Origin of the sequence: Silvimonas terrae (assembly GCF_014202765.1) — a bacterium.
Taxonomy (GTDB): Bacteria; Pseudomonadota; Gammaproteobacteria; order Burkholderiales; family Chitinibacteraceae; genus Silvimonas; species Silvimonas terrae.
Genome location: NZ_JACHHN010000001.1, coordinates 910,859 through 1,003,743, shown reverse-complemented (window position 1 = coordinate 1,003,743; position 92,885 = coordinate 910,859). Strand labels below are relative to the sequence as shown.

Annotated in this window: 84 protein-coding genes and 1 tRNA gene (1 of these 85 cut by a window edge); 37 read left to right on the top strand and 48 right to left on the bottom strand. The window is 58.0% G+C overall.

From position 1 onward, the window contains the following. A partial coding sequence (locus HNQ50_RS04205; protein WP_184097844.1) for an ExbD/TolR family protein occupies nucleotides 1-279 on the top strand: 279 nt, incomplete at its 5' end. 39 nt (nucleotides 280-318) lie between these two features. Here the strand turns inward: HNQ50_RS04205 and HNQ50_RS04200 are convergent. Both HNQ50_RS04200 and HNQ50_RS04195 read right to left on the bottom strand, forming a co-directional pair. Beyond that, complete coding sequence (locus tag HNQ50_RS04200; RefSeq protein ID WP_184097842.1) at nucleotides 319-1,173, bottom strand: bile acid:sodium symporter family protein; 855 nt, start codon at nucleotides 1,171-1,173, stop codon at nucleotides 319-321. A gap of 258 nt (nucleotides 1,174-1,431) precedes the next feature. After that, nucleotides 1,432-3,402: an alkyl/aryl-sulfatase gene (locus HNQ50_RS04195; RefSeq protein ID WP_184097840.1), complete on the bottom strand. Its 1,971-nt coding sequence runs from the start codon at nucleotides 3,400-3,402 to the stop codon at nucleotides 1,432-1,434. A gap of 381 nt (nucleotides 3,403-3,783) precedes the next feature. Here HNQ50_RS04195 and HNQ50_RS04190 point away from each other — a divergent pair, with 381 nt between their 5' ends. Next, the gene (locus HNQ50_RS04190; RefSeq protein WP_184097838.1) at nucleotides 3,784-5,604 is read left to right on the top strand and encodes a sensor domain-containing diguanylate cyclase; all 1,821 of its coding nucleotides are present in this window, start codon (nucleotides 3,784-3,786) and stop codon (nucleotides 5,602-5,604) included. A gap of 24 nt (nucleotides 5,605-5,628) precedes the next feature. Here the strand turns inward: HNQ50_RS04190 and HNQ50_RS04185 are convergent, their stop codons facing one another. Then, on the bottom strand, nucleotides 5,629-6,552 hold the full coding sequence (locus tag HNQ50_RS04185; RefSeq protein WP_246428535.1) for a LysR family transcriptional regulator: 924 nt from the start codon (nucleotides 6,550-6,552) through the stop codon (nucleotides 5,629-5,631). 104 nt (nucleotides 6,553-6,656) lie between these two features. Here HNQ50_RS04185 and HNQ50_RS04180 point away from each other — a divergent pair, with 104 nt between their 5' ends. After that, nucleotides 6,657-7,043: a carboxymuconolactone decarboxylase family protein gene (locus HNQ50_RS04180; RefSeq protein WP_184097836.1), complete on the top strand. Its 387-nt coding sequence runs from the start codon at nucleotides 6,657-6,659 to the stop codon at nucleotides 7,041-7,043. Here the strand turns inward: HNQ50_RS04180 and HNQ50_RS04175 are convergent. Then, a complete protein-coding gene (locus HNQ50_RS04175; RefSeq protein WP_184097834.1) occupies nucleotides 7,032-8,255 on the bottom strand; it encodes a glycosyltransferase in 1,224 nt (407 codons plus the stop codon). The genes HNQ50_RS04180 and HNQ50_RS04175 overlap by 12 nt on opposite strands. 143 nt (nucleotides 8,256-8,398) lie before the next feature. Here HNQ50_RS04175 and HNQ50_RS04170 point away from each other — a divergent pair, with 143 nt between their 5' ends. Further along, nucleotides 8,399-8,992 (top strand): TetR/AcrR family transcriptional regulator, encoded by a 594-nt coding sequence (locus HNQ50_RS04170; protein WP_184097832.1) that lies wholly within the window; start codon nucleotides 8,399-8,401, stop codon nucleotides 8,990-8,992. Nucleotides 8,993-9,131: 139 nt separating this feature from the next. Beyond that, on the top strand, nucleotides 9,132-9,656 hold the full coding sequence (locus HNQ50_RS04165) for a GNAT family N-acetyltransferase (RefSeq protein ID WP_221302980.1): 525 nt from the start codon (nucleotides 9,132-9,134) through the stop codon (nucleotides 9,654-9,656). A 98-nt stretch (nucleotides 9,657-9,754) separates the two neighbouring features. Here the strand turns inward: HNQ50_RS04165 and HNQ50_RS04160 are convergent, their stop codons facing one another. After that, nucleotides 9,755-10,549 carry a MipA/OmpV family protein gene (locus HNQ50_RS04160; protein ID WP_184097830.1) on the bottom strand — a complete coding sequence of 265 codons (795 nt, stop codon included), beginning with the start codon at nucleotides 10,547-10,549 and terminating at the stop codon, nucleotides 9,755-9,757. Nucleotides 10,550-10,856: 307 nt separating this feature from the next. Here HNQ50_RS04160 and HNQ50_RS04155 point away from each other — a divergent pair, with 307 nt between their 5' ends. From HNQ50_RS04155 to modA, 3 genes are all read left to right on the top strand, one after another. Further along, nucleotides 10,857-11,441, top strand: a complete 585-nt coding sequence (locus HNQ50_RS04155; RefSeq protein ID WP_184097828.1) for a TetR/AcrR family transcriptional regulator — start codon at nucleotides 10,857-10,859, stop codon at nucleotides 11,439-11,441. Between the two features lie 62 nt (nucleotides 11,442-11,503). Beyond that, the gene (locus HNQ50_RS04150; protein WP_184097826.1) at nucleotides 11,504-12,076 is read left to right on the top strand and encodes a TetR/AcrR family transcriptional regulator; all 573 of its coding nucleotides are present in this window, start codon (nucleotides 11,504-11,506) and stop codon (nucleotides 12,074-12,076) included. Nucleotides 12,077-12,353: 277 nt separating this feature from the next. Beyond that, nucleotides 12,354-13,112 carry a molybdate ABC transporter substrate-binding protein gene (gene modA, locus HNQ50_RS04145; protein ID WP_184097824.1) on the top strand — a complete coding sequence of 253 codons (759 nt, stop codon included), beginning with the start codon at nucleotides 12,354-12,356 and terminating at the stop codon, nucleotides 13,110-13,112. Between the two features lie 100 nt (nucleotides 13,113-13,212). Here the strand turns inward: modA and HNQ50_RS04140 are convergent, their stop codons facing one another. Continuing rightward, the gene (locus HNQ50_RS04140; RefSeq protein WP_184097822.1) at nucleotides 13,213-13,530 is read right to left on the bottom strand and encodes a hypothetical protein; all 318 of its coding nucleotides are present in this window, start codon (nucleotides 13,528-13,530) and stop codon (nucleotides 13,213-13,215) included. Between the two features lie 302 nt (nucleotides 13,531-13,832). Here HNQ50_RS04140 and HNQ50_RS04135 point away from each other — a divergent pair, with 302 nt between their 5' ends. Both HNQ50_RS04135 and HNQ50_RS04130 read left to right on the top strand, forming a co-directional pair. Next, nucleotides 13,833-15,131 (top strand): NRAMP family divalent metal transporter, encoded by a 1,299-nt coding sequence (locus tag HNQ50_RS04135; RefSeq protein WP_221302979.1) that lies wholly within the window; start codon nucleotides 13,833-13,835, stop codon nucleotides 15,129-15,131. A gap of 180 nt (nucleotides 15,132-15,311) precedes the next feature. Continuing rightward, nucleotides 15,312-16,253 (top strand): hypothetical protein, encoded by a 942-nt coding sequence (locus tag HNQ50_RS04130; protein WP_184097820.1) that lies wholly within the window; start codon nucleotides 15,312-15,314, stop codon nucleotides 16,251-16,253. 276 nt (nucleotides 16,254-16,529) lie between these two features. On the opposite strand, the gene HNQ50_RS04125 is transcribed toward HNQ50_RS04130, so the two are convergent. Next, a complete protein-coding gene (locus HNQ50_RS04125; protein WP_184097817.1) occupies nucleotides 16,530-17,165 on the bottom strand; it encodes a response regulator transcription factor in 636 nt (211 codons plus the stop codon). A gap of 297 nt (nucleotides 17,166-17,462) precedes the next feature. Between HNQ50_RS04125 and HNQ50_RS04120 the strand changes: the two genes are divergently transcribed. Continuing rightward, nucleotides 17,463-18,350: an SDR family oxidoreductase gene (locus tag HNQ50_RS04120; protein ID WP_184097816.1), complete on the top strand. Its 888-nt coding sequence runs from the start codon at nucleotides 17,463-17,465 to the stop codon at nucleotides 18,348-18,350. Nucleotides 18,351-18,480: 130 nt separating this feature from the next. Here the strand turns inward: HNQ50_RS04120 and HNQ50_RS04115 are convergent, their stop codons facing one another. After that, complete coding sequence (locus HNQ50_RS04115; RefSeq protein ID WP_221302978.1) at nucleotides 18,481-19,821, bottom strand: type II toxin-antitoxin system HipA family toxin; 1,341 nt, start codon at nucleotides 19,819-19,821, stop codon at nucleotides 18,481-18,483. Then, the gene (locus tag HNQ50_RS04110) at nucleotides 19,821-20,219 is read right to left on the bottom strand and encodes a helix-turn-helix domain-containing protein (RefSeq protein ID WP_184097814.1); all 399 of its coding nucleotides are present in this window, start codon (nucleotides 20,217-20,219) and stop codon (nucleotides 19,821-19,823) included. The genes HNQ50_RS04115 and HNQ50_RS04110 overlap by 1 nt, the downstream gene beginning before the upstream one ends. Nucleotides 20,220-20,424: 205 nt before the next feature. Here HNQ50_RS04110 and HNQ50_RS04105 point away from each other — a divergent pair, with 205 nt between their 5' ends. After that, the gene (locus tag HNQ50_RS04105; protein WP_184097812.1) at nucleotides 20,425-21,381 is read left to right on the top strand and encodes a helix-turn-helix domain-containing GNAT family N-acetyltransferase; all 957 of its coding nucleotides are present in this window, start codon (nucleotides 20,425-20,427) and stop codon (nucleotides 21,379-21,381) included. 216 nt (nucleotides 21,382-21,597) lie between these two features. Here the strand turns inward: HNQ50_RS04105 and HNQ50_RS04100 are convergent, their stop codons facing one another. Then, the gene (locus tag HNQ50_RS04100; protein ID WP_184097810.1) at nucleotides 21,598-23,805 is read right to left on the bottom strand and encodes an OsmC domain/YcaO domain-containing protein; all 2,208 of its coding nucleotides are present in this window, start codon (nucleotides 23,803-23,805) and stop codon (nucleotides 21,598-21,600) included. 148 nt (nucleotides 23,806-23,953) lie between these two features. Continuing rightward, nucleotides 23,954-25,495 carry an MDR family MFS transporter gene (locus HNQ50_RS04095; RefSeq protein WP_221302977.1) on the bottom strand — a complete coding sequence of 514 codons (1,542 nt, stop codon included), beginning with the start codon at nucleotides 25,493-25,495 and terminating at the stop codon, nucleotides 23,954-23,956. 107 nt (nucleotides 25,496-25,602) lie between these two features. Here HNQ50_RS04095 and HNQ50_RS04090 point away from each other — a divergent pair, with 107 nt between their 5' ends. Then, nucleotides 25,603-26,259: a TetR/AcrR family transcriptional regulator gene (locus HNQ50_RS04090; RefSeq protein WP_184097808.1), complete on the top strand. Its 657-nt coding sequence runs from the start codon at nucleotides 25,603-25,605 to the stop codon at nucleotides 26,257-26,259. A 112-nt stretch (nucleotides 26,260-26,371) separates the two neighbouring features. After that, nucleotides 26,372-26,884, top strand: a complete 513-nt coding sequence (locus HNQ50_RS04085; RefSeq protein ID WP_184097806.1) for a lipocalin-like domain-containing protein — start codon at nucleotides 26,372-26,374, stop codon at nucleotides 26,882-26,884. A gap of 58 nt (nucleotides 26,885-26,942) precedes the next feature. Here the strand turns inward: HNQ50_RS04085 and HNQ50_RS04080 are convergent, their stop codons facing one another. Further along, complete coding sequence (locus HNQ50_RS04080; protein WP_184097804.1) at nucleotides 26,943-27,605, bottom strand: PEP-CTERM sorting domain-containing protein; 663 nt, start codon at nucleotides 27,603-27,605, stop codon at nucleotides 26,943-26,945. Nucleotides 27,606-28,327: 722 nt separating this feature from the next. On the opposite strand from HNQ50_RS04080, the gene HNQ50_RS04075 reads away from it, so the two are divergent. Beyond that, nucleotides 28,328-31,678, top strand: coding sequence for a response regulator (locus tag HNQ50_RS04075; protein WP_184097802.1), 3,351 nt, complete (start codon nucleotides 28,328-28,330; stop codon nucleotides 31,676-31,678). 21 nt (nucleotides 31,679-31,699) lie between these two features. On the opposite strand, the gene HNQ50_RS04070 is transcribed toward HNQ50_RS04075, so the two are convergent. Continuing rightward, nucleotides 31,700-34,291 carry a sensor domain-containing protein gene (locus HNQ50_RS04070; protein ID WP_184097799.1) on the bottom strand — a complete coding sequence of 864 codons (2,592 nt, stop codon included), beginning with the start codon at nucleotides 34,289-34,291 and terminating at the stop codon, nucleotides 31,700-31,702. A gap of 613 nt (nucleotides 34,292-34,904) precedes the next feature. Here HNQ50_RS04070 and HNQ50_RS04065 point away from each other — a divergent pair. The 7 genes from HNQ50_RS04065 (at nucleotide 34,905) to HNQ50_RS04035 (ending at nucleotide 43,984) form a co-directional block, all read left to right on the top strand. Continuing rightward, nucleotides 34,905-36,008, top strand: a complete 1,104-nt coding sequence (locus HNQ50_RS04065; protein WP_308419121.1) for a calcium:cation antiporter — start codon at nucleotides 34,905-34,907, stop codon at nucleotides 36,006-36,008. Nucleotides 36,009-36,018: 10 nt separating this feature from the next. After that, nucleotides 36,019-36,681 (top strand): DUF502 domain-containing protein, encoded by a 663-nt coding sequence (locus tag HNQ50_RS04060; RefSeq protein ID WP_184097797.1) that lies wholly within the window; start codon nucleotides 36,019-36,021, stop codon nucleotides 36,679-36,681. 192 nt (nucleotides 36,682-36,873) lie between these two features. After that, entirely contained in the window at nucleotides 36,874-38,112 is a 1,239-nt protein-coding gene (locus HNQ50_RS04055; protein ID WP_184097794.1) for an ABC transporter substrate-binding protein, read from the top strand. Between the two features lie 77 nt (nucleotides 38,113-38,189). Beyond that, the gene (locus HNQ50_RS04050) at nucleotides 38,190-41,240 is read left to right on the top strand and encodes a beta-galactosidase (protein ID WP_184097792.1); all 3,051 of its coding nucleotides are present in this window, start codon (nucleotides 38,190-38,192) and stop codon (nucleotides 41,238-41,240) included. 63 nt (nucleotides 41,241-41,303) lie between these two features. After that, nucleotides 41,304-42,281, top strand: a complete 978-nt coding sequence (locus HNQ50_RS04045) for a LacI family DNA-binding transcriptional regulator (RefSeq protein WP_184097790.1) — start codon at nucleotides 41,304-41,306, stop codon at nucleotides 42,279-42,281. 353 nt (nucleotides 42,282-42,634) lie between these two features. After that, nucleotides 42,635-43,342: a GTP cyclohydrolase I gene (gene folE / locus HNQ50_RS04040; RefSeq protein WP_184097788.1), complete on the top strand. Its 708-nt coding sequence runs from the start codon at nucleotides 42,635-42,637 to the stop codon at nucleotides 43,340-43,342. A 108-nt stretch (nucleotides 43,343-43,450) separates the two neighbouring features. Then, complete coding sequence (locus HNQ50_RS04035; RefSeq protein ID WP_184097786.1) at nucleotides 43,451-43,984, top strand: P-loop nucleotide/nucleoside kinase family protein; 534 nt, start codon at nucleotides 43,451-43,453, stop codon at nucleotides 43,982-43,984. Here HNQ50_RS04035 and HNQ50_RS04030 read toward each other — a convergent pair. From HNQ50_RS04030 to fusA, 4 genes are all read right to left on the bottom strand, one after another. Continuing rightward, the gene (locus HNQ50_RS04030) at nucleotides 43,981-44,331 is read right to left on the bottom strand and encodes a hypothetical protein (RefSeq protein WP_184097784.1); all 351 of its coding nucleotides are present in this window, start codon (nucleotides 44,329-44,331) and stop codon (nucleotides 43,981-43,983) included. The two genes, HNQ50_RS04035 and HNQ50_RS04030, sit on opposite strands and share 4 nt — an antisense overlap. Nucleotides 44,332-44,419: 88 nt before the next feature. Next, on the bottom strand, nucleotides 44,420-44,797 hold the full coding sequence (locus HNQ50_RS04025; protein WP_184097782.1) for a DUF423 domain-containing protein: 378 nt from the start codon (nucleotides 44,795-44,797) through the stop codon (nucleotides 44,420-44,422). 65 nt (nucleotides 44,798-44,862) lie between these two features. Next, nucleotides 44,863-45,306, bottom strand: coding sequence for a hypothetical protein (locus HNQ50_RS04020; RefSeq protein ID WP_184097957.1), 444 nt, complete (start codon nucleotides 45,304-45,306; stop codon nucleotides 44,863-44,865). A gap of 267 nt (nucleotides 45,307-45,573) precedes the next feature. Further along, a complete protein-coding gene (fusA, locus tag HNQ50_RS04015; RefSeq protein WP_184097780.1) occupies nucleotides 45,574-47,679 on the bottom strand; it encodes an elongation factor G in 2,106 nt (701 codons plus the stop codon). 330 nt (nucleotides 47,680-48,009) lie between these two features. Here fusA and hutH point away from each other — a divergent pair, with 330 nt between their 5' ends. Further along, nucleotides 48,010-49,560, top strand: coding sequence for a histidine ammonia-lyase (gene hutH, locus HNQ50_RS04010; RefSeq protein ID WP_184097778.1), 1,551 nt, complete (start codon nucleotides 48,010-48,012; stop codon nucleotides 49,558-49,560). 89 nt (nucleotides 49,561-49,649) lie between these two features. On the opposite strand, the gene HNQ50_RS04005 is transcribed toward hutH, so the two are convergent. Continuing rightward, nucleotides 49,650-49,943: a hypothetical protein gene (locus HNQ50_RS04005; protein ID WP_184097776.1), complete on the bottom strand. Its 294-nt coding sequence runs from the start codon at nucleotides 49,941-49,943 to the stop codon at nucleotides 49,650-49,652. Between the two features lie 459 nt (nucleotides 49,944-50,402). Here HNQ50_RS04005 and HNQ50_RS04000 point away from each other — a divergent pair. The 4 genes from HNQ50_RS04000 (at nucleotide 50,403) to HNQ50_RS03985 (ending at nucleotide 52,636) form a co-directional block, all read left to right on the top strand. Beyond that, nucleotides 50,403-50,476 (top strand) — tRNA-Gly (locus HNQ50_RS04000). Between the two features lie 405 nt (nucleotides 50,477-50,881). After that, nucleotides 50,882-51,808, top strand: a complete 927-nt coding sequence (locus HNQ50_RS03995; RefSeq protein WP_184097774.1) for a hypothetical protein — start codon at nucleotides 50,882-50,884, stop codon at nucleotides 51,806-51,808. Then, nucleotides 51,805-52,149 (top strand): STAS-like domain-containing protein, encoded by a 345-nt coding sequence (locus HNQ50_RS03990; protein ID WP_184097772.1) that lies wholly within the window; start codon nucleotides 51,805-51,807, stop codon nucleotides 52,147-52,149. Before HNQ50_RS03995 ends, HNQ50_RS03990 begins: the two co-directional genes overlap by 4 nt. After that, the gene (locus tag HNQ50_RS03985; protein ID WP_184097770.1) at nucleotides 52,139-52,636 is read left to right on the top strand and encodes a hypothetical protein; all 498 of its coding nucleotides are present in this window, start codon (nucleotides 52,139-52,141) and stop codon (nucleotides 52,634-52,636) included. The genes HNQ50_RS03990 and HNQ50_RS03985 overlap by 11 nt, the downstream gene beginning before the upstream one ends. A gap of 101 nt (nucleotides 52,637-52,737) precedes the next feature. Here HNQ50_RS03985 and HNQ50_RS03980 read toward each other — a convergent pair whose 3' ends face one another. The 7 genes from HNQ50_RS03980 to HNQ50_RS03950 all read right to left on the bottom strand — a co-directional run bounded on the left by HNQ50_RS03980 (nucleotide 52,738) and on the right by HNQ50_RS03950 (nucleotide 60,213). Beyond that, a complete protein-coding gene (locus tag HNQ50_RS03980) occupies nucleotides 52,738-53,436 on the bottom strand; it encodes an LPD38 domain-containing protein (protein ID WP_505965932.1) in 699 nt (232 codons plus the stop codon). Nucleotides 53,437-53,474: 38 nt separating this feature from the next. Next, the gene (locus tag HNQ50_RS03975) at nucleotides 53,475-53,666 is read right to left on the bottom strand and encodes a hypothetical protein (protein WP_184097766.1); all 192 of its coding nucleotides are present in this window, start codon (nucleotides 53,664-53,666) and stop codon (nucleotides 53,475-53,477) included. A gap of 7 nt (nucleotides 53,667-53,673) precedes the next feature. Continuing rightward, on the bottom strand, nucleotides 53,674-57,108 hold the full coding sequence (locus tag HNQ50_RS03970; protein WP_184097764.1) for a pyrophosphatase-like OB fold-containing protein: 3,435 nt from the start codon (nucleotides 57,106-57,108) through the stop codon (nucleotides 53,674-53,676). 76 nt (nucleotides 57,109-57,184) lie between these two features. Then, nucleotides 57,185-57,529 (bottom strand): hypothetical protein, encoded by a 345-nt coding sequence (locus HNQ50_RS03965; RefSeq protein ID WP_184097762.1) that lies wholly within the window; start codon nucleotides 57,527-57,529, stop codon nucleotides 57,185-57,187. A gap of 437 nt (nucleotides 57,530-57,966) precedes the next feature. Further along, nucleotides 57,967-58,200: a hypothetical protein gene (locus HNQ50_RS03960; protein WP_184097760.1), complete on the bottom strand. Its 234-nt coding sequence runs from the start codon at nucleotides 58,198-58,200 to the stop codon at nucleotides 57,967-57,969. Between the two features lie 1,042 nt (nucleotides 58,201-59,242). Further along, the gene (locus HNQ50_RS03955) at nucleotides 59,243-59,881 is read right to left on the bottom strand and encodes a hypothetical protein (RefSeq protein ID WP_184097758.1); all 639 of its coding nucleotides are present in this window, start codon (nucleotides 59,879-59,881) and stop codon (nucleotides 59,243-59,245) included. 5 nt (nucleotides 59,882-59,886) lie between these two features. Continuing rightward, the gene (locus HNQ50_RS03950) at nucleotides 59,887-60,213 is read right to left on the bottom strand and encodes a hypothetical protein (RefSeq protein ID WP_184097756.1); all 327 of its coding nucleotides are present in this window, start codon (nucleotides 60,211-60,213) and stop codon (nucleotides 59,887-59,889) included. 225 nt (nucleotides 60,214-60,438) lie between these two features. On the opposite strand from HNQ50_RS03950, the gene HNQ50_RS03945 reads away from it, so the two are divergent. Then, nucleotides 60,439-60,756: a hypothetical protein gene (locus HNQ50_RS03945; RefSeq protein ID WP_184097754.1), complete on the top strand. Its 318-nt coding sequence runs from the start codon at nucleotides 60,439-60,441 to the stop codon at nucleotides 60,754-60,756. A gap of 193 nt (nucleotides 60,757-60,949) precedes the next feature. Here the strand turns inward: HNQ50_RS03945 and HNQ50_RS03940 are convergent, their stop codons facing one another. Genes HNQ50_RS03940 through HNQ50_RS03910 form a run of 7 tightly spaced genes read right to left on the bottom strand, consistent with a single transcriptional unit; the run spans nucleotide 60,950 to nucleotide 64,995 of the window. Then, on the bottom strand, nucleotides 60,950-61,966 hold the full coding sequence (locus HNQ50_RS03940) for a DUF2971 domain-containing protein (protein ID WP_184097752.1): 1,017 nt from the start codon (nucleotides 61,964-61,966) through the stop codon (nucleotides 60,950-60,952). Nucleotides 61,967-62,006: 40 nt separating this feature from the next. After that, nucleotides 62,007-62,387 carry a hypothetical protein gene (locus HNQ50_RS03935; protein WP_184097750.1) on the bottom strand — a complete coding sequence of 127 codons (381 nt, stop codon included), beginning with the start codon at nucleotides 62,385-62,387 and terminating at the stop codon, nucleotides 62,007-62,009. Continuing rightward, complete coding sequence (locus tag HNQ50_RS03930; RefSeq protein WP_184097748.1) at nucleotides 62,384-62,875, bottom strand: DUF1643 domain-containing protein; 492 nt, start codon at nucleotides 62,873-62,875, stop codon at nucleotides 62,384-62,386. The genes HNQ50_RS03935 and HNQ50_RS03930 overlap by 4 nt, the downstream gene beginning before the upstream one ends. 2 nt (nucleotides 62,876-62,877) lie before the next feature. Continuing rightward, nucleotides 62,878-63,090: a hypothetical protein gene (locus tag HNQ50_RS03925; RefSeq protein WP_184097746.1), complete on the bottom strand. Its 213-nt coding sequence runs from the start codon at nucleotides 63,088-63,090 to the stop codon at nucleotides 62,878-62,880. Next, nucleotides 63,083-63,841, bottom strand: coding sequence for a hypothetical protein (locus HNQ50_RS21870; protein ID WP_221302976.1), 759 nt, complete (start codon nucleotides 63,839-63,841; stop codon nucleotides 63,083-63,085). The genes HNQ50_RS03925 and HNQ50_RS21870 overlap by 8 nt, the downstream gene beginning before the upstream one ends. A gap of 3 nt (nucleotides 63,842-63,844) precedes the next feature. Next, nucleotides 63,845-64,141, bottom strand: coding sequence for a hypothetical protein (locus HNQ50_RS03915; protein WP_184097744.1), 297 nt, complete (start codon nucleotides 64,139-64,141; stop codon nucleotides 63,845-63,847). Next, on the bottom strand, nucleotides 64,141-64,995 hold the full coding sequence (locus HNQ50_RS03910) for a hypothetical protein (RefSeq protein ID WP_221302975.1): 855 nt from the start codon (nucleotides 64,993-64,995) through the stop codon (nucleotides 64,141-64,143). Before HNQ50_RS03910 ends, HNQ50_RS03915 begins: the two co-directional genes overlap by 1 nt. Nucleotides 64,996-65,089: 94 nt before the next feature. On the opposite strand from HNQ50_RS03910, the gene HNQ50_RS03905 reads away from it, so the two are divergent. From HNQ50_RS03905 to oppF, 8 genes are all read left to right on the top strand, one after another. After that, the gene (locus HNQ50_RS03905) at nucleotides 65,090-66,166 is read left to right on the top strand and encodes a tyrosine-type recombinase/integrase (RefSeq protein WP_246428533.1); all 1,077 of its coding nucleotides are present in this window, start codon (nucleotides 65,090-65,092) and stop codon (nucleotides 66,164-66,166) included. A gap of 699 nt (nucleotides 66,167-66,865) precedes the next feature. Continuing rightward, entirely contained in the window at nucleotides 66,866-68,275 is a 1,410-nt protein-coding gene (gene gnd, locus HNQ50_RS03900; protein ID WP_184097740.1) for an NADP-dependent phosphogluconate dehydrogenase, read from the top strand. A 507-nt stretch (nucleotides 68,276-68,782) separates the two neighbouring features. Continuing rightward, nucleotides 68,783-69,853, top strand: a complete 1,071-nt coding sequence (locus tag HNQ50_RS03895) for a porin (protein WP_184097738.1) — start codon at nucleotides 68,783-68,785, stop codon at nucleotides 69,851-69,853. 141 nt (nucleotides 69,854-69,994) lie between these two features. Then, nucleotides 69,995-71,611: a peptide ABC transporter substrate-binding protein gene (locus HNQ50_RS03890; protein ID WP_184097736.1), complete on the top strand. Its 1,617-nt coding sequence runs from the start codon at nucleotides 69,995-69,997 to the stop codon at nucleotides 71,609-71,611. Nucleotides 71,612-71,770: 159 nt separating this feature from the next. Then, on the top strand, nucleotides 71,771-72,706 hold the full coding sequence (gene oppB, locus HNQ50_RS03885) for an oligopeptide ABC transporter permease OppB (protein WP_184097734.1): 936 nt from the start codon (nucleotides 71,771-71,773) through the stop codon (nucleotides 72,704-72,706). Nucleotides 72,707-72,715: 9 nt separating this feature from the next. Then, entirely contained in the window at nucleotides 72,716-73,630 is a 915-nt protein-coding gene (locus HNQ50_RS03880; RefSeq protein ID WP_184097732.1) for an ABC transporter permease subunit, read from the top strand. A gap of 8 nt (nucleotides 73,631-73,638) precedes the next feature. After that, nucleotides 73,639-74,643 (top strand): oligopeptide/dipeptide ABC transporter ATP-binding protein, encoded by a 1,005-nt coding sequence (locus tag HNQ50_RS03875; protein WP_184097730.1) that lies wholly within the window; start codon nucleotides 73,639-73,641, stop codon nucleotides 74,641-74,643. After that, nucleotides 74,636-75,625, top strand: coding sequence for a murein tripeptide/oligopeptide ABC transporter ATP binding protein OppF (gene oppF / locus HNQ50_RS03870; RefSeq protein ID WP_184097728.1), 990 nt, complete (start codon nucleotides 74,636-74,638; stop codon nucleotides 75,623-75,625). The genes HNQ50_RS03875 and oppF overlap by 8 nt, the downstream gene beginning before the upstream one ends. A gap of 79 nt (nucleotides 75,626-75,704) precedes the next feature. Here oppF and HNQ50_RS03865 read toward each other — a convergent pair whose 3' ends face one another. From HNQ50_RS03865 to HNQ50_RS03810, 12 genes are all read right to left on the bottom strand, one after another. After that, on the bottom strand, nucleotides 75,705-77,813 hold the full coding sequence (locus HNQ50_RS03865; RefSeq protein ID WP_184097726.1) for an HDOD domain-containing protein: 2,109 nt from the start codon (nucleotides 77,811-77,813) through the stop codon (nucleotides 75,705-75,707). Nucleotides 77,814-77,946: 133 nt separating this feature from the next. Then, on the bottom strand, nucleotides 77,947-78,693 hold the full coding sequence (locus tag HNQ50_RS03860) for an enoyl-CoA hydratase/isomerase family protein (RefSeq protein ID WP_184097724.1): 747 nt from the start codon (nucleotides 78,691-78,693) through the stop codon (nucleotides 77,947-77,949). A 205-nt stretch (nucleotides 78,694-78,898) separates the two neighbouring features. Then, nucleotides 78,899-80,269 (bottom strand): cysteine--tRNA ligase, encoded by a 1,371-nt coding sequence (gene cysS / locus HNQ50_RS03855; protein WP_184097722.1) that lies wholly within the window; start codon nucleotides 80,267-80,269, stop codon nucleotides 78,899-78,901. A 52-nt stretch (nucleotides 80,270-80,321) separates the two neighbouring features. After that, entirely contained in the window at nucleotides 80,322-80,903 is a 582-nt protein-coding gene (gene scpB, locus HNQ50_RS03850; RefSeq protein ID WP_184097720.1) for an SMC-Scp complex subunit ScpB, read from the bottom strand. A gap of 5 nt (nucleotides 80,904-80,908) precedes the next feature. Further along, nucleotides 80,909-81,790 (bottom strand): segregation and condensation protein A, encoded by an 882-nt coding sequence (locus HNQ50_RS03845; protein ID WP_184097718.1) that lies wholly within the window; start codon nucleotides 81,788-81,790, stop codon nucleotides 80,909-80,911. Between the two features lie 24 nt (nucleotides 81,791-81,814). Continuing rightward, the gene (locus HNQ50_RS03840; protein WP_184097716.1) at nucleotides 81,815-83,017 is read right to left on the bottom strand and encodes a tryptophan--tRNA ligase; all 1,203 of its coding nucleotides are present in this window, start codon (nucleotides 83,015-83,017) and stop codon (nucleotides 81,815-81,817) included. Nucleotides 83,018-83,078: 61 nt separating this feature from the next. Continuing rightward, nucleotides 83,079-83,735: a site-2 protease family protein gene (locus HNQ50_RS03835; RefSeq protein ID WP_184097714.1), complete on the bottom strand. Its 657-nt coding sequence runs from the start codon at nucleotides 83,733-83,735 to the stop codon at nucleotides 83,079-83,081. 144 nt (nucleotides 83,736-83,879) lie between these two features. Next, on the bottom strand, nucleotides 83,880-84,503 hold the full coding sequence (locus HNQ50_RS03830) for an L-threonylcarbamoyladenylate synthase (protein ID WP_184097712.1): 624 nt from the start codon (nucleotides 84,501-84,503) through the stop codon (nucleotides 83,880-83,882). 36 nt (nucleotides 84,504-84,539) lie between these two features. After that, complete coding sequence (locus tag HNQ50_RS03825) at nucleotides 84,540-85,070, bottom strand: dihydrofolate reductase family protein (RefSeq protein WP_184097710.1); 531 nt, start codon at nucleotides 85,068-85,070, stop codon at nucleotides 84,540-84,542. Next, complete coding sequence (locus tag HNQ50_RS03820; RefSeq protein ID WP_184097939.1) at nucleotides 85,067-85,912, bottom strand: 3',5'-nucleoside bisphosphate phosphatase; 846 nt, start codon at nucleotides 85,910-85,912, stop codon at nucleotides 85,067-85,069. Before HNQ50_RS03820 ends, HNQ50_RS03825 begins: the two co-directional genes overlap by 4 nt. Before the next feature lie 46 nt (nucleotides 85,913-85,958). Further along, nucleotides 85,959-86,837 (bottom strand): cysteine synthase CysM, encoded by an 879-nt coding sequence (gene cysM, locus HNQ50_RS03815; RefSeq protein ID WP_184097708.1) that lies wholly within the window; start codon nucleotides 86,835-86,837, stop codon nucleotides 85,959-85,961. 398 nt (nucleotides 86,838-87,235) lie between these two features. Continuing rightward, on the bottom strand, nucleotides 87,236-87,907 hold the full coding sequence (locus HNQ50_RS03810; protein WP_184097706.1) for an HAD family hydrolase: 672 nt from the start codon (nucleotides 87,905-87,907) through the stop codon (nucleotides 87,236-87,238). Nucleotides 87,908-88,029: 122 nt separating this feature from the next. Here HNQ50_RS03810 and HNQ50_RS03805 point away from each other — a divergent pair, with 122 nt between their 5' ends. Next, nucleotides 88,030-88,950 (top strand): helix-turn-helix domain-containing protein, encoded by a 921-nt coding sequence (locus tag HNQ50_RS03805; RefSeq protein ID WP_246428532.1) that lies wholly within the window; start codon nucleotides 88,030-88,032, stop codon nucleotides 88,948-88,950. Nucleotides 88,951-89,002: 52 nt separating this feature from the next. Here the strand turns inward: HNQ50_RS03805 and rfaD are convergent, their stop codons facing one another. From rfaD to ung, 4 genes are all read right to left on the bottom strand, one after another. Next, nucleotides 89,003-90,004, bottom strand: a complete 1,002-nt coding sequence (gene rfaD / locus HNQ50_RS03800) for an ADP-glyceromanno-heptose 6-epimerase (RefSeq protein ID WP_184097704.1) — start codon at nucleotides 90,002-90,004, stop codon at nucleotides 89,003-89,005. A 3-nt stretch (nucleotides 90,005-90,007) separates the two neighbouring features. Then, nucleotides 90,008-91,696, bottom strand: coding sequence for a glycoside hydrolase family 9 protein (locus tag HNQ50_RS03795; RefSeq protein ID WP_184097701.1), 1,689 nt, complete (start codon nucleotides 91,694-91,696; stop codon nucleotides 90,008-90,010). A gap of 41 nt (nucleotides 91,697-91,737) precedes the next feature. Further along, the gene (locus HNQ50_RS03790; RefSeq protein ID WP_184097699.1) at nucleotides 91,738-92,622 is read right to left on the bottom strand and encodes an ROK family protein; all 885 of its coding nucleotides are present in this window, start codon (nucleotides 92,620-92,622) and stop codon (nucleotides 91,738-91,740) included. Between the two features lie 98 nt (nucleotides 92,623-92,720). After that, a protein-coding gene (gene ung, locus HNQ50_RS03785; RefSeq protein ID WP_184097697.1) for a uracil-DNA glycosylase crosses the window boundary here: on the bottom strand, nucleotides 92,721-92,885 show its end. Its footprint extends 513 nt past the window's final position; the window shows 165 of its 678 coding nt (coding positions 514-678); its start codon lies beyond the right edge, outside the window; the stop codon is at nucleotides 92,721-92,723.

The following is a 92,885-nucleotide window of genomic DNA, read 5'->3' as shown; positions in this document are numbered from 1 at the left end:
ACCAACAACAACCAGCCGAACAACGCCGAGAAACCGGTGGTGGTTCAGCTGGACATCCTGCCGAACAACGAGATCCACTGGAACGGTGAAGTGGTGAACGGTCGTGCAGACCTGGAAAGCCGTCTGGGCACGGTTGCCAAGGCCAATCCGCAGCCGGAATTCCACATCCGCCCGGACAAGGACGCGTCTTACGCGCCGGTGGCCGAGGTGCTGGCTGAATCCCAGCGCATCGGGGTGAAGAAGATCGGCATTGTGGGTGGTGAGCAGTTCTTGCAGTGACAGAGCATGCCGCAGGCGACGCCGGACCAGACGCGCGTGTTAACCCTGGGCGATGCGCCGCCTGCGCCATTTCAGCCAGGGCGGCACCAGCACCAGCGTCAAGATCAGATACAGCCCGATCACCGGTAACACGGCCGGATCATTGGGGAAATTAAGATGCGCAATCGCAATGGACACCCCCGGATGGCGCGATGCGGTCGCCAGCGCAAGCACCGTGCGGTCTTCCGGTTCCGGCCCACCCAGGAGTTGGCCGGCAAAGAGCCCACACAAGATGAACAGCGCCAGAACAAGGAAGGCGCCATCCTGCACTTGTGCCAGCATGGGCCGCCACAGCATGTACAGAATGGGCAGCACGACCAGCAGCATGACCAGTCCCCCTGCTTTGGCCAATAGCGGCGCATATTGCTCGGCCAGCAGCGGCCAGCGCTGATGAATCAAGGCACCCACAATTAACGGGGATAGCAGATTGATGAACACCAGCGTCATCACCTGCGCCTCGGCCGTCAGTAGCGACACGCCAAAGACCAGTTGCAAGAGCTGGATGGAGAGCGGAATCCAGAACACGGCAAACAGGGAGGCCGCGACCACCAGACCAACCGCGTGCGAGGCATCCCCTCCGGCGCGCGTCTGTTTTTTGGGTAGCAGCGGCGGAATGGGCGCCAGCGCCAGGGCCACAACCACCACCGTAACCGTGTGCCCCAGTTGAAACAGCCGGCTAACCAGCAATGCCAGCAGCAACATGACACCGTACATGCTCAACAAGGAGCGCCATAGCTGGCGCGGGCGCTTGAGCATATACAACAGATCCGCAGGCCGGGCGGTCAACCCCAACGCCAGGATCATCAGCATGATGCTTGCCTTGAGCACCAGCGGGACTACCTCGGTGAGCGTCATGTCAGTGCCTTTGCGATGGAATATTCGCCGTTTCTGTGTTCTAGCTCATATTGACCTGCAACCCGCCCCTTTTCACCCGCCTTGCGGGTGAGCATGGGAAACGCGATTGGGGTTGCCATAAAGAAGCCGGATCAGCCTGACGACAGCCGCCCCATCCAGCCACCCTGAAAAAAAGCAACCCGATCAATGGGTTGCTTTTTGATGGCGGACAGTGCCGTCCCCTCTGTTACCAAACAACTGCGGACGAGCCGCCCTCAATCAAGGCGCGGCAATCGGGAACCAGAAATCAAATTTGTCGAAGTACGTCACCAGTTCGTTGAATTTGGCTTTGTCACCGTCAAACTTCACTTCGCCTGTTTCAGACAGATTACCCAGCTTCAGTTGCCCCAGGGCGATCTTGTCCAGCGTGCTGCGATTCAGGGTGATAGTGGCATCGGCCCCACTCGGGTACTGCTTGTCTTTGCCGTAGCCCAGCACGCCATTTTCTGCATACAGCGTGAACTTCTCTTTGGTATCCGGGAAGATCAGGTTGAAGTGATAGGTGTGATTACCCAGCTTGGGCCCATTGAAATGCACGCCCAGGAAATCCAGGAACATTTCTGTGGTCATGCCACGGATGATGTCCGGTGAACTGGTGTTGGGGGTGGCGGCTTTCTGGATGCCGTTGCGCAACTCTTGCGCGCCAGAGAGGTAGAAATCCCGCGCCGGGCCGGATTCTGCCTGGTAGCCCATTTGTTCCAGCGCGTCGGCTTCCAGGTTTTTGGCGGCCTGGTTGTCGGGCTGGGCAAACACAATCTTGTTGGTAATGGTGGCAGACCAGCGATAGTCACCCTTGTCGAAGGCGGCTTTGGCAGAAGACATCATTTTGTCCACGCCAATCATTTCTACATACTTTTTGCCTTCTTCTACCGGCGGCAACGGGTTCAGGTTGGCCGGGTTGCCATCCCACCAGCCCTGGTAAAACTGGTAGGTAGAACGCACATTGTGTTTCAGATCGCCGTAATAACCCCGGTTGTAGAACTCTTTGGCCAGGCCATCGGGCAGCACAAACTGGTCAGCGATCTCGTGCATGGTGAGGCCTTCGTTGGCCATGCGCAGCACTTGATCGTTGATGTATTTGTACAGATCACGCTGGTCTTCCAGGTGTTTGACCACGCGCTCGTTACCCCATTGCGGCCAGTGGTGGCTGCCCATGGAGACGACGGCATCCTTACCCCACATATCCAGCGTGGTATCCAGCGTTTTGCCCCACTTGGAGGCGTCCCGCACTTTGGCGCCACGCATGGTCAACAGGTTATGCAGCGTGTGGGTGGCATCTTCAGCCAGGTCGATCAGTTTGAACTGCGGAAAGTAGAACAGCATTTCTGCCGGTGCTTCGGTGCCCGGCGCCATCTGGAATTCCACATCCACGCCGTCGATGGACATTTTTTCGCCGGTCTTTTCGATCAGCTTGCTGGGGGCGAAGAGCGTAATGGTCCCCGCCGCCGTAGTCAGACCCAGGCCCGCACCCACCGCGCCTTGCGGATTTTTGGGCAGCAGGTTGCCGTACATGTACGAGGCGCGACGGCTCATGACGTTACCGGCAAACACGTTTTCGCTGACCGACTCTTCCATAAAGCCTTCTGGCGCCACCACCGGCACTTTGCCGGCGCGCACGTCTTCTTCTTTGACCACACCGCGTATGCCCGCAAAGTGATCCACGTGGCTATGGGTAAAGATCACGCCGGTGACGGGCAGGTTTTCTACCTTGGCGTTGATGAGATCCAGCGCGGCCTTGGCGGTTTCGACCGAGGTGAGCGGGTCAATCACAATCCAGCCGGTTTTGCCGCGGATAAAACTGATGTTGGCCAGATCGATATTGCGCACCTGGTACACGCCATCCACCACCTTGAACAAGCCACGCACAGAGAGCAATTGCTCTTGCCGCCATAAGCTGGGGTTCACCGTATCCGGTGCCGGGCCTTGCTGTTTGAGGAAGTCAAATTGCGACAGATCAATCACCGTGTTGCCACTGGAGCCCTTGATGATGGGCGAAGGCAAATCCGCAATAAATCCGCGTTTGACGTCATCAAAATCCTGTTTGTTATCGAACGGCAGGTAGTCCAGCAGTTTCTGGTTTTCAGCCTTGGTGAAACTGGTGGCGGGTTTGGGGCCTTCCGCAAACGCGTGCGCAACGGCCAGCGACAACGTCAACGAAAGGAGAGTCCGGCGAAAAGAAAAATGTTCCATCGATGTTCCCTATGGGATTCATTCAAGCGAGGAACTGGCTCTGGGACCAGTGGTGACAAGGTGTTTTTATTGAGCAGAGCGGATGGACTTGCGTGGGTCGAACCGGAAGTAAAAACGGGCTAACGCTCCTCAACATAGGAAGGTGGATAGCAAAAGCCAAGCCAAATAGTTAAAAACAAGTAAGCAAATAGACAGTTTGTGTCACCAGATACTTATAAAAGTGCAAGATTTCTCCTCATGCGGTGCTGCGTTCAACCCGGCCAGGTAGAAATGGAACGGATGTACTACCTTGAAAATCAAAATGAGGGGCTACGGCCAACCCCGTTCAACAAGAGCGGCCCGTTTACAACAACGCTTGTTCTGGCGTGCAGGGAGGGTTTGATGGCGGTACAAGCGTTGCTGGGTACTGCGCGCAGGAAAGGCTCCTGGCTGAGGCGTGCCATTCCCTTTTTCGTGGTGGCCTTGCTGTTGAACATCAGCATCAACGTCTATCAGGGCTGGCAAAGCTGGCACGACAACGAAACCAGCAACGCCCAGCAAACCGGGCAGATTGCCAATCTGGTATCCGCCCGCTTTGTGCGCTTGCTGCAAATGGTCCGGGGCTTGCAAGACACCGTGGCGTGGCAACTCGCCCAACCAGGCGGGCACAAGCCGGACCTCTCTTACCTGGCAGACTCTTTTCGCCAGGCCGCAACAGACACCACGGTGTTTGTGTTCGATAAAGACGGCCATCTGATGGCCAGTTCATCGCCCGTGCTAGCGCAAGGCGTGGGTGATATCCAGTGGCTGATTGATGAATGGGTATCCTCGGGCAAGCAGCCGTCTTTCCAGAAAACGGCGCGCTTCAATGGCAAAGAAGTGCTGTTGCTGGGCTCAAAGGTGAATCTGTCCGAGGGCGATTCGGCGCTGTATACCGTGCTGTTATTCTCGGCAGAAGAAGCGGTGCTGGGCGGGCTGAACCCGCATCCGGACCAGACCCTGGTTTTGCTGGATGACGCCCGCCGCGTCGTGGTGAGGTTTCCGCCAGAGCCTGGCATGGATGTCGGGCAAATCCTGCCCCAGACCAGCCAGACCCGGGGCCCGACCTCAGACAGTTTTTACACTGCGCTCTCGGCAGACGGGCAGCAGCGTTTGATCGTGGATCGGGCAGTCCCGGTCGGCAAGCGTGGCGGCTATTGGCATGTACTGGTCGGCCGGGCGGTCGCCTCTTACCGCACCGCCTGGTGGCGCAGCATGTATGCCAATCTGGCGGGGATCATCCTCTCCTCGCTGACGCTGGCTTGCGGCATTGCGTTGTTGCGGCGGGAAGCGGCCATGCAAAAAGATTATCAGCGGGCGATCCAGACCATTTCTGCGGTGGTGGAGCACTCCCCCATCCCGATGGTGATTGCAGACCCGCGCACGGGGCACATCCTGCTGGGCAACAAACGTCTGAAGTTGCTGTGTGGCTCTCCGGCCGACACCGGTCAGCCGGCCAGCGCCCTGTTCGTCATGCCCGATCTGTGGGAAACCCTGACCCAGGCCGATGCAGAAGAGAGAACCAGCGAAATCGCCACCCGCCAGGGGGCAAGGCACATGCTGGTGCAAAGCGCCCTGCTGCCACTGGAAGATCACGGTGATCCACTGGTGTTGCTGTCCTTTGCCGATGTCAGCTCGCAAATCAGCGCGTTGCATCAATTGCAGGAAGAAGTGGACCTTGATCCGCTCACCGGCTTGTGTAACCGGCGCGGTTTTGTCCGGCGCGAAGCCATCATCATCGAGAATGCCGCCCGCACCGGGCTATCTGTGGTCGTGCTGGCCCTGGACCTGGATCACTTCAAAAAAGTGAACGACACCTGGGGGCACGCGGCGGGCGATACGGTACTCAAGACCTTCAGCCAGATTCTGTCTGGCGTTTTACGCAGTACAGATCTGGCGGTGCGTCTGGGTGGCGAAGAGTTCTGCGCGGTACTGGTCGACACCGGCCTGGAACAAGGCAAGGAAGTGGGTGAACGCATCCGCAAATCGCTGGCTCGCTTCCCCATCTTTGTCACGGAAGATGAAAGCATCTCCCAGACTGTGAGCATTGGGCTGGCCATGTATGTACCGGGTGAGGCTGACCTTCAGGCCACACTGGAACGGAGCGACCTGGCGCTGTACGCGGCCAAGGACGGTGGGCGCAACCGCGTGCAGGTCTACGACACCCAGACCCCGCAGTATTGAACGCGCTACACCTGACGGGGTGGTCTACCCCACGGGTAGCGGCGGGGCAAATGCGGCGGTCGGCCGACCAAACCGGGCACACAGAAAATCAACAAAACTGCGGACCTTGGGCGTGAGTTTACGGTCGGGGAAAGTCAGTACATGCATGGGCCGGGGGCGCGGCAAAAAGTCTGGCAGCAGCGGCACCAGCCGCCCGGCCGCAATATCCTCCTGCAGCAAGAGTTCAGGCTGCATCACAATGCCCAGACCACTGAGCGCCGCCATGCGCAGTGCCTCGCCATTGTTGACGGTGAGCGCCAGCTTGACCGGCACCCGCATTGGGCCGTGCGCACCGCCGAGGGTCCACTCTTGCGACGCCACGGGGTGGGCAAAACCAAGACAACGGTGTACGGATAAATCTGCGGGTTGTAGCGGCGTGCCGTGGCGGCGCAGATAGTCCGGCGCGGCACAGATCAGCGAGCGATATGGCATGAGCGGTCGCGCAATCATCGACGAATCTTCCAGCTCACCGATCCGGACAGCCACTTCGATCGCGTCTTCCAGCATGTCAATCGGCCGGTCACTCACCATCAGATCAATAAAGACGTCCGGATTGTCCGCCATGTAATCCCGACAGGATGGCGCAATGGCGTGCACACCCACCGAGACCGGGGCGGCCACCCGTAATCGCCCTTGCGGGCGCGCTTTGAGCCTGGCCGCGCTGGCGTCTGCATCGGCAATGTCCGCCAGTATCTGTTTGCAGCGTTCGTAGTAGAGCTCGCCAATTTCGGTCAGGCGGTGCCGGCGCGTGGTGCGGTTGATCAGCCGGGCGCCCAGGCGTTGCTCCAGCGCGCGCACGTGAACCCCGGCCATGGCTGCGGAAATCCGGAATTCTTCGGCAGCGGCGGCAAAACTGCCACGCTCTACCACCTTGACGAAGACGACCATGTTTTCGAGTTTGTCCATCATTCTAAAACTACATTATCGAAAGCAGAAAATGAACCACCATTTATCGCGCGCTGATTGTTGAATTAAGGTGAGCCCATGGCCTGCCCCAACTCAGGAGAACACCAATGACTGCCAACCAGGAACTGCGCCCGCGTGGCGTCGCTTATCTCACGCAGATGTTCGGTGACGGCGCGGCCGAAGCACTGATCAGCGATATGGATGGGCTGTGTCCGGATTTTGCCGAAATGTCGATTGAATGGGCGCTGGGCGGGATCGCTTGCCGGCCGGGCCTTGATCCGGTGGTGCGAGAACTGGTGGTGATCGCCTCTTGCGTGACGCTGGGCCATCCAGTAACCCAACTGCGGGCACACACCCAGGCGGCGCTACGCGCAGGCGCGACACGGGAGCAGATTATCGAAGCAATCCTGCAACTGATGTTCTATGCCGGCGGCGCAGCGGTACGCAATGCGCTAGTCGCGGTGAAGGATATTCTGAACGGGTCAGCGACCTGAGCCCGTCACCCGCATCATGCGTTCGATCAGCGCGACGGCCGTACCCAAGCCGTCCTCTGTGGCCATCTGCGCGCCCAGTTGTGCTGCTTTGTCCAGCACCTGCGGCTGTTCCACAAACCGGATCGCTGCGGCAAATACCGCCGCGTCAAGGCGCGCGTGCTTGATGGCTGGCGGGGCGATACCCAAGGTCGCAAGGCGGGCGGCCCAGAAAGGCTGATCCCCGGCAAACGGAATGACAATAGAGGGTTTGCCGGCCCGGGTGGCTGAATGGGTTGTACCCGACCCGCCATGGTGAATGACGGCCGCCGTTTGCGGAAAAAGCCAGTCATGCGGCAACGGCCCAACTTGCAGGATATTGGCAGGCAGGTTGATGCCCTCGCCATCACTCCAGCCGGGGTAAAACAGCGCGCGCCGCCCGGCCAGCGCGGTCGCCAGCTGCGTGATGATCTGACGGGTATCGAGCCCGGCCATGCTGCCAAAACCGATATAAAGCGGTGCCGGGCCTGCCGCCAGAAACCGGGCCAGCTCGGCAGGCGGCTGAAAATCGACTTGGGGCATGCGCCATTGGCCACACAGGTGGGCGTTGGCCGGCCAATCTTCAGGCCGGGGCAACAGTGTGGGCGAAATGCCGTACAACATGGGGTGTCCATCCGGCAACGACTTGCAGGCGGGCAAACCGGCAAGCTGTATTCGCGCCCGGTTCAACGCCCTGGCCAGCGAAAGCCAGACCAACTGGTTGGTGAGCTTGAGGCTGGCCCGATTGAGCCAATGAGGCACCAGCCCTGCTGGCAGGAAAGGCGACGGAAAAGTACGCGAAGGCGTCAGCGGGATCATGCCGGTGCCAATAACCGGAATACCCAGGCTCTCGGCCACAGACAAGCCGGTAAAGCCGGCCAGCCCGGCGGTGAGAATGCCATCACACTCCCGCGCGGCAGCCAGTGTCTGGGTCATCCAGTTGGCAGCGTGGGCATTGGTCAGCCGCACGAGCGCATTGGCAGTGGCTTGCGCGCCTTTTGGACCATGCTCGGCAAAGAGCGCCCGGATATCCCCGGACAAACCGGACGCAGGCACGCCCAGTTCATGGGCCGACCCCAGGGTGTGCCCGTCCGCGAGCAAATGAACCTTGTGCCCGGCCAGTTGCAGCGCGTGGCTGAGTGCCGCAAGCGGGCGGGTATCCCCTTCTGTCCCGTAGGTCAGCGCGAGCAGTTTCATAGTCCGGTTCACCCCAAAAAAGTAAACGTCGTTTACTTTATCATTCGGTATACTTTCCGTCCATGACCACCCCCGCCTCTCCATCCCCTGCTTTGCCTGACCCGGCACCAAGCGGTGTGCGGGCGCAAAAACAGGCCCGACTCATGGCCCGGATTGCGACCGTTGCCGACGCACTGTTCAAAGAACGGGGATACGAAAACGTGACGATGGAGTTGATCGCTGCCACGGTCTCCGTCTCCAAACGAACGCTCTACAAGTATTTCCCGGTCAAAGACGCCATTCTGGCGTGCTTGCTGGAAGACGAACTCGCCCGGGATCTGGCGCAGGTTGAGCCCGCGCTGTTAGTGGCCCGCTCGTTCCGGACTGGCGCCAGCGGTTTGCTGGCCGCGTCTGCACATTGGTGTGAGACGCACCCGGACTACTTGCTGCCCTATGTGCGCTTCAAATTTGCCACGTTCGAGCCCGGTTTACCGGCAGAAACCCGCCGGGATATGGTCCAGGTCTGGACCGCGCTGATCACAATGGGTCAGCAGACCGGCGAACTGGATGCAAGCCAGGATGCAGGCCAGTTGGCGTTACAGTTCCATTTTCTGTATTTCGGCGCATTGATGCGCTGGCTGTCCGATCGGCAGTTGAGCCTTGCCAGCGAGTTTGAAGCGGCTTTGCGTTTATTTGTCGAAGGTGCCCGGGAGCCCGCAGAACCACAAAAACAAGGCATTACGCCATACGGCGCCTAAACACAGGGGACAGCACCCAGTCTCTGTGATTCATAGACGTTTTGCTTCGGCTGCCCAGATCAAACCGCCCAGCCGCAAGCAATGGCATGCTTGCCGCATACAAACAAGCTCATGCCATTGCACTCACCGACGGGCCAACGTGGATATCCTTCCCGCTTCTTTTGCGCATGCCAGCCAGATTGCCCAACTGCATTGGGCCAGTTGGGCCGCCACCTATGGCGATGTACTCACCCCGGACTATCTGGCCCATACCGCGCCAGCAGAGCGGCAGCGCATCTGGGCGGAACGCCTTGCAGCGCCAGCAGCGGATCAGGTGGTTCTTGTCGCAGAGCATGCCGGAGAGGTCGCCGGGTTTAGCTGCCTTTATCTGGCCAGACATGAAGAATGGGGGTCTTACCTGGATAATCTGCATGTCGCGGCCCGCTGGCAGGGTCAGGCGATCGGTCAACGCCTGCTGAGGGCGGCGGCACAGGTGTGCGAAGTACGCTATCCGGGTCTGGGTTTGTATTTGCTGGTCAATCAAACCAACGAACGTGCCCAGCGTTTTTATCAGGCCAATGGCGCACACAATGCCCAGGATTCAGTCTGGCATGCGCCAGATGGCTCGACGGTGCCCACCTTTATTTTCAGATGGCCGCGCGCCAGCACACTCACCCGCTCGTAGCCAACGCTCTGTTTTGACCCAAAACAGCAGGGCCAGCCCGGATAGTGCAAGGCACCATGGCGACCCCGGGCTTGCACGCTGCTATCCGCGTTCAGTCATCAAAAGTTGTAATTGGTAAATACGCCGTAGGTCATCTGGTTTTTCTTCTCCACAATCGGGCTGTCACCCACATCCCCCGGCAAGCGCGTGGCGCCGATGCGTGCGCCCAGAGTCCAGTCTTTATCCAGTTGGTACATGGCGCCGACTGAAAAACGAACCGCCGCCAGCCCCGAGCCTGGCGTGTACTGGGCCAGGCCAGAACTGGCGCTATCTGCCGCGGTTACGCCGTAAAAGGTCTGGTTGTACTGGCTACTCCCCCACGTGACACCCGGCCCTGCGGTGAAGGTGAGTTGTTCCGTGGGCCGGTATTTGCCCAGTACATCCAGCGTTGCGGTCGCCCCCTGATCTTTGCCGCCGATATCTTGCGTGGCGGAACTGACCACCGACAACCATGCCAGGTTGTAACTGGCAAACACAGTGGCGTGCGCCGTGCGCTCAATATCCGGCATGCCGGTCAAGCGCGCGTCATCCGAAGATTTACGGGGTTTGACCAGATCGGCAGACAGGGCGACGCCTACTCTGATGGCATTGTCCCGATCCAGATAAGCGCCAATGCCAAACGGCACATTGGCATCCGGAACGGTGCCCAGAAAAAAACGGTCATAGCGCACGCCAAACAAGGGCGCGGGGATAACATGGCTATCGCTGGCGCCGGCGTACTTTGGGGCAACAAATGCGCCAAAACCCAGCGAGTAATGCAAACCATCATCCGGTAAATCTTGCGGCGTGGCGGCCACCACCGCCGAGGGTGCGCTGCCGGTCTGGGCAAGCGCCGCACCGGCAGACAACATCATCGCAAGAGATGCCAGCCATCCGCAGCGGACACCTTTTTTCTGAATAACCATTTTCTCTCCACAGTTGTTGCTGATCGCCCCGCGCCATATGGCCCAGAGACTCAAAAAGGGGATAACGCGCTGGAGTGTATCAAAATCCGGCAAAATAAAAACCGCCTGGACGGTTTTTAAAATGTATCCGGCATGTAGCTGGGCCGTAGCGTGGCGTAGTGGCAAATACCGCCCGCAACACAGCCCCGATTAGGCCGGGAAAGGCCGCATCAGTTATGCTTGCACTCTTTCCGTGATGCTATTTCAAGGACCCGTTTTGACCACGAGGCAAGAGCGCTCAGAGCAAACCCGACGCACGATTATCACCGCAGCACTTGCCGTGCTGGGGCGTGATGGCGGGGCACGGCTGACGTTTGGTGCGGTGGCCCAGGAAGCAGGCCTGAGCAAGGGGGCGGTGACGCGTCACTTCCCCTCAAAGAAAGCGCTGTTGCAGGGTATTCTGGCGTTTCGCGCGGAGACCTTTCGCTCATTTCGTAATGAATTTGCTGCCGCACAGCCTGCGCAGGCATCTCAACAGTTTATCGTCCGGCAAATTGCGATCATGCGTGAAATGGTTGAAAACACCCACTCGCCCGCACGTGCCGTTTTTTCTGCGCTACTGGAAGAGCCGGAGGCCATGGCAGAAACTCGCCAGCGCATCGCCTCCAGCCTGGTCAAGGCCACAGACGAAAGCGCCGATGCCCAATTGGCACATTTGCGCTGGGCTGCCGGCTGGGGCTTGGGCCTGCTCAGTGTTTTCGGCCTGTCGCCGTTTTCCGAAGCGGAGCGAAGCCAGTTGTTCAACACATTGGGCGACAATGATTTCTGGCGGCCACTGGAACACCCCACCACAACGGATTAGCCCCACCGGGCATCGTCGACAAGCCACGTCACCCTTTCAGAGAACGCCTTCACGCCCGCATCATGGATAACCCCACTCGTTCAGAACAATCGCGATTGAAAGCCATCAAGGCCGCTTTGGGGTTATTGCAGCGGGAGGGCATTGGCGCGCTCACGTTCGACGCGCTAGCCAGTGAAAGTGGCATCAGCAAAGGCGGATTACTACATCAGTTTGAGACAAAAGAAGGATTGCTGACCGCCCTTTTGCAATACCGTAGCCAGCATATCAACGAGGTCGCCACCGACTTGGCCACTCAAACCGGCACTCCCGAGGGAGAACCAGCGCTGCAAGGGCAACTCAAGGCGCTGCAAGCGCTAGCCAGCGCGACCGGAAAGCCAGTCAATCTTGCTTTCCTGGCTGCTCTTGCCCAAGCCCCGGAGTTACTGCAGCAAATCCGGAGCGACCATACTGAATATCTGACCCGAATCCATGATGAGGCGCAGGACGCAGACCTGGCCGCGCTCCGCTGGCTTGCCGCCACGGGCCTGGTATTAATGGATCTACTTGGCTTCGTACCCCTGGCAGAGGACACAAGCGATACCCTGTTTGAAAGATTGCGCGACCCGGCGGCGTGGCGCGCTGATCAGAACACTTGAGTATTGCCCTGCCCCGAGCCACCAGGTCATGCGTATCAACATCTGATGCGATCAGGGTCAATCCAGGACGCTTGCGCCTGATGCAATTTGATTAAAATTCCCACAGAATGTGGTGACGCCCCGCCCCCGACCAAGCCGCTTGGTGCGGAAGATTTGCTGATCGAGTGAGGACTGGCCGCCCTCACCGGCCCCAGGCAGTGCCAGGCTGTCATCTACCCGGCACGACGTTGTGCTTTACTTGTTTTTCACCATCAAAACAACCATGAGAACCGCCCCCATGCGCATGTCCCGCCTCTATGTTGCCCTTGTCGCCGCAAGCCTGGTCAGCACCGCTCACGCCGATGAAGTGGTCGTCGCTGTCGCCGCCAATTTCACTGCCCCGATCCAGGCTATTGCCAAAGATTTCGAGAAAGACACCGGCCACAAGCTGGTGGCCTCTTTTGGTGCTACCGGCCAGTTCTACACCCAGATCAAGAATGGCGCGCCGTTCCAGGTGTTCCTGGCGGCAGATGACACCACGCCGGCCCGACTGGAAAAAGAAGGCGAAATCGTACCCGGCTCACGCTTTACCTATGCCATTGGCAGCCTTGCCTTATGGTCGGCCAAAGCGGGCTATGTGGATGCAAACGGGGACGTCCTCAAGCACAACGCCTTCACGCATTTGTCCATTGCCAACCCGCAAGCGGCACCCTATGGCCTTGCCGCCACGCAGGTACTGACCAAAATGGGTTTGACTGAGGCAGTGAAGCCCAAGATCGTCGAAGGTCAAAATATCACCCAGGCTTATCAGTTTGTCGCCACCGGCAATGCCGAACTGGGTTTTGTCGCCCTGTCGCAGATCTATAAGGACGGCAAAGTGACGGGGGGTTCGGCCTGGATTGTCCCCTCCAGCATGTATGAGCCGATCCGCCAGGATGCCGTGCTGCTTAGCAAGGCCAAAGACAGCGTCGCCGCCAAAGCACTGGTGGATTACCTTAAGGGCCCCAAGGCCGCTGCTGTCATTCATGCTTATGGCTACAAGTTGCAGGGCGAGTAAGTACATCTGCGGTAGCAGCGCTTGAGCAAACACAAAGCCCCGGGTCAATACCGGGGCTTTGTGTTTGACAGGCCGGGCTTGCTGGCAGCCAACCGGAACGCTATTGCTGATCGTCCAGATCAAAATTGTGCTCGCCGTCTTTCTCCGGGCGGCGTTTTGCGGATGGCTCGGAGTGGGTGCCGTAGACCGAATCCAGCGCGGCATCCACCTTATCAGGCGTGCTCTGCTGTTCGCGCAAGGGATGCTGCTCGCGCGGCCGCGCCCTCTCCGCCTCCTGCGCTTGCCCGGCAGCGGGCTGGATGCCACCCTCCTGCGTATGCGGTTCCCCTTCCGTCTCCACCTGCGGTGGCGTCGGGGTCACTGTTCTTTGCGGGTGCTTCGCAGCCTCGTTCTGGCCGCGCACATGTAGAGGTCTCATAGCAGCACTACTCCTTTCCTGATCGGACTTGGGCGGCGGGCTAAATCGCGGTCCTGCGACACCTGCCGTGCAATGGATGATCAAACACCGGGGACTGACGCCGTTGCCTGCCAATGACTGAGTACGCAGGACGGCATACCCCTAAGCTGCGCTGATCAGGCGTCCACTCATGTCGAGGCGGGTCTGCTTGTGCTGTAGTGGTCTGGCCTGCGTACTTGCGAGGAATCACAACGCAGCGTCAGCCCAGGACTGCATGAAAAGCAGCCCGACGCGACTGGTGCGGGATGGCGAAGCTGCGGAGGATGAAATCACACACCTTTCGCATGGATCAGACCATGGCCGACAGCAAGCAAAGATGGTGGAAGCAACTCGGTCCTGGTCTTGTGACCGGCGCGGCGGACGATGACCCCAGCGGGATTGCCACCTATTCCCAGGCTGGCGCCGCGTTCCGCTTTGATATTCTCTGGACACTGCTGCTGTGTTTTCCGCTGATGTTTGCCATTCAGGCCATTTCGGCCCGAATTGGCCGGACGACGGGCAACGGGCTGGCGTCCACCCTGCAGAAAAACTACCACAAGTCATTGTTTTACATCGTCATCCTGCCGATGTTTGTCGCCAACGTCATCAACATCGGCGCAGATCTGGCAGCCATGGGTGACAGCGCAGCTTTGCTGTTGCACGTGCATGAGCGAATCTGGCTGGTGGCCGGATTTGGCGTGTTCTGCGCCCTGTGCATGGTGCTGGTGCCGTACCAGCGCTACGCCAGCGTGCTCAAGTGGCTGACGCTCAGTCTGTTTGCCTATGTGGTGGTGATGATATCCATCAAGGTACCCTGGGCGCAGGTACTACGGACCACGGTTCTGCCACCCTTGCGCTGGGAAAACAAATACATGACTACGGTCGTGGCCGTGTTCGGAACCACCATCAGCCCCTATCTGTTTTTCTGGCAATCCTCGCAAGAAGTTGAAGAGATACAGCAACGCGCAGACCGGGACGCACTCATTGACGCCCCACATCAGCACCAGGCCGCTTTTTCACGCATCCGCAGCGATACCCTGGCAGGCATGGCGTTTTCCACTCTGATTGCCTACTGCATTGTGGTGGCGACCGCATGCACGCTCAACGCGCATGGCATTACCGATATCAAATCGACCGCCCAGGCGGCGCAGGCACTTAAGCCCTTCGCCGGCGAGGCGGCATTTGCCTTGTTCGCTTGCGGCATTATCGGCACCGGCTTGCTGGGCGTACCCATTCTGGCCGCCTCTGCCTCTTACGGCATTGCCGGCACGCTGGACTGGCCAAACAGCCTGTCACATCGGGCCCTGGCGGCACGCCGTTTTTACGGCCTGATTGTGTTCGCCATCGCCGTGGGTGTCTTGATGAATGTGGTCCACATCGACCCCATGACCGCGCTGTTCTGGAGCGCGGTCATCAATGGCGTTGTCGCAGTGCCCGCCATGGTCGTCATCATGCTGATTGCGTCCAACGACCGCATCATGGGTGATTTTGCCGTGCCGCGTCACCTTGAAATCCTGGGCTGGCTGGCGACAGCGGTCATGCTGGTCGCCGTTGTGGCCATGTTTGTACTGATGGCGCTGTAACGGTTGTCCGGCAATGCCATCTGCAATTTGCGCCTTCGTCTGACCCCAATCCATTTGGTCTACCTACATCTTCCGGCCGGGCTTGCGCCGACACTGCAATCAGCCTGGTTATTTCACGCACAAGGCGAACCATCTGGCCAGCACGGCCAGACTCTGCACCGACAACAGGAGGCCCGGATCATGCATCCCACCGCACCGCTGACCACAGAACATATTGCCCCGGGATTGGCGAACACCACGTCCCATTCATTGACCAGCGGCCTGTCGTGGAGCGCGATCCTGGCCGGAGCTGCAGCCGCCGCTGCACTGGCTTTCATTCTGGTAATCCTGGGCTTTGGCCTGGGCTTATCAGCGATTTCTCCCTGGACCAACACGGGGGTCACCGCATCGACCATTGGGATATCTACCGTGATCTGGCTGGCGCTGACACAAATTGCGGCGTCTGGCCTGGGTGGGTACCTGGCTGGCCGCTTGCGCAATAGCTGGGTCGATATTCATGTAGACGAAGTTTATTTTCGTGATACGGCCCACGGCATGCTGACCTGGGCCATTGCCACGCTGGTAACGGCCACATTGCTGGCCAGTGCGATTGGTACGGTCTTGAGTGGCGGCGCCGAAGCAGGTGCCGGTGCGCTGCGCGCCGCCACGACCGGCGTAGCCGCCGGAGCCAGCCAGATGGCAACCCCCGGCCCCAACGCGGGCAATGCTGCCAATAGCTACTTTGTCGACCTGCTGTTCCGTAGCAATCAAGCCCCGGCAGATACCCAGGCCGCCGATGCCAGCAGCCGGGCCGAGGCCACGCGGATTCTGGCCAATGGCCTGCGTACCGGCACCCTGGACGCACAAGACAAGCAATACCTGGCCAGCGTCGTAGCCCGGCAGACCGGGCTGGACCAGGCTACCGCCCAAACCCGCGTCAACCAGACCTACGAGCGACTGACCCGAACTGTGAATGAGGCGACGGAATCGGCCAGGGCCGCTGCCGACAAAGCCCGAAAAGCCACGGCCTATAGCGCGTTGTGGATGTTTGTGGCCTTGTTGTGCGGCGCGTTCTTTGCCAGCTTTTTTGCCACCGTTGGCGGCAAGCATCGTGATCGCCCGGCCATTGTCGCCCGCGCTTGATATTGATTTGTATGGCGCGCCATCCCGCGGCCACCACCCTTGAAGGAGACTGACATGCGTTCCTTGCTACTGTTTTTTCTGGGCGTACCGATCCCGATCATCATCCTGATTGCCATCATGTTTCATTGATCGTTTTAGTGATCAACCCGGCGATCCGCACACACAAAACCATCGCTAACCAGGCGCATTCGCCCCACTTGTTGTGGGGCGAAGCGATATCCAGCGCGGCGGCAATGTGCTCCTCCTGACTGGACAACCCGATACAGAGACCGTGCTTCAAGAGACAGAGTAAGACACCGTAATCAGCCCGCGATCCCGGGCAATGGCGGCGGCGCGGGTGCGGGAGTTGGCCTGCAATTTGTCGAGAATGGAAGCGACATGGGTTTTGGTCGTCCCCACCGAGATCCCCAGCGAGGCGGCGATTTCCCGATTGCAATTGCCGTTGGCCATCAGCGTCAATACATCCTGCTCCCGTGCGGTCAGCGTTTCACGCGAGAGCGAATCAACCAGCCGCTGGGACAAGGCATCACTCAGATACCGCTGACCTGCTGCCAGCTTGCGGATGCAGCACTCCAGCGCGCCCGCATCGCAATCAATAAGCAAATAGCCGTGAACGCCCAGATCAAAGGCGTGACGCATTTCCCGCTCGCTGTCGCGCACCGTGAGCAGCAAAACACGGGGTGCGTTCTCCGGGTAGCGGGAATCGCCGCGCAAGCGCTGCAAAAACCGGCTTGCCGTGTCGTAATCCCCGATGATGACATCCACTCCCGTAAACCGGCGCGACTCCACCCACTCAGGCGGATGGATCGATACGGCAATGTCCTCTACGGACGCGAGTAATCCTGCAATGCCGCAAGCCACCAGCGGGTTGCGGTGCGCTACGGCAACATGCAAAGGCATAGTCTCGATCATGACAATCCCCTGGTTCACAAAGGTTGGTTATCACCAGCATGGTGATTGAAAGCACGCCACTCCTGAGACTGCAGGCCGGGTTGCGTGCCGTTAAGCGCCTGACTGCCCTTCATATCAAAATTGAGTATTACGAGAGCAGCAGCGGCAGGTCTTGAACCAGGTTGCTTTTCATTGCATAAAAAGAGCGCAACGAACGTCCTCATCCTGTTAGTCGCCATACTATGAAGAAGCCACTACTTTTAAATCCCGAACGCCAGCCGGATAGTTAAGCCTCCATCACTCTGCGAGGTTTCCAGCATGCGCATCTTTCTTACCGGTGCCACCGGCTTTATTGGCTCTGCCCTCATCCCGGAACTCCTTGCTTCGGGCCATGAAGTGATCGGCGTCACCCGCTCGGACACCGGCGCCAGAAAACTTGAATCAGCAGGGGTGGGTGTCTATCGCGGCACACTGGAAGACCCCGAAGGCTTGCGACGCGGGGCCGCCGAGGCCGATGCGGTCATTCACACCGCGTTTGATCATGATTTCTCCAGATTTGTAGAGAACTGCGAGAAAGACAAACGCGTTATTGCCGCGCTGGGGGCCGCGCTCGCCGGGAGTTCGCGCCCGTTGGTGATCACATCTGGCACAGGTTTGGGCTCCGGTCAGCATGGTGAACTTGCCCGGGAGGACATTTGCAATTTTGCCCACCCGAATCCGCGCGTTGCGTCTGAAATGGCTGGCAACGCATTGCTTGAGGCCGGCATCAATGTGTCCGTAATGCGGCTACCGCAAGTTCATGACCAGCACAAGCAAGGTTTGATTTCCCCGCTGATTGAAATTGCGCGCCAAAAAGGCACTGTGGCTTATGTCGGAGAAGGCCAAAACCGCTGGCCTGCCGGCCAACTCTCAGATGTGGTTCAGCTGTATCGGCTGGCTATAGAAGCTGGCCGGCACGGAGCCCGTTATCACGCTGTGGGTGAAGAAGGGGTACGCAGCCGGGACATCGCTGAGGCGCTGGGCCAACGGTTGAATCTGCCGGTCATTTCGATCACGCCGGAACAAGCCCCGGAACATTTTGGATGGATGGCCATGTTTACCGCGCTGGATATGCCGGCATCCAGCGCCTGGACTCAATCCGCATTGGGTTGGCAGCCCACCGGGCCAACCCTGGTCAGCGACTTGCTGCAAGCACGCGGCGTCTGAACAACGAGGGGAACTCTAACGGGAACTTCTAAAGAGATATCCGCAGATATCCGCTTCGGTTGCTGGAACCCAGATACTTTAAACCGCCACCGAAGCGGGCCAATCATTGCCATTCAGAACAGCAACGGCGTTACCCGGCGTTCAGTTTGCCGGCATACTTTCTGAGCCCACTAAAAATGCTGTCCGCAATACGCCCCGGAAAAGCAGACGGGATTTGCGCTGCGACCCTGGCAATGACGCCTTCCGTGCTGTCGGCCAGTTCTTGTAACAAGCGGCGGATTTGCGCTTCCGGCGCAATTTTCAGGACCTCTACCCCAAAATGAATCCAGTGCCGTACCTGTATCCGGGACACCAGATAGTGCGGGCCACTCTCCCCTTGTACCGGCATGGCCAGCTTTACCTTGCTTTCGTGGTACTGCCCTTTGCCCTTGCCCATCACCGGGTGCGCAGACAATACGTCGTACAGCGGCGTCAGCCGGTACTTTGAGTCCGCCTGCAAGAAAATACTGAAATTCTTGGCGTGGCCATCAATCGCCGCCAGCATCCAGAAAATGACCAGTGTGCGAAAGAATTGAACCCGATCTTGTGCTGAGTTGCTTGCATCGGCTTGCGCCAGGAGCCGATTGAGATCTTCCGCTTTCGGACCGCCATTGTTGGCGTATTTGTTCAGGGAGTTAACACCCAGACATTGACAGAAGTCCTCCTGCGGCAAACGCATGATCCAGTCACCCTGCCTGGACAAGCGCCGATCAAACCGTTCTACGGACAACACCGTCATTTCTTCAAAGGTGGCGATCTCGGAATGCGCCACCGCCAGACCAAAAGCCTGGAGAATCCGGCTGCATAGCCATTCATTTTCAACGGAATGCCGCATGTCCAGCGCACCGGTGCTGACGGTGATCTCACCCATGGGCAATTTGAGGATATGCGTCGATGGCGTACTGCCCACCGGCTTTTGCCAGCGGCCATCATGAAACAGGAGTGCGGTTTTTTCCTGGGCACCGGCAATCGAGATGCGCAATTCTCCATCATCATCAAGCATGGCCGCCGGCGCATTGCCCTGTGTGTGTCGCAGTACCCGCGCAACGCCCGCCTCGTCCAGCACTTCGCCCTGGATTGAGGTCAGGTTTTCCGGGGCGACATCCACCGGCAAGAGTTGCAATGCCCCCACGCAATCTCTGCCGATGGCACGCAGCAAGTCAAAGGCATCCACGCTGGCAAGCCGGTGCTGACTGGCAAGCCGGCGGCGGATGTGATCACTGTCTGGTAAAAGATTGTCGAAGAAATTCCTGACCCGTTCATCTTTATAAGGCTGATTACCAGGCCGGAATTTCAAGGAAAGAGAAAGTGGTCGCCGCAGCGCGTTGCTGTCGCTCAGCCAATCCTCATCGTAGGCAAACTCGTCCCCCTGCTTGCCACTGCGCCAGAAGCCAACACGAAGCCCGTTCATCCAGACAGCGAGCACCGGCATCAGAAGTCCTCCGGCGGCTCGTCACCCCAGATGGAACCCGCGGGCAATGGCTGATACCCCGTTTTTTGCTCTTCGACCCTGGTCACTTTCTCTGGTTGCGTCTCTGACCTCGCCCGGGACCCTTTTTGAGTATTGATACGCCGTTTTACCGACAAACCCATAGCAGCCTGCCTGCCCGTATCTGGCAACTCATCCAGCACCATGCCCAGACCCAGGACCACGAAAATGGCCAGCATGGTATCCAGCGCGACAGAACCCGGGTTTTTCTCCATGCGGGCATAGTTTTGCTGTTGCATGCCAAGCCGTTCTGCCAGTTGTCGCTGAGACAAACCAAGGCGTTTTCTGGCGCTGACCAGCATTTCACTGAGGGACAAACTGTCATAGACCGGGTAGCGCATGAGGACTCTCCAAGAGAGTCCTCATCTTAGGTCGACAACAAATTTCATGTCAAATCATAAATACAATTTATTTGATGTATTTATAAAAAACAACAAATATGGAGTAAATTAGAATATCCATCATAGTTGCATTGTACAACCATCATGCCTTATGCTTTAGCCCTGTAGTTGTATATTGCAACTTGTTTTACGGAATCTACCCATCATGAACATGACCCCCTCCCTGGTTGAGGACATTCGTTCCGCATCACGCACCATGGTGCGTGAGTTGGGCTTCATGAAATCCACCCTGGCCGGCACCAGTTACTCCCCCTCGGCGGTGCATGCTTTGCTCGAAATTGATCTGCATGGCGCCATGCCTGCGGCCCAGTTGGTGCAAATGCTTGGGCTGGAAAAATCCAGCGTCAGCCGGATGGTGGGAAAGCTGATTGAGGCAGGAGAAATTGAAGAAGCACCAGTGAAAGATGACGGGCGCTTCAAGCAGCTTGCGCTCACGCCTCAGGGTCAACGCACTGTGGCGGATATCCATGCGCATGGCCAGCAACAGGTTATTACTGCGATGAGTCAACTCGACCCCGAACAACAACTTCTCGTCGCGCAGGGCCTCGGCGCCTACGCTAATGCCTTGAAGCAACGTCACGCACAACCCGGCGATGCCGCTGCCCGCTCAATCGACATCCATACAGGCTATCGGCCAGGACTGATCGGGCGCATTGCGCAAATGCACGCGGATTTCTATTCCCGCCAGTGGCATTTTGGCCAATTCTTCGAGAGCAAGGTGGCCGCAGGCGTCGCGGAATTCACAGGCAGGCTCGACCAACCCGCAAATCAGATCTGGGCCGCAGTTCAAAACGGCCAGATTGTCGGATCGATTGCCATTGACGGCCAGGGGCTGGGAAACAGTGAGGCTCACTTGCGCTGGTTTATCCTGGACAACGGATGTCGCGGCACTGGTGTGGGGCGGGAATTGCTAACCCAAGCCATTGCGTTTTGCGACGACCATGGTTTCGGCGCTACGCAACTCTGGACATTCAAGGGTCTGGATGCAGCCCGCCGGTTGTACGAGTCCGTCGGATTCGAACTCACCTGGGAAGAGGAAGGAACCCAATGGGGGCGCCTCGTCACTGAGCAACAGTTCACGCGGTGCAAACCCACGGTCTGATCGTGCGCCGGTTCGTGGCCAACCCAAACCACCTTACCCGCAAGCATCCCCGCTCACTTCCGGCCGGGCGTGGATCCCGTAGGCCAAAAGGGCACACACGAACCGGCCAATCGCCCCCGCGTCTAAACCCTCGTCATTGCGCCCCACCGAACCCATAAAAAAACCACCGACAAAGCGGTGGTTTTTCAGTTTTACGGACTTTCAGACTTTACTTTTTCACGCCGATTTCCGTTCTGCCGCTTTGGCACGCGCCACATGCAGTTTTGTGTAACTGTCGATCAAGCGCTGATGGCGGTCCAGTCCCTCCAGTTTCATACTGGTTGGCGTCAAGCCGTAGAAACGCACGCTACCATCGACCGAGCCCAAAGCCGCATCCATGCGGGCGTCGCCAAACATGCGGCGGAAGTTGAAGACGTAGTCGTCCAGTTCCAGTTCGTCGCTCAACACCACTTCCAGCACGGCACTCAGGGCTTGATAGAACAGGCCGCGCTCCAGCGTGTTGTCGTTGTATTGCAAGAAGGCACCCACCAGGTCTTGGGCATCTTCAAATTGTTGCAAGGCCAGATGGATCAACAGTTTCAGTTCCAGCACCGTGAGCTGGCCCCATACTGTGTTTTCATCGAACTCAATGCCGATCAGTGTGGCAATGTCGGTGTAATCATCGCGCTCGCTATTATCCAGACGCGCCAACAGGCGCTCCAGCGCGGCATCATCCAGCTGGTGCAGATTCAGGATATCGGCACGGAACCACAGCGCAATGTTGGTGTTGTCCCAGACCAGGTCTTCAACCGGGTACACCTCAGAATACCCGGGTACCAGAATGCGGCAGGCAGTGGCGCCCAGATGGGTGTACTCGGCCGCGTAGGCTTCTTTGCCCATGCTTTGCAGAATGCCGAACAGGGCCGCGGCTTCCTCGGCATTTGAGTTTTCGCCGTGACCAGAGAAATCCCACTCGACAAATGCGTAATCTGCTTTGGCACTGAAAAAGCGCCAGGACACCACGCCGCTGGAATCCACAAAATGCTCAACAAAGTTGTTGGGCTCAGTCACGGCGTGGCTATCAAAAGTGGGCCGTGGCAGGTCGTTCAACCCTTCAAAACTGCGCCCTTGCAGCAACTCAGTCAGGCTGCGCTCCAGCGCCACTTCAAAGCTGGGATGCGCGCCAAACGAGGCAAACACGCCGCCGGTGCGCGGGTTCATCAGGGTGACGCACATCAATGGGTATTGGCCGCCCAGCGATGCGTCTTTGACCAGCACCGGAAAACCTTGCTCTTCCAGACCCTGAATGCCAGCCTGAATTCGCGGGTATTTGGCCAGCACGTCTTGCGGCACATCCGGCAGGGCGATTTCGCCTTCCAGGATTTCACGTTTGACGGCCCGCTCAAAAATCTCTGATAAACACTGCACTTGCGCCTCGGCCAGCGTATTGCCGGCGCTCATGCCGTTGCTGACGTAGAGGTTTTCGACGAGGTTGGACGGAAAATACACCACCGCACCATCCGACTGGCGCACAAACGGCAGCGAACAGATGCCGCGTTCGACATTGCCGGAATTAGTGTCATACAGGTGCGAGCCCAGCAACTCGCCATCCGGGTTGTAGATGGCCAGGGTGTAGTCATCCAGAATTTCCGACGGCAACGCACCTTTGGGGCCGGGCTTGAACCAGCGTTCGTCCGGATAATGCACAAACGGCGCATTGGCGATGTCTTCGCCCCAGAAGCTGCCGGCGTAGAAATGGTTGCAGTTCAGGCGTTCCAGATATTCGCCCAGGGCAGAGGCCAGCGCGCTTTCTTTGGTTGAGCCCTTACCATTGGTAAAACACATGGGCGAGTGGGCATCGCGGATATGCAGCGACCAGACGTTGGGCACAATGTTGCGCCATGATGCAATTTCAATCTTGATGCCCAGATCAGCCAGCAAGCCGGACATATTGGCAATGGTTTGTTCCAGCGGCAGATCTTTGCCGGGAATCCAGGTGGCTGCATCGGCAGACGGATTAAGCGTCAGCAGCGCTTGTGCATCTGCATCCAGACTTTCTACTTCTTCAATCACAAACTCCGGCCCGGCCTGCACTACCTTTTTGACTGTACAACGATCAATAGAGCGCAAGATGCCTTCGCGGTCTTTGGCGGAGATATCCGCCGGCAATTCGACCTGAATCTTGAAAATCTGCTGATAGCGGTTTTCCGGATCGACAATATTGTTCTGTGACAGCCGGATATTCTCTGTGGGGATATTGCGGGTAGAACAGTACAACTTGACGAAGTAAGCCGCGCACAAAGCCGAGGAAGCCAGAAAATAATCAAACGGGCCGGGTGCAGAACCGTCGCCCTTGTAGCGGATGGGCTGGTCAGCAATGACCGTAAAATCGTCGAATTTGGCTTCCAGACGCAGCTTGTCCAGAAAGTTGACCTTGATTTCCATACGAGAATTCCAGAGTAGTGCTCAAAATGAACCGGGCACCATTATCCGGGTTTTTGGGCGGCAATCCCGGCTTTATCCGTAATGGCTGCCAACCGGCTTGTTCGCCCGACCCGTGATGCCCCGCCCTGCACGCCCCGCCCTCTATGCGTCAGACCGTCTTTGCCGCCGGTTTTTGCCGCGATCTCAATGGGATTTCCCGCAGGCGCAGCGAGAACACAAACGCCACCAGCAGCACGACCGACGCCACCAGACAAATACCATGAAAGGCCGAGGCAAAGGCATCGAGATAGCCCGCGTGCATGGCTGGAGACAATTGCGCCACGGGTTGCATAAGGCGGTGATGCCCTGTCCCGTCATCCGGCAACACGGCATCCAGCTTGCTGGTAACCAGCGCGTTAAACAGTGCGCCAAACGCCGAAACCCCCAAAGAACCGCCCAGCATACGAAATAGCGTGACGCTGGATGTCGCCACGCCAATCTGCTTCATATCCACCGAGTTTTGCACCACCAGCACCATGACTTGCATGACCATGCCCAGGCCAATACCCAGCATACAGGCACAGGCATACAACTGATTGAGCGAACTGGCGGCATCCAGCCGGGAAATCAGAAATAGCGCCACCGCAGCCAGCAACGTGCCTGTGATCGGGAAAAACCGGTAACGGCCGGTGCGGCTGATGATGATGCCGCTCAGCATGGAACTACTCAGCACGCCCCCCATCAGCGGTAGTAACTGTACGCCTGAACCGGTGGGCGTTGAGCCTTTGACCACTTGCAGATACAGCGGCATATAGGTGATGGCACCGAATAGCCCCGCCCCAACCAGCGCGCTGATCACGCTGCACAACAAAAAGGTGTTTTGCTTGAACAACCCCAGCGGAATAATCGGCTCTGCCGCCAACCGCTCTTCATAGATAAATCCGCCAAACGCCACGATGGCAACATACAGATAAACCCAAAGCTCGGCCGATGACCACGGCAAACTGGTGCCACCAGAGGTGGCAAACATGACCAGACAACTCAGGCTGACAGCCAGAAACCCGGCGCCCCAGTAATCGATCTCGTGCCGGACATGCGCTTCATGGGCATGTAGCACCAGCGTGATCACGGCCAGGGCAAGCAAACCGATGGGCAGATTGATGTAAAAGATCCAGTGCCAGGAGTAGTGCTCTACGATATAGCCGCCCAGCATGGGGCCCACTACGGTAGCCAGCGCATAAGTTGCCCCAAGCGCACCCTGGAATTTGCCGCGTTCAGCCGGGGTGAGTACGTCGGCAATGATCGCCATACTGACCACCATCAGCCCGCCACCGCCCAGCCCTTGCAATGCGCGTGTGATGATGAGTTCCGTCATGTTTTGCGACAGCCCGCACAAGGCAGACCCGACCAGAAACACCACAATCGCCACTTGCAGCACCAGTTTGCGGCCAAACAGATCGCCAAACTTGCCGTAAAGCGGAATCACAATCGTGGAACTGAGCAAATACGCGGTCACCACCCAGGACAAAGACGATACGCCGCCCAGGTCACGCACGATGGTGGGCAAAGCGCTGGAGACAATGGTCTGATCCAGCGCGGACAACAGCATCACCATAATCAGCGCGCCAAACAGGAGCGGCAACGGCGGCCGTTTGGGCATGGCAATTGGGTGTTCAAGGACTACGGGGACTTCGGTAACCGTGGAATTCATCGTTGTTCAATATTAATTGATGATTCAATTAATATATGGATTAGCCCATATGCATGTCAATGGGGTACGTGCTGCTGCTATCATCTGCCCACAAAACCGGAGGCCATGTGACCCAGGAAGTGTCGCCACCCCGCCGCCCGGGGCGGCCCGCCCAGCGCGAAGGACAAGAAAATCAGCGTGAACGTTTGCTGGATATCGGGCAGACGCTGCTTGCCGGCCAGGGTGCGCCCTACGTCACCATGGCGGCCATCACCAAAGCAGCCGGCATTACGCCCTCTGCCGCGCACTACTACTTCAAGACCCGCGAACAGTTGCTGGATGCCTTGCTGGAAGAACGCATCATGCCAGTCCGCTCTTATTTTGAAGGGGTGTTTGAGGCCACGCCAGACGACCCCGTCGCGACCATGAGCAACTTTGTGCAGCGACTGGTGGCACTCAATACCAAACATCCGTGGTTTGGCCCGTTCTGGATTCGCGAAATGATCAGCGAAGACCCCGCCCTGGCAGAACGCGTCAAGCTGCGCTTTGGCGAGCGCAAGAATTCCGTGGTGATCGGCACCTTGCAGCGCTGGCAAAAAGAAGGCCGCATCAACCCGGACCTGGAACCGCTACTGATCTTTACCAGCGTGATTGGCCTGACCCTGCTGCCGCTGGCCATGCGTCCCAAACTGGAGCCGGATACGTTTCACAGCAAGGTCAACGAAGAACAGATTATCCGGCATGCCACGGCGCTCCTCACAGGCGGTCTGACTCGCAAGGACTGACGCGCCAGGCCGTTGTCAGCGGCGCGCGTGGTTAGCGAATGGCGGCGTCATGCAGTCGTCATCCGAACACGCTAAAACAGCGCCACGCCTACCCGCCCGGAGCACCTCCATCATGATTCCGCGCTTTTCGTCGATTGTTGTCGCCACCACCATGCTGACACTGTTCAGCACGACCGCCCAGGCAGAAGACCAGCCCCTGACCTCGCTGGAAGGCACCTGGATCATGACCGGGGCCTATGAACTCCACAGCGATGGCACGCGCACAACCAACTATGGCGAACACCCCAAAGGGCTGTTGATGGTGGACAAAACGGGGCGCTACTCGCTGCAGATTTTCCGGCCAACTCGCCCCCGGTTTGCCAGCGGCGACAAAACCAAAGGCACACCCGAGGAATACCGCGAGGCTGTGCTGGGCAGCAGTACACACACCGGAAACGTGAGCATTGATCCGGCTGGACACAAGCTGGTATTCAAGATTGATGCCGCGTCTTACCCCAACTGGGAAGGCGCCCAACAGGTCCGGGATTACGTATTCAAAGAGGGCATGCTGACTTATTCCGTCCCAGCCAGCGCCTCTGGCAATGGCACTGTGGCGTATTCAGTCTGGCAACGCGCGGCAGAATAACCGGCAAGACCCAAAACAAAAGCCGTCCACCGACGGCTTTTGTTTTTTAAACGCCCGCTCAGCAAGCAGTGGCGGCGCTGCGCTTGCGCCGTGCCACCACCGCAACGCTGCCGATCAGCAACAACGCCCAGGTTTCAGGCTCCGGCACCGGGGATGTGGTCACCAGCAACTGCGCCCGACCCTGATCACTTTGACCGCTGTAGCCAAACAGATACTGCGCGGCAGTGCTCAATGGCTGCAGGTCGGTGATGCGGCCACCAAGGCCAAACTGGCCTGAGGCAATAGCGGCAAAAGACGCCGCATCAAGCGAGATATCTACCCATTGGTTCGCATCACTGGGGCCACCACTGTAGACGCCGTACACGGTGCCCGCGCCCAGGGCATCAAAACTGGTGCCGGTCAGTGCGGTCAGCACGTAATTCACCTGCGGCGACTGCAGGTTCTGGACGTCATGCAGGTTGATCTGCAACACCGCCGAAGTCACCTTGCCGACCAGGCCCGCCGTATCAAACTGAAAGAAATTGCGGTATTCCTCCGACGGAGAAGCAGTGCAATACGTGGTGGAGCAATACCCGGCAAAGTAGTTGTTCAACGCATTGCTGCCGTTATTGAAACCATCCGCCCCAACCCAGCCGGTATCGGCCGCGCTGAACGTATACGTATTGGCACTGACCGCACCGGCACATAGCGCCAGCACCAGCCCGGCCAGAGTTCTGTTCATGGCACCTTTCATATTTGTTTGTCTCCTGACTTGTGATGGCTAACCCAAGCGCGGGAAAACCGCTTCTTGATAGCCAACGGTCAGGTATGCGTCAACGTACAAATCAAAACATTGAAAGGTTCTATCTTACTTCCACCCCTTTGGTCTCATTCCGTCCACCAGCATCATGGCGCGCTCAAACCGGTACGCATGGTGAACAACCCCAGCACCACGAACAAGACCGGCTATCCGGCCAACACCCGGTCGCATCCAGACCCTACCAACCCGGCGCGGCTCCGTTCGTCCACACGCGTCGGGCAACCGGTTGGCGCGCCTTCCCATCCTTTTGTCATCCGCTGCGCACGGCGTCAGATTTCTGTCTACATTAAGGGTGAGCACACCACCTTGCTTACCATTGCAATGGGTGCGCAGCCATAAAAGAGCGCCGCAAAAAGCGGCGACAACATGCTCCAGTTATGCAAATCGAGGAAAACACCAGCGCGTTCAGCGGCATGCACGCCACTGGCCTAACGCAGGATATTTCTGACAAACACTGACAGAAAAACCATTCAGGCGCGCACAATCAGCCTGATGCGGGGCAGCGCCAGTCAGCTTTACAGATTCAGGGGGAGCCCTTATGGACGCGTCATCCGCACTGACCTTTCTGCTTGCGGCATTTGCATCAATCTCGTTATTGCTCGTCGTCCGCCGCCGACTGACCGTTGCGCACAAGCGCCGCTAACATGTTTGAACCGCAGCAACCCGCTCGCGACGCCGAGGCAGCCGCCGCAGCGGTGCCGTGCGCCCTGCGCCACGTCTTGCCCACGGCCATGATTTTGTATTTTTTCCTGGCCATGGGGGCGATTGTCTTATCCCGCCAAAGCGGTAGCATTGCCAACCTCTGGTATGCCAACGCTCTGGGGGTGATCGCCCTGCAGACACGGCCGCCTCGACAATGGCCGTTGTTGCTGCTGGGCATGGTGGTGGCGGATCTGCTGGTGCACCGCGTACTGGGCACGGCCTTTTTGCATTCGCTGATGTTTCAGCCCGGCAATGTGTGCGAGATGCTGCTGGGAGGCTGGCTACTGCATCAGTATGGTCGCCCCGCCCAGACCATTAGCGATCCGGCCCGGCTCATGGCCACACTGGCGCTGGTCACCCTGCCCGCCTGCCTTGTGGGTGCGCTGATTGGCGCAACGTTGTTGTCCCTGCACGACTCGACTGACTATTTCAATCTGCTGTTATCCTGGTTTCTGGGCAGTGTCGTCGGCACCGTCTCCATGCTGCCGCTGGGCCTGACCGTACTGGCCCGCGGCTGGCGACGGGTGCTGGCGGCTTTGCGCGGACGCAACGCACTGTTGCTGCTTCTGCTGGCCGTTGCCATGGCGGTGTACGCACCGGCGCAACTTGCATTTCCGTATGTGTATGTATCCGTCTCACTCACCTTGCTGGCAGCACTGGCCCCGCTGGAAGTGGTGGCGCCCGGCATTCTGGCGTGTTCAATCTGTATGGGTACGCTGGTATCGCTAGGCGTGTTTGAGCCCCCCAAGACCTTGGGGCAACACGGCAATGTCTGGTTTTTTCTGCCCTTTATCCTGACCTTGCTGCCGCCGGTGGTCGTTGCAGCGGCGCTGGAGCAGGTGCGCCTGGCCAATTTGCGTCTGGCGGAGCGTGAAGCCAGCTACAAAAGCCTGCATGACTTGCTGGGCAATTTGCTGCAAGCCGCCACGGAGGTTTCCATTATTGCCGGTGACGCCAGCGGCATGGTGCGCATTTTCAACCGTGGTGCTGAGCGCTTGTTGGGCTACGAGGCCAGCGAGGTCATCGGCAAGATTTCACCCAAAGCATTTCATGTCCCGGAAGAACTGGCCAGCTATAGCGCTGACCTGGAAAAAAGCCTGGGAGAGCCCTTGCCACAAGGCATGCTGCCCACCCTTGTCCGCCCCATGCATGGTGAAGCCGAAACCCGTGAATGGACCATGGTGCGCAAGGACGGCAGCCGGCTGCGCGCACTATTGTCCGTATCAGCGATGCGGGAGGATGAAAAAGGAGAAAACAAACTGGTGGGTTACCTGGGCATCTTTACCGATGTGACCGAACAACATCAGTACAAACGCGCCCTGCTGGCGGCACGTGATCAATTGTTGATGGCGGCAGAAGTAGCAGAACTGGGCATCTGGAGCTGGACGCTGGCCGACAACAACCTGCAGTGGAACCCGCGCATGTTCCAGTTTTACGAGCAGCCACTCAAACTGCGGGAAGGCGGGCTTAATTTTGAGCACTGGCGCTCACGCGTCCATCCGGACGATCTGGCCGGCGCCATGGCTAGCCTGGATGCGGCCATTCTAGGCCAGGGGACGTTTTCCGCGATTTTCCGGATCGTCCTGCCGGATGGCCGGGTGCGCTTTATTCAGGCCTCCGCTCAGGTCGAACGCGATGCCCAGGGTGTGGTGACTCGCCTGACCGGCATCAACCGGGATGTCACGGCGCAACAGCAATTTGAAGACAGCATGCGCCAGGCCAAAGAACAGGCCGTCGCCGCCAGTGAGGCCAAGTCTTCATTCCTGGCCAATATGAGCCATGAAATCCGCACCCCAATGAACGCAGTGCTGGGTTTGCTGCAACTATTGCAATGGACCGATCTGGATGCGCGCCAGCAAGACTATGTCGATAAAACCCAGAACGCCGCCCAGGCGCTGCTGGGGTTGTTGAACGACGTGCTGGATTTTTCCAAGATCGACGCGGGCAAACTGCAACTGGACCCCCACCCGTTTGAAGTGGAGTCGCTACTGCGGGACCTGGCGACGGTACTGTCCGGCAACATCGGACACAAAACGGTGGAACTGTTATATGAAGTGGATGCCCGCCTGCCGCGCGTATTGATTGGCGACCGTTTGCGGCTGCAGCAGATCCTGATCAACCTGACCGGCAACGCACTCAAGTTCACGCAGCAGGGCGAAGTGGTGGTGTCCTTGCGCTACTGCGGCTGGGAGAACGATCAGGTGCGGCTGGAGATCGCCGTCCGCGACACCGGCATTGGCATTTCACCGGAACAGATCGGCCATATTTTTGAAGGCTTTCAGCAAGCAGAAGCCTCCACCACGCGCCGCTTTGGCGGCACTGGCCTGGGGTTGGCCATTTCCCGCCAACTGGTGCATTTGATGGGGGGCGATCTGGCCGTCGAATCCACCCAGGGCGAAGGCAGCCGCTTCTGGTTCTGCATCAGCCTTGCGGCGCAGGAAGAAACCCCGCCGCCACCGGCCCGCGCTATCCGCGCACTGGTGGTGGACGACAACCCGGTGGCGCTGCGCATCATGGCGACCATGTTGCGCGGATTGGGCTGGGCCGTGCAGGCCTCATCTGACGGCGCCAGCGCGTGTGCCGCTGTGCAAAAAGCGCTGGACGACAATTTGCCGTTTCATGTGGCACTGATGGATTGGGATATGCCGGAAATGGATGGTCTGGCTGCCGCCGGCCGCATCCGGCAGATGCCGGGCGTGGAAGACGTCACCCGCACCATTTTGCTGACCCGTCCGGGAGACGACGCGCTGCTGCGCTCGATCACCGTGGCCAGCCCGGTCTTTGCCGACACGCTGGCCAAACCCTTTACCCCTGGCCAGTTGATCGACACCGTTTACCACGTGCTCGATGGCGTCAGCGCACCCCAGCACAAGGCGCCGCGCAATCAGCCGCAAGGCCGGCTGAAAGGCATGCAGATTCTGGTGGTTGAAGATAACGCGTTGAATCGGCACGTGGCGTCAGAATTGTTGTCGGGCGAAGGGGCAACGGTCAGCCTGGCCGAAGGCGGCCTGGAAGGCGTGGCCATGGTCACGGAAGGCGGTCAGGTATTTGACGCCGTCATCATGGATGTCCAGATGCCGGATATCGACGGCATGGAAGCCACCCGCCGCATCCGGGCCGATGCGCGTTTTGCCTCCCTGCCCATTCTGGCCATGACCGCCAATACGTCGGCCTCAGACCGGGAAGAATGCCTGGCTTCTGGCATGAATGATCACGTGGGCAAACCGATTGATCTGGAGGCCGTCATCCCGCCGCTCTTGCGCCTGACCGGGCGCACCGGCATCGGGGATTAACCCTGCGGCCAGACCGCGCAATTACACGTTGGCGGTTCGTTTTTGCAGCCAGCCTTCCAGCATGGGCGCGGGCAGCGGCTTGGCCAGATAAAAACCCTGAATGACGTGAAAGCCCTGCTGGCGCAAGAGCTTGAGCTGTTTTTCATCCTCCACGCCTTCTGCTACCACCACCAGATTCAGGCTTTCGCCAATCCGGATCACGGCCTCTGACAAGGCCTGGGCGGTCTGATCGTGCGCCAGATCGTGGACAAAGCTTTTGTCCAGTTTGAGTTCACTGACCGGCAAACGCCGCAGATAACTCAAGCTGGAATACCCGGTGCCAAAATCGTCCATAGACAGTTTGACGCCCAGCGCGTGGACTTCCTGGATGGTATCCAGCGTGGCGGCATTGCCATCAATCAGCACGTTTTCGGTGATTTCCAGCATCAACCGGGCAGGTTCCAGCTGATAGCGCGCCAGCAAGGCGCTGATGATGTCCGGCAGCTCCACATTGTGAAAACTGGTCGGTGACAAATTGACTGCCACACTGGGCACAGCAATGCCACGGGATTGCCAGTCAGCCAGTTGCCGGCAGGCTTCTTCCAGCACCCATAAACCCAGATTGCCAATCAAGCCGGATTCTTCCGCCAACGGGATAAACCGCGCCGGCGAAATCTCGCCCAGCACAGGGTGGTGCCAGCGCGCCAGTGCTTCCACCCCATACAAACGCCCGTCTTCAACCATCACCTGCGGCTGGTAATGCAGACGCAATTGCTGCTGTTCAATGGCCTCACGCAGGGCGTTTTCCAGGGCCAGGCGTTCTTGCGCCCGCAAATTCATCTCGTTACTGAAAAAACTGTAGCTGCCGCGATTACCCGCTTTGGCTTCGTACATGGCAATGTCGGCACGACGCAGCAGGGTTTCGATGTCTTCCCCGTTGCCCGGATACAGGCTGATGCCCACGCTGGCAGAAATCACGTGGGTGGCATCGCCAATCCGGTGCGGCCGGCCAAGGCCTTGCAAAATCTGCTCGGCCACATCGGCTACCCGGCGCGCATCACACTGCGGCAGTACCAGCACAAACTCGTCACCCGCCAGACGCCCGACAATATCCGAGCCGCGCCGCCCTTCACTCAATCTTTGGGCGGCCAGCCGCAACACTTCATCCCCGACGGTATGACCCAGGGTGTCGTTGATTTGTTTGAAGCGATCCAGATCAATAAACAGCACCGCCAGTTGCGTCCGATCCCGCGCGGCGCCGGCAATGGCTTGCTCAGCTTTGGCCAGCAACAGGCTGCGGTTGGGCAAGCCGGTCAGACTGTCATAAAAGGCCAGCTTGCGGATTTGCTCCCGTGCAGCCTCGCGCTCCAGCGCCAGCGCGCACAGGTTGACGCACACGCTCACCAGGCGCCGGTGAAACTCGTCCGGGCCGCGTTTTTCCCGGTAATAGAAGGCAAACGTGCCAACCACCTGCCCCTTGCTGGAGATAATCGGTGTAGACCAGCACGCCTTCAGACCAAACGAAGCCGCCAGCGCAGCGTACCTGGTCCACAGGGGGTCGTGCTCAATATCGGTCACCACCACTTCTTCATGGCGCCAGGCCGCTGTACCGCAAGAACCTTCCTGCGGGCCACTCGGCATGCCTTCCAGCGCCACCGAAAAACGTTCCGGCAAGCTGGGGGCGGCCAGCGCATGCAAGGTATTGTTTTCATCCACGGCCAGAATGGACGCCACCACTTCCGGCGAGATGCGCTCCACTTCCTGGCAGATCATGGTCATCAGATCAACCACCGGGATTTCCCGCGCCATGGCATCCAGGCCACGGTGGTGGATGATTTCATGCATTTTGGCTTCGGTAATATCGGTCACCACGCTGACCGTATTGACCAGCGTCCCGTGTGCGTCGCGCACCGGGTTGATAATCAGTTTGTTCCAGAAGCGCTGACCATCTTTGGCCCAGGTGAGTTCTTCCAGCTTGAACGGCCGCCCGGCGTTGGCACATTGCAGCGCCTCTTCAATGACGGCCGGTTTGACGTTGGGCACCAGCAGGGCAATGGGCCGGCGGCCGTGGATTTCTTCCAGTTGATAACCAAACATGCGGACAAAGCCGGCATTGACGTAAACAATCCGCCACGCGCCATCGGTCACAATCACCGCGCTGTCGGTTTCATCCACCACCAGGGATTGCCACAAGCGCTTGGATTGCACGCGTTCGTGCTCCACGCGCAACGACACATCCGACGAGACCGCCAGCACCGATTGCAGATGCCCGTGCTCATCCATACGCGGCGCGTAAGTAGCCTCCAGCCAGACACTGCGACCATCCCGCGCAACCCGCTCCACCAGGCCGGCCCAATGTTTGCCCGCGCGCAAGGTGCGCCATAATTCGATATGTTGCTGATGCGCTTCCGGCCGGCTGGGTGGGCACACCAACTCGTGCGGGGCATCGACGATCTCTGCCAGGTCGTAACCGAAGCGATCCAGAAACAGCCGGTTGGCGCCCAGAAAACGCCCTTCTGCCGAGAACCGCGCCAGCAGCATGGCGCGGTCAATCGCTTCAACATGGTGTTGAATTTCCGGAGGTGTCGGCGTTGTGCCGCTCAAATGCCCGGCCGCCAGGGAGATTTCACGCATCAGGATTTCACTCACGACGACACACAGCAACCTGCCGCCCGGCATCCAGACAGGCCGCTATGCCAGCACCATGGAGGAACAAGCGCATCGCCGGATGCGATACCTCATTCCGTCGGGCTGGGCACAGGGCGACCTGTAAGTTTTGCAAGAGATTTCTCCGGACAAAGGAAGTCAGAAAGTGAGCCGCCTTGCATGGTAGTCTATTAGAAATTACTAATGCAACCCCAAGCAACACTAAGACACTGGCGACTTTAAGCATTTGTCATTGCCCGGGACGCAGCCAGGCGCACTTGACCTTTATGGTAAGAAAACTGGCTCTATGCAAATGTATATTTACTAAAAACCCGGTAGATATGGCCAATCTACCCGCCAGTACCGCAACCACCCGGTCCACCTTACGCCGTTTACCCACCCGCACCAAACACGCCCGACAATGGGGCGCAGCCGCAAAGCCTTGTCATCTTTGGCTTGTACACTGGAAACGCATGGAACCGGTACACTGGTGCCCGGTCTACCCATTCGTCGTCGCTGACAGGGCGATGTCATGTTTGCCAAGCCTTGGCGACTCATATAAAACGGTGTCATCTAACGCGCCATACCTTAAGGAGACAAAGTGTCCCCACACCACAGTTCGACCCCGCTCTGGACCTGGATACTGCCACTGCTGGCCATGGTGACGCTGGGCGTCGCGTTCGGCATGGGCATCAATGGCTGGCTGGTGGCCTTTGCCACCATCTTCCTGGCAGGCACTGTCTTCGCAGCGGTTCATCACGCCGAAGTCATTGCACATAAAGTGGGCGAACCGTTTGGCACACTGGTCCTGGCGGTAGCGGTCACCGTGATCGAGGTGGCACTGATTGTGTCGGTCATGCTGACCGGGGGCGATGCCAAGGCGGGCCTGGCGCGTGATACGGTCTTTGCGGCCGTCATGATTGTCTGCAACGGCATCGTCGGGCTGTGCCTGGTGCTGGGCGCGTTACGCCACCGGGAACAAGTTTTTCAACGCCAGGGCGCGAGTGCGGCGCTGGCCGTCCTCACCGCACTGGCCGTGCTGGCGCTGGTCTTGCCCAACTATGCCACCACCATTCCCGGGCCAACCTGGTCCCAGTCGCAACTGGCGTTTTCCGGCGTGGCCTCGCTGGTTTTGTACGGCACGTTTGTCTTTGTCCAGACTGTGCGCCATCGCAATTACTTTCTGGCCGAACCCGAACCAGGCCAAACCGCCGTGAGTGAAGAGGATATCCAGCTCCCCCGCCCCAACATGCGGGTCACCATGATCAGTTGCGTGCTGCTGCTGATCAGCCTGGTCGGCGTGGTCGGTCTGGCCAAACTGCTCTCGCCCACCGTAGAGACCTTTGTGCTGTCGATGGGCGCACCGGCCATGGTGGTTGGGGTGATCATTGCCGGCCTTGTCTTGTTGCCGGAGGGCATTGCCGCCGCCAAAGCGGCCCGCGCCAATCAGCTGCAACAAAGTCTGAATCTGGCACTGGGCTCTGCGCTGGCCAGTATCGGCCTGACCATCCCGACCGTTGCTGTCTTGTTTATTGCGCTGAACCGGCCACTGATTCTGGGGCTGGATGCCAAAGAAAGCGTGATGCTGGCGCTGACCCTGCTACTCAGTGCCATTACCCTGGGAACGGGGCGCACCACGGTCTTGCAGGGGGTGGTGCATCTGGTGGTGTTTGCCGCCTTTGTGTTCCTGAATATTGTGCCTTGAGGCAGTCAGCATGCTCAAACCTGGTTTAAGAACGCTCGCCACCACATGGCTGGCCGGTTTGCTGGCGCTGCTACCCCTGGCCTTGACCCTGTTTTTGATTGGCTGGGTGGTGGGCACACTCAACCGCTTTATTGGCCCGGGCAGCCTGATCGGGCAGGTTTTTGCCGCACTGGGCGCGCCGTTTGCCGCGGGCCCGGCGCTGTCCTGGTTCATGGGGTCGCTGGTCCTGATCGTGGGGATTTTCTTTCTGGGCGTTGCAGTGCGCTCCGGCTTGAAACAGCCACTGACCCGCCTGGTTGACCTGACCTTGCGACGCATCCCCGTATTCAACAGCCTGTACAACCTGGCGGACCGGTTTGTCGGGCTGCTGGATAAAAGTCAGGCCAACGAAGCCGATATTGGCGCCATGAGCCCGGTCTGGTGTTTTTTTGGCGGGGACGGCGTAGCGGTACTGGGCCTGATGCCCAATCCGCAACCGGTTGACCTGGATGGCCGCGAATACCTGGCAGTACTGGTGCCCACCGCCCCCATCCCGGTGGGTGGCGGCTTGTTGTACGTGCCCTCTGCCTGGGTCAAACCGGCACAGATCGGGGTGGATAGACTGACCAGCATTTATGTCTCCATGGGTATTACGCCGCCACCACCCTTGCGCAGTACGCTACCGCCTCCGTAATCCAGCCGGCCTTGCGCCGGCTTTTTCTTGCGCGCTTTTGACCCGGATTGCCCTGATCCACCGCCCCACCGCCGGTGCGCTTGTCACGTTGTGGCGACTGGCACAGAATGACCCTCGATGTTTAGTTGTTTATCATAATTTATGTAAACAATCATTACGCGACATGGCGTAGTGCCAATGAGGGGTCGTACCATGAAATACAAGTTTCTGGCCGTGACACTGGGCGCGCTCTGGCTGGCTGCCAGCGCGAATGCCGCCACCGAGGTGGAGTTCTGGTCCAACAGTCTTTCCCCCAAGTTTGACGGGGTCATGAAGCAACTCACGGCTGAATTCAACGCCTCTCATAAAGACGTGCAGGCCAAATGGGTCGATGTCACCTGGGACACCTATCAAACGCGGCTGATTGCCGCAGTGGCGGCAGGCCGTCAGCCCGGGCTGATCAACATTACCGTGCCGTGGATGACCCAACTGGCCCAGAAAAAGGTCATCCAGCCCATCGACATCAGCAGCTTCTCCGCGGCCTATACCGATGGCGCACTCAAAGACGTGAGCTGGAACGGCAAGACCTGGGGGCTGCCGTGGTACAACCAGGTCCCCATCCTGATTTACAACAAGACGTTGCTGGACAAAGCCGGCATCACCACGCTCCCCCGCAACACCGATGAAATACTGGCCGTCGCCCGCCAGATCAAGCAAAAAACCGGCGTTGCCGGCTACGTGCCGAAAATGAATGAAGAAGGTTTGTTCGGCACCTTCCTGCTGGAAGGACTGCCCATCGTGCAGAATGGCAAAGCCGTCTTCAACAGCCCGCAACACGTGGCCGTGCTGGAAAAATACGCCACCGCCGTCAAGAACGGCAGTGTGCCGCCTGATCTGTTCAAAGACACCTTTGAAGCCGAGATCGCCGGCTTTGGCAGCGGCCGCTACGCCATGATCCTGACCGCACCCTCGGCGCTGATGCGCATCAAGAACGACGCTCCCAGAATCTTTGCCACTACAGGCGTGGCACCGTACCCCAGCAAGATTTTGCCGGGCAACCTGTTCATGTGGTCCATTCCCCAGGGGTATCCGCAAAAAGACGCCGCAGTGGAGCTGGGTAAATTCCTGACCAGTGACAAAGCACAACTGGCGTTTTCCAAGGCCACCGAAACCACACTACCTTCAACGAAAGTGGCCCTGACCGACAGCTATTTCATGAGCGGCCAGAACAGCAAGGATGCCGCCAGCGCCGGCCGGGCCGTGGCCGCCAGCACGGGGGGTGCAGCGCGTACCCTGTCGGTCTCTGATCTACCCGATGAAGCCGGTATGACCAAAGCGCTTTCTACCGCCATGGAAAACGCCGTGAGCGGTCGCCAACCCGCCAGGGCCGCACTGGATGAGGCCGTCAAATACTGGAACGCCCAGTTCGCCGCGGCAGCAAAGAAACAGTAACCCGGCGCAATCTGGCATGCCGGGCGGTATCCGGCATGCCAGGATCAAATACACCTCTGCTTGTGGAACACCCCGCCATGACCACGCTCGTTTTTCTCAACGCCGATTTTGCCCACACCGGCACCCTGCCGGAACTGGCCGCCACCCTCGCGGCATTACCCCAAGCCCGCCACTGTGCGGACGCGACCAGCTTGAGCGCGTTGCTGGGCCAGTCCGGCAAGGGCGACGTGCTGGTTCATCTGCATGGCGCATGGGTGCCACGCGCCGCCTGGGCCCAAATCACGGCTTTTGTGCAACGGGGCGGCAGCCTGATCTGCGTGGGCCGCAATGCGTTCTCCCAACCCGTGGATGAAGATGGTCGCCAGGCAAACCAGGCCGCCTTGTTCCGGGATCTGGATATCCACGAAATCATGGCCGTAGATACGACAGAGGCGGTAGCTCACCGTAGCGGCCCGCAGCACCCCTGGCTGAACCCGTACACCGCTTTGTTCCAGCCACAAAGCGGCACGGACGGCTTCGTGCTCATGCCCACCAAACACAAAGATCAGCCGCAGGATTCCGGCTCCGCCGGCCCGATGGATGCGCGCATTTACCCGCTACTGCAAGCCTGCAATGCAGCGGGTCAGGCCATTGCCAGCCCGGTAGTCATGCTGGAACGCTTGCGCGGCACCGGTGCCGGTTCACGACAGATTTTCATCAATATCACCCCTGACGCCGCGTTCTGGCGAGATGGTGGCCTGGCGTTGCTGGCGCAATTGGCCCGCCATGCCGCAGCGGGCGTCACTGAATGGTGGATCAAGCCGGATTTTGCCTGCTATGAACCCGGCGAAACCGCGACATTAAGCATTCAGGGCGAAGCACTGGGTGTGCAGCGCAACTGGCAAGCCCAACTGACTCTCCGCCACGGCGCGGCCACCGTATGGCAACAGGCATTGAATCTGACCCCGGTCGATGGGACCATGCAGGCACGCATTACGCTGCCTTTTGCCATCGCACCAGGGCTGTACCAGATCGAAGCGGTATTCAGCGCAGATGATGAAGTCCTGACACTGCGCCAGGGCTTCTGGGGGCGTGATGAGGCTTTGCTGCGCGCGGGTTCACCCCTCAAGGCTGGCCGGGATTACTTTGAGCGGGATGGCAAGGCCATGCCCATTGTGGGCATGACCTATATGGCCAGCGACGTGCATCGCAAATTTCTGCAATTACCCAATGTCGCAACGTGGGATGCTGACATGGGAACCCTGGCCGGTATGGGTGTGAACTATCTGCGTACCGGCATCTGGAGCGCCTGGCGGCAGGTGATGTTTGTGGATGGTCACGCCAATGAAGCCGTCTTGCGCGCCATTGACGCGTTCATTCTGACCGCCGCCAGCCACGGGCTGGAAACCTGCTTTACCTTCTTTGCTTTTGCACCAGAAGCCTGGGAAGGCAGCAACCCCTGGCTGGACCCGCGTTCCCGCGCCGCACAAAAACGCTTTTTGCGCAGCATTGTCAGCCGGCACCCGCACACCACCCACGTGCATTGGGACTTGATCAACGAGCCATCCTTGTTTGATCCAGCCCGGATTTTTGTCGGCCCGCGCACCCTGCGGGACCCGCATGAGATCGCCGCCTTTCGGCAATGGCTACAACGACGCGAACCGGACATCACCGTCTGGCAAGCGCGCTGGGATGTCAGCCCGGCGCAACTGTCAGACTGGAGCGCGGTCTTGCCACCCCAGCCAGAAGAAGTGGGCTTCAACAACACGGAAATCTTGCCCAAACAACACGGCATCTGGCTGGACTACAGCCTGTTCAGTCAGGCCATGCTGGCCGAATGGGCCGCAGACCTCACCGCCACCCTGCGTGCAGTCACTCCGCAGGCCATGGTTTGTCTTGGGCAGGATGAAGCGCTGGGGCAACAGCGCCCGCACCCTTTTTTCCACGCGGGCGCGGTGGATTACACCACGGTGCATAGCTGGTGGCTCAATGATGCGCTGGCGTGGGATAGCCTCTTTAGCAAAACGCCGGACAAACCCAGCCTGATCCAGGAAACCGGCATCATGCACGTTGAGCGTCCGGATGGCCGCTCCCGCCGTTCTGAAGCTGAATTGATGGCCCTGCTGGAGCGCAAATACGCCTACGCCTACACCAGCGGCAGCGCTGGCGCCGTGCAGTGGATCTGGAACATCAACTACCACATGGACAATATCAACGAGTCCCACATCGGCGCCTGCCGTGCAGATGGCTCCTTGAAACCGGAAGCGCTGGTCACGCCGCGCTTTGGCCATTTCTTTGCCGGCTTGCCGCTGGATTTTTCCCAGCGCCGCTTGCCACAGACCGCCGTCATCTACCCGTTCAGCAACGATTACAGCAACCGCCGCAGCGCGCTGGAAGCGACCCAGCAACTGGTGCGTAGCTGCTTCTTTGAACTGGGGCTGCCATTACGTGCGGTGAGCGATCTGGACCTGACCAGCCTGTTTGCCGATGTGCCACGCCTGATCTTGCTGCCCTGCCCGCACAACCTGGCGGCAGCCACCTGGCAAGCCCTGACGCAATTGCTGGCACAACATGAGATCACCGTATTGCTGACCGGGCCCGCTACGCTGGATGAATACTGGCAACCCACACCCCGCGCGGGTTTTGCTGCGGCCAGTGTGGGCAACCTGAGTCGGGAAGAAACGCTCGTGCTGGATAACAGCCCGTTGCGCGCCAGTTTTGGCGGCGAAGCCATTGGCCGTTTAAGCCGCGGCCTGTACGAAAACACCGCCAGCGCCGCGTTGATAGAAATCCCCTCTGGCAAAGGCCGTATTTTATGGTGCCCTCTCCCGCTGGAACTCAATCAACGCACCGACACACTGGAAGCGCTTTACCGCAAGGCCATGACCCGCAGTGGCGTCAGCGCGCCCTGGCGCTGGCAAGGTGAGCCACCAGCGGGGATATTCCTGCAGAAACAGGATCTTGCCAACGGCGCATTGTGGATTGCCATCAGCGAAACCAGCCAGGACGCCACCCTGCACTGGACCGACCTGACCACGCAGCGCAGCTATCGCACGCATCTGGCCGCAGGCCGCGCGCTCTTGCTGGCCAGCGATCCGGACGGCAATATCCTGCGTTCGCTGAATAATCAGCCGGTCAGCGTGACGTAGACGTACACCGGTTTGCACTATGCTGCGTTAATCAGCGGCCGCCTCATCCATCAAGGACTTCGCTTGTCGGTCAATATTCGTGATCTTGCCCATGCTGCGGGCGTTTCCGTTGGCACGGTATCGCGCGCACTCAAGCAGCAGCCGGGTCTGTCTGCGCATACGCGTGAGCGTATTGTGCGCCTGGCCGAAACCATGGGCTACGACCATGCCCGGCTGCGCCGCGAGCCCATCCGCAAAGTCTTGTGTTTGCTGCATTTCTCGCACGGGGACCCACTCACCAATCCGTTCTATTCAGAAGTGATCCATGGCGTGCAACTGTACTGCCTGGAACACCGCCTGACCTGTACGGTGATGTCCTTGTTGCCTGGCAAACCCGTCAAGCGCCAGGTCATGCAACATGAACCCGACGCCATCGTCTGCATCGGCTTTTTTGAGCCGGAGACCCTGGCCGTACTGCAAAGCCTGGGCAAGCCGCACATTTTGTCGGATATGAATGCGCCAGACTGGCCCGCCGTCAACACCGACAACCAGCAAGGCGCCTGGCTGGCAACCCGCCATCTGATCGACAGCGGACGTAAACGCATTGCATTTTTGTCCGGCTCGCTGGCGCATTATTCGATCAGGCTGCGGGAGCGTGGCTATCGCCAGGCCTTGTTTGATGCAGGCATTCTGGCCGACCCGGCGCTGGAAGCCTTGATTCCGCCCGGCATGGATATCGCCAGCGGTGCGCCCGTCGCCATGCGCGAGTTGTTGTCATTACCGCAACCACCCGACGCCGTCTTTGCCTACAACGACGCCACCGCATTGGCGGCCATGCAAGTCTGCCGCGAGGCCGGGCTGCGCATTCCAGAGGACATTGCTTTTGTCGGCTTTGACGATCTGGGTGCCGCCAGCGCGGCCACCCCGCCGCTGACCACGCTGGCGGTCGACAAAACCAGCCTGGGTCATGAGGCTATGTCCTTATTACTGGCCGATTCGCGCCCCGATCAACAGCGCTTGCTGCCAGTCAAACTGATCGTGCGTGAAAGCAGCGCGAGTTAAGTGACACGCTTGATGCGTTTGTCTCAGACATAAAAAAACCCCGCGCAAGGCGGGGCAGGAGAATATCCCTGTATAAATGTCTAAGCGTGCTAACAATTAGACCAGTCGATTATGCCTAAAAAATAGACAAATTGCGATACCCCGGGGGTACAAATCAATCACAACCCCATGATTTCATTGAAACCACTGATCTGATACTACTGACACCAAGCGTGGTTTTCCACAGCCTGACGTTAAGCAAACGTCATGTTTGCATGAGTGTGTTTCACTACCCCGGTTTTTACCTGACAGATGAAAACAGTTAAACTTCTTGTTGATTCTGCGTTAAAAATTCAAGCTCAAAGGTAAGTGTCATGCCCAAAAAAGGATCGGAATACGCAGTTGCACACCCGGACGCGGTGTCGCAACGCATCCGCGCCCGACTCACCAAGGCCAAAGCCCGTTTCCACGCCAACGACAACATCGCCGCCTATATCAAGGACGGTGAACTGGATGAACTGCAAGCAGAAGTTGAACTTAAACTGCGCGGCGTGCTGGAAAGCCTGGTGATCGACACCCAGAGCGACCACAACACGCAGGACACCGCGCGGCGCGTAGCCAAGATGTTCATCAAGGAAGTCTTTCACGGCCGCTATCAGCCCATGCCGCCCGTGACCGAGTTCCCCAATGCCGAACGCCTGAACGAACTGATGATCGTCGGCCCGATCACCGTGCGCAGCGCCTGCTCGCACCATCTGTGCCCGATTCTGGGTCGGGTCTGGGTCGGCGTCATGCCCAATGAGCACTCCAACCTGATTGGCCTTTCCAAGTATGTGCGGCTGATTGAGTGGGTAATGAGCCGCCCGCAAATCCAGGAAGAAGCGGTTACCCAGGTGGCCGACTTGCTGCAGTCCCGCTTGCAGCCGGATGGCCTGGCGATTGTCATGGAGGCCGATCATTTCTGCATGCATTGGCGCGGCGTGAAAGACGCCGAGGCCAAGATGACCAACAGCGTCATGCGTGGCGCTTTCCTCAAAGATGCCACGCTGCGGCGTGAGTTTCTGGCGCTGATGCACCGGTAACCTCGGTTTGACCGGCGCACGCTGGCAGATCGAGCTCAAAAGCCTGGCATTTGCCAGGCTTTTTGCTTTCGCCGGCTACAATGACGCCAGAACCCCATGGAGCACGGCATGCTGATTGTGTTTGGCGGATTACCCGGCACGGGCAAAACCACGCTTGCCCGCCTGCTGGCGCAGGAACTGGGCGCCACCTATGTGCGCATCGACACGCTGGAACAGGCGCTGGTCCGTGCTTTTCCGGCGGGCACGCAAATTGGCGCGGCCGGCTACACCGTTGCACACGCCATTGCGGCAGAAAACCTGGCGATCGGGATAACGGTGGTGGTCGACGCCGTCAACGCGCTGGAATTTGTGCGACAAATCTGGCGCGATCTGGCCGCAGAAGCGCACTCGCCCATTTTTGAGGTGGAGTGCATCTGCACGGACCCGGCAGTGCATCGGCAACGCGTCGAAACGCGGACGGCCGATATTTCCGGCCACGCGCAACCGACATGGCAAGAGGTGGAAGCACGCGAGTATGAACCGTGGTTGATGCCGCATCAGCAAATCGACACAGCCATCAACCCGCCCGCCGCCGCGCTGGCCTTGTTACTGGCGCAACTGCGGGCCACCGGCACCATCCCCTCGCCAAACCGGCAGGATTAGGCGCGGATACGCTGCCAGACTTCGTACTCCACCCGTTCGCCATTTTCAAAACGGGCGTTGTGCCATTGATCCCCTTCCAGCCGGGCCTGAAAGACGTAATCGCGCAGCGCGGCGAGCGGGTATGAACCCATGTCCGGGCTTTCTGTATAAACGTCCTTATCAAGGATAAAGCGGCCACTGCCCGCAGACCAGTACGCCCCGTTCTTGTGGGTCACAAAAGTGAAGTACCCGGCGGCGAGCACCTTGCGGGAAGAAATACCATCCAGGTCATAGCGCACCCAGTGGCCGTCTTCCAGGCACTCCCCGGAAACCAGTTGCCATGCACCGTCAAACTCGCTTGCAGTCATGCCACGCCCCTTTCAGGAAAAGATGCGGCTGATTATGCAAACGGCGCGAACTGACCGGCATAAAACCGGCCAAGCCCGGCAAAACGGCTTAACCACGCCGCCGCCAACCGGCCATCACCAGCATGGCCCAGGCCAGCAGAAAACAGAGGCCACCAAAGGGAGTAATGGCACCCAGTGGCCGGATGCCGGTCAGCGCCAGCGCATACAGACTGCCACTGAACAAAATGATGCCGGCCAGCATCAGACCCGCCGCGCGGGACAACAAGGTGACGGAGAAACGCGTCCACAACGCACACAACAGCAGCAAGCCCAAGCCGTGGCTGGCCTGATAGGTCACCCCGGTTTGCCAGATCACCAGCATCTCGGGCGAGAGCACCGTTTTGAGCCCATGCGCGCCAAACGCCCCCGCTGCCACGGCAATAAACATATTGGCCGCGCCGGCCACCAGCATGTGACGATCGTTCAAGCTTGTCTCCCGCAAACGGCGCATGCGCCAGAGCGTCCGATCATAGCGGGGAATGCCGGTGAGTGTTACTGGTAGCCTGATGCCGAGGTATCGACGGTGATATGCCCTAGTACCGCGCCGTTCTTCACGAACAGCAAACTACCTTCATGCAGGTAGAAGGTTTCGTCGTGAGTGTACGCACCCACTTGCGTGGTCTTCACATCGCCCGGCAGACCAATCAAAGACTCCACCTGTTTGCGGCTCATGCCAATGCGCAGTTTGGCAAACTTGCTACCCGGCGCTGGTTTTCCGGTTACCGCAGAGACCGCACTGGCCGGTTTGGCCTTGCGTCGCGCCGGTTTGGCCACCGGCACAGGCGTTGGTATTGGTGTGGGCGTCGGCGTGACTACCGGCACCGGGGCAGAAGCTGGCACAGAAGCCGCCTTGAGTGCGCCCGCCTCGTTGCCCGGCATGGCACAGCCCGCCATCACCGTCATGACCAGCAGCCCGCAGAGAGCCTGATGACGCATACAAGTTCCTGTTTTTAGATTTGATTGTGGACTTTAGCCAGCGCCTGCACACCCTGCAGGCCACCCCGCCCGTGCTGTTTGCTGGCTTGTTACGTCGCGCAAACCAAATATAAGCGAAAAATAATATAGAAACCGCGCGTTCATCCCCCGGCCGCGTCCGTTAATCTGGCTTAACCGGCCTGAAGTTTTCATGCAAGCCAGGCCCTCACGGCAAAAACCCCGGAAACCCGGTGATATCCACCAGCTTTCCGGGGCCCCAACACCGCGTTAGCCGTGTCGCGTACTGACAATCGCCTGCGTCACCGCGGGCGGCGCTTCCGAGTAATGCTTGAACTCCATGGTATAGGTCGCACGCCCCTGCGTGAGCGAACGCAAGGTGGTGGAGTAACCAAACATCTCCGCCAGCGGCACCTCCGCGCGGATCAGCTTGCCACCGCCACCGGCGATATCTTCCATGCCCTGCACCATGCCGCGCCGGGACGACAGATCACCCATCACATTGCCCATGAACTCTTCCGGCGTTTCCACTTCGATCGCCATTGCGGGCTCCAACAACACCGGTCTGGCGCGCCGCATGGCGTCCTTGAACGCCATTGAACCCGCCATACGGAAGGCGTTTTCGTTGGAATCCACGTCGTGATAAGAGCCAAACGTCAGCGTCACTTTCACGTCCACCACCGGATAACCCGCCAGCACCCCGGTAGGAAGCGCCTCGCGAATGCCTTTGTCCACGGCCGGAATGAATTCGCGTGGAATCACCCCACCCTTGATGGCATCAACAAACTCGTAACCCTTGCCTTGCGGCTGCGGCTCCAGCTTGATCACTGCGTGACCATACTGACCGCGCCCGCCTGACTGTTTGACGAATTTGCCTTCGACGTCTTCTACCGTGGCCCGCACGGTTTCGCGGTAAGCCACTTGCGGCTTGCCCACCGTGGCATCCACATGGAACTCCCGCTTCATGCGATCCACCAGGATTTCCAGGTGTAATTCCCCCATCCCTTCAATGATGGTCTGGCCGGATTCTTCATCCGTATGCACACGGAAAGACGGGTCTTCCTGCGCCAGCCGGTTGAGGGCAATCCCCATTTTTTCCTGGTCAGCCTTGGTCTTGGGCTCCACGGCCTGAGAAATCACCGGTTCCGGGAACACCATTTTTTCCAGAATGATGACCTTGTCCGGATCGCTCAGCGTATCGCCTGTCGTTGCCTCTTTCAGCCCCACCGCTGCGGCAATATCCCCGGCATAAACGTCTTTGATCTCCGCCCGGTTATTGGCATGCATCTGCAAAATCCGCCCCAGCCGTTCTTTCTTCTGCTTGGTCGGGTTGTACAAGGTGTCGCCTGAATGGACCACGCCGGAGTAAACACGGAAAAACGTCAATTGCCCCACAAACGGATCGGTCATGATCTTGAAGGCCAGCGCCGAGAAGGGCTCTTCATCACTCGGGTGGCGTTCAATCTCTTGATCGTCTTCGCTGTGCCCCAGAATGGCAGGCACGTCGATGGGTGACGGCAGATAGTCAATCACGGCATCAAGCATGGCTTGCACGCCCTTGTTCTTGAACGCGCTGCCGCACAGCATGGGGACGATCTCGTTCGCTACGGTGCGTTTACGCAGGGCACGCTTGATCTCCTCCTCCGTCAGCGTTTCGCCATTCAGGTATTTATCCAGCAGGCCTTCTTCGGCTTCGGCCGCAGTTTCCACCATCCGGTCATGCCATTCCTGGGCAGACTCACGCAGATCAGCGGGGATCTCTCCATATTCAAAATGCACGCCCTGGCTCACGTCATCCCAGATGATCGCTTTCATTTTCACCAGATCAATCACGCCCTGGAAATGATCTTCCGCGCCGACCGGAATCTGGATGGGCACGGCCACGCCTTTCAGGCGCTCGCCAATCTGGCGCTGCACCCGGAAAAAATCCGCACCGACGCGATCCATCTTGTTCACAAAGGCAATGCGCGGCACCTTGTACTTGTTGGCCTGGCGCCAGACGGTTTCGGACTGGGGCTGCACCCCGCCCACCGAGTCATACACCATGCACGCGCCATCCAGCACCCGCATGGAACGCTCCACCTCGATGGTGAAATCCACATGGCCCGGTGTGTCGATGATGTTGATGCGGTGTTCCGGGTAATTACCCGCCATGCCTTTCCAGAACGCTGTGGTTGCCGCAGAGGTGATGGTGATCCCGCGCTCTTGCTCCTGCTCCATCCAGTCCATGGTGGCCGCGCCATCATGGACTTCACCAATTTTGTGATTCACGCCGGTGTAGAACAGGATGCGCTCGGTGGTTGTGGTCTTACCGGCGTCGATATGTGCGCTGATGCCAATATTGCGATAGCGCTCGATGGGCGTTTTGCGGGACACGGGAACCTCTCACGTTGTAGGCCTGAACTCACCGGCACGACCGCTCGTATCAACGCGCTGCGCCAGCGGCGGCAAAAGCAATGCGACACCACGCTTTAACATAGCGGGTCGCCACCATTCCTGCCGGTTTGCCCACCGGACAAACCTGTCCGGGCCAAGGGATCAAACCAGGCAGGATGATCTAGCGTGCGGGTTTATGGCAATTGTATATACAACCAGAAACCCCTGAAATGCACGCCTTGTGCTGTTGCCTGCCCTCACAGTAATCAGGGCGGCATTGCCAGAAATCAACCACACTGCCAGCAGGGCAAACCTGACACGGAAACCAGCATGCGCCAGACCCTTCATCTGCAACCCGGCCACTTCACCCTGCGCGACCTGCGCCAACTCTGGCTTGCACCCCAAACGCTGCAACTGGATGAATCCGCCTGGCCTGCCATGCAATCTTCTGCCGACGTGGTCGCCCGTATTTTTGGCAAAGGCCAGGCGGCCTACGGCATCAACACCGGCTTTGGCAAACTGGCGCACACGCGCATTCCGGATGAACAATTGGAAGAACTGCAGCGCAACCTGATCTTGTCGCACTCCGTCGGCGTGGGCGAGGCCCTCAGCCCCGCCGTAGCACGCCTTGTGATGGCGCTTAAAATTGGCAGTCTGGCGCGGGGCTTTTCCGGCGTGCGGCCGCTGGTGGTAGAAACGCTGCTGGCCATATTCAACGCCGGCATCGTGCCGCATATTCCGGCCAAGGGTTCAGTGGGTGCGTCGGGAGATCTGGCGCCGCTGTCGCACATGACGCTGACGCTGATGGGCGAAGGCGATGCATGGGTTGATGGCGCACGCGTCCCTGCCTCCCAAGCCCTGGCCGATGCAGGTATTACACCACTGCGTCTGGCCGCCAAGGAGGGTCTGGCACTCATTAACGGCACCCAGGTTTCAACCGCACTGACCCTCAACGGTCTATTCCTGGCCGAGCGCGTCTTTACCGCCGCCACCCTTTCTGGCGCACTGTGCATTGACGCCGCCCGTGGCAGCGATGCGCCGTTTGACGCGCGCATTCATGCCGTACGCGGCCAGCCTGGCCAGATCAAACTGGCCCATATCTATCGTGAGTTGCTGGTAGGCAGTGTGATCCGCCACTCTCATCTGGAGAACGATGAGCGCGTGCAAGACCCGTATAGCCTGCGCTGCCAGCCGCAGGTGATGGGAGCCTGTTACGACCTGATCAACCAGGCCGCCCGCACCTTGCTGATTGAGGCCAACGCTGTCACCGACAACCCGCTGGTGTTTGCCGGCGAACAGGGCGAGCCCGATGCGGTACTGTCTGGCGGCAACTTCCACGCCGAGCCCGTCGCCTTTGCGGCCGACACACTGGCACTGGCAATTGCTGAAATCGGCGCCCTGTCTGAACGCCGCATCGCACTGCTGATTGACGCCTCACTTTCGGGCTTGCCACCGTTCCTTGTCAACGCGCCTGGCTTGAACTCGGGCTTCATGATTGCCCATGTCACCGCGGCTGCGCTGGCCTCTGAAAACAAGACCCTGGCGCATCCGGCCAGTGTGGACAGCCTGCCCACCTCCGCCAACCAGGAAGACCATGTCAGCATGGCCACCTTTGCCGGCCGGCGTTTGCATGACATCGCCCAGAACACGGCAACCGTGGTCGGAATCGAGCTGCTGGCTGCCGCGCAAGGAGTGGACTTTCATCACCCACTGGCGACTTCACCTCGCCTGCAGCAAACCCACAGCACCCTGCGCGACAAGGTGTCGTTCTATGACAAAGACCGTCTGTTTGCACCGGATATCGATGCCGCAACCGAACTGGTATTGAGCGGCAGACTGACCCTTGGCAATACCGATCTGCTGGACCCGTTGTTCGACTGAACACTCATCCCAATCAACAAAAAAAGCCGGTCCCTTATGAGGGTGCCGGCTTTTTGTTTGCCCTGCTTGCGCAAATCGGGCTGCGCTGATTACAGGTGAACCATCAACTGATCAATCAGCTCACCCATGGTGACACCCCGCTCTGCGGCACGCTGACGCAGCAGGCGGCGCGTTCGCTCATCTACCACAGCATTGAGCTGCACTGGCACCTGCACACTGGCCACATCGCTCGACAACAAGGCGCTCTGCATCCGCAGTTGACGACTACGACGCTTGCGCTCCGCCGCCGTCATCGGCCGGGTTCCCACGCAGGGCCGCCCGCGCCGCAACATCATGGAAAGACCCGGCAGCTCAGCGGTCATCGTATCGGCAGCTTGCTTCATGATCAGTCTCCTTATGTGACTAGCGAACAAAATTAATATGGACAAATTATGTGACAAGTCACAAAATAAAGCAAGCTTTTTATGCAAAACGCATCGAGAAAACCGGGGTTTTGTGACCGCAGGCGCTGGCAGTCGCATCTCGCGTCACAAAAGAAGTTTCTGCAACAAAAACAAGAAGTTGGGAAAACGTGACCACGAGAAATACGAATGGGGTATTTCGTGACCATAGGCAGAGGCGACGTCCTATCCTTTGCGTGACTTGCCGCCAAACCCGGCCAGCCAACACAACGTGACTAGCCGCCATTTGTTCAACCACAGCGAGATTTCACTGTGTGACTAGCCGCGTTTTCCGGACAATCCAGACACTTCGCCCCACCCGGAAAACCCGCAGCACCCGCAAAACTGCAGCACCTGTAACTTGCCGCTATCACAAGGTTCGGGTAGAGTTCGGGCTCTGTTGCGGGCGTCGTATAATGGTAATACCCAAGCTTCCCAAGCTTGTGCCGTGGGTTCGATTCCCATCGCCCGCTCCACGAACAAATAAGCGCTCGGCGTCGTTAGGCGGTGCCGGGCGCTTCGTTTATGCGGGCTTCAGTGGTGTTTGCTCCGCCCAGCGCCGCCACGCGCCGCCCTTGTTTTCGCAAAAAATTCGCACGCATTTCGCACATTTTTCGCACAGAATTTTCAGGCCAAACCATTGCGCAGAGGCCAACCACTTAATGCGTTTTGTGGCAGAATTTCGGCCTTCCTGAAGATAGCCTTAGATCGTGTAATCCGAAAAATTTGGAAACATATCTTTTCTAAACATGAAAAAACCCACCCGAAAACAGTGCGAATATATGCTGCGTGTTCGCGCAGGGAGGGAGGGCCGCCGGCTTCGACGCTGCGAGAAGTACCGCATCCGCATCGAGCGACAGCCAGGTCGACCTGCACGAATAATGGCGCCGCAGATATTCCATCTGTCCTCAGCACGCTGGCGAACCGCACTGGTTGGAGTGATTGGCCAGTTAAGGCGGCTTGTAAGACAGGGCCCGCCAAAGATCATCATTGATTTTTCGATCACTAAGCATCTTCACCCCTGCGGAACGCTACTGTTCGTTTCCGAACTGGACCGACTGCAAAGAGAGTTTGCCGGTGTCATACGCTGCAACTACCCCAAAGACGATGTAGTTGAGCAGCTCTTCCAACACATTGGTCTCCTTCAAAAACTTGGCAGAACGCCACGCAAGGAGATAACGGCTGGCAACGTAACCCCATGGCACTTTGAATCGGGCCATGAGATTGATGCATCGAAATTCGCCTCCATGTTTGAAGACTATGCAGGCAGCCTTTGGCAAAGCGATCGGCGCGATTTATGGGTCGGGATGCAAGAGGCAATGGCAAACTGCATTGAGCATGCCTATACCGAGGAGCGAGGCGATGGACTCCCCTCTCGAAAACGATGGTGGATGTTTGCCCGTGAAGAAAGCGGAATGCTGTCCGTTGCTTTGTGTGATCTTGGGATCGGAATACAGCGATCGTTACCCAAAAACCCAGAAGCTGCGGGGTTCATACAGCAAATCGTTAATGTAGTTACTGGACAGCGAAAGACACCGGAAGCAAAACACATCAAAGCCGCTATCGAGTATGGCAAGACGAGGACCAAGGACCGGCATCGTGGCAAGGGCCTTGGACAGATTTTCGGATTTGTGGAACGATCCCCTGACAGCTCGCTCAGAATCATGAGCAACAAAGGGATTTACACTTTTGCACCGGAGAGACGTACTGGTGAAGAGCGTGTTGAGCATTTCGCTGACTATAATGACAGCATTGAAGGTACACTGATTCAGTGGAGAATCCCGCTAAAAGCCGGAGATCCAATATGAGCACACAAATGATTTCGATTGCACGAGACTTTTCTCCTTATCCAGCCGGTCGGTACGCGGCTGACGGCCCGCATTCTGGGCAAGCTTTTCGCGAGCAACTTCTGTTGCCTGCTCTGGCAGCCGCTCGTTCTGAGGTTGTAGTGGAACTTGATGGAGTCCTGGGGTACGGATCCTCCTTCCTTGAGGAGGCATTTGGTGGCTTGGTGCGTGTTGGACACCTTTCGGTAGGTTCGCTTAAAAAACACCTCAAAATACGAACAAGTGACCCTTCCTACGCCGACGAAATTTGGGAATACATCGAAAACGCTGGCGACGCGCTGAATGTTGGGAATGCCCGCTAGTTCTTGCGCAATCGCGACAGGTGACTCGATAAAGGCAATCGGCCAAGTCGTCACTTGGATACTGGTATTCGTCGGATGGAAAGTGGTATCTGGCGGCAACGACCGCAGAGAACGCCGCAAGGAAGTGCGAAGTGTGCTCAATGACGTCAACAAGCGCATTGAGACCCTGCATCAGAATGCAATCAAGTACTTCATGACGGATCCGGTCGACACTGCGGAGTGTGAGAAGCTTGCCCTCGGCATAATCGATGACATGGATCGTCTAAGCACGTTGGTGTCGGTGGTTTTGCCAGGACTGCAGAAAACATTTAAAAACGCGTCGGGTCCAATCAGGAAATTTCGTCAAGCCGTTACGGGCGGAAATTTCCAAAGTAAGGCCCGCGCAATAACGCCCCCCACCGACCCTCTTTATGCTGCGATCGCCAATGCTGAAAAGCAGCTAATAGTCGCGCTTGAGCAAACATTCGCCTCTTCCTACAAAAGGTAATGCGTGCTCCCGGCAGTTCTCCGACCAGGCCGTTTACACGTAGTGGCAAGAACGGAACAGCCCGCCAGTAGCACTAGTTCACCAATCTACTGGCCATGGCTTTAGGGGACTGGTCGCCGACCATACCCATCAGCCATCTGGGCCAAGCGGTTCCGATTCAGATTGATCTGACTCAAAGCCTCCCGTTTTTCGGCTGGCGATAGATTCGGATCGTTGGTGATCCGTTTGCCCTGCAAGGTCAGTCGCTCGATATTGCGGCCAATACTGTTGTACACAACCCGCTGGCGCATCTCGTTGCCGCTGGCCAATTCCTGGGCTTTCTCGATATCGCCCACCTTGCGCGCATCCGAGTAGGTGGCATACACCTGATCAAGCCGCGACTGCTGGTCATAGAAGCGTTGCAAGTACTTTCCCTGCCCCGCGTTCGCCGACTTCACAAAGTCACCGATCCCGAACATGTTTTCCGGCTGACTGAAATCCCGGTCTGGTCGCGCCGGCAAACTCAACGCCGGCCGCGCCATCAGATCGCTGACATTGAGTGCCTGAATGCCAAGCCAGCCAAAGTACCCGGACACCAGATGCTCAATGCGTTGCGGCGAGTAGTTCAGGGCCCGACCCAAGGCGATGGCGCCGGCACTGGTTTGCGGCCCATAGCGATCAGCATCAGGCAGCTTCTGTTGACTCGGGCTGTCGATGGCGCGGTCCCGGAACGAGTCGTAGTTGTAACTCGCCTCAAGTCCCGGGCGGATCGCCTGGGGAATCGGGTTCATGGCCAACTGATCGACCAGCAGCCCCGTCAGCGTTTTGGCAAAGTCGTGTGCCTGATAGTCATTGCCAGCTACTGCCAGTTCGGTACACCACCCACGTCATTGGTCGCGGAAGCTGCAATCACGTCACGCATAAGGTTGCGGACACGGAAAGTCGGGCTGAGCGTTACCCCAAAAGTCAGCGCATGCTTGAATGAACGCATCGCCTGCATGGCCGGGTTGTTCCAGTCCGGCTGATGCAGCATGGTTAGAGCGCTCAGCACAAAGGGATCATGCACCCGGTAAGCTTTCGCCGTGGTCCGCTGGTGGGGCTGACGTAGGTTCAGTCCAGTCGGCCCGCTCAATCCCTGGTTTTTCAGGGGCCTTCCCTGCGGACCCAACCTCATCCCGAACATTTCCCTTGTCAGACAGCGAGTTAGGCTTTACGCTCTCGTTACTGGTCTGGTCCGCAATTCGACTAGCAGGGCGTGGGTTCAGCCTCGAAACCCCACCCGACTCTGGGATTTCCTCAAATCCACTGGCGGACCGGTTCGCTGACAATCGTGTAGTGGGGGTTTCGGCGCCTTTCTCTGACCCGGAAAGAGCCGATGAGTATTGTGGACTTTGTTCCAGATTACGGGGGCGCCCACTCCAGACCAGTTTCCCCTCTTTCTTTGCCTCGTAAGCGGTTACTACCGAATAGTGATCGCCATCGTTACGCAGTTCCAGGAAGGCGCTTCCGCCCGGCAATCCACGGGCGTGCGCCACCAGCCGTCGCCCATCTCCAATATCGTAAACGTCGGTGACACGACTTAGAATTGAGTCAACATACTGCTCAGCAGTCATCCCCAGCTTTGCCAGTTGCGCCCGGTGGGACTCTTCAATGTGCGCAAGCCCAAAGCCTCTGTTTTGCCCAAAGTGCTTCCCGTTGGCTACACGGATTGGCGCTGCAGGAAATACCCCTTTAGTCCGTTGCTCCACCTCCTTGGGAATGCTACCCCAATCGGGAGAGCCATCACGCAAGACAAAATCAGTTGGACGCTGACTTTTTCTGGAGTATTGAAATTCCCGTACAGCGCTGTTTCCCGCTTGGTTTGCAGGCTCTTCCGCTGTTAGGCTGGAATCGGAGGTGGCCGGCACTTCAGGCGCAATTTCCGTCCGGTCTGTCACGCCTGTTTGTGGTTGCTCAGTTTCCTTCGGACTCTGGCTGGCCGGCTCCTCCCTGATTTCCCCGGGCCGGATCCTGATGCCTTGCCCTTGAGGCACACCTTGGGCAGCCTCGTACTTCCGCACCTGACCCGCAAAGGGAACCAATTGCGGATGGCGGGCAACTTCATTACCGGCGCTATCCCGAGCAACAAAATCAGTGCCTTCTTTCGCAAGCGTGAGGCCAGGTGTTTTATCGCCGGCACCAGAAACAATTTGCCCCGCTGGTGGCGGGGCGGTTGTTCCTTCCGGTGCTGCAGATGGCGTCGTAACTTGATCTGTGGGTGGCGGGCTCTCGCGCGGAGCAGTTGGAATATCTTCAGGCTTCGTTACAACGCCGTCGTATTTGCGCGCCACAGGCCAGACGGGATTCTTGGTGTTGCCCTCTTTGAGCCACTGCTTGAACGCGCCAGAATCCATCTCGGTAACGCGGCCCATGCCCTGCCAGTCCGGCGCATAGCTGGCACGGTAGCCATCGGCGGCGCTCTGCAGGTCGTCAAACCCCATCATGACCTTGTGCTCATCAAACTTGCCGGTCTGTGGGTTTTGCTGGTCAACCACAAACACCTTACCACTATCTGGATTGGGGCCAATGAAAGTATCAATGTGGTCACCATCCTTACCGACAGTCCCCTTGATGTACCCATAGTGGTGGGGCATCTGGGTTTCCCATGGCTGCCCATTGGGGTCTACTCCGCTCCGTACCGAGTCGCGCGGGTTCTCAATGCTGATATCCAGCCCATGCAACCGGATATGACCCTTCTGGTAATTGCCTGCCTCTTGCTGGGCCTCCGTGGGCTCTGGGAGATCGTTATATGGGCTGGTCGCAGCTTCATGTGCTTGGCTATCCAGAGGAGCGTCTGCGCTGTCAGCCTGTACGGCCTGCTCGATCGGCTCCACAGTATTGTTGGCAACACGCTCCATCTGCTCGGCCGCCAGCAAGGGGCGTTCCGTGCCATCAGGATTTGTGGTGTACAACGGGTTGCCATTGGCATCAGTAGCCGGCTCGTTCAGCGCAGCGCTGATATCTGCCTGTCGCGCTTTGGCTGCCTTGGTGTTTGGCTCGGTCACACCGACCGCACTATTGATCGCTTCGGGCGACATCCGGACGGCCGTTTCAAGCGGCCCAGGTGCAGGTGCAGACGGAACTTGCTGGAGCGCCTGCTGTTGAGCCTCGTATTGCGCGCGGCCATCACGGACGGACTGGGCCCGTCGCAGGGCCGCGTAATCCTCAAGTGGATCGCCGACGGCACTGCCATCGCCAACCTGCAAGCCAGACTCAGGTACTGCAGGAATCTGAAGTGGTTCGCTTTGATCGGGCTGAAGCCCCTGTTGCTGAGCCTCGTAGTTGGCTCGATCTTCCTGGATTTTCTGGGCACGCTGCAGAGCCGCATATTCAGCAGCGGGATCACCGATGTCGCCACCCTGCCCCATCTGCAAGCCTGATTCCGGCGTAGCCGGAATTTGTAGCGGCGCTGCCTCTGTTACCTCTGGCGTCGCGGCAGGATGATTGCCATGGATAACGCCGCCAACAGCACCAGGAATGCCGCCCTGCAGCGCTCCGGCCGCCGCCGCATCGATATAGGCTTGAGTTGCATCACCATCAGTCAGGCTTTTACCAGCGCCATAGCGCTCAGCAGCAACCTGGCCTGCGCCGGTCAGACCCGCACCAGCACCAGTAACTCCAGCAGTCTTCAGCGCACGCGCAGCCACACCACCCGTTGCGCCTGCGCCATGAGTGAGCGCATCAAGCCCAAGTTTCTCAGCCGCAAACTGTAGACCACCAGCGGCAACGCCCGCAGCACCAACCCTGGCGAGATCAACAGGCTGGCCGTTGGCGTCTTGGGTGGCCTGACCATATACATTGCCGGTTTCCTTGGTTACTGCCGGCACCGCCATGCCTACTGCAGCACCCACTTTCTTTGCCAGAGCCTGCTCTGCGAGCTGCTTTGTCGCAGCTTCTGCCGCATCTCCAGCCAGTTGGCGCTTCGCCACCACTTCGGCAGCATCCTTAATGGCAGCTTTGACAGCGCCCTTGGCGACTACACCGCCGATCGTACCGGCCGCAGTGCCAGCACCGGGCACCGCTGACCCCAACGCGGCGCCGGCAAGAGCAGTCGCGGCTGTTTCACCAATGTTGCCCACCGCCTGCCCAGCCTGATACTTGGCCCAGTTCACCAGGTTGCCATCGTTACCTTGAAGTGCACCGGACAATGAATCGCTGGCGTGACCCGTGGCTGCAACTTCGTCATTACCCTCTTTGAACTTCTGGAGGCCATAGTCACGGACAGCGCCACCAGCATCAATACCTGCGCGCTGCGCCGCATCACCGAGGTAGGCCAGCGCACCACCAAGCAGAGACTTAGTTTGGGGAATGTAATCCTCAACGCCTCGCACGAAATCAGAGCGAGGAGCACCCTGATCCAGCCCATGAAAAATACTTACCGGTGAATTTGAAGGCTGCTGCGGCTGATCTTGTGCGGAAGAATCAGGCAGCAAGCCGTGAAAAATATCTACCATATTGCACTCCTGCGGGCATAAAAAAACCCGCCTATGGCGGGTTTAAGATTTTGGGTGACCGAGTCACGAGGGAGAACTAACTCTTCCCTTTTTGCAGTTTCATTCCTTCAAGAACGCTCGGGGGTCCGGGCTCATACAGAACGTAGCATGATGAGGCAATCGCCATGCTCGCTGATCGAGACTGGGTATCCTTACCCTTTGCGGCCATGCATTCCGCACCAGATTTGTACCACCGGAACCAGCCCGTTTTCTTCGTGGCAATTTCAGTGGCTTCATCGCGGCAAAGTTTGTTGATGGCAAAAGCAGCCTGATCGTTGGCTGTGCCAGGCATTTTTGACAGAATGCACTCCTCAAAGGAGCCCGCAAAAGACAGTGGCGCTGCAAATACCAACACCAATCCGATGATAAGGATGGGTTTCATATCACCTCGTTAGGAAAGCCCGTATGTCGCCAACTGACGGCTCGCCTCCTCTTGTGTGATGCGTCCCTCTTTCACAAGACGTGCGGCGTTCTGTTTGGCCATGACGGGTGTAATGCCAGCAGGCAAAGGCTGGGCAGCAGTCTGTTGCCCAACTGGCTTAATCTCGCCAGTCTGGTCGTTATACAAATATGCCATTTTCGGTGCTGGCATTCCACTAGCGTCCACGCCGCCACCGGTTTCGACTACTCGCAAGCGGCTATCGGGTGCTACCTTGCCTTGCATGGCAAGCAACGATCGACCCAAAGAACGTCGCTGGCTGGGTAGACCACTGGAACCTCCAATAAAAAAAGACCGCGCAATGGCGGTCTTTCTGGAAACACTTATCGACAATATGGTTTTACGGTAGCAAACCACTTTGCGGTGGGATAGTCCGTCGTTCAGGGCACAAGCTGCAGCACCTCGGTGTCATCATTGGGGTTAATGTGCGCCTCTGCCCCATGGTTTTTGAGGAAGTCTTCAAAAAGCCAGGCAGCTTTGTCGTTTGCCAAAACGTGAACCAGAATATTCGGCAGTGCTTGGTGTACGTAACAATCAAGATACCCGTCGAAAGGCGTGACGCCACCATCAGCGTAAGCAAGAGCGGCGCTAACCGCCATTGTGTCAAGACTCATGACCATGATCTCCTTTCTCACAAAATACCGATTGCACGCGTGCCAAGATTTCCAACGTCAGAAAAGCTCTGCTGGCTCTTCTCCAGCCTGCAGCATGAGACGCCGGATCGTTTCGACCAGGGTGTCTAGTATCCTCTCCATGATTTCCAGCAGACCAGCGACTACCCTGTCGCTATCGGGAACGAGCGCCTGAAGCGCCCAAAGCAGAGCGGTTACTTGCCGTGCGTCGCGCGCTGCTGCGGCGGCAGGGAGACATACGACTTCGCTTTGTGTAGCATCCATATTGAACCTTCCCCTTCCTGAGGGTTTTATGTACCGATGCCTCAACAGTTGGCGCTGTTGGGGCATCACCGTTTCTACCTGCCAATTCGGCACTTACCTTTGCCGTCAGGGCCAAAGGTGGATGACAGCGTATTACGGTTTTTTGCCCACAGCAAGCCCCCACGCCGACAATTTTTTTAGGCCCCATTGACGGTGATACCACCATAAACGTTTAAACATTAACTCGATAATAGCAAAATGCTATTTTAGTTCATGCCAGATAAGACAACGAAAGTCGGCCACATCTGAGAAAAAATAGTTCGAACTATTATAGGTCTAGTAGTGGCGCTAGTTGCAGAATGCCACCATGAAAAATGACCCACCCTGACAGCCTCACGACACTGTAAATCCAATACTCAGCGGGCTTGGGCGCAATTGATGACAAAGTGACATTGTGCGGAAAGATATAATTAACGCTATACCAAAATTGAAATTTTGATTTTTTTGTTAGAAAAACACTCAATGCGGAAATCTAACAACCAATAAGAAAAGTGATATTTATATGGTATTAATATTGCACTTTCTAACCCTCATTAAAAACAGAAAATAGAATAAAAGAACCTAACTCCCCCTCTGGCGTGAGAGCTCGCAGAGGCCGTGCAAAACCACAGAAAACCTTGATCAAGACAACCAGTTTCTGTTGCAAAATACGCACATCTGCCATCGCAGAGACCTCCGGCCCTTCGCCTGACAAGAGGTCACTGTTAGGCTTTTCGTATACCTAAAAACACGTCAATCGCAACCAGGAACAGCCATGAGCTCGCACATGCCAGGTATAGACACTGTCCATATCAACATCCTCAAAATGCGGCTCAAAGGCCTGGATTTGCCCAGCTGGCTGGCTGAAACAGAGGTCGCGAGGGTGTCTCTTGCCTTGGGAAAAACAGTCGATCAGACAGTAGATATCCTTCGCAAGGCATTCCATATCTGAAGCGACCAACCGGGCACCGGTGAATACGTCGAGGCGCGAAGCAAGCTCCACAGCTTCAGCCGCAGATTTACCCAGCGCCATCGCAGCCATCGCGTATGCAGCGCCAGAGCCGATAGCAAACGGGGGACGTACGGCCAGCGGAATCAGCGTTTCTTCATATTTCACCGCAACAGCAGTCTCGAACTCAGGAATGAATTCGACCAGCAGCCCATTGAAGTCGTCTCCCAATTTGGGGCGCTCATCTGGCTTGCGGCCGTTGGTGATCCACTGCAGCACCAGTTCGCCATCGTCCACGCGGCCACAACTGGCAAACCAGCGCAGAGGGTCGCCTGCGCCGTCTATCTTGCACATGGGCGTCAAACGCATCGCGCCAACCACATTGCAGCGGTCGGCGGCGAGCGTCTTGCCATCAAAGGCGATCGTGGTCATGTGGACTACTTGCGCAGCTGGAGGCTATTGATCAGGTCGCGAACCACGACGCGGACGTGGGCCACGCGCTGGTCAGCGCCCTGAATGCTCAGGAACATGCTGCTGTAGCTGCTCTGAGCAGGTACAGCGCCATCCACGTTTTCGATAAACGTGGCGCTGGGTCCAATCGCCAGCGGGTCAAGCGCACGGGCCAGTTCTTCGAGGTCGCCATTCAGACCACCAATTTCAACGTGCAAACCTTCCAGCGCATCCTGAATGGTCGGTGCCGGTGCGGGTACGACGTTGCCGATCTGGCCAGCGGATTGGGACTTGATCAACTCCGGGCGATTCATGGTCTTGCCTCCAAAAGAAACAGCCCCGCACGGGGCGAGGCTGCACAATAAAAAACGCCGCCCAGTTTTCCCTGGTACGGCGTGCACTTAGATGAACTGCCCAAAGGCTTATCCACAGAAAATGTGGACAACTTGGGTAGTATGAGGAGTTGAGGTTAGCTAATCACTTCCGGTTGGTATAGCCTTTGGGAACGAAATTTTGGCTTGGATTTGCGAGAACCTTTGATGACTACTGAACTCTCCAAAACTGTTGCTGCACTTCTTGTTCATCGCACCGTCATGATGCTCGATACGCCACTCAACAAGACGCAACTCAATGCACTGGCGAGCCAGATGGTCGGTGGATGGACCTATATGAACGTGCTTCAATGGCTTTCCGGGGCAAAAGCGCTGGACGCTCTTTTGGGCCTGACTGATGAAGAGTTGGCCACGTGCCAGATGTCAACCACCGAGGCCAGGGCAATCCTGCGTAATGCGTCGGAAATCTGTGCGGCACGGGGGCTCTCCAACGGTGAAAACCTCAAGCGACTAGGTGGTGCTTGAGCGAGCCACTAATCTCGAACCGACTTTGCGAGGGCCAACCATGTGGACATGCAAAGAATGCTTAGAAGAGCTCACGGAGATACAGGCTCCTCCCGCTATAGATGAGGACGGTATCTACTTTGTCTGCCCGTTTTGCAATCACAGAAACATTCTGCAAGTAGTAAAATATCCCAACGATCCAGATGATGGGCCGCTAACCCTCGGGCAATTTGACGCTTGAATCTATTGGATCGAAGACGTAATCATCATGACCGGAAACCACTGGAAGGTCGTAATATTCATCATCTCCGCGACTCAATTTAGCTCTTTTGAGCGAATATCTTCCAGCGAGTTCAAACATCTGAAAAAAACTCAAATCTGGCCGATCAATTGACTTCATCACAGCATGAATTAAGGCTGCATCACAACGAAGCCCAAATGTGATGTCGGTCATCTTCAATGGCGATCGTTGCAAGCCAGGATTTGAAATGAGCCGCCATTCCTTTTCGTATTTCCATTTTGGACTTTTTGCAAGAAGCGCGGCTTCTTGAAGCTCACTTATTGCTTCTTTCTTCCCATGTAGTACCGCATCTACGATGACCTGTTGATGCAAAATTCGAGGTCTGCCATATAACACCGAGTGAATCTCAGGAGGAAATCTTCTTTCGAGAGAATAACCCACACAAATTCCATGATGGCTGTCCGCATAATGGCTCCACATGAGTTCGCTGTCATATGAACTAGAAAAGCAACACACACCTTTGGTGTGCTGCCTCAAAATTTCCGTTTCAATTTCACTGAGGAGTTCATGGCGCTTATATACACTGGGAGAACAGTACAGCTCAGGATCTGTTGACATGTAGTCAATATGTCCGACCGTCTTCTGCGCCTCAATCGAGGCAAATTTCTCAGAAAGCCTTTCTCTGCTTTCCTCCTTAAATCTAAGCTTGGTTAATGAGCTGGCCGCTTCCGCTGAACACCTATTTTGAATGAGTGTAATAAGTGTCCGTTCGAGGTCAGCAAGATCCGCTTCTTTGCCACCTCGAAAAATCGAAGGTTTGCAATCAAATGGATCATTGAAATCACTAGGAAATGAGAAATAGAGGTTATCTCTAATCAGAGAACTCAGCTGTCTAGTGTCTAATTTTTGATACCTGTAGAACCGCTGCGGAAGGACAGTGCCCATTTTATGCCCATGCCACCAAAGAATGACGAATAGAATACCTGACATCGGACGCCAGTAGGCAACTGCTATCTGACCAGCATAGAGATCACGGTCTATTGTCCTCCCCGCAATTTCCGCAATTGCCCATCCACCGGTCCTGGTCGCGCATGAAACGACCACAACCACCGCAACGTTCAATGGTCTTTGGGATGGGTTTCTCTTTCACCAGTTCGATGCCGGTACCGGCCAGCGCCTCCGATCGTTTCACGTACTGCATGTCTACTGCGGGCCGGGTGCGCGCATCGATGTAGGTGCAAGGCCACGGGATATCGCTGGGCCGCATCTGATGCTGTGCCACGGCTTCGGCTTTGGTGTACTTCGCAGCCTTTCTCAGATCTGAGGTGTAGCCCTGGTTATTGACCGCCCAAAACAGCATGTCATTGCCGACGTAGGTTCTGCTGTCTTGGAGATAGAACAGCTCGCTCATGGTCGCAGGCCCCATTCCTGAAGCTTTGTGGAATAGGCCAGCATAAGCGGGTGTTTTGGGTCACCATCCTTAGTGAGGCCCAGATGCATAACCGGCTTGCCACTATCCACCAAGACATCCAGTAGATCATCCAAATAGCAGCGCAATGTATCGGGCACCTTGCTCCGTCTGCCCCAGCAGGGTACGAGGATGTCTGCATCCTCGATAATTTGCTGAATATGCGTGTCGTTGTATGGTCCAAATGGATCACCGGCCTTGACCATTACTCGCACATCAGTGGCCCGAAACGCGAAAACATTACCCACGATGAAGCGACTGCCGCCCCATACCTTGGTAAACCCAATCCACTTGCTCACCGTTGCATCATCAACGCTGCCATCCGCCGTTGAGGGGTTGATACCAAAGAATGCATACACTGGGCCGGTCATACCTACGGTGCGCTCAAGTCGGTAGCGGAATTTGCCGCAGTCGCTGATGATGGCGCTCATCGTTAAAACTCCTGTTCAGTGAGTTCGCAGGCGCAAGGAGTGACAACTACGCTCCACGAACCATCAAAGCGCGGCTCTACGGTGCAGCCATCAGAAAGCCAGCGGCTGAGCATCTTTCCGGCATCGGTGCGCTCGGTCTTCGCAAGGTCCAGGGCACCTACCACCCGGCTGCACTGACAAGCGGCGACAAAGCCAGTTGGTTTGCGCTTATTCATTCCCCATCTCCGCCAGCAGGGTGCGAACCTTGGAACGCATATCGTTACGGCCCTGTTCCGGCATGTATTCCCATGGGTAATCGAACAGTGCAGACAACTTCTTGGCACCGGCTTCAATTCGCTCATCACTGATTTCAGACTGTGCGATAGTGGCCGCCATCGGCAAAGGCGAATGTTTTGGCTTTGCCGCCTGCTTTGCACGGATCTTCGCTACAATTTCCGGCACGTTGATGCGAGCCAGTTCGGTTTCGCCGTCAGCATGCATGTCCAGATCGTTGGCCAGGCACAGCGCCGCCAGCGTCACCATGACACCGCCAACCTCCTGATGCTTCTTGCCCACCGGCCGATTCCACACGTAATCGACAAGCTGGTGCGCCTCGCTGGCGGTCATGCCGCAGGCCTGCACCAGTTCGCTGGCCTCTTCAAAGAAACGGTGGTTACGTTCTTCCCGGTCTCCGGCAATCATCGGCCCGAAGCACTCCATAAGCCATGGCTGCACACGCGACTGAAAGGACTGCTGCCCCACCAATTCCGCGCCAGTCATGCGCGCTTCAATCATCTGCCAGACCGGCTCATATTCCGGCCAATCCGCTTCTACCACCACGCAGTCAACTAGAGCCTCGGGGTAAGCATATTTCAGACGATTGACTTGAGTTTCCCGCGAGGAAAACCCATCCCTCAAATGGCTGATCTTGATGACTACATAGCGCTCTTCGCGCTCGAACGCTGGGCGTTGTTGTTCAATGCTCATGATTTATTTCTCCGCCTTCATTTCGACCAGCACCGCGGCGGCGAACGTTCGGTAGTTGTACTTTCGGTCCACCTGGTTGCTGTAGGCCGGAATGCCCATGATTTGCCAGCTCCCAAAGTTGCCCCCATCAAAATCAATCTGACGGGCGCGGGACTCCAGAAACAGGTAAAGGCGCGACATCTGCACCAGTTCAAGCGCGACGTGGGCATTGATCGCCACGGTCTGGCCGCGCTTGCTGCTGTTGGCCCCGCGCTCGATGGCGGCAGCCTCGATGGACTCAAGTTCCTCGTGGCTGGCCATCAAGCCACCTCTTTGGCAGCCAGGTCGGCCTTGGCGTCGTCGTACTTCTGGATACCCCACGCCAGCGCGTAGCAGCACCAGATAAAGTGGGTGGTATACCTCGTGAAATGATGTTCAAAGAGGTCGACAAACGAATATTCATACTCAAAATCATGCGGGGCCCAGCCGTCGCCATGCCGGCGTACCTTGACCGTGCTTACAAAGTCATAAGCAGCGATTTGTGCCCGATCAGAACTATCAAGAACACCCAGGATGCCATGGTCTACCTCCTCCCACAGATCACGGCGCTGCGCCTTGGTTGCCCCACGCTGCTTCAGGCTACGCATCCAGGAGATGCGATATTCGTTGATCACGCGAGTGAATTTTTCGGGGTCAAACTCTATCGCGGACCCCGGGTGCTGGCCGTTGCAGTCTGTCGATACCAATTTCTCAGACCAGTACCGCGGGTTGATTGGCAAACCACGTTCAGGGAAATCGCGCCGATGAGAGCGGAAAAACCCGAACATGTCTGTAGCCCGCTCAAACACATACGTGCCCATGTCGCCGCAATAGCAGAGATAGCCAGGCCAAGTAATCAGGTCGAAGTGGTAGCAAGAGGTGTGTGGCTTGCGCAGGCGAATGTGGCGATACACGCCGTCATCCCGGATCACTTCCAGAACGTGGTCTTTCACATCCCGCAAAAAAGACGCTTCGGTGCACGTCATTGCAGATCCTCCGCAGTGACCGTGTACCTGCCAGTGGGCGCGCGTGTATTCCTGTTTCGATTTCACCACCGGCAGATCGGCATAGCCGCGGGAGCGGTCAGTCTGCGGCTTGCGGAGCAGAAGGATGTATTCCGGCGAGCCCACGCCCATTTTTGAGCCATCTTTGCACTGCTCGGACCAGCCCAGACGGTACCGCGGCGTCGAATGTCGCGAGTCTCTGCGGATGGCGCATACGAAGGCAAATATGTCGTACTGTGCCAACCTCCGCGGCGAAATCCTTCGCAAAATCCAGTTGGGCACCTTCAATTACGGGGAATATTTTCCAGAATCGAAGCGCGCCCGACTGTTTGGGCACGGCATCAACAAGGTGTTGATCAGCACGCTACTGGACGAATATGTCGCCCTCGCGGAAAAGACTATTGAGCATTCAAGCCTGCGAGGCTACATGAGTGCCGTCACGGTCCATTGGAAGCCGGCATTTGGCAATACTGCGGTACAGGATCTGACACCCGCAGATATCCGCAACTATCTGGCCAGCCTTTCGCTCACGCTTAAAAGTGTGCGCAATATACTCACGCCGCTGCGGGCAGTGCTCGACCAGGCGGTGAATGATGACCTGATCACGCGCAACCCGCTTGACCGGGTTGTGGTAGCCAAGTTGGTCAGCAAAGAGAACGCCAACAGCGACTATCAGGTCGATCCGTTTGACGAGATTGAGCGCAATGCAATCATCGCGGCGGCCAAGGGCCCGGCGCGCAACCTGATCCAGTTTGCTTTCTTTTCCGGGGTTCGTTCGAGCGAGCTGCTGGCCCTTGAGTGGGGTGACGTGGACTGGCTGCACGGTGTGATCCGCGTCCAGCGTGCACTGGTATATGGCAAGGAAAAGAAGCGCACTAAAACGGCAGCCGGCATGCGCGACATTATGCTGTTGCCCGCCGCCCTGGCGGCACTGCAGGACCAGAAGCAATATACCTATCTCGCCGGCAAGCGGATTTTCTGTCATCCGATCACGCAGGATCCGTTACTGGATGATGAAGAGATCCGCCGGCAGATATGGATCGGGGCCCTGCGCAAGGCCGGCGTCCGGTACCGGAATCCGTACCAGACAAGGCACACATATGCCTCGATGCTGTTGTCGGCCGGCGAAAATCTGCTCTGGGTTGCCAGCCAGATGGGTCACGTCGACACTGAAATGCTGATTAAAACATACGGAAAATGGATTCCCGACCGCAACGCCAAAGCCGGCTACAAGCCTGTTGCAGACTGGAGTCTTGACTCCATGAAAATCGCACAGCATTCGCACAACGGTACAAAAGGATAGCCATTTCACCATTGCAATCAATGATTTAAAGAGCGCTGGCGGTGGGTTCGATTCCCATCGCCCGCTCCAGAAAACACATAAAATCAAAGCACTACCAGCGAAACATCAAGTGTTTTCGCAAGCAAATCACCCCGAGTCGCGCAAGCGGCTTTTTTTACATCCGCTGTAACACTCCCCCTCTCGCCCCGCACCCCGCCGACTGGCGCCTGATAGTGCAGAACGCCCGCCACACTCAGAAAGCACCTGCCATGCTCCATGCACGCCACGGTAAAAATCCGTCAGTTTGTGCGACTTTGTTTCCTTGCCGGAAACACTGTTTTAACGATTGAACGTGGAAGCTTTTAACGCGGCGGTGTAAGATGCGAAGGTTTTTCTGGCCCCGGCGCCGGATATACAATCCGCCCTCTCCAATCAGTCCCAGCGGCACGAGTCCGGCCTGACCTTGTCAGACGCTTCGGGTCACTGTCACTTCAAGATGGCGCGGTTTGCTCTCCCGCCCGGCAGAAAATAGAGGGTCAGCTGTAACAAGTGCCATCTGTGCAGCACCTGCCTTCACCGGCAAAAGACCCCTTGTTTTGCGATGTGACCGGCCGCAACGGCGTGGCGGTCTGCATTGGCAAGTTTTGGCCCACGAGGCCGGTTCCATCTTGAGAACAGGCACGATTCGCAAGAATACGTGCATCGACAGGAGCAGAAGAAATGTCCAAGCAACAAATCGGCGTTATCGGTATGGCGGTCATGGGCCGCAATCTGGCGCTGAACATCGAAAGCCGTGGTCATACGGTATCCATCTATAACCGCTCTTTCGACAAGACTGAAGAAGTGGTTGCGGAAAACCCGGGCAAGAAGCTGGTTCCGTACAAGGCTCTGGAAGATTTCGTTGCTTCGCTCGAAACGCCTCGCCGCATTTTGCTGATGGTGAAGGCCGGTACCGCTACCGACGCCACCATCGACCAACTCAAGCCGCTGCTGGCCAAGGGCGACATCATTATTGATGGCGGCAACACCCTGTACACCGACACCATCCGTCGTAACAAGGAACTGTCGGACTTGGGCTTCAACTTTATCGGCACCGGCGTGTCCGGCGGTGAAGAAGGCGCACTGAAGGGCCCGTCCATCATGCCGGGCGGCCAGAAAGAAGCCTATCAACTGGTGGCTCCGATCCTGACGCAAATCGCAGCGAAGGCTCCGGATGGCGAACCGTGCGTGGCCTACATCGGCCCGGATGGCGCTGGTCACTATGTGAAGATGGTTCACAACGGTATCGAATACGGCGACATGCAGCTGATCGCTGAAGCCTACGACATCCTGAAGAATGTACTGGGTCTGACCAACGCCGAACTGGCCGATGTGTTTGCCGACTGGAACAAGGGCGAACTGGACAGCTTCCTGGTGGAAATCACCGCCAACATCTTCAAGAAGAAAGACGAAGAAACCGGCAAGGAACTGGTTGACGTGATCCTGGATCAGGCCGGCCAGAAAGGCACCGGCAAGTGGACTTCCAAGTCTGCACTGGACCTGGGCGTGCCGCTGCCCCTGATTACCGAATCCGTGTTCGCACGTTTCATCTCCGCACTGAAGAAAGAACGCGTTCAGGCCGCCAAGGTACTGAAGGGCCCGGCTTCCAAGCCAGCCATCGCTGACAAGGCCGCTTTCATTGAAGCCGTGCGTCGCGCGCTGTACCTGTCCAAGATTGCTTCTTACGCACAGGGCTTTGCCCAGATGCGTGCACAGTCCGACGAAAGCGGCTGGAACCTGCAATACGGCGAGATCGCCCAGATCTTCCGTGCCGGTTGCATCATCCGCTCGGGCTTCCTGCAGAACATCACCGACGCGTACAAGACCAACCCGAGCCTGACCAACCTGCTGCTGGACCCGTACTTCGCTGGCGTCGCCAATGAGTACCAGGCTGCCCTGCGTGAAGTGGTTGCTGCTGCCGTTCAGGCTGGTATCGCCGTGCCGACCTTCGGCTCTGCCATCAGCTACTACGACAGCTACCGCGCTGAACGCCTGCCGGCCAACCTGATTCAGGCCCAGCGCGACTACTTCGGCGCTCATACCTTCGAGCGCACCGATAAGGAAGGTATCTTCCACGCCGAGTGGTTCTAAGCGTCAATCTGTTCTTGCCGTGATCTTGAGCGGCAACAACAACAGAATCCGGCCATCGCAAGATGGCCGGATTTTTTATACCCGCCCTTTTGCAAGCGCTTATTCAACGGAAGAATCATTGCTTTGCATCAATCAAACCCCGTGCGACCCCACCAATCCGATACACATTTGCCACAGAACAGCTTTGCGCCCAAAAACAGGGCAATCCCTATAGATCGATGTTTCTCATATTTATTTGACTCATTGATTACACAAATAACGCCAGAAAGACTTTGAAATATTGGCTTTTAAAGCAAAAACAACGGGATAGAAAGAAGCCAGAACATCACTAGCGCTTTGAGCCCATGGTGCAATGAAATTCTGATGAAATAATTTAAAAAGCACTCTCAAATTTATTTGCATCAATTTCTGAAATGGCATTGCAAGACGGATTTTTTGCAGCAGAGCACGCCTTATCTCTCGTGAAAAGATTATTTGCACCAACACAACAGCACGATGAGATTGAGCATGAAAAAACGCATGATCGGCGCAATGCTGGCCAGCCTTGGCACGATTGCCACCCTGCCAGCCCACGCAGACGCCACCCTCTATGGTATTGCCCAAGGTTCCATCGACTATGGCAACAATGGCGGCAGCATTGGCAATCACCTCTACTACCAGGACATTGGCACCCGGATTGGCTTCAAGGGCGCCGACAAACTGGATAACGGCAGCCAGGCCATCTGGAATATCTACCAGTACATGACCACCTGGGGTAGCCGCGAAGCCTGGATTGGTTTGACCGATGAGCGCTACGGCACATTCCGTTCCGGCAAGGCCAAATCCACGTATTCGCAATTGATGGATGATTTCGATCTGTTTGAATCCAACACCACACTGGTGAGCACCTTCAAAGACGGCACGTATCTGTCATTCCCGACCAATTCGGTGTTTTACGCCACTCCCAATCTGGGCGGTCTCGTCATCAAAGGCGACTATCAGTTCAAGGACGGTGAGCGTCAGCAATATCATGGCTACGCGGTATCGGCCAAATACAGCCAGGAGATGTTCGCGCTGTACGGCATCTACCAGCGCTTTGGCAATGCCGGGCGTGATCTGGGCGACCCCATTGAGGGCAGCTGGTACTCGCCGGTCGCTGCAGGCGGCAAGAGCATGTATTCATACATGCTGGGCGCGCAGGTTTATCCGGTAAAAAACCTGATTCTGGGCGGCCTTTACCAGCACGAACAACAAGACCTGGCCAGTGCACCGGCGTTCAATGCCGGCGCCACCCGCATGAAGCGCGACAGCATGTTGCTGATGGCTCAATACAGCGCCGGCCCATGGACGCCGCGCGCCGGTTATGTGCGCCAGTTTGCCGGCAAATTTGATCAAGGCCCCAAGCTGGCCGCGGCAGATCAACTGGAAGTCGGCACGGATTACAACCTGACCAAACACTCGCTGGCCTATGTCGAAGCGGCGTGGATTCGCAACCGTGATCAGAATGGCTTTCAAAGCTCCGCCGGCACAGATGGCTGGTCCGCAACAAAAACCGGGGATAGCAAAGTTATCAGCTTTGGTCTGATCGAATTGTTCTAGAATACGCAACCGTTGCCGTCAGCTTTTGTGCTGGCGGCAACAACGAAGTTATCAGATACAGGCGTTCGCTTGCGCCCCACCCGCGCGCCAGCGAAACAACGAATCAAAAACGCCAACACGATTGGTCAGGAGTTGCACTTTATGAATCGCAAAATCATTGCAGCGGCCCTTGCCGCAACACTCGGGCTGTCCAGCCTGACCGCACTGGCCGCGAACGTGCCGGCAGGCGTCAAACTGGCAGACAAACAGGAGCTGGTTCGTCATAATGGCACGGAACCCGATTCGCTCGATCCGTCCCTGTATGAAACCAAGCCAGCCAACTACATCGACAGCGATCTGTTTGAGGGTCTGACCCGCAACGGCGCCGACGGCAGCATTCAGCCGGGCGTTGCAGAAAGCTGGAAGCAGACCGACCCGCGCACCTGGGTCTTCAAACTGCGTAAAGATGCCAGGTTCTCTGACGGCAGCCCGATTAGCGCCGATGATTTTGTGTATTCCTGGCAACGCACCGTGGACCCGAAAACCGGCTCCAAGTACACCATCCTGCATGAGTTCATCCTGAACGCCAAAGACATCGTCAACGGCAAGAAGCAACCCAAAGAGCTGGGTGTGAAGGCGCTCGACAAGTACACCCTGGAAGTCAAAACCACTGACGTTGTACCGTTCTTCCCGGGTCTGGCCGCCATGGGCAATATGGCGCCGCTGAAAAAAGACGCCATCGAAAAGAACGGCAAAGACTGGGTCAAGCCGGGCAAGATGGTCTCTAACGGCGCGTATATGCTGTCCGAATGGGTACCCAACAACCGTGTTGTGCTGGTCAAGAACCCCAACTACTGGAACGCCAAATCCGTTGTAGTCACCAAAGTGACCTACAACCCGGTCGAAAGCGACGATACCGCGCTCAAGATGTACAAGTCGGGCGAAATGGACTGGACGGATGAAATCCCGACCGGCATCTACGCTTCGCTCAAGTCGCAATTTGGTAACGAACTGCGCAATACCCCGTGGCTGGGCGTGTACTACTTCAACCTGAACAACAAGCTGCCAGAATTCCAGGACAAGCGCGTACGTCAGGCGCTGTCTATGGTGATTGACCGCGATATCCTCACGCAAAAGGTCACCGGCAACGGTGAAACACCGGCTTATAGCCTGTTTGTGAAGGGCACCATCGCCGGTACGCCGACCACCTACGCCTGGACCAAAGAGCCGATGGCGCAACGCGTGGCGGAAGCCAAAAAGCTGCTGTCTGATGCCGGTTACGGTCCGGGCAAGAAGCCGCTGAATCTGAAGATCACCTACAACACCAACGAAATGCACAAGAAGATTTCGCTCTTTTTGGCATCGGAATGGAAAACCAAGCTGGGTCTGGCGACCAGCATGGAAAACCAGGAGTTCAAGGTGTTCGTGAAAACCCGTCATGACGGCGCCTACCAACTGGCCCGCAATGCCTGGATTGCCGATTACAACGACGCCACCACCTTCCTGGATCTGGTGCGTTGTGGCAGCGCCCAGAACGACACCTTCTACTGCAGCAAGACGGTGGATGGCCTGATTGCCGAAGGCAATCAGCAAACCGACAGTGCCAAGCGCACCGCCGCGTATAGCAAGGCCATGGAAACAGCAATGGAAGACTACGCGGTCATCCCGATGTTCCAGTATTCCAAGGCGCGCCTCGTGAAGTCTTATGTCGGTGGTTACACCAACACCAACTATCTTGACGATTACCTGACCCAGGATTTCTACATCATCAAGCACTAACCGGCTCATCCGTCAAAAACGGCGGTCGTGATGGCGCAATACGGTATTTCCCGTCTTCGCCCAACAGTCACGACCGCACGCCTGACGCTTGATTCTCTGGAATAATGGCGCGGCCCTGAGGGGCGCGCCTTTTTGTCGTTCGGTTGGGAAGAAAACCAAATGTGGTCATATATATTCCGGCGCATGTTGTGGGCGATCCCCACAATTCTGGCCGTCGTCACGCTTTGCTATGTGATGCTCCACCTCACCCCTGGTGGCCCTTTCGATAGCGAGCGTCAGGTTTCTCCGGCGGTGCTGGCCAATTTGCAGGCCAAGTACCACCTGGATCAACCGCTCTGGAAGCAGTACGCCTACTACCTGAAAGATCTGCTGCACGGCGATCTGGGTGCCTCTTTCCGCTATGCGGACTGGAGCGTCAACGCACTGGTCGCGCAGGCCTTGCCTGTTTCGCTGTCCATTGGCGGCACATCCATGATCATTGCGCTGGTTGTCGGTGTGGGTCTGGGCATTGCTGCGGCGTTGCGCCAGAACAGCATGGTCGACTATGTGGTGATGTTTTTAGGCAACATCGGCAACACCGTTCCGTCGTTTGTACTGGGGCCGATCCTGATCCTGATTTTTGCAATCTGGCTCAAACACCCGGATGGCAACGGCTATTTACCGGCCGGCGGCTGGGATGGCTCTGTAAGGTATATGGTTCTACCTATCGCCTTGCTGACCATTATCAACGTGGCGACCATCGGCCGCATTATGCGCGCCGGTCTTGTCGAAACGATGACAAGCAACTTCATTCGTACAGCACGCGCCAAAGGCTTGCCGCTGCGCACCATTGTGTTCCGTCATGCGCTCAAACCTGCGCTGATTCCGGTGGCATCGGTACTGGGCCCTCTGGCCATCAGTTCCATTACTGCCGCCGTGGTCACTGAGACCGTGTTTGCGCTGCCAGGTCTTGGAAAACTGATCGTCAATGGCGCATCCAACCGGGATTACACCCTGGTGCTGGGCCTCGTGGTTCTGATCACGGTGATGGCCGTGCTGTTCAACTTGCTGGTCGACCTGATCTACGCAGTGCTCGATCCCCGCATCCGTTACTGAGGTTGCCCCATGTTCTTCCGACGCAAACAACTTGCGGTGGCCGGCGCGATCAGTGACCTGCCGCTGGCCAGCGTACAGGGGCGCAGCCCCTGGGCTGACGCCCGCCGCCGTTTTTCCCGCAACAAGGCGGCAGTGATCAGCACCGTGTTGATGGTATTGATTACCCTGGCCTGTATTTTCGGGCCGATGCTGTTGCCCAATGCTTTTGACGATACCGACTGGGCCGCGATCAGCATGCCCCCGACCTGGGCTGGCACCCACTGGTTTGGCACTGATGAGCTGGGCCGGGACATTCTGGTGCGCACGCTGATCGGGGGCCGGATTTCGCTGCTGGTGGGCCTGTTGGGTACGCTGGCCAGCGTGGCGATTGGCATCGCCTGGGGGGCTATCGCGGGCTTTCTGGGCGGCAAGACGGATTCGGTCATGATGCGGATTGTCGACATGATGTACGCCGTGCCGTATCTGGTTATCGCCATCCTGATGATGACGCTGTTTGGCCGCGAGTTTTATCTGGTGATCATCACCATTGCCGTGTTCTCCTGGCTGGATACCGCGCGTGTGGTGCGCGGGCAGACGCTGACGCTGAAATCGCGTGAGTTTGTCGAAGCCGCCCACGCGATTGGCGTGCCGACTTCGCGGATCATTTTCAGTCACATCGTGCCTAACCTCCTGGGCATTGTGGCGATCTACACCACGGTCACCGTACCGGGCGTGATCCTGACCGAATCCGTGCTGTCTTTCCTGGGCCTTGGCGTGCAAGAACCCATGACCAGCTGGGGCGCCCTGATTGGCGACTCGGTTGGCAAGATGGATGCCACGCCGTGGATGTTGCTGTTCCCATCCCTGTTCCTGTGCCTCACCATGTCTTGCGTCAATTATATTGGCGACGGTCTGCGTGACGCATTTGACCCGAAAGATCGCTGAGGTCCGCCATGAGTCTGTTAGAAGTCAAGAATCTGGGCGTGCGTTTCAGTACGCCCGACGGCGTGATCAGTGCGGTCAACGGCGTCAATTTTGAGCTGGAACGCGGTAAAACCATTGGCATCGTCGGTGAATCCGGCTCTGGCAAAAGCCAGACCGTTCTGGCCCTGATGGGTTTGCTCGCCAAAAACGGCCAGACCACCGGTGAAGCGCTGTTTGAGGGCAAGAACCTGCTGGCAATGACGCCAAAGCAACTCAACGGCATCCGCGGCGATCGTATTTCCATGATCTTCCAGGACCCGATGACCTCGCTTAACCCGTATCTGACCGTTGAACGGCAGATGACGGAGGTGCTGGAACTGCATAAGGGCATGAGCCGCAAGGCTGCGCGCACCCGGGCGATTGAGCTGCTGGAAGCGGTCAAGATCCCGGAAGCGGCACGCCGCGTGAACATGTACCCGCACGAGTTCTCGGGCGGCATGCGCCAACGCGTGATGATTGCCATGGCGCTGTTGTGCGAGCCAGAAATCCTGGTGGCCGATGAGCCCACCACTGCGCTGGACGTTACTGTTCAGGCGCAGATCATCAGCCTGCTGAAAGACCTGCAGCGCGACTTTGGCACCGCCATCATCATGATCACCCACGATCTGGGTGTCGTGGCCGGCGTGTGCGACAAGGTCATGGTGATGTATGGCGGCCGCACCATGGAATACGGCACGGCAGACGATATTTTCTATCGCCCCACCCATCCGTACACCATTGGCCTTTTGAACGCACTGCCACGCCTTGATCATGAAGGCACGGAACTGGTCTCCATTCCGGGCAATCCGCCCAATATGGCGCACATGCCAGCCGGCTGCCCGTTCAGCGAACGTTGCTCATTGGCCGATGCGCGTTGCGCTACCGAGATGCCGCCGCTGGTAGCGGCCGCTGATCAACCGCAAGTTTTGCGTGCTTGCCACAAAGCCGGGGCCGAAGTCATTGCGCTCAAACACAAGGAGCCGGCCCATGTCTGAAAACCGTAAACCCATTTTGTCGGTCCGGGACGTCAAGGTGCACTTCAAGGTGCGCCAGGGCAATACCTGGCCGTGGCAAGCCCCACGCACGCTCAAAGCCGTGGACGGCGTGTCGTTTGATCTGTTTGAGGGCGAAACGCTGGGCATCGTTGGTGAGTCGGGTTGCGGCAAGTCCACGCTATCCCGTGCCATGCTCAACCTGATCCCTGCTACCGACGGCAGCATTGTCTGGATGGGCAAGGAAATGCGCGGTGCCAGCCACGCCCAATGGCAAGCTGCGCGCAAAGACATCCAGATGATCTTCCAGGACCCGCTGGCCTCGCTCAACCCGCGCATGACCGTGGCGCAGATCATTGGCGAGCCGCTGCGCACCCACCGCCCGGAGCTGTCCAAAGCCGAGGTGATGGAGCGCGTCAAAAAGATGATGGTGCGTGTGGGTCTGCGTGAACAGCAGATCAACCGCTACCCGCACGAATTCTCTGGCGGTCAGGCGCAGCGTATTGGCATTGCCCGGGCGCTGATTCTGGAACCGAAACTGGTCATTTGTGATGAACCCGTCTCGGCGCTGGACGTGTCGATCCAGGCACAGATCATCAACTTGCTCAAAGAGTTGCAACGTGAAATGGGCCTCTCGCTCATCTTCATCGCGCATGATCTGGCGGTGGTGAAACACATCAGCGATCGTGTGCTGGTGATGTATCTGGGCCACGTAATGGAACTGGCCAGCAAGCGCGCCTTGTACGATCAGCCCACGCATCCGTACACGCAAGCGCTGATGTCGGCCATTCCGCTGCCGGACCCGAAAGCCGAGCAGAACAAGGTGATCCAGATTCTGAGCGGTGAACTGCCCTCGCCCATCAATCCGCCGTCTGGCTGTGTGTTCCGTACCCGCTGCCCTAAAGTTCAAGCGCAATGCGCGCAGACGCCACCGCAGTTGCATGAGGTGGCCAGTGGCGGCGAGGCGGCTTGCTTGCTGGTTTGATCCAGCAGTAGCCCCCAACAAAAAAAACCGGGTGAGCTCACCCGGTTTTTTTACATCCACACCTTGCCTGGTCCACATTTCATTGCCGCGTGCGTATCGCCAGCACCGCCTGATTGCGCAATGTTTTCAATAGATTAAGCGCGTTTGGTTCAATTTTGAGTGAGCCGGCTTCTTGTTTGTCCCCATAAAAGAAGCCGATCATGCGCTCGCCCACCTTGAGCGGGAACAGCACAAACGTGCCCGCGCCCACCTGTTGCCGATACCAGGCCGGCACATGCAACGCAATACTGGGCGCATCGACATCCTCGATCAGCACATCCAGATTGCGCTCCAGCGCAGCCTGAAACACATCATCTTTACCGGTCATGTCGACCTGGAATACGGGGGCGACGGCGGCAATATCGCTACCGAAACCAAAACGCGCCTGCACCACCGGTTTTTTGGCATCCCGCGTACAGAACAACACGCGGTCAAAGCCCACCCCGCGATACATCGCCTCCAGAATCATGCGCAACACATCGTTCAGATTGAAGTTGCTGACCAGTGACTGGGTAATGTCCTGTACCCCCGCCGACAACACAGAGGCGGCATCACTCCCCGTTTGAGGCGGTGTCGCCAGTACCAGATCTTCCAGCGCATCTTGCTGGCCATGTTCGGTGCCGTCTCGCAGCAGGGTCTGCAAAAACACACTGGAACGCAGATCAATCCCGATCGCACCCAGGTAGCCATGCAAAGCCGTCGCTGCAGCCTTCATGACACGCTGGATATCCCGTACATCCAGGCCCGTGGCAGGCGCAAACAAGCGGGTGGGTTCGGCCAGTCTGGAGGGTGGCTGCCCCACTAACGGCACAAGGCGTGCACTCAGATTGGCGTGGGCCCGCAGGCGCTCGTTGGCGCTGGCCGGCTCACGCACCATGCCTTCTGGCAAAGGCCGCATGGCGTTGATGATCCGGTCCGGGAACAACCAGCTACGCGCCACCCCCATGCCCAGTTCGTCCCAGGACAAACCCAGCACGGCAATGACGGCGGAGGTTTCGCTGGTACCGCTGAAAATGCGGCGAGAGATTTCCCGGAATTCTTCCGGAAAATAATAAATGGTCAGCAAGCGCCCAAGGTGGTTGAACATGCCACAAATCAACGACTCTTCCGCCTCGCGCGAGCCGCATTCCAGCGCAATCTGCCGCGCCAGCAAACCACCATAAAACGCCTGCAACACCCCTTCCCGCAGCTGCGCAGCATGCGACTTGTTGTTCATATGTTCAAACAACAGCAGCGTGGTCGCCAGATTGCGAATCGTGTCAAAGCCCAGGATGACAATCGCACGGGAGATGGTGCTGATGGTGCCGCCATACTGGCCATAGCTGGCGGAATTAACGATGCGCAGCAGTTTGTTGACCAGGGAAAAATCATTGAGGATCACGCTGGACAAGACCTGCAGGCGTTCTGAATCGCCCTGGTTGATCTTGTTAATGGCGCTAATGGCCTGGGATAACGCCGGAAAATCATTGGTGTGACGCATGCGCCGCAACAGAAAATCCAGTGTACCCGTGGTGGCGTCGATCACCTTGGTGTTCATGTCGCCGCGCCAGTCCCGCAGGGCGTCACGCAATGCGTCTGCGGCCGGCGGTTTGGCCTGCTGGGTATTGGCAATGATGGGGTCGAGCCGGGCATCCAGTTCCGCCCGTTTGCTGGCACTGGCCGGTGCGCCCGGCGCGGGCCGCTCAGTCAGCATATTGTAAAACAACTGCCCTGCAGCCTGAACATCTGCCGGTGCACTTCCCCGACCGTTACCCACATCCATCAAGCGCGGGCGGTGCTGCGCATCCATGACCACGTTATGCGCATGCACGTGGCCATGTGTGAGGCCGGCTGCGTGCAGGGCCGCCAGCGCATCCAGCAGGTCAATCAACAAATCCACCGCCGTGGCCACGGTAAAATACTGGCCGTCCAGCCGCGTACCCTGTACATACTCATACACCAGCGCGGGCTGGTCTTCTGCCTCTACCTGTTCCAGCAAGGTGACTAGACCAGGATGCTGCAGCCCTACGGCTTCTTCATCCCCTTTAGCGCCCAGGCGCACGGCAACATCACGCCCGGCCTGCGTGTCGTGCGCCAGCCAGATACGGCCTTGTGCGCCTTCGCCCAGAATGCGCAGAAGCTGAAAACGATTCTTGAATGTTGCTGGCATGCTTTATCCCCCATGCCTTCATCATAGCGAGGCACTTTAAGCCAGGCAGAAAATCAACACACAAAAAGACAGTTTGAAAGCAAATTCCTTACAAGCGGTCGATTCTTGCATCTGAACCGTGGGGTTGACTTGATTATTTTTTAAGCCGGGCAACCAAGGCTTCCAGTACAGCCTGGGTTTCCGGCAAATACCACTCCGCCACGAACGCTTCCAGATCAAAGCCAGCCTCAAACGGGGCGCGTAATCCGGCGCGCGCGATATGACGTGTCTTCAGCATAGCCTGGCGTGGCAAACGGCCAAGTGCCTGTAACCAGGCAACCGCAACCGGGATGACCTCGGCGGCAGGCTTGAGTTCATCGACCATACCAAAAGCCAGCGCTTCGCTGGCTGTGATCATGCTGCCGGCCACCAGCAGGCGTTCGGCCCGATAATCGCCCACTAACCGACGCAGGACGTTTTGCACGCATTCTGGCGCGACCAGCCCGACCTGTACCTCGTTAAGCCCAATACGAAACTCGCCTTCAGCCATGATGCGGTAGTCGCAAAAAATGGATAACACCGCACCGCCAGCCGGGCTATGGCCGGTAATCGCGGACACAACGGGGACGGGGCTGGCGGCCAGGGCGGCAAACAGACCAAAGAAATCATCCATTGCCGCGGTTAACCCGGTACGGTCGAGCTTGAGTAAAGACGGCACATCCAGCCCGGCAGAGAACATCCCCGGCGCACCAGACAGCACGACCCCCGCCACTTCATCATCCACCGCGACTTGCAGCTGCTGACGTAGCGCGCGCAGCAAATCCGGGCCCAGCGCGTTGACCGGCGGGCGCGCAAGGCGTAGTTCGCGGATACCACCTTCGTGCGCAATCACTTCCAGCATGTTCGCTCCTGAGTGTTCTGGTTTTTGCCAACGGGTTTAGGATGCAATCCATTATCCCGAAGGGCCCTGTGGCAGCGTGCCCTGGTTTTCCCCTGGCCTGGCGTTTGAAATGGCAGAAAAACACCAACCAGGCCAGGCAGGCCTCCGGCGCAGCCATGAAAAAAGCCGACCCAACGGGTCGGCTTTGTGATGTGGCGATCGCGGATCAGGCGCGACGCCAGGTCGTTCCCTGCGGGCCGTCTTCCAGCACGACACCGCCTGCCGTCAGCAAATCGCGAATACGATCAGACTCGGCAAAGTTCCTGGCCGCACGCGCTGCTTTGCGCTGGGCGATCAGATCATCAATCGCCTCTGCGGTCAGTTCACCCTCTTGCGAACCCGCCTGCAAGTAAGCCTGGGCATCGCGCTCCAGCAAACCCAACACGCCAGCCAGCGCTTTGAGTTCACCAGCCAGTTGCGCCGACTGCTGTTTGTTGGCTTCGTGCGCCAGTTCAAACAACACGGCAACGGCCTCGGTCGTCCCAAAGTCATCATCCATAGCTGCTTTGAGCCGTGCGGCGTAGCCTTGCGACCAATCCAGCGTCACCTGCGCGGGCGCCACGTTCTTGAGCGTGGTGTACAGGCGGTTGAGCGAGTTTCTGGCGTCATCCAGATGGGCATCGCTGTAGTTCAGTGGCGAGCGGTAGTGGGCGCGCAGGATGAAAAAGCGCACCACTTCTGCATCGTACTTTTGCAGGATGTCGCGGATGGTGAAGAAATTGCCCAGGGATTTGGACATTTTCTCGTCATCCACCCGGATGAAACCATTGTGCAGCCAGTAGTTCACATACTGGTGATCGTGCGCGCCTTCCGACTGGGCGATTTCGTTTTCATGGTGCGGAAACTGCAGGTCTTCGCCACCGCCATGAATGTCGAAATGCTCGCCCAGATGATGGCAACTCATGGCCGAGCATTCAATATGCCAGCCTGGACGGCCAGCGCCCCACAGCGACGGCCACGCCGGTTCACCGGGTTTGGCGGCCTTCCACAGCACAAAGTCCATTGGATGCTGCTTGTTGGGATCAACCTCAACCCGCTCGCCCGCCCGCAGATCGTCCAGCGACTTGCCAGAGAGCTTGCCATAGCCGGGGAACTTGCCCACGGCGTAATACACGTCGCCGTTAGGCGCCGGGTAGGCCAGACCCTTGTTGACCAGCGTGCCGATAATATTGAGCATGCCGTCTACGTGGTCCGTGGCCTTGGGGGCGTGCGTCGGGCGCTGTACACCCAGCGCATCTGCGTCCTCATTCATGGCATCGATAAAACGCGCGGTCAATTCGCCAATGGTCTCGCCATTTTCTGCGGCGCGTTTGATGATCTTGTCATCAATGTCGGTGATGTTGCGAACGTAGTCGACCTCATACCCGGAAATCTTGAGCCAGCGGGAGACCATATCGAACACCACCATCACCCGCCCGTGGCCGAGGTGACAGTAGTCGTACACCGTCATGCCACAGACGTACATCTTTACCAGGCCTGGGGTGATGGGGACGAATTCCTGTTTCTCGCGTGCGAGTGTGTTGTAGACATTCAACATGGTTTTACCAAAGTGAGGGGCAAAGGGGGCATTTTAACAGAGCGCCGCAGAATCAGGACTGGGCAGCGTCTGCTTCCGGCAAGATCAGGTTACCCAGCTCTTGCAAAGGTGGCAGTGTCGACAGGCTCGCCAACCCCAGGTCATCCAGAAACTGCCGCGTCGTGCCCAGAAGCTCTGGCCGGCCCGGGACTTCCTTGTGGCCGATGACGTCCAGCCAGCCGCGTTCTTTCAGCGTCTGGATGATCTGGCTGGAAACAGTCACACCACGAATCTCTTCAATATCCCCGCGGGTCACCGGCTGCTTGTAGGCGACAATGGCCAGCGTTTCCATGACCGCACGGGAGTAGCGCGGCGGTTTCTCCGGGTTCAGTCGTTCCAGATAGGGCTGCATTTCCAGCCGCGCCCGGAACCGCCAACCCGACGCCAGCTTGATCAATTCCACGCCCCGACCATGCCAGGATTGCTGGATTTCCTCCAGCAGACTGTTGATCAGCTGACCAGAGATATCCTCGGCAAACAAGGTTTTGAGCGTATTCAGTGACAAGGGCTCTGGTGCCACCAGCAAGGCAGTTTCCAGGACCTTTTGCATATGGGCCCGATCGTACAGGCCGGCTTCGGTTTCAGGCGCGCTCATCAGGTTCAGGCTTCAGGGGGCAAGGGCATGACGTCGGCGGCGGATGCGCCGGCAAGGCACACGTAAATCGGCGCAAAACCTTCGTCCTGATTCACGTGAATGTACTTTTCTTTCACCAGTTCCAGCACAGCAATAAACGTCACCACCAGCAAGGGCACACCGCGCGTGGTGTCAAACAGGCTCTCAAAACGGGCATAACGGCCGTCTTGCAGAAACTTGAGGATGTGCGTCATTTGTTCGCGTACAGAGAGTTCATCCGGTTTGACGGTATGACTCTTGTTACGTTTGGCCCGCGCCAGAATGGCCAGCCAGGCCGTTTTGAGGTCTTCCGGGCGCACGTCGGGCAGACGCACCACCATGTCTTTTTCGAACAGCACAGTGACCAGTTGAAAATCCCGGCCAGCTTGCGGCAACTGGTCCAGTTCATAGGCGGCCAGTTTGACTTGTTCGTATTCCAGCAAGCGGCGCACCAATTCAGCCCGTGGATCAATCTCGTCACCCTCGCCATCGACCGCCGGTTTGGGCAGTAACAAGCGGGATTTGATCTCGATCAGCATGGCCGCCATCAGGAGGTACTCGGCCGCCAGTTCCAGCCGGTCTACCCGCATGACATCGACGTATTCCATGTACTGCGCCGTCACCCGCGCCATGGGGATATCAAGGATATCGATGTTTTGCTTGCGGATCAGGTACAGCAACAGATCCAGCGGCCCTTCAAACGCATCCAGCAACACACGCAAGGCATCGGGCGGAATGTATAAATCTTGCGGGTATTCGGTGACGGCCTCGCCAAAGACGTGCGCCAGCACCGCTGCCTCCGCCACTACGGCGGTAGCGGGATCAAGGGCGACGGTGGCTTCAGCGGGCGAAGGAACAACAGCGTTCATGAGGTGGCCAGAACCAGTGGACAATCAGTCGTAAGCCAGACCCATGGCTTCGCGTACATCCCGCATGGTCTCACGCGCCAGGTCACGCGCACGCTCGCAGCCGTCGGCCACCAGGTTACGGACCAGGGTCGGGTCTTCCAGATACGGTTGGGCGCGTTCAAACATCGGCTTTTGTTCTGCCAGCACGCCATCAATCACTGGCTGCTTGCATTCAATACAGCCAATGCCGGCGGTGGTGCAGCCTTGCACCACCCAGTCACGGGTATCTTCGGTTGAGTACACCTGATGCAATTGCCATACCGGGCATTTTTCCGGGTTGCCCACGTCGGTCCGCCGCACGCGGGCCGGATCAGTCGGCATCTGGCGGATTTTACGGGTAACGGTTTCCGGGTCTTCGCGCAGGCTGATGGTATTGCCATAAGACTTGGACATCTTGGCACCATCCAGCCCCGGCATGCGGGAGGCAGACGTCAACAGCGGTTGGGATTCCGGCAAAATCATCTTGCCGCCGCCTTCCAGAAAACCAAACAAACGCTCACGGTCGCCGTGACTCAGGTTCTGGGTATCTGCCAGCATGGCGCGGGCGGATTCCAGCGCCTCCACGTCGCCCTCTTGCTGGTAACGCGTGCGCAATTCTTCGTACAGTTTGCCTTTTTTGCCGCCCATTTTCTTGATGGCGGCTTCGGCCTTCTCGGCAAAATTAGGTTCTTTGCCAAACATGTGGTTGAAACGCCGTGCAATTTCACGGGTAATTTCCACGTGTGGCACCTGGTCTTCGCCCACAGGCACCAGGGTGCCGCGGTACAACAGAATGTCAGCCGATTGCAGCAAGGGGTAACCCAGAAAACCGTAAGTCCCCAGGTCTTTGCTGGCCAGTTTTTCAATCTGGTCCTTGTAGGTGGGTACGCGTTCCAGCCACGGCAGCGGCGTGATCATGGACAACAGCAGGTGCAGTTCTGCGTGTTCCGGCACCCGGCTCTGGATAAAAATGGTGGCTTGTGCGGGGTCTACCCCGGCGGCAATCCAGTCGATCACCATGTCCCAAACGCTTTTTTCAATGACGGATACGTCGTCATACGCCGTGGTCAGCGCATGCAGGTCTGCCACCATGAAAAAGCATTCGTATTCGCTTTGCAGCCTGACCCAGTTCTTGAGCACGCCGTGGTAGTGCCCCAGGTGCAGCTTGCCGGTCGGGCGCATGCCAGACAGAACACGATCGGGAAACATTTCAAATCCTTGAATTCAAAGTGGTTTTATTATTAGCTGTTTCTGCGCGCTGTGGCAAAAATCAGGCAAACAGACGCAGGATGTTGTTCACCAGCAGATAAAACACGCCCATAAACGGCGCCATGATGAAGAACAACACCTTGGTGAACATCAGAACCAGCAGCACGATCATGCCATAGGGCTCGATCCGGGCGACCTGGCGCGCGGCGTTTACCGGCAACAGCGAGATCAGCACGCGGCCACCATCCAGTGGCGGAATGGGGATCAGGTTCAGGATCATCAGCACGATATTGATCTGCACCCCAGCCTGCGCCATCTGCCGCAGGGGATAGGCAAAATCACCTTCTGCGGCGTGCAGCAACAAGCCCAGCACCACCGTCCACAGCAGCATCATGATCAGGTTGGCGGCAGGGCCGGCCAGTGCTACCCAGCGCATGTCTTTTTTCGGGTTGCGCAAATCGCCAAAATTGACGGGCACGGGCTTGGCCCAGCCAAACAAAAAGCTGCCCGGCAACAAGAGGCACAACAACGGCAAGGCAATGGTGCCCAGCGGGTCGATATGCTTGATCGGGTTCAGCGTCATGCGCCCCATCAAATAGGCCGTAGGATCACCAAAATGGCGCGCGGCATAAGCGTGCGCGGCTTCATGCAGCGTAATGGCAAACAGCACCGGCAGCGCATAAATGCAGATGTTCTGAATGAAAGAAGAAATGTCCATGAAGCCCTGACCAGTTAAGTACGCCAGCACTATCGCGCTGGCGGTATGACGTTCATTTGCCGTGCATGTTTGCAGAGGGGTGACGGCATGCGGCGCCGCGCCGCATCATCGCACACAAAGCGCAACGCGCCCGCTGTGTATTTGTCAGCCACCAAACGGGGCTGGATCACCTTGCCCCACTCGCAATACCACAGGCGCTTCACCAGAGAGGTCTACCACGGTGGAAGGTTCAATCCCGCAATAACCGCCATCAATGACCAGATCAACATCATGTTGCAGCCGGTCCCGGATATCCCAGACATCGGTCAGTGCAAACTCGTCGCCTGGCAAAATCAGTGTGGATGACAACAAGGGTTCGCCCATTTCTTCAAGCAAAGCCAGTGCCACCGGGTGCTGCGGCACCCGCAACCCAATCGTTTGCTTTTTGGGGTTCCACACCCGGCGCGGGGTTTCTTTGGTGGCTTGCAAAATGAACGTGTAGCTACCCGGCGTTGCGCTCTTGAGCATGCGGTAGGTCCGGTTATCGACACGGGCGTAGGTGCCCAGCTGCGATAAATCGTGGCAGACCAGCGTGAAATGGTGCTTGTCATCCAGTTGGCGGATGCGGCGGATACGCTCCAGCGCGTCTTTGTCATCCAGCCGGCAGCCCAGCGCGTAGCAGGAGTCTGTCGGGTATGCGATCAGACCGCCCTTGCGCACAATGTCGGCGGCTTGTTTGATCAGACGGGGTTGCGGGTTTTCCGGGTGTACTGAAAAGAATTGGGCCATGTATGCAATGTGAGGTCGGGGTGCCAGCGACGCAAGTCAGCTTTTGCGCTGGTAGTGTAACTGGATCAGCCCGCCAGCGAGACTTTGCTGTTGTACAAGTTGCCAGGACGACGCAGCCGGGCCGGCAAAGAGCGCAATCCCCTCGCCCAATACCTCGGGCACCAGGGTCAGGATCAGTTCATCAACCCGGCCAGCCGTGAAGAAATCTGCCGCCAGCTGGCCGCCACCGACCAGCCAGATGCGCTCAAAACCTGCGCGCTCCATCTGCGCCAGCCAGTCTGGCACCGGCTCACACACGCGCTGGATGGAGCTGGAGATCGGCAGAGTGGGCAAGGTGTGATGACTGAACACGTAGCATGGCCGGTCTGTATGCGGCCAGGAGCCAAAGGTGAGCACCTGGTCAAAGGTTTTGCGACCCATGACAAGGGCATCGACCCCCGCGTAAAACTCGCCGTAACCGTAGTCCTCACCTTCTGGCTGGATTTGCGGCAGCCAGTCCAGCGCACCATCCGGCCGGGCCAGTTTGCCATCCAGCGAAATCGCCGCATACAGCACCACCGTGCTCATGCGGCCTCCGGCAACCAGCGCTCCCACACCGGCACGCAACCGATGGGCAAATCCGGGTTCAAGCCCGGTTCACGCGCGCCCTCACCCGTGGCGTGATAATCCGTGCCGCAGGAGGCCAGAAAACCAAACTCTTGCGACAAGCGTCCAAAGCGCCCGACTTCTGCCGCGCCGTGGCTGCCAGAAACCACCTCAATGGCCTCGCCCCCCAGGCGGCGGAACTCAGTCAACAACACGCGCATGGTCTCGTTGCCCATTTCATAGCGGCCCGGATGCGCCAGTACGGCGACGCCACCAGCGGCGCGAATCCACTCGATGGCCTCGTGCATGCGTGCCCATTCGTGATCCACGTAGCCCGGTTTGCCCCGCACCAGAAATTTCTTGAATACGGACTTGGTGTCTTTGGCTGCGCCAATTTCAACCAGATACCGGGCAAAGTGGGTGCGGCTGATCATTTCCGGGTTTTCGGCATATTTACGTGCCCCCGCCAGCACGTTATCCAGCCCTACCCGCGCCAGTGAGTCACTCATGGCCTGCGCCCGTGCATCACGCCCGGCGCGCACGCTGGCAAGACCGGTCATGAATTGCGGGTTGGCCGGATCAACATCCAGCCCGACGATGTGCAAGGTGTACTTGCCCCAACTGGCGGAAATCTCGACGCCATTGAGAAAACGCATGCCGTGACTGGCCGCTTCTTCTGCGGCCAGTGCCACGCCACGGGTATCGTCATGATCTGTCAGGGCAAACAGTTTGCAGCCGCGCTCGGCCGCCTTGCGGGCCACTTCTTTGGGCGGCAGCAGGCCGTCCGAGAAGTTGGAGTGACAATGCAGATCAACCGGAACCATCACACCCCCTTCTGGCGCAAACGCCCGCGGACTTTGATATCACGGCTCATGCGGGGAATACCCCGGTGGAGAGATAACGGTCACCACGATCGCAGACAATAGACACGATTACCGCGTTTTCGACCTCGGCCGACAACCGGAGTGCCGCGGCCAGTGCACCACCCGACGAAACGCCGGCAAAAATCCCTTCTTCGCGCGCCAGGCGGCGAGTCATCTCTTCCGCTTCCAGTTGGGTAACTTCCATCACGCGATCAAGCTTGCTCCAGTCGCAGATGGCAGGTACGTATTCGGCCGGCCATTTGCGAATGCCGGCAATAGAGGCGCCATCCGTAGGCTGTACGCCCACAATCTGGATGCCCTTGTTTTGTTCTTTCAAGTAACGCTGCGTGCCCATCACCGTGCCGGTGGTGCCCATGCTGGACACAAAATGGGTGATCTTGCCGTCGGTATCACGCCAGATTTCCGGGCCGGTGGTTTCGTAATGCGCCAGCGGGTTATCCGGATTGGCAAACTGATCCAGCATCACGCCCTCGCCCCTGGCAACCATCTCTGCGGCCAGATCGCGCGAGCCTTCCATAGACTCGGCCAGGATCACTTCAGCGCCAAATGCCTTCATGGTCTGTACGCGTTCGACGCTGGAGCTTTTGGCCATGATCAGCGTCATGCGGTAACCCATCATGGCGGCGGCCATAGCCAGTGCAATGCCGGTATTACCAGAGGTGGCTTCGATCAGGCGATCGCCTGGCTTGATGGTGCCGCGTTCTTGCGCGTGGCGGATCATGGATAGCGCCGGACGGTCTTTCACCGAACCGGCCGGATTGTTGCCTTCCAGCTTCACAAGAACGATGTTGCTGGTGTTGCCCGGCAGGCGCTTGAGTCGGACCAGCGGGGTGTTCCCGACGAAATCTTCTAGATATTTGAACATGCAGCACTCCAGTGATGGGGCAATTATACCCTCATCATGGGGTCACACCGGCATCGGTTCGTTGGGTATGCGGTGTGTAAGTCCGGGCTCGTCAGATGCAACATCTTTTCCAGGCACATCACCACTTCGTCATTCCGGCCCTGAGCCGGAATCCAGGTGTAAACGGTATGTGCCGCAGGCACTGAACATGGTTTGCCCGCAAAAGCCCGCCTGTGGCGGGCGTACTGGATTCCTGCTTTCGCAGGAATGACGAGCCAAGAAGATGCCGGCTCCCCCTTCTCACACGACCACTTCGTCATTCTGGCTGGAATGCCCGCATCGGGATCGGAGCATCGGGATCAAATAAAAAGGGGACTTCACGCAGCCCCCTTTGATGCCGAAACCGCCCAGGCAAGTCACTAGGCAATGGCCCGCAAACCCTTGAGCACCGGTGCCGGCGCGCTCAACACCAAATCACCATCGACGGAGAACTCAAGCTGGGCAAAGTCGGTGATATGGCCAATCACGCCGGGTTCGTCCGAGATGAAATCACCCACCAGCACCACCTTGCAACCGGCAGCCAGCGCCGAGGCCATGCCCGCCGGGGCGTCTTCAAACACAATGCATTGGCGTGGATCAACGCCCAGGCGCTTTGCCGCCAGCAAATACGGATCAGGTGCAGGCTTGCCGCGATCAACCTCTTCAGAGGTCACCACCACATCTGGTAACTGCATATTGCAAGCTGCAAAGCGCACATCCAGGACCGGGCGCGAGGCGGAGGTGACGACGGCCCAGCGACCAGCCGGCATCTGTTGCAAGAAGGTATCGGCACCGGGCACCGGTGCAATGCCACCGGTCGTATCGGTTTCGATTTCTTCCATCCAGGCCACTTCTGCCACCACATCCAGGTGGGGTGCCACCATGCGCACGGTGTCTTCCGTACGTACGCCGTGGGTGTACTGGCGGATGTCGTCCAGGTTCAGGTCGCAGCGCGCGCACCACGCCTCCCAGACCCGCTCCACCAGAATGTGAGAATCAATCAGGGTGCCGTCCATGTCGAACAGGAACGCCTGTGCGCGGTGTTGCTGCATATCAGCCTCGTGAGCTTTGGGTGGAGATGACTCTATCTTAGGCGCTGGGGCTAGACTTGCGTTCTGTTATGGTGCAAATTTCTACAGGATTAGCTCAAACCAACCCCTAAGGTTTAACCCGTATGCTTATACGCGAAATGGTGGGACAAACCTTCGGGCAGCGCTGGCATTACCAGCATTTGCTGGTAGAACGGGTTCCCTTTGCCTGGCACTATCACCCGGAGTACGAACTGACATTGACGCGTCGCGCCCGCGGCATGCGCTATGTCGGTGGAGACGTAGCCCCGTTTGGTGAGCTGGACCTGACGCTGGTCGCCCCCAATCAAGCGCACACCTGGCAGGCGCAAAGCCGTGCCGACGGCCAGTGCCATGAGGTCCAGGTCATTTTCTTCACGCGAGAGTGGCTGGAACAACTGGCTACGGGCGGCTTGCCAGAGTTGATCGGCTTTGCCGACTGGCTGCGCAAGGTGCAGCAAGGCGTGGTGATCAGCGAGGCCTGTACGCGCAAGCTGGTACCGCTGTTTGACGCGTTACACCAAAGCCGTGGACTGGATCGGCTCAGTCGGCTGCTGCAGATTCTCGACCAATTGCCACGGGATCATGAAGCACGCTTGATTGGCGGAGCCCCAACGCCAGAATACCAGGACAAACGTGTCGAAACCGCACTGGCCTGGCTGCATGAACACTATCGGGAGCCGGTCACCCTGGCGGATCTGGCCACCGTCACGCGCAGTAGTGAAGCCACCATCAAACGCCTGTTGCGGGAGCAATTGCAGGACAGCATGACCGGCCTCCTGGCGCAATTGCGGATTGGCCACGCCTGCAACCTGTTGATTACCTCGCAAATGCCCATCCAGTTGGTGGCAGAAGAAAGTGGTTTTCCCAGCCCCAGCCACTTCTACAAGCAATTTGGTCTGGCCAAGGCCATGTCCCCGGCAGCATTCCGCAAGCGCTACCATCTGCGCCGCGTGATGCAGGAGGATGCGCCGGCCACACAATCGGCACTGGTCCGCGCCGGCGTGGCCAGTCACGCCAGCCCATAAAAAAAGCCGCATCACCAGATGCGGCTTTTTTCTCAAAACACAGGCCGGTTCATCAGGCACCACGCTTGAGCAGCGTTTCCACGTAGCGTTGTACGCCTTCTTCCACGGTCATGAATGGCTCTTCATAGCCCGCTTCCCGCAGCAGCGTCAGGTCGGCCTCGGTAAAGCTTTGGTATTTGCCTTTGAGCGCGTCCGGGAATTCGGTGTACTCCAGCAAGCCTTCGGCCAGAATCTGCTCCAGGGTCAGCACTGATTTGCCTTCTTGCTGGCGGAAGGTGTTGATCACCGTGGTCGCCACGTCGTTGAAAGGCTGCGCGCGCCCCGTGCCGACGTTGTACACGCCGCAAACTTCTGCGTTATCCAGGAACCACAGGTTGACCTTGACGACATCTTCCACCGACACGAAGTCACGGGTGTGACCACCGGCCGGGTAGCCGCCGTACTCACCAAACAGTTTGACCTTGCCGTTCTGGCGATACTGGTTGTAGTGATGGAAGGCGACAGATGCCATGCGTTCCTTGTGCCATTCGCGATCGCCGTAGACATTGAAGTAACGGAAACCGACGGCCTGGGCAGACAGATCATCCCAGCGCTGACGCAGCACCTGATCAAACAGGAGCTTGGAGTAACCGTACACGTTCAGCGGCGACTCGCACTCCGGGTCTTCATGGAACCCGTTGCTGCCGGCACCATAGGTGGCCGCGCTGGAGGCATAAATGAACTGGACTTCTTCAGCCTGGCACCACTCAAACAGACCGAGCGTGTACTGATAGTTGTTTTCCATCATGTACTTGCCATTGTGTTCCATGGTGTCAGAACACGCGCCCTGATGCAGGATGGCGGTAATCTGGCCATCCCAGCGGCCGCTGGCCAGTTCGGCAATAAACTCGTTTTTGTCGACGTAGTGCGAAATCTGGCAATCGACCAGATTGCGGAACTTGTCGCCCCGCGTGAGGTTGTCCACGGCGATGATGTCGGTTTCGCCGCGCGCATTCAGCGCCTTGACGATATTGGAACCGATAAAACCGGCAGCGCCGGTAACCACGATGGTCATTGCTTACTCCTTGTTGATTCGACTGCACAGCGCCAGGAAAAGCCAGGCACCATGCGGCATCCATTGTTCGGTCCAGCGCCAGCTATTTGCCATGGTCGCGACCTCGGACTTTCTGAAATCGATGTCCGTTTCATCCTCAAGCCCACTGGTGATGCCATTACACACCCCGCCTGGCGCATTGTAGTAGCCAGGCTCGTAACGCGGGTTATTGCGGCCCCAGCCTTGCAACATGCAGCTATCAAACGGATTGTGGCCCAGAATCCAGTCCAGCGCAGCCTGGGCATAATGGCCCAGGGCGACAGAGAAGGCGGCCTCTTCCGTAAACAGCTGGCTGGCGCGCGCCGCAGCAGCGGCAATCGAGCCCAACCGGGCGTTTTCGCCTTGCCACCAGTAGCCCGTGCCATTGTCATGCGGAATGAAGAACTGTGTCTGTCCAGGCTTGCCCGGCTGCAAGACATACTGGCGCGGGTAGCCGAACGGATTGTTCACTTCTTCCCCAGTAATGCGCAAGGCATATTCAAACGCCAAGCGTAGCGCCGCACGAATTCTACCGGCCAACGGGCTGGCAGGCACGATTTCCAGATAACGCATCAGGGCGATTTCCGGCAGGCCGGCATCTGCCGCATGAAAGAACGAGCGCGCGCCGGTTTCATCCGCCCGGAACCAGCCGTCGTCATGCTGGCGTACCAGCAGGTTATTGACCCGGCGCACGGCGGCATCCGCGTACGCACCCTCTCCCGTCACGGCCAGCAACTCGGTAGCCGCCAGCAAGGCGCAATAATCGTCGATGATGTTTTCCACACCATCGTCCAGATAGCGCAGATTGTGTTCTTGCAGGTGGGCAAAACCGGTTTGCGCCGCGCCCAGATATTGGTCACGCGTGAATTCACCATCACGGCCCAACTGGCTGGCGCGGGCCAGCGCCGCAATGGTCATGCCGCCACCCTGCCGGAACGCGGCCTGATAGCGGTCAGACTTGATGCCCTGCTGCGTGGCATACGCACACAGGTCACGCTGGTTTTCGTCCTTGGACCATTTATCGAACAGCGTCATGTAGAAGAAGCCGGCCGGGTCTTGCATGCGCACCAGAAAATCCGCGCCATGCAAGGCTTCATCGACCATGCGTTCATTGAACCATTTCAGTTGCGGCGGCAGTTGGGCGTGGCCGTCGAGCAGATTCCACACCACTTGCGGTGTTTGCTGCGGGTTCATGAAGTTGGCAACGGACAGATGCGACAGGTATTTGGAGCAATCGCCCGAGGCATCAAACCAGCCGCCGTGGACATCCCGGCGCTCGTCACTGCCAAATTTGGGGCGGCTGCGATCGGCGTTGTCGTACAGCCCGGTGCAACGCTGGCCTTTGAGGTAGTGAACAATGTCAGAGAGCATCTGGCCGGCAAACAAGTCCGCATCGATCGCAAAGGTGTGCGACACCAGCGGTGGCTGAACGCCATCGACCACAATGAAATACTCGCCCACGTCAGTCTGCGCAGAAAAATCGGCTTGCCAGAAATGGCGGTTTTTCCAGTTATCGACCGTGCCGCTGGCCGTAACCGGGCCGCTCAACACTTTCTGGCGGGTTGAGGCGTCATACAGGCTAAAGGTCAGCAGCGCCGCGCTGGCGGGTGCTTCAATGGTCGCCAGCTTGCGCGCCTGCGGGGTGAAACCAATGTGGTTGAACAGGATTTTCATTTCGTCTCCGGTTGCCTCTGCGGGCTGGGTGCGGTGCGGTTTCAGACGGCGGCGTGGGCCAGCCACCAGTTGCGGGCTGCGCCGATCATGCCGGCATGGTTGCCGGCACTGGCGAGGCAAATGGCGGTGGTGCCGCGAAAATCCGGCTCCAGCACGTCATCAATCGCCGTACTGAGTTCTTGCCGGAAGCGCTCACCCCGGGCACTGATGCCACCTCCCACCACTACCCGCTGCGGGTTGAAAGCGTATATCAGGTTGGCAATGCCGGTCGCCAACAGTTCACGCCACTGGGCAACGACGGCACAAACCACGGCATCCCCACCGTCGTAGGCCGTCATGATGCGCTCGCCACTCCAGCCGCCCTCACCCGTGGCGGCTTCAATCGCACGCACCAGGGCAGATGTCGAAGCATGCTGCTCCCACATTTTGCCGTCGATGCGCATATAGCCCCATTCCCCGGCTGCTGCCCGCGCCCCACGGTACAAGGCATGGTTGATGACAATGCCGCCGCCAATGCCCGTACCCACCGTCAACGCAATAAAATGGGCGCAGCCTTGCGCGGCCCCAGTCCAGCCCTCGGCCAGCGCGACACAATTGACGTCGTTTTCGACCGTCACCGGCAGGCCAAATGCGTTTGCCAGAACGGTTTTGGGAGAACAGCCCGGATAACCCGGGATGGCCTCAGCGGCGCCGAGGATCACGCCCGTCTCCGGATCAACCAGTCCGAGCGTGCTGATGGCGATGCCCGCGGGGGCGTGATCCGCAACCAGCGGCGCGGCCAGCGTGCACAAGAAATCAAGCACATGGGGCCCACCCTGCATTGCAGGCGTGGGCACAGTCTGAACCTGGCTGACCACGCCGTCCGGCCCGACGAGGCCGTACTTGATCTGCGTGCCGCCAATATCGAAGGCAAGAAGGGAAGACATGATCGGGTTTCGTTCCGCTGCGGTTGCTCTGAAGCCGTTTGCGCCGGTGTTTCCGGTCTGGTGGGCGGCTTTTTCTGTGATGTGGCGTTGTGTATGTATCAGGCCTTGGCCCAGTCAATGACCGGCCGGTGCTGCGTTTGCAAATACTGGTTGGCGGCCGAGAAATGCCCGTTGCCGATAAATCCCCGGTGCGCCGACAAAGGCGATGGGTGGACGGACTCCAGCACCAGGTGTTTGTTGCGGTCTATCAATGCGGCTTTCTT

Coding starts and splice junctions, on each gene's coding strand:
- HNQ50_RS04200 (WP_184097842.1), bottom strand. CDS start 1,173: ATGACGCTCACCGAGGTAGTCCCGCTGGTGCTCAAGGCAAGCATCATG.
- HNQ50_RS04195 (WP_184097840.1), bottom strand. CDS start 3,402: ATGGAACATTTTTCTTTTCGCCGGACTCTCCTTTCGTTGACGTTGTCG.
- HNQ50_RS04190 (WP_184097838.1), top strand. CDS start 3,784: ATGGCGGTACAAGCGTTGCTGGGTACTGCGCGCAGGAAAGGCTCCTGG.
- HNQ50_RS04185 (WP_246428535.1), bottom strand. CDS start 6,552: ATGATGGACAAACTCGAAAACATGGTCGTCTTCGTCAAGGTGGTAGAG.
- HNQ50_RS04180 (WP_184097836.1), top strand. CDS start 6,657: ATGACTGCCAACCAGGAACTGCGCCCGCGTGGCGTCGCTTATCTCACG.
- HNQ50_RS04175 (WP_184097834.1), bottom strand. CDS start 8,255: ATGAAACTGCTCGCGCTGACCTACGGGACAGAAGGGGATACCCGCCCG.
- HNQ50_RS04170 (WP_184097832.1), top strand. CDS start 8,399: ATGGCCCGGATTGCGACCGTTGCCGACGCACTGTTCAAAGAACGGGGA.
- HNQ50_RS04160 (WP_184097830.1), bottom strand. CDS start 10,549: ATGATGTTGTCTGCCGGTGCGGCGCTTGCCCAGACCGGCAGCGCACCC.
- HNQ50_RS04150 (WP_184097826.1), top strand. CDS start 11,504: ATGGATAACCCCACTCGTTCAGAACAATCGCGATTGAAAGCCATCAAG.
- modA (WP_184097824.1), top strand. CDS start 12,354: ATGCGCATGTCCCGCCTCTATGTTGCCCTTGTCGCCGCAAGCCTGGTC.
- HNQ50_RS04140 (WP_184097822.1), bottom strand. CDS start 13,530: ATGAGACCTCTACATGTGCGCGGCCAGAACGAGGCTGCGAAGCACCCG.
- HNQ50_RS04135 (WP_221302979.1), top strand. CDS start 13,833: ATGAAATCACACACCTTTCGCATGGATCAGACCATGGCCGACAGCAAG.
- HNQ50_RS04130 (WP_184097820.1), top strand. CDS start 15,312: ATGCATCCCACCGCACCGCTGACCACAGAACATATTGCCCCGGGATTG.
- HNQ50_RS04125 (WP_184097817.1), bottom strand. CDS start 17,165: ATGATCGAGACTATGCCTTTGCATGTTGCCGTAGCGCACCGCAACCCG.
- HNQ50_RS04120 (WP_184097816.1), top strand. CDS start 17,463: ATGCGCATCTTTCTTACCGGTGCCACCGGCTTTATTGGCTCTGCCCTC.
- HNQ50_RS04115 (WP_221302978.1), bottom strand. CDS start 19,821: ATGCCGGTGCTCGCTGTCTGGATGAACGGGCTTCGTGTTGGCTTCTGG.
- HNQ50_RS04110 (WP_184097814.1), bottom strand. CDS start 20,219: ATGCGCTACCCGGTCTATGACAGTTTGTCCCTCAGTGAAATGCTGGTC.
- HNQ50_RS04105 (WP_184097812.1), top strand. CDS start 20,425: ATGAACATGACCCCCTCCCTGGTTGAGGACATTCGTTCCGCATCACGC.
- HNQ50_RS04100 (WP_184097810.1), bottom strand. CDS start 23,805: ATGGAAATCAAGGTCAACTTTCTGGACAAGCTGCGTCTGGAAGCCAAA.
- HNQ50_RS04095 (WP_221302977.1), bottom strand. CDS start 25,495: ATGAATTCCACGGTTACCGAAGTCCCCGTAGTCCTTGAACACCCAATT.
- HNQ50_RS04085 (WP_184097806.1), top strand. CDS start 26,372: ATGATTCCGCGCTTTTCGTCGATTGTTGTCGCCACCACCATGCTGACA.
- HNQ50_RS04080 (WP_184097804.1), bottom strand. CDS start 27,605: ATGAACAGAACTCTGGCCGGGCTGGTGCTGGCGCTATGTGCCGGTGCG.
- HNQ50_RS04075 (WP_184097802.1), top strand. CDS start 28,328: ATGTTTGAACCGCAGCAACCCGCTCGCGACGCCGAGGCAGCCGCCGCA.
- HNQ50_RS04070 (WP_184097799.1), bottom strand. CDS start 34,291: ATGCGTGAAATCTCCCTGGCGGCCGGGCATTTGAGCGGCACAACGCCG.
- HNQ50_RS04060 (WP_184097797.1), top strand. CDS start 36,019: ATGCTCAAACCTGGTTTAAGAACGCTCGCCACCACATGGCTGGCCGGT.
- HNQ50_RS04055 (WP_184097794.1), top strand. CDS start 36,874: ATGAAATACAAGTTTCTGGCCGTGACACTGGGCGCGCTCTGGCTGGCT.
- HNQ50_RS04050 (WP_184097792.1), top strand. CDS start 38,190: ATGACCACGCTCGTTTTTCTCAACGCCGATTTTGCCCACACCGGCACC.
- folE (WP_184097788.1), top strand. CDS start 42,635: ATGCCCAAAAAAGGATCGGAATACGCAGTTGCACACCCGGACGCGGTG.
- HNQ50_RS04035 (WP_184097786.1), top strand. CDS start 43,451: ATGCTGATTGTGTTTGGCGGATTACCCGGCACGGGCAAAACCACGCTT.
- HNQ50_RS04030 (WP_184097784.1), bottom strand. CDS start 44,331: ATGACTGCAAGCGAGTTTGACGGTGCATGGCAACTGGTTTCCGGGGAG.
- HNQ50_RS04020 (WP_184097957.1), bottom strand. CDS start 45,306: ATGCGTCATCAGGCTCTCTGCGGGCTGCTGGTCATGACGGTGATGGCG.
- hutH (WP_184097778.1), top strand. CDS start 48,010: ATGCGCCAGACCCTTCATCTGCAACCCGGCCACTTCACCCTGCGCGAC.
- HNQ50_RS04005 (WP_184097776.1), bottom strand. CDS start 49,943: ATGAAGCAAGCTGCCGATACGATGACCGCTGAGCTGCCGGGTCTTTCC.
- HNQ50_RS03995 (WP_184097774.1), top strand. CDS start 50,882: ATGGCGCCGCAGATATTCCATCTGTCCTCAGCACGCTGGCGAACCGCA.
- HNQ50_RS03990 (WP_184097772.1), top strand. CDS start 51,805: ATGAGCACACAAATGATTTCGATTGCACGAGACTTTTCTCCTTATCCA.
- HNQ50_RS03985 (WP_184097770.1), top strand. CDS start 52,139: ATGCCCGCTAGTTCTTGCGCAATCGCGACAGGTGACTCGATAAAGGCA.
- HNQ50_RS03970 (WP_184097764.1), bottom strand. CDS start 57,108: ATGGTAGATATTTTTCACGGCTTGCTGCCTGATTCTTCCGCACAAGAT.
- HNQ50_RS03965 (WP_184097762.1), bottom strand. CDS start 57,529: ATGAAACCCATCCTTATCATCGGATTGGTGTTGGTATTTGCAGCGCCA.
- HNQ50_RS03960 (WP_184097760.1), bottom strand. CDS start 58,200: ATGAGTCTTGACACAATGGCGGTTAGCGCCGCTCTTGCTTACGCTGAT.
- HNQ50_RS03955 (WP_184097758.1), bottom strand. CDS start 59,881: ATGACCACGATCGCCTTTGATGGCAAGACGCTCGCCGCCGACCGCTGC.
- HNQ50_RS03950 (WP_184097756.1), bottom strand. CDS start 60,213: ATGAATCGCCCGGAGTTGATCAAGTCCCAATCCGCTGGCCAGATCGGC.
- HNQ50_RS03945 (WP_184097754.1), top strand. CDS start 60,439: ATGACTACTGAACTCTCCAAAACTGTTGCTGCACTTCTTGTTCATCGC.
- HNQ50_RS03940 (WP_184097752.1), bottom strand. CDS start 61,966: ATGTCAGGTATTCTATTCGTCATTCTTTGGTGGCATGGGCATAAAATG.
- HNQ50_RS03935 (WP_184097750.1), bottom strand. CDS start 62,387: ATGAGCGAGCTGTTCTATCTCCAAGACAGCAGAACCTACGTCGGCAAT.
- HNQ50_RS03930 (WP_184097748.1), bottom strand. CDS start 62,875: ATGAGCGCCATCATCAGCGACTGCGGCAAATTCCGCTACCGACTTGAG.
- HNQ50_RS03925 (WP_184097746.1), bottom strand. CDS start 63,090: ATGAATAAGCGCAAACCAACTGGCTTTGTCGCCGCTTGTCAGTGCAGC.
- HNQ50_RS21870 (WP_221302976.1), bottom strand. CDS start 63,841: ATGAGCATTGAACAACAACGCCCAGCGTTCGAGCGCGAAGAGCGCTAT.
- HNQ50_RS03915 (WP_184097744.1), bottom strand. CDS start 64,141: ATGGCCAGCCACGAGGAACTTGAGTCCATCGAGGCTGCCGCCATCGAG.
- HNQ50_RS03910 (WP_221302975.1), bottom strand. CDS start 64,995: ATGGGCGTGGGCTCGCCGGAATACATCCTTCTGCTCCGCAAGCCGCAG.
- HNQ50_RS03905 (WP_246428533.1), top strand. CDS start 65,090: ATGTCGTACTGTGCCAACCTCCGCGGCGAAATCCTTCGCAAAATCCAG.
- gnd (WP_184097740.1), top strand. CDS start 66,866: ATGTCCAAGCAACAAATCGGCGTTATCGGTATGGCGGTCATGGGCCGC.
- HNQ50_RS03895 (WP_184097738.1), top strand. CDS start 68,783: ATGAAAAAACGCATGATCGGCGCAATGCTGGCCAGCCTTGGCACGATT.
- HNQ50_RS03890 (WP_184097736.1), top strand. CDS start 69,995: ATGAATCGCAAAATCATTGCAGCGGCCCTTGCCGCAACACTCGGGCTG.
- oppB (WP_184097734.1), top strand. CDS start 71,771: ATGTGGTCATATATATTCCGGCGCATGTTGTGGGCGATCCCCACAATT.
- HNQ50_RS03880 (WP_184097732.1), top strand. CDS start 72,716: ATGTTCTTCCGACGCAAACAACTTGCGGTGGCCGGCGCGATCAGTGAC.
- HNQ50_RS03875 (WP_184097730.1), top strand. CDS start 73,639: ATGAGTCTGTTAGAAGTCAAGAATCTGGGCGTGCGTTTCAGTACGCCC.
- oppF (WP_184097728.1), top strand. CDS start 74,636: ATGTCTGAAAACCGTAAACCCATTTTGTCGGTCCGGGACGTCAAGGTG.
- HNQ50_RS03865 (WP_184097726.1), bottom strand. CDS start 77,813: ATGCCAGCAACATTCAAGAATCGTTTTCAGCTTCTGCGCATTCTGGGC.
- HNQ50_RS03860 (WP_184097724.1), bottom strand. CDS start 78,693: ATGCTGGAAGTGATTGCGCACGAAGGTGGTATCCGCGAACTACGCCTT.
- cysS (WP_184097722.1), bottom strand. CDS start 80,269: ATGTTGAATGTCTACAACACACTCGCACGCGAGAAACAGGAATTCGTC.
- scpB (WP_184097720.1), bottom strand. CDS start 80,903: ATGAGCGCGCCTGAAACCGAAGCCGGCCTGTACGATCGGGCCCATATG.
- HNQ50_RS03845 (WP_184097718.1), bottom strand. CDS start 81,790: ATGAACGCTGTTGTTCCTTCGCCCGCTGAAGCCACCGTCGCCCTTGAT.
- HNQ50_RS03840 (WP_184097716.1), bottom strand. CDS start 83,017: ATGTTTCCCGATCGTGTTCTGTCTGGCATGCGCCCGACCGGCAAGCTG.
- HNQ50_RS03835 (WP_184097714.1), bottom strand. CDS start 83,735: ATGGACATTTCTTCTTTCATTCAGAACATCTGCATTTATGCGCTGCCG.
- HNQ50_RS03830 (WP_184097712.1), bottom strand. CDS start 84,503: ATGGCCCAATTCTTTTCAGTACACCCGGAAAACCCGCAACCCCGTCTG.
- HNQ50_RS03825 (WP_184097710.1), bottom strand. CDS start 85,070: ATGAGCACGGTGGTGCTGTATGCGGCGATTTCGCTGGATGGCAAACTG.
- HNQ50_RS03820 (WP_184097939.1), bottom strand. CDS start 85,912: ATGGTTCCGGTTGATCTGCATTGTCACTCCAACTTCTCGGACGGCCTG.
- cysM (WP_184097708.1), bottom strand. CDS start 86,837: ATGTTCAAATATCTAGAAGATTTCGTCGGGAACACCCCGCTGGTCCGA.
- HNQ50_RS03810 (WP_184097706.1), bottom strand. CDS start 87,907: ATGCAGCAACACCGCGCACAGGCGTTCCTGTTCGACATGGACGGCACC.
- HNQ50_RS03805 (WP_246428532.1), top strand. CDS start 88,030: ATGCTTATACGCGAAATGGTGGGACAAACCTTCGGGCAGCGCTGGCAT.
- rfaD (WP_184097704.1), bottom strand. CDS start 90,004: ATGACCATCGTGGTTACCGGCGCTGCCGGTTTTATCGGTTCCAATATC.
- HNQ50_RS03795 (WP_184097701.1), bottom strand. CDS start 91,696: ATGAAAATCCTGTTCAACCACATTGGTTTCACCCCGCAGGCGCGCAAG.
- HNQ50_RS03790 (WP_184097699.1), bottom strand. CDS start 92,622: ATGTCTTCCCTTCTTGCCTTCGATATTGGCGGCACGCAGATCAAGTAC.